The 111,444-nt window shown below is 71.3% G+C and carries 104 protein-coding genes, 1 tRNA gene and 1 pseudogene (1 of these 106 only partly in view); 56 read left to right on the plus strand and 50 right to left on the minus strand.

Annotated features, from left to right (window positions below):
* From ACLQ3B_RS21000 to ACLQ3B_RS21025, 6 genes are all read left to right on the plus strand, one after another.
* Nucleotides 1-981 carry the 3' portion of an alpha/beta fold hydrolase gene (locus tag ACLQ3B_RS21000; RefSeq protein WP_425782393.1) on the plus strand. Its footprint begins 93 nt before the window's first position, so only the last 981 of its 1,074 coding nucleotides appear in the window; its start codon lies off the left edge, out of view; its stop codon occupies nucleotides 979-981.
* 148 nt (nucleotides 982-1,129) lie between these two features.
* Nucleotides 1,130-2,920: a 3-hydroxyacyl-CoA dehydrogenase family protein gene (locus ACLQ3B_RS21005; protein ID WP_425782394.1), complete on the plus strand. Its 1,791-nt coding sequence runs from the start codon at nucleotides 1,130-1,132 to the stop codon at nucleotides 2,918-2,920.
* Nucleotides 2,921-2,960: 40 nt separating this feature from the next.
* Nucleotides 2,961-3,455, plus strand: coding sequence for a SigE family RNA polymerase sigma factor (locus ACLQ3B_RS21010; protein WP_425782395.1), 495 nt, complete (start codon nucleotides 2,961-2,963; stop codon nucleotides 3,453-3,455).
* Nucleotides 3,452-4,498 (plus strand): hypothetical protein, encoded by a 1,047-nt coding sequence (locus ACLQ3B_RS21015; RefSeq protein ID WP_425782396.1) that lies wholly within the window; start codon nucleotides 3,452-3,454, stop codon nucleotides 4,496-4,498. Before ACLQ3B_RS21010 ends, ACLQ3B_RS21015 begins: the two co-directional genes overlap by 4 nt.
* Nucleotides 4,499-4,541: 43 nt before the next feature.
* Nucleotides 4,542-4,865 (plus strand): hypothetical protein, encoded by a 324-nt coding sequence (locus ACLQ3B_RS21020; RefSeq protein WP_327034217.1) that lies wholly within the window; start codon nucleotides 4,542-4,544, stop codon nucleotides 4,863-4,865.
* 122 nt (nucleotides 4,866-4,987) lie between these two features.
* A complete protein-coding gene (locus ACLQ3B_RS21025) occupies nucleotides 4,988-5,848 on the plus strand; it encodes an alpha/beta hydrolase (RefSeq protein ID WP_425782548.1) in 861 nt (286 codons plus the stop codon).
* 43 nt (nucleotides 5,849-5,891) lie between these two features.
* Here ACLQ3B_RS21025 and ACLQ3B_RS21030 read toward each other — a convergent pair whose 3' ends face one another.
* The 3 genes from ACLQ3B_RS21030 to ACLQ3B_RS21040 all read right to left on the minus strand — a co-directional run bounded on the left by ACLQ3B_RS21030 (nucleotide 5,892) and on the right by ACLQ3B_RS21040 (nucleotide 7,405).
* A complete protein-coding gene (locus ACLQ3B_RS21030) occupies nucleotides 5,892-6,971 on the minus strand; it encodes an AI-2E family transporter (RefSeq protein WP_425782549.1) in 1,080 nt (359 codons plus the stop codon).
* Nucleotides 6,972-7,136: 165 nt separating this feature from the next.
* Nucleotides 7,137-7,268, minus strand: coding sequence for a DUF397 domain-containing protein (locus ACLQ3B_RS21035; RefSeq protein WP_425782397.1), 132 nt, complete (start codon nucleotides 7,266-7,268; stop codon nucleotides 7,137-7,139).
* Nucleotides 7,259-7,405 (minus strand): hypothetical protein, encoded by a 147-nt coding sequence (locus tag ACLQ3B_RS21040; RefSeq protein WP_425782398.1) that lies wholly within the window; start codon nucleotides 7,403-7,405, stop codon nucleotides 7,259-7,261. Before ACLQ3B_RS21040 ends, ACLQ3B_RS21035 begins: the two co-directional genes overlap by 10 nt.
* 134 nt (nucleotides 7,406-7,539) lie before the next feature.
* Between ACLQ3B_RS21040 and ACLQ3B_RS21045 the strand changes: the two genes are divergently transcribed.
* Nucleotides 7,540-8,514: a hypothetical protein gene (locus ACLQ3B_RS21045; protein WP_425782399.1), complete on the plus strand. Its 975-nt coding sequence runs from the start codon at nucleotides 7,540-7,542 to the stop codon at nucleotides 8,512-8,514.
* A gap of 88 nt (nucleotides 8,515-8,602) precedes the next feature.
* Here ACLQ3B_RS21045 and ACLQ3B_RS21050 read toward each other — a convergent pair whose 3' ends face one another.
* From ACLQ3B_RS21050 to mce, 4 genes are all read right to left on the minus strand, one after another.
* Complete coding sequence (locus ACLQ3B_RS21050) at nucleotides 8,603-10,693, minus strand: hypothetical protein (protein WP_425782400.1); 2,091 nt, start codon at nucleotides 10,691-10,693, stop codon at nucleotides 8,603-8,605.
* A 177-nt stretch (nucleotides 10,694-10,870) separates the two neighbouring features.
* Nucleotides 10,871-12,133 carry a DivIVA domain-containing protein gene (locus ACLQ3B_RS21055; RefSeq protein ID WP_196929763.1) on the minus strand — a complete coding sequence of 421 codons (1,263 nt, stop codon included), beginning with the start codon at nucleotides 12,131-12,133 and terminating at the stop codon, nucleotides 10,871-10,873.
* 382 nt (nucleotides 12,134-12,515) lie between these two features.
* Nucleotides 12,516-13,871 (minus strand): crotonyl-CoA carboxylase/reductase, encoded by a 1,356-nt coding sequence (ccrA, locus tag ACLQ3B_RS21060; RefSeq protein WP_425782550.1) that lies wholly within the window; start codon nucleotides 13,869-13,871, stop codon nucleotides 12,516-12,518.
* Nucleotides 13,872-14,283: 412 nt separating this feature from the next.
* A complete protein-coding gene (gene mce / locus ACLQ3B_RS21065) occupies nucleotides 14,284-14,760 on the minus strand; it encodes a methylmalonyl-CoA epimerase (RefSeq protein WP_425782401.1) in 477 nt (158 codons plus the stop codon).
* 62 nt (nucleotides 14,761-14,822) lie between these two features.
* Between mce and ACLQ3B_RS21070 the strand changes: the two genes are divergently transcribed.
* The 7 genes and pseudogenes from ACLQ3B_RS21070 to ACLQ3B_RS21100 form a co-directional block, all read left to right on the plus strand.
* Nucleotides 14,823-16,022 (plus strand): acetyl-CoA C-acetyltransferase, encoded by a 1,200-nt coding sequence (locus ACLQ3B_RS21070; protein ID WP_425782402.1) that lies wholly within the window; start codon nucleotides 14,823-14,825, stop codon nucleotides 16,020-16,022.
* Nucleotides 16,023-16,136: 114 nt separating this feature from the next.
* Complete coding sequence (meaB, locus tag ACLQ3B_RS21075; RefSeq protein WP_425782403.1) at nucleotides 16,137-17,138, plus strand: methylmalonyl Co-A mutase-associated GTPase MeaB; 1,002 nt, start codon at nucleotides 16,137-16,139, stop codon at nucleotides 17,136-17,138.
* Between the two features lie 209 nt (nucleotides 17,139-17,347).
* Complete coding sequence (locus ACLQ3B_RS21080; protein WP_425782404.1) at nucleotides 17,348-17,761, plus strand: Asp23/Gls24 family envelope stress response protein; 414 nt, start codon at nucleotides 17,348-17,350, stop codon at nucleotides 17,759-17,761.
* A 157-nt stretch (nucleotides 17,762-17,918) separates the two neighbouring features.
* Entirely contained in the window at nucleotides 17,919-18,329 is a 411-nt protein-coding gene (locus tag ACLQ3B_RS21085) for an Asp23/Gls24 family envelope stress response protein (protein ID WP_425782405.1), read from the plus strand.
* A 108-nt stretch (nucleotides 18,330-18,437) separates the two neighbouring features.
* Complete coding sequence (locus ACLQ3B_RS21090; RefSeq protein ID WP_210786094.1) at nucleotides 18,438-20,126, plus strand: acyl-CoA mutase large subunit family protein; 1,689 nt, start codon at nucleotides 18,438-18,440, stop codon at nucleotides 20,124-20,126.
* A gap of 182 nt (nucleotides 20,127-20,308) precedes the next feature.
* Nucleotides 20,309-21,232: a tetratricopeptide repeat protein gene (locus ACLQ3B_RS21095; RefSeq protein ID WP_425782406.1), complete on the plus strand. Its 924-nt coding sequence runs from the start codon at nucleotides 20,309-20,311 to the stop codon at nucleotides 21,230-21,232.
* Between the two features lie 66 nt (nucleotides 21,233-21,298).
* A pseudogene (locus ACLQ3B_RS21100) lies at nucleotides 21,299-22,265 on the plus strand (arginase family protein); the annotation flags it as partial.
* 640 nt (nucleotides 22,266-22,905) lie between these two features.
* Here the strand turns inward: ACLQ3B_RS21100 and ACLQ3B_RS21105 are convergent.
* Nucleotides 22,906-24,870 (minus strand): penicillin-binding transpeptidase domain-containing protein, encoded by a 1,965-nt coding sequence (locus ACLQ3B_RS21105; RefSeq protein WP_425782407.1) that lies wholly within the window; start codon nucleotides 24,868-24,870, stop codon nucleotides 22,906-22,908.
* A gap of 289 nt (nucleotides 24,871-25,159) precedes the next feature.
* Between ACLQ3B_RS21105 and ACLQ3B_RS21110 the strand changes: the two genes are divergently transcribed.
* Nucleotides 25,160-30,241 carry an NAD-glutamate dehydrogenase gene (locus ACLQ3B_RS21110; RefSeq protein ID WP_425782408.1) on the plus strand — a complete coding sequence of 1,694 codons (5,082 nt, stop codon included), beginning with the start codon at nucleotides 25,160-25,162 and terminating at the stop codon, nucleotides 30,239-30,241.
* 73 nt (nucleotides 30,242-30,314) lie between these two features.
* Here the strand turns inward: ACLQ3B_RS21110 and ACLQ3B_RS21115 are convergent, their stop codons facing one another.
* Together ACLQ3B_RS21115 and ACLQ3B_RS21120 are read right to left on the minus strand one after the other, a co-directional pair.
* Nucleotides 30,315-31,028, minus strand: a complete 714-nt coding sequence (locus ACLQ3B_RS21115; protein WP_425782409.1) for a class F sortase — start codon at nucleotides 31,026-31,028, stop codon at nucleotides 30,315-30,317.
* A gap of 1 nt (nucleotide 31,029) precedes the next feature.
* Nucleotides 31,030-32,364 (minus strand): hypothetical protein, encoded by a 1,335-nt coding sequence (locus ACLQ3B_RS21120; protein ID WP_425782410.1) that lies wholly within the window; start codon nucleotides 32,362-32,364, stop codon nucleotides 31,030-31,032.
* Nucleotides 32,365-32,964: 600 nt separating this feature from the next.
* Here ACLQ3B_RS21120 and ACLQ3B_RS21125 point away from each other — a divergent pair.
* Nucleotides 32,965-34,740, plus strand: coding sequence for a glycoside hydrolase family 6 protein (locus ACLQ3B_RS21125; protein WP_425782411.1), 1,776 nt, complete (start codon nucleotides 32,965-32,967; stop codon nucleotides 34,738-34,740).
* A gap of 119 nt (nucleotides 34,741-34,859) precedes the next feature.
* Here ACLQ3B_RS21125 and ACLQ3B_RS21130 read toward each other — a convergent pair whose 3' ends face one another.
* The 5 genes from ACLQ3B_RS21130 to ACLQ3B_RS21150 form a co-directional block, all read right to left on the minus strand.
* Nucleotides 34,860-35,246 (minus strand): hypothetical protein, encoded by a 387-nt coding sequence (locus ACLQ3B_RS21130; RefSeq protein WP_196919456.1) that lies wholly within the window; start codon nucleotides 35,244-35,246, stop codon nucleotides 34,860-34,862.
* Nucleotides 35,247-35,383: 137 nt separating this feature from the next.
* A complete protein-coding gene (locus ACLQ3B_RS21135; RefSeq protein WP_425782412.1) occupies nucleotides 35,384-35,692 on the minus strand; it encodes a hypothetical protein in 309 nt (102 codons plus the stop codon).
* Nucleotides 35,693-35,708: 16 nt separating this feature from the next.
* A complete protein-coding gene (locus tag ACLQ3B_RS21140) occupies nucleotides 35,709-37,367 on the minus strand; it encodes a sodium:solute symporter family protein (protein ID WP_124816098.1) in 1,659 nt (552 codons plus the stop codon).
* Between the two features lie 200 nt (nucleotides 37,368-37,567).
* Nucleotides 37,568-38,554 (minus strand): hypothetical protein, encoded by a 987-nt coding sequence (locus ACLQ3B_RS21145; RefSeq protein ID WP_425782413.1) that lies wholly within the window; start codon nucleotides 38,552-38,554, stop codon nucleotides 37,568-37,570.
* Between the two features lie 11 nt (nucleotides 38,555-38,565).
* Entirely contained in the window at nucleotides 38,566-39,159 is a 594-nt protein-coding gene (locus ACLQ3B_RS21150; protein WP_425782414.1) for a hypothetical protein, read from the minus strand.
* On the opposite strand from ACLQ3B_RS21150, the gene ACLQ3B_RS21155 reads away from it, so the two are divergent.
* The 8 genes from ACLQ3B_RS21155 to ACLQ3B_RS21190 all read left to right on the plus strand — a co-directional run bounded on the left by ACLQ3B_RS21155 (nucleotide 39,158) and on the right by ACLQ3B_RS21190 (nucleotide 49,486).
* Nucleotides 39,158-40,783, plus strand: coding sequence for a catalase (locus tag ACLQ3B_RS21155; RefSeq protein ID WP_425782551.1), 1,626 nt, complete (start codon nucleotides 39,158-39,160; stop codon nucleotides 40,781-40,783). The genes ACLQ3B_RS21150 and ACLQ3B_RS21155 overlap by 2 nt on opposite strands.
* Nucleotides 40,784-40,998: 215 nt before the next feature.
* Nucleotides 40,999-43,365 carry a nitrate- and nitrite sensing domain-containing protein gene (locus ACLQ3B_RS21160; RefSeq protein WP_425782415.1) on the plus strand — a complete coding sequence of 789 codons (2,367 nt, stop codon included), beginning with the start codon at nucleotides 40,999-41,001 and terminating at the stop codon, nucleotides 43,363-43,365.
* Nucleotides 43,365-43,787 carry a roadblock/LC7 domain-containing protein gene (locus ACLQ3B_RS21165; RefSeq protein WP_425782416.1) on the plus strand — a complete coding sequence of 141 codons (423 nt, stop codon included), beginning with the start codon at nucleotides 43,365-43,367 and terminating at the stop codon, nucleotides 43,785-43,787. The genes ACLQ3B_RS21160 and ACLQ3B_RS21165 overlap by 1 nt, the downstream gene beginning before the upstream one ends.
* Nucleotides 43,777-44,166 (plus strand): DUF742 domain-containing protein, encoded by a 390-nt coding sequence (locus ACLQ3B_RS21170; RefSeq protein WP_425782417.1) that lies wholly within the window; start codon nucleotides 43,777-43,779, stop codon nucleotides 44,164-44,166. Before ACLQ3B_RS21165 ends, ACLQ3B_RS21170 begins: the two co-directional genes overlap by 11 nt.
* On the plus strand, nucleotides 44,147-44,749 hold the full coding sequence (locus tag ACLQ3B_RS21175) for a GTP-binding protein (RefSeq protein WP_425782418.1): 603 nt from the start codon (nucleotides 44,147-44,149) through the stop codon (nucleotides 44,747-44,749). The genes ACLQ3B_RS21170 and ACLQ3B_RS21175 overlap by 20 nt, the downstream gene beginning before the upstream one ends.
* A gap of 87 nt (nucleotides 44,750-44,836) precedes the next feature.
* Nucleotides 44,837-45,874, plus strand: a complete 1,038-nt coding sequence (locus ACLQ3B_RS21180) for a lactonase family protein (protein ID WP_425782419.1) — start codon at nucleotides 44,837-44,839, stop codon at nucleotides 45,872-45,874.
* Nucleotides 45,875-46,031: 157 nt separating this feature from the next.
* Complete coding sequence (locus ACLQ3B_RS21185) at nucleotides 46,032-47,789, plus strand: substrate-binding domain-containing protein (RefSeq protein WP_425782420.1); 1,758 nt, start codon at nucleotides 46,032-46,034, stop codon at nucleotides 47,787-47,789.
* 215 nt (nucleotides 47,790-48,004) lie between these two features.
* On the plus strand, nucleotides 48,005-49,486 hold the full coding sequence (locus ACLQ3B_RS21190) for a sugar transferase (protein WP_425782421.1): 1,482 nt from the start codon (nucleotides 48,005-48,007) through the stop codon (nucleotides 49,484-49,486).
* Nucleotides 49,487-49,493: 7 nt separating this feature from the next.
* On the opposite strand, the gene ACLQ3B_RS21195 is transcribed toward ACLQ3B_RS21190, so the two are convergent.
* Nucleotides 49,494-50,624: a PP2C family protein-serine/threonine phosphatase gene (locus tag ACLQ3B_RS21195; RefSeq protein ID WP_425782422.1), complete on the minus strand. Its 1,131-nt coding sequence runs from the start codon at nucleotides 50,622-50,624 to the stop codon at nucleotides 49,494-49,496.
* A 58-nt stretch (nucleotides 50,625-50,682) separates the two neighbouring features.
* On the opposite strand from ACLQ3B_RS21195, the gene ACLQ3B_RS21200 reads away from it, so the two are divergent.
* Entirely contained in the window at nucleotides 50,683-51,342 is a 660-nt protein-coding gene (locus tag ACLQ3B_RS21200; RefSeq protein ID WP_425782423.1) for a MarR family winged helix-turn-helix transcriptional regulator, read from the plus strand.
* A 28-nt stretch (nucleotides 51,343-51,370) separates the two neighbouring features.
* On the opposite strand, the gene ACLQ3B_RS21205 is transcribed toward ACLQ3B_RS21200, so the two are convergent.
* Nucleotides 51,371-52,981: a SpoIIE family protein phosphatase gene (locus ACLQ3B_RS21205; protein ID WP_425782424.1), complete on the minus strand. Its 1,611-nt coding sequence runs from the start codon at nucleotides 52,979-52,981 to the stop codon at nucleotides 51,371-51,373.
* Between the two features lie 126 nt (nucleotides 52,982-53,107).
* Nucleotides 53,108-54,346 (minus strand): ROK family protein, encoded by a 1,239-nt coding sequence (locus ACLQ3B_RS21210; RefSeq protein ID WP_425782425.1) that lies wholly within the window; start codon nucleotides 54,344-54,346, stop codon nucleotides 53,108-53,110.
* A gap of 78 nt (nucleotides 54,347-54,424) precedes the next feature.
* Here ACLQ3B_RS21210 and xylA point away from each other — a divergent pair, with 78 nt between their 5' ends.
* From xylA to ACLQ3B_RS21225, 3 genes are all read left to right on the plus strand, one after another.
* The gene (xylA, locus tag ACLQ3B_RS21215) at nucleotides 54,425-55,612 is read left to right on the plus strand and encodes a xylose isomerase (RefSeq protein WP_425782426.1); all 1,188 of its coding nucleotides are present in this window, start codon (nucleotides 54,425-54,427) and stop codon (nucleotides 55,610-55,612) included.
* A gap of 9 nt (nucleotides 55,613-55,621) precedes the next feature.
* The gene (gene xylB / locus ACLQ3B_RS21220; RefSeq protein ID WP_425782427.1) at nucleotides 55,622-57,058 is read left to right on the plus strand and encodes a xylulokinase; all 1,437 of its coding nucleotides are present in this window, start codon (nucleotides 55,622-55,624) and stop codon (nucleotides 57,056-57,058) included.
* Nucleotides 57,059-57,223: 165 nt separating this feature from the next.
* Nucleotides 57,224-58,657, plus strand: a complete 1,434-nt coding sequence (locus tag ACLQ3B_RS21225) for an MFS transporter (protein ID WP_425782428.1) — start codon at nucleotides 57,224-57,226, stop codon at nucleotides 58,655-58,657.
* Between the two features lie 362 nt (nucleotides 58,658-59,019).
* Here ACLQ3B_RS21225 and ACLQ3B_RS21230 read toward each other — a convergent pair whose 3' ends face one another.
* The 5 genes from ACLQ3B_RS21230 to ACLQ3B_RS21250 form a co-directional block, all read right to left on the minus strand.
* Nucleotides 59,020-60,693 carry a glycoside hydrolase family 13 protein gene (locus ACLQ3B_RS21230; protein ID WP_425782552.1) on the minus strand — a complete coding sequence of 558 codons (1,674 nt, stop codon included), beginning with the start codon at nucleotides 60,691-60,693 and terminating at the stop codon, nucleotides 59,020-59,022.
* A gap of 30 nt (nucleotides 60,694-60,723) precedes the next feature.
* Nucleotides 60,724-61,770, minus strand: a complete 1,047-nt coding sequence (locus ACLQ3B_RS21235) for a LacI family DNA-binding transcriptional regulator (protein ID WP_425782429.1) — start codon at nucleotides 61,768-61,770, stop codon at nucleotides 60,724-60,726.
* Nucleotides 61,771-61,840: 70 nt separating this feature from the next.
* Complete coding sequence (locus ACLQ3B_RS21240; RefSeq protein ID WP_425782430.1) at nucleotides 61,841-62,806, minus strand: carbohydrate ABC transporter permease; 966 nt, start codon at nucleotides 62,804-62,806, stop codon at nucleotides 61,841-61,843.
* Between the two features lies 1 nt (nucleotide 62,807).
* Nucleotides 62,808-63,854, minus strand: a complete 1,047-nt coding sequence (locus tag ACLQ3B_RS21245; RefSeq protein ID WP_425782431.1) for a carbohydrate ABC transporter permease — start codon at nucleotides 63,852-63,854, stop codon at nucleotides 62,808-62,810.
* Between the two features lie 66 nt (nucleotides 63,855-63,920).
* Nucleotides 63,921-65,264, minus strand: coding sequence for an ABC transporter substrate-binding protein (locus tag ACLQ3B_RS21250; RefSeq protein WP_425782432.1), 1,344 nt, complete (start codon nucleotides 65,262-65,264; stop codon nucleotides 63,921-63,923).
* A 250-nt stretch (nucleotides 65,265-65,514) separates the two neighbouring features.
* On the opposite strand from ACLQ3B_RS21250, the gene ACLQ3B_RS21255 reads away from it, so the two are divergent.
* Complete coding sequence (locus tag ACLQ3B_RS21255; RefSeq protein WP_425782433.1) at nucleotides 65,515-66,288, plus strand: peptidoglycan DD-metalloendopeptidase family protein; 774 nt, start codon at nucleotides 65,515-65,517, stop codon at nucleotides 66,286-66,288.
* Nucleotides 66,289-66,339: 51 nt separating this feature from the next.
* Here the strand turns inward: ACLQ3B_RS21255 and ACLQ3B_RS21260 are convergent, their stop codons facing one another.
* The 5 genes from ACLQ3B_RS21260 to ACLQ3B_RS21280 all read right to left on the minus strand — a co-directional run bounded on the left by ACLQ3B_RS21260 (nucleotide 66,340) and on the right by ACLQ3B_RS21280 (nucleotide 68,841).
* On the minus strand, nucleotides 66,340-66,831 hold the full coding sequence (locus ACLQ3B_RS21260; RefSeq protein WP_425782434.1) for a TspO/MBR family protein: 492 nt from the start codon (nucleotides 66,829-66,831) through the stop codon (nucleotides 66,340-66,342).
* 172 nt (nucleotides 66,832-67,003) lie between these two features.
* Nucleotides 67,004-67,147, minus strand: coding sequence for a GPGG-motif small membrane protein (locus ACLQ3B_RS21265; RefSeq protein WP_007464364.1), 144 nt, complete (start codon nucleotides 67,145-67,147; stop codon nucleotides 67,004-67,006).
* Nucleotides 67,138-67,914, minus strand: a complete 777-nt coding sequence (locus ACLQ3B_RS21270) for a metallophosphoesterase family protein (RefSeq protein ID WP_091405690.1) — start codon at nucleotides 67,912-67,914, stop codon at nucleotides 67,138-67,140. The genes ACLQ3B_RS21265 and ACLQ3B_RS21270 overlap by 10 nt, the downstream gene beginning before the upstream one ends.
* Before the next feature lie 10 nt (nucleotides 67,915-67,924).
* A complete protein-coding gene (locus ACLQ3B_RS21275; RefSeq protein WP_124823215.1) occupies nucleotides 67,925-68,200 on the minus strand; it encodes a hypothetical protein in 276 nt (91 codons plus the stop codon).
* Nucleotides 68,197-68,841 (minus strand): nucleotidyltransferase family protein, encoded by a 645-nt coding sequence (locus ACLQ3B_RS21280; RefSeq protein WP_425782435.1) that lies wholly within the window; start codon nucleotides 68,839-68,841, stop codon nucleotides 68,197-68,199. Before ACLQ3B_RS21280 ends, ACLQ3B_RS21275 begins: the two co-directional genes overlap by 4 nt.
* Nucleotides 68,842-68,960: 119 nt before the next feature.
* On the opposite strand from ACLQ3B_RS21280, the gene ACLQ3B_RS21285 reads away from it, so the two are divergent.
* Entirely contained in the window at nucleotides 68,961-69,629 is a 669-nt protein-coding gene (locus tag ACLQ3B_RS21285; RefSeq protein ID WP_425782553.1) for a thymidylate kinase, read from the plus strand.
* Here ACLQ3B_RS21285 and ACLQ3B_RS21290 read toward each other — a convergent pair.
* The gene (locus tag ACLQ3B_RS21290; protein WP_425782436.1) at nucleotides 69,614-70,306 is read right to left on the minus strand and encodes an SDR family NAD(P)-dependent oxidoreductase; all 693 of its coding nucleotides are present in this window, start codon (nucleotides 70,304-70,306) and stop codon (nucleotides 69,614-69,616) included. The genes ACLQ3B_RS21285 and ACLQ3B_RS21290 overlap by 16 nt on opposite strands.
* Before the next feature lie 155 nt (nucleotides 70,307-70,461).
* Between ACLQ3B_RS21290 and ACLQ3B_RS21295 the strand changes: the two genes are divergently transcribed.
* The 4 genes from ACLQ3B_RS21295 (at nucleotide 70,462) to ACLQ3B_RS21310 (ending at nucleotide 74,775) form a co-directional block, all read left to right on the plus strand.
* Entirely contained in the window at nucleotides 70,462-71,478 is a 1,017-nt protein-coding gene (locus ACLQ3B_RS21295) for an NAD-dependent epimerase/dehydratase family protein (protein WP_425782437.1), read from the plus strand.
* 77 nt (nucleotides 71,479-71,555) lie between these two features.
* Complete coding sequence (locus ACLQ3B_RS21300) at nucleotides 71,556-72,470, plus strand: MurR/RpiR family transcriptional regulator (protein WP_425782438.1); 915 nt, start codon at nucleotides 71,556-71,558, stop codon at nucleotides 72,468-72,470.
* Nucleotides 72,467-73,408: an N-acetylmuramic acid 6-phosphate etherase gene (gene murQ, locus ACLQ3B_RS21305; protein WP_425782439.1), complete on the plus strand. Its 942-nt coding sequence runs from the start codon at nucleotides 72,467-72,469 to the stop codon at nucleotides 73,406-73,408. Before ACLQ3B_RS21300 ends, murQ begins: the two co-directional genes overlap by 4 nt.
* A gap of 377 nt (nucleotides 73,409-73,785) precedes the next feature.
* On the plus strand, nucleotides 73,786-74,775 hold the full coding sequence (locus ACLQ3B_RS21310; protein ID WP_334502028.1) for a sigma-70 family RNA polymerase sigma factor: 990 nt from the start codon (nucleotides 73,786-73,788) through the stop codon (nucleotides 74,773-74,775).
* 72 nt (nucleotides 74,776-74,847) lie between these two features.
* On the opposite strand, the gene ACLQ3B_RS21315 is transcribed toward ACLQ3B_RS21310, so the two are convergent.
* Nucleotides 74,848-75,825, minus strand: a complete 978-nt coding sequence (locus tag ACLQ3B_RS21315) for an NlpC/P60 family protein (RefSeq protein WP_425782440.1) — start codon at nucleotides 75,823-75,825, stop codon at nucleotides 74,848-74,850.
* 500 nt (nucleotides 75,826-76,325) lie between these two features.
* Here ACLQ3B_RS21315 and ACLQ3B_RS21320 point away from each other — a divergent pair, with 500 nt between their 5' ends.
* Nucleotides 76,326-76,847, plus strand: a complete 522-nt coding sequence (locus tag ACLQ3B_RS21320; protein WP_425782441.1) for a DUF6232 family protein — start codon at nucleotides 76,326-76,328, stop codon at nucleotides 76,845-76,847.
* Between the two features lie 75 nt (nucleotides 76,848-76,922).
* On the opposite strand, the gene ACLQ3B_RS21325 is transcribed toward ACLQ3B_RS21320, so the two are convergent.
* Nucleotides 76,923-77,252 (minus strand): DUF3817 domain-containing protein, encoded by a 330-nt coding sequence (locus ACLQ3B_RS21325; RefSeq protein ID WP_425782442.1) that lies wholly within the window; start codon nucleotides 77,250-77,252, stop codon nucleotides 76,923-76,925.
* Between the two features lie 25 nt (nucleotides 77,253-77,277).
* Complete coding sequence (locus tag ACLQ3B_RS21330; RefSeq protein ID WP_425782443.1) at nucleotides 77,278-77,700, minus strand: hypothetical protein; 423 nt, start codon at nucleotides 77,698-77,700, stop codon at nucleotides 77,278-77,280.
* Nucleotides 77,701-77,831: 131 nt separating this feature from the next.
* On the opposite strand from ACLQ3B_RS21330, the gene ACLQ3B_RS21335 reads away from it, so the two are divergent.
* Genes ACLQ3B_RS21335 through ACLQ3B_RS21345 form a run of 3 tightly spaced genes read left to right on the plus strand, consistent with a single transcriptional unit; the run spans nucleotide 77,832 to nucleotide 79,098 of the window.
* A complete protein-coding gene (locus ACLQ3B_RS21335) occupies nucleotides 77,832-78,173 on the plus strand; it encodes a DUF6158 family protein (protein ID WP_372432775.1) in 342 nt (113 codons plus the stop codon).
* Nucleotides 78,173-78,505 carry a hypothetical protein gene (locus tag ACLQ3B_RS21340; RefSeq protein ID WP_425782444.1) on the plus strand — a complete coding sequence of 111 codons (333 nt, stop codon included), beginning with the start codon at nucleotides 78,173-78,175 and terminating at the stop codon, nucleotides 78,503-78,505. Before ACLQ3B_RS21335 ends, ACLQ3B_RS21340 begins: the two co-directional genes overlap by 1 nt.
* A 53-nt stretch (nucleotides 78,506-78,558) precedes the next feature.
* On the plus strand, nucleotides 78,559-79,098 hold the full coding sequence (locus tag ACLQ3B_RS21345) for a DUF1360 domain-containing protein (RefSeq protein WP_124823043.1): 540 nt from the start codon (nucleotides 78,559-78,561) through the stop codon (nucleotides 79,096-79,098).
* A 55-nt stretch (nucleotides 79,099-79,153) separates the two neighbouring features.
* Here the strand turns inward: ACLQ3B_RS21345 and ACLQ3B_RS21350 are convergent, their stop codons facing one another.
* The 3 genes from ACLQ3B_RS21350 to ACLQ3B_RS21360 form a co-directional block, all read right to left on the minus strand.
* Complete coding sequence (locus ACLQ3B_RS21350; RefSeq protein WP_091405645.1) at nucleotides 79,154-79,348, minus strand: hypothetical protein; 195 nt, start codon at nucleotides 79,346-79,348, stop codon at nucleotides 79,154-79,156.
* A 23-nt stretch (nucleotides 79,349-79,371) separates the two neighbouring features.
* On the minus strand, nucleotides 79,372-79,605 hold the full coding sequence (locus ACLQ3B_RS21355; protein ID WP_425782554.1) for a hypothetical protein: 234 nt from the start codon (nucleotides 79,603-79,605) through the stop codon (nucleotides 79,372-79,374).
* A 322-nt stretch (nucleotides 79,606-79,927) separates the two neighbouring features.
* Entirely contained in the window at nucleotides 79,928-81,022 is a 1,095-nt protein-coding gene (locus tag ACLQ3B_RS21360) for a 3-deoxy-7-phosphoheptulonate synthase (protein WP_387168375.1), read from the minus strand.
* A 274-nt stretch (nucleotides 81,023-81,296) separates the two neighbouring features.
* Between ACLQ3B_RS21360 and ACLQ3B_RS21365 the strand changes: the two genes are divergently transcribed.
* A complete protein-coding gene (locus ACLQ3B_RS21365; protein WP_425782445.1) occupies nucleotides 81,297-81,515 on the plus strand; it encodes a hypothetical protein in 219 nt (72 codons plus the stop codon).
* Here ACLQ3B_RS21365 and ACLQ3B_RS21370 read toward each other — a convergent pair.
* Nucleotides 81,482-82,231 carry a phosphodiesterase gene (locus tag ACLQ3B_RS21370; protein WP_425782446.1) on the minus strand — a complete coding sequence of 250 codons (750 nt, stop codon included), beginning with the start codon at nucleotides 82,229-82,231 and terminating at the stop codon, nucleotides 81,482-81,484. The genes ACLQ3B_RS21365 and ACLQ3B_RS21370 overlap by 34 nt on opposite strands.
* 102 nt (nucleotides 82,232-82,333) lie before the next feature.
* Between ACLQ3B_RS21370 and ACLQ3B_RS21375 the strand changes: the two genes are divergently transcribed.
* The 4 genes from ACLQ3B_RS21375 (at nucleotide 82,334) to ACLQ3B_RS21390 (ending at nucleotide 86,836) form a co-directional block, all read left to right on the plus strand.
* Complete coding sequence (locus tag ACLQ3B_RS21375; RefSeq protein WP_425782447.1) at nucleotides 82,334-83,623, plus strand: M16 family metallopeptidase; 1,290 nt, start codon at nucleotides 82,334-82,336, stop codon at nucleotides 83,621-83,623.
* Nucleotides 83,620-84,957, plus strand: a complete 1,338-nt coding sequence (locus ACLQ3B_RS21380) for a M16 family metallopeptidase (RefSeq protein ID WP_425782448.1) — start codon at nucleotides 83,620-83,622, stop codon at nucleotides 84,955-84,957. Before ACLQ3B_RS21375 ends, ACLQ3B_RS21380 begins: the two co-directional genes overlap by 4 nt.
* Nucleotides 84,958-85,141: 184 nt before the next feature.
* Nucleotides 85,142-86,167: an aspartate-semialdehyde dehydrogenase gene (locus tag ACLQ3B_RS21385; RefSeq protein WP_425782449.1), complete on the plus strand. Its 1,026-nt coding sequence runs from the start codon at nucleotides 85,142-85,144 to the stop codon at nucleotides 86,165-86,167.
* A gap of 228 nt (nucleotides 86,168-86,395) precedes the next feature.
* Entirely contained in the window at nucleotides 86,396-86,836 is a 441-nt protein-coding gene (locus ACLQ3B_RS21390) for a PPOX class F420-dependent oxidoreductase (RefSeq protein ID WP_425782450.1), read from the plus strand.
* Between the two features lie 15 nt (nucleotides 86,837-86,851).
* On the opposite strand, the gene ACLQ3B_RS21395 is transcribed toward ACLQ3B_RS21390, so the two are convergent.
* The gene (locus tag ACLQ3B_RS21395) at nucleotides 86,852-87,433 is read right to left on the minus strand and encodes a nucleotidyltransferase family protein (RefSeq protein ID WP_425782451.1); all 582 of its coding nucleotides are present in this window, start codon (nucleotides 87,431-87,433) and stop codon (nucleotides 86,852-86,854) included.
* Nucleotides 87,434-87,546: 113 nt separating this feature from the next.
* On the opposite strand from ACLQ3B_RS21395, the gene ACLQ3B_RS21400 reads away from it, so the two are divergent.
* From ACLQ3B_RS21400 to ACLQ3B_RS21420, 5 genes are all read left to right on the plus strand, one after another.
* The gene (locus tag ACLQ3B_RS21400; protein ID WP_425782452.1) at nucleotides 87,547-88,224 is read left to right on the plus strand and encodes a TMEM175 family protein; all 678 of its coding nucleotides are present in this window, start codon (nucleotides 87,547-87,549) and stop codon (nucleotides 88,222-88,224) included.
* A gap of 73 nt (nucleotides 88,225-88,297) precedes the next feature.
* Nucleotides 88,298-88,714 carry a CBS domain-containing protein gene (locus ACLQ3B_RS21405; protein ID WP_130403922.1) on the plus strand — a complete coding sequence of 139 codons (417 nt, stop codon included), beginning with the start codon at nucleotides 88,298-88,300 and terminating at the stop codon, nucleotides 88,712-88,714.
* Between the two features lie 196 nt (nucleotides 88,715-88,910).
* Complete coding sequence (locus ACLQ3B_RS21410) at nucleotides 88,911-89,282, plus strand: SCP2 sterol-binding domain-containing protein (protein ID WP_425782453.1); 372 nt, start codon at nucleotides 88,911-88,913, stop codon at nucleotides 89,280-89,282.
* Nucleotides 89,282-91,342 (plus strand): glycogen debranching N-terminal domain-containing protein, encoded by a 2,061-nt coding sequence (locus tag ACLQ3B_RS21415; RefSeq protein WP_425782454.1) that lies wholly within the window; start codon nucleotides 89,282-89,284, stop codon nucleotides 91,340-91,342. The genes ACLQ3B_RS21410 and ACLQ3B_RS21415 overlap by 1 nt, the downstream gene beginning before the upstream one ends.
* Nucleotides 91,343-91,437: 95 nt before the next feature.
* On the plus strand, nucleotides 91,438-92,199 hold the full coding sequence (locus ACLQ3B_RS21420) for a lysophospholipid acyltransferase family protein (RefSeq protein ID WP_425782455.1): 762 nt from the start codon (nucleotides 91,438-91,440) through the stop codon (nucleotides 92,197-92,199).
* A gap of 26 nt (nucleotides 92,200-92,225) precedes the next feature.
* On the opposite strand, the gene ACLQ3B_RS21425 is transcribed toward ACLQ3B_RS21420, so the two are convergent.
* From ACLQ3B_RS21425 to ACLQ3B_RS21445, 5 genes are all read right to left on the minus strand, one after another.
* Nucleotides 92,226-92,948, minus strand: a complete 723-nt coding sequence (locus ACLQ3B_RS21425; RefSeq protein WP_425782456.1) for a hypothetical protein — start codon at nucleotides 92,946-92,948, stop codon at nucleotides 92,226-92,228.
* Nucleotides 92,949-93,020: 72 nt separating this feature from the next.
* Complete coding sequence (locus tag ACLQ3B_RS21430; protein WP_425782457.1) at nucleotides 93,021-93,734, minus strand: response regulator; 714 nt, start codon at nucleotides 93,732-93,734, stop codon at nucleotides 93,021-93,023.
* Nucleotides 93,707-94,912 (minus strand): hypothetical protein, encoded by a 1,206-nt coding sequence (locus ACLQ3B_RS21435; RefSeq protein ID WP_425782458.1) that lies wholly within the window; start codon nucleotides 94,910-94,912, stop codon nucleotides 93,707-93,709. Before ACLQ3B_RS21435 ends, ACLQ3B_RS21430 begins: the two co-directional genes overlap by 28 nt.
* A complete protein-coding gene (locus tag ACLQ3B_RS21440; RefSeq protein WP_425782555.1) occupies nucleotides 94,902-96,077 on the minus strand; it encodes a sensor histidine kinase in 1,176 nt (391 codons plus the stop codon). Before ACLQ3B_RS21440 ends, ACLQ3B_RS21435 begins: the two co-directional genes overlap by 11 nt.
* Nucleotides 96,078-96,195: 118 nt before the next feature.
* Entirely contained in the window at nucleotides 96,196-96,591 is a 396-nt protein-coding gene (locus ACLQ3B_RS21445; RefSeq protein ID WP_425782459.1) for a VOC family protein, read from the minus strand.
* 136 nt (nucleotides 96,592-96,727) lie between these two features.
* Between ACLQ3B_RS21445 and ACLQ3B_RS21450 the strand changes: the two genes are divergently transcribed.
* Nucleotides 96,728-97,717 (plus strand): hypothetical protein, encoded by a 990-nt coding sequence (locus tag ACLQ3B_RS21450; RefSeq protein ID WP_425782460.1) that lies wholly within the window; start codon nucleotides 96,728-96,730, stop codon nucleotides 97,715-97,717.
* A 34-nt stretch (nucleotides 97,718-97,751) separates the two neighbouring features.
* Here the strand turns inward: ACLQ3B_RS21450 and ACLQ3B_RS21455 are convergent, their stop codons facing one another.
* The gene (locus ACLQ3B_RS21455; RefSeq protein WP_425782461.1) at nucleotides 97,752-98,075 is read right to left on the minus strand and encodes a plasmid stabilization protein; all 324 of its coding nucleotides are present in this window, start codon (nucleotides 98,073-98,075) and stop codon (nucleotides 97,752-97,754) included.
* Between the two features lie 368 nt (nucleotides 98,076-98,443).
* On the opposite strand from ACLQ3B_RS21455, the gene ACLQ3B_RS21460 reads away from it, so the two are divergent.
* The gene (locus tag ACLQ3B_RS21460) at nucleotides 98,444-99,190 is read left to right on the plus strand and encodes a GAF and ANTAR domain-containing protein (RefSeq protein ID WP_425782462.1); all 747 of its coding nucleotides are present in this window, start codon (nucleotides 98,444-98,446) and stop codon (nucleotides 99,188-99,190) included.
* A gap of 148 nt (nucleotides 99,191-99,338) precedes the next feature.
* A complete protein-coding gene (locus tag ACLQ3B_RS21465) occupies nucleotides 99,339-99,836 on the plus strand; it encodes an STAS domain-containing protein (RefSeq protein WP_425782463.1) in 498 nt (165 codons plus the stop codon).
* Nucleotides 99,837-99,861: 25 nt separating this feature from the next.
* On the opposite strand, the gene ACLQ3B_RS21470 is transcribed toward ACLQ3B_RS21465, so the two are convergent.
* Entirely contained in the window at nucleotides 99,862-100,926 is a 1,065-nt protein-coding gene (locus tag ACLQ3B_RS21470; protein ID WP_425782464.1) for a hypothetical protein, read from the minus strand.
* A complete protein-coding gene (locus ACLQ3B_RS21475; protein ID WP_124822124.1) occupies nucleotides 100,926-101,423 on the minus strand; it encodes a SigE family RNA polymerase sigma factor in 498 nt (165 codons plus the stop codon). Before ACLQ3B_RS21475 ends, ACLQ3B_RS21470 begins: the two co-directional genes overlap by 1 nt.
* A 732-nt stretch (nucleotides 101,424-102,155) precedes the next feature.
* On the opposite strand from ACLQ3B_RS21475, the gene ACLQ3B_RS21480 reads away from it, so the two are divergent.
* A complete protein-coding gene (locus tag ACLQ3B_RS21480; RefSeq protein WP_425782465.1) occupies nucleotides 102,156-102,458 on the plus strand; it encodes a MerR family transcriptional regulator in 303 nt (100 codons plus the stop codon).
* A gap of 137 nt (nucleotides 102,459-102,595) precedes the next feature.
* Here the strand turns inward: ACLQ3B_RS21480 and ACLQ3B_RS21485 are convergent.
* Nucleotides 102,596-102,668, minus strand: a tRNA-Arg gene (locus ACLQ3B_RS21485).
* A gap of 160 nt (nucleotides 102,669-102,828) precedes the next feature.
* Between ACLQ3B_RS21485 and ACLQ3B_RS21490 the strand changes: the two genes are divergently transcribed.
* Complete coding sequence (locus tag ACLQ3B_RS21490; RefSeq protein ID WP_425782466.1) at nucleotides 102,829-103,524, plus strand: hypothetical protein; 696 nt, start codon at nucleotides 102,829-102,831, stop codon at nucleotides 103,522-103,524.
* Between the two features lie 147 nt (nucleotides 103,525-103,671).
* Here the strand turns inward: ACLQ3B_RS21490 and ACLQ3B_RS21495 are convergent, their stop codons facing one another.
* Entirely contained in the window at nucleotides 103,672-104,760 is a 1,089-nt protein-coding gene (locus tag ACLQ3B_RS21495) for an alpha/beta fold hydrolase (RefSeq protein WP_425782467.1), read from the minus strand.
* Between the two features lie 151 nt (nucleotides 104,761-104,911).
* Nucleotides 104,912-105,331, minus strand: a complete 420-nt coding sequence (locus ACLQ3B_RS21500) for an HPF/RaiA family ribosome-associated protein (protein ID WP_425782468.1) — start codon at nucleotides 105,329-105,331, stop codon at nucleotides 104,912-104,914.
* A 304-nt stretch (nucleotides 105,332-105,635) separates the two neighbouring features.
* Between ACLQ3B_RS21500 and ACLQ3B_RS21505 the strand changes: the two genes are divergently transcribed.
* From ACLQ3B_RS21505 to ACLQ3B_RS21515, 3 genes are all read left to right on the plus strand, one after another.
* Nucleotides 105,636-106,424 (plus strand): single-stranded DNA-binding protein, encoded by a 789-nt coding sequence (locus ACLQ3B_RS21505; RefSeq protein ID WP_425782469.1) that lies wholly within the window; start codon nucleotides 105,636-105,638, stop codon nucleotides 106,422-106,424.
* Between the two features lie 316 nt (nucleotides 106,425-106,740).
* Complete coding sequence (locus ACLQ3B_RS21510) at nucleotides 106,741-107,790, plus strand: cobalamin biosynthesis protein (protein ID WP_425782556.1); 1,050 nt, start codon at nucleotides 106,741-106,743, stop codon at nucleotides 107,788-107,790.
* Nucleotides 107,787-109,328, plus strand: a complete 1,542-nt coding sequence (locus tag ACLQ3B_RS21515) for a cobyric acid synthase (RefSeq protein WP_425782470.1) — start codon at nucleotides 107,787-107,789, stop codon at nucleotides 109,326-109,328. Before ACLQ3B_RS21510 ends, ACLQ3B_RS21515 begins: the two co-directional genes overlap by 4 nt.
* 701 nt (nucleotides 109,329-110,029) lie before the next feature.
* Here the strand turns inward: ACLQ3B_RS21515 and ACLQ3B_RS21520 are convergent.
* Both ACLQ3B_RS21520 and ACLQ3B_RS21525 read right to left on the minus strand, forming a co-directional pair.
* The gene (locus ACLQ3B_RS21520) at nucleotides 110,030-110,431 is read right to left on the minus strand and encodes a rhodanese-like domain-containing protein (RefSeq protein ID WP_425782557.1); all 402 of its coding nucleotides are present in this window, start codon (nucleotides 110,429-110,431) and stop codon (nucleotides 110,030-110,032) included.
* Between the two features lie 225 nt (nucleotides 110,432-110,656).
* Nucleotides 110,657-111,430 (minus strand): alpha/beta fold hydrolase, encoded by a 774-nt coding sequence (locus ACLQ3B_RS21525; RefSeq protein WP_425782471.1) that lies wholly within the window; start codon nucleotides 111,428-111,430, stop codon nucleotides 110,657-110,659.
* Nucleotides 111,431-111,444: the final 14 nt, after the last annotated feature.

Raw genomic sequence — 111,444 nt, forward strand, 5'->3', positions numbered from 1 at the left:
CTGCTGATCCACGGCAACTGCTCGTCCGCGCTGTTCTGGGAGCCGCTGGTCCGGCGTCTGCCACCGACATTGCGGGTGGTGGCCCCCGACCTGCGGGGGTACGGCGACTCCGCGACGGCCCCGGTGGACGCCACCCGGGGCCTGCGGGACTTCGCCGACGACGTGGCCGCCCTGCTGGACGACCCCACGCTCTTCGACGCCGACGCGCAACCGGTGGTGGTCGGGCACTCCCTCGGCGGTGGGGTCGCGATGCGCCTGCTGGTCGACCATCCGCACCGGGTGGGGGCGTTGCTGCTCGCCGCGCCGGTCTCCCCGTACGGCTTCGGCGGCACCCGCGACCTGACCGGCACGCCGACCACAGCCGACTTCGCCGGCACCGGCGCCGGCACGGCGAACCCGGACTTCGTCGCCCGGCTCGCGGCCGGCGACCGGAGCGCGGACGCGCCGGCCAGCCCGCGCGCCGTGCTGCGTGCCACCTACGTGGCCGATCCCGCCTCGCTGGGCGCGGACGAGGACCTGCTGCTGGACACCGTGCTCTCCACCGCCACCGGGGACGACAACTACCCGGGCACGGCGGTGCCGTCGGAGAACTGGCCGGGCACCGCGCCGGGGGAGCGCGGGGTGCTCAACGCGCTCGCGCCGACCTGGTTCCGGCTCGCCGACGAGCTGGTGGCCGTCGCCGAGAAACCACAGGTCACCTGGGTACGCGGGGACGTCGACGTCATCGTCTCAGACACCTCGCTCTTCGACCTGGCGTACCTGGGTTCGCTGGATCTCGTCCCCGGCTGGCCCGGCGCGGACGCCTGCCCACCGCAGCCGATGGTCGGCCAGACCCGGGCGGTGCTCGACAGGTACGCGGCGGCCGGCGGCGCGTACCACGAGGTGGTGCTGCCCGGTTGCGGTCACAGCCCGCACCTGGAGCGCCCGGCGGAGTTCGTCGCGGAGTTGTTGGCCCTGACCAGCCTGTCGGCGGCCGGATAGGCGGACCGGTTCTCGGCCGCGTAGCGGCTGCCGCGCCGTCGGTGAAATATGCCACGGCGTCTCGACAACTCACCGTCAGGTGGCAGACTCGCGCGCATAACCTTAGCGGCCGTTCAGTGGCCGTGCGGAGTCTCTGGGGAGGCCGGTCGTGGCGCGCGAGTTCAGCACCGTTGGCGTGGTGGGGCTGGGCACCATGGGTGCCGGCATCGTCGAGGTCTTCGCCCGCAACGGCATCGACGTGGTGGCCGTGGAGATCTCCGCGCCGGCGTTGGAACGTGGCCGGGCCACCCTGAAGGGTTCCACCGACCGGGCGGTCGCCAAGGGCAAGCTCGCCGAGGCGGACCGCGACGCACTGCACGAGCGGGTGCACTTCGCGGTCGGCCTGGCCGCGCTGCACTCCGTCGACCTGGTCATCGAGGCGGTGCCCGAGCACCTGGACCTCAAGCAGCGGATCTTCGCCGAGCTGGACCGGGTCTGCCGACCGGAGACGATCCTCGCCACCAACACCTCGTCGCTGAGCGTCACCGAGATCTCGGTGGCCACCAGCCGCCCCAACCAGGTGATCGGCATCCACTTCTTCAACCCGGCCCCGGTGATGAAGCTGGTCGAGGTGGTCCGCACTGTCGTCACCGCGCCCGAGGTGGTCGCCGACGTCGAAGCGCTCTGCGCAAGGCTCGGCAAGGTCGACGTCACCATCAACGACCGGGCCGGCTTCATCGCCAACGCGCTGCTCTTCGGCTACCTCAACCACGCGGTCGGCATGTTCGAGTCGCACTACGCGACCCGGGAGGACATCGACGCCGCGATGAAGCTCGGCTGCGGCCTCCCGATGGGCCCGCTGGCGCTGATGGACCTGATCGGCCTGGACACCGCGTACGAGATCCTGGACACCATGTACCGGCGCGGCGGGCGGGACCGCCGCCACGCACCTGTGCCGCTGCTCAAGCAGATGGTGACGGCGGGGCTGCTCGGCCGGAAGTCGGGACGGGGTTTCTACACCTACGAGCGGCCCGGCTCCCCGCTGGTCGTATCGGATGGGACGACGCCGCCGGCCACGGAGTCGGCGGTTGCCGACGGTGCGCGGGCCATCGCGAAGGTCGGCGTCGTCGGTTCCGGGACGATGGCCACCGGGATCATCGAGGTCTTCGCGAAGGCCGGCTACGAGGTCGTCTCGGTGACCCGCGGCATGGAGAAGTCCGCGAAGGTCTGCGAGGCGGTGAAGACCTCGCTGAACAAGGGCGTGGTGCGCGGCAGGCTCGCCGAGGCCGACCGGGACGCCGCCCTGGGCCGGATCAGCTGGTCGGCCACGCTCGACCATCTCGCCGACGTCGACCTGGTGGTCGAGGCGGTCGTCGAGGAGTTGAGCGTCAAGAAGGCCCTCTTCGCCAGCCTCGACGAGATCTGCAAGCCGGGCGTGGTGCTGGCCACCACCACCTCGTCGCTGCCGGTGATCGACGTGGCGATGGCCACCCAGCGGCCGGCCGACGTGGTGGGGCTGCACTTCTTCAACCCGGCGCCGGTCATGCCGCTGGTCGAGGTCGTCCGGACCATCCGCACCTCACCGGAGGCCACTGCCACCGCCCGCGCCGTCTGCGCCGCACTCGGCAAGACCGGTGTGGTCTGCGGCGACCGGTCCGGCTTCATCGTCAACGCGCTGCTCTTCCCGTACCTGAACGACGCGGTGAAGATGTTGGAGGCCAGCTACTCGACGGCCGACGACATCGACCACGCCATGAAGCTGGGCTGTGGCTACCCGATGGGCCCGTTCGAGCTGCTCGACGTCGTCGGGTTGGACGTCTCCCTGGCCATCCAGCGCGAGCTGTACCTGGAACTGCGCGAGCCGGGCTTCGCGCCCGCGCCGCTGCTGGAGCACCTGGTGACCGCCGGCTACCTGGGCCGCAAGACCCGCCGCGGCTTCCGCGACCACTCGCACCGCTGACCCGGTCAACGCCCACGGGTGTTGACCGCGTCTGCAGAGTGTGACCTTCGAGGAGTACGTCACCAGCCGGGGTCCGGCACTGGTCCGGCTCGCCCGGCTGCTGACCGGTGACGAGCACCGGGCCGAGGACCTCACCCAGGACGTGCTGTCCCGGGCGTACGTGCAGTGGCGCAAAATCGCCCGCGCCGACCGGCCCGACGTGTACGTGCGCCGCATGCTGGTCAACGCCAACATCTCCTGGTGGCGTCGCCGATCGAGCCGTGAGCTGGTCGTCGACACCTTCGCCGAGCGGGCGCAGCGTGGCGACCTCGGCGGCGAAGCGGCCGACCGGGACGAGATGTGGCGGCTGATCCTCGGCCTACCCGACCGCCAGCGGGCGGTCCTGGTGCTGCGCTACTACGAGGACCTGGACGACGCGACAATCGCGCAGATCCTGGACTGCTCGCCGGTCACCGTCCGCACCCACGCGATGCGGGCGCTCGCCAACCTCCGGGAGCGCTGCGGTGCCCCGGCCACCAACGGGAGCCGACCGTGACGGACCTCGACCAGCGGATCATCTCAACCCTGCGGGAGCACGCCGACGGCCAGGTGGACATCGGCCGGCTGACCACTGCGGCGGTTGCCCGGGGCCGGGCCCGGCGGGTGCGGCGACGGGCCGCGGTGGGCGGGACGGCGCTCGGCGTCGCGGCGGTGCTCGGCCTCGGGGTGGCGGGTGGCGGTGGGTTGCCCGTGGAGGTGCCCTGGACGGGGGCGAAACCGGCAGTCCGGTCGGCCACGCCGGCGGCGGCGCCCGGGGTGCCAGGCGCACTCGCCCGACCTGATCTGGTCGGAAAGGACCCCGGTCTGCTGCACTTTGGCGTCGACCCGGCCCGCGCTCGCTACCTGAGCTGGCGATCGGCGGATGGTCTGGAGAGCGCCCAGCTGGAGCTGGGTGGCTCCGCGCCGGTCAGTTTCCACCTCGCCCGCAGCGCCGGCGTGGCCGAGGAGGTTCACCTGGAGAGTGACAGGCTGATCCCGGCAGTGGCGATACCGCCCTATGACGGTGAGTTGACGCGGTTCTCCATGGCGGATGGCGTTGATCCGATCTGGGTGCTGCGGTGGCAGCCGCTGCCCGGCCTCTTCGCCCGCCTGCGCACGGTGGCTCCTACCGACGCGGCGCTGCAGGCGGCCAGGAGCGCGCTGCGGCTGGATGTGGCGCACCGGTGCAGCGCCCCGATGCGGCTCACCGCGTTGCCGGCGGGGGCGTGGAGCGCCGGATGCAAGGTCACCGTGACCGACCTCCCGGACGCGCTGGACGTCTCGCTGATCGTCGACGGGCGCGGGGATCGCTCGATGGAGGTGCGGCTCCAGTACCCGCACAGCATCGTCGGTGACCGCCAGGAACCCAATGCGACGGCGGCCGGGCGGCCGGTCTACGTCTACCCGCAGGGCGAGAAAATGGAGCTACTCGACATAGCGAAGGCCCACGTCACCGCCGGTTGGGGCCTGCCACAGAGCGGTTTCACCGAGGAGGACGCGGCGACGGTGCTGGGCGGGGTGCAGGTCGCCGAACACCTGGACCGGCCCGCGACCTGGTGACCGCCCCGGGCGGCCGCACCCACCGGACGTACGCTTGGTGACTGTGAGCCCCCGTCGCAATCGCCCTCGCCGGGACGAGAACGCCAACCTGGACGCCGACCGGGTCCGGCAGGGCGTCGCCTCGGTGCAGCAGTGGACCGACGGCGCCTGGCAGGTACGCGGCATCGGCGCGAACGCGTCGGTCAAGACGTACCGCTGCCCCGGTTGCAACCAGGAGATCCCACCCGGGGTGGCGCACCTGGTGGCCTGGCCGGCGGACGGCCTGGGTGACCTGACCGACCGGCGGCACTGGCACAGCGGCTGCTGGCGCGCCCGGGACCGGCGCGGCCCGGCGGTGCAGCGCGGCCGGGGCGCCCCGCGCTACTGAGCGACCCGGTCCCGGCCGGGGCGCCCCGCGCTACTGAGCGACCCGGCCCCGGACACCTCACGTTCCCGACCTGGGCGACCCGCCGGGGCGTTGCGCGACCCGGTTTAGCGACCTGGGTCACCCTGTTCCTGCCTGGGCGGGCGGTGACGGCGACTTCGCGACAGACTTGGGCGGTGAGCACAGCGATCCGCGCGTCGTCGATCCTGCCCGGCCGCCGGGAGGACATCGAGCTGCACACCGCCGACGGTCTACGGCTGGTCGGTGAGCTGGCCCTGCCTGCCGACCGGCCGCCGGTGGCCACCCTGGTCTGTCTGCACCCGCTGCCCACCCACGGCGGAATGATGGACAGCCACGTGTTCCGCAAGGCGGCCTGGCGGCTGCCCGCCCTGGCCGACCTCGCGGTGCTGCGGTTCAACACCCGGGGCACCAGCAGCGTGCGCGGCACCAGCGAGGGCGCCTTCGACGGCGCGGTGGGCGAGCGGTACGACGTGGCCGCCGCCATCGAGTACGCGGAGTTCGCCGAGCTGCCCAACATCTGGCTCGTCGGCTGGTCGTTCGGCACCGACCTGGCGCTGAAGTACGGCTGCGACCCGACGATCGCCGGAGCGATCCTGCTCTCCCCGCCACTGCGGTTCTCCGCCCCCGAAGACCTCGCCACCTGGGCGGGCTCGGGTCGGCCGCTGGTGGCGCTCGTGCCGGAGTTCGACGACTACCTGCGCCCGACCGAGGCGCGGGAGCGGTTCGCCGCCGTGCCACAGGCCGAGGTGGTCGGGGTGCCGGGCGCCAAGCACCTCTGGGTGGGCGACGCGGAGACGGTGCTCGACGAGATCGTCCGACGGGTCAACCCGGCCGTCGAGGTGCCACTGCCGACGACCTGGGACGGCCCGATGGAGGCCGGCGACGTCAGCGCGTACGCCGACCGGACGGTGGCCGCCTTCGCCGACACGCCCGTCCCCGGCCCGGCCGCCACCAAGGCGGACTGACCGCCCGGCCCCCGGCCCGACCGCTGGTCAGGCCGGCTGACGCTCAGCGGCGCTCCTGGCGGGGCAACACCACCTCGCGCAGGATCAGTTGCAGCGCGGCCACCGTGGGGATGGCGATCAGCGCGCCCACCACACCCAGCAGCGCCACCCCGAGCAGCGCGGCCAACAGGGCGGCCACCTCGTTGACCTCCACCGAGCGCCGCATCACCTTCGGGTAGATGAGGTAGTTCTCCACCTGCTGGTAGATGAGGAAGAAGACCGCGCAGGCGATGCCGGTGGGCAGGTCGGCGGCGAAGCCGACCAGGCTCACGATCACCGCGCCCAGGGTGGCGCCGATCTGCGGGATCAGGTCGGTCACCGCGACCACCACGGCCAGCGCGAACGGGTACGGCAGGTCGACGATCAGCGCGAACACGAAGGTGGTCGCGCCGGCCAGCACCGCGATGCTCAACGCACCGACCATGTACGCGCCCACCTTGGCCAGGATCTCGTCACCGATCAGCTGCACCCGCTGCCGCCGGGACCGGGGCACCAACGAGTAGCCCAGCGAGCGCAGCTTGTCGAAGTAGGCCAGGAAGTAGATGGTCAGCACCAGCACGGTGAGCGTCCGGAACACCGTGCCGAAGATCAGTTGGGCGCCGCCCAGCACCCCGCCGAGCGCCCGTCCGACGGTCTGCGCGTTCGCCGCGCCCTGCACCCGCTCCACCACGTCGTACCGCTCCACCAGGTCATTGACCGTCGGATTGCGGCGCAACTCGTCGAGCAGGCTCGGGATCTGGTCGATGAACTGCCCCGACTGGGTGACGATCGGCGGGACCAGCGCCACCACGCCGCCGCAGAGCAGCAGCACCACGGTCAACGCGACCCCCGCCACCGCCAGGCCGTGCGGCACACCCCAGCGGCCCAGCCGGACCACCGCCGGGTTGAGGCCGACCGCGAGGAAGAGCGCGATCACCACAAGCACGAGAATGCCGCCGGCATTGCGAATCCCCAGATAGAGGGTGTACGCCAGCAGCACGCCCAGCGCACCGGTGAAGCCGATCAGGAAGCTGCTGCGGCGCAGTGGCCGCCCCGGTGTGCCGAACTTTCCGGACGGGACCGCCGGCGGCTCGTCCGGGTCGATCCCCGGTGCGGGAACCGGCACCGGCGGTGGCGTTTCCGCCGGTGCTGGTGTTCCCGCCGGTGCTGGCGTCTCTGCCGGCTGTGGGGTTTCCGCCGGCTGGGGCCGTTGGGTCACGTTCGGGTCATCGCCGGACGGGTCGTGCTGTGGCACCAGGGACCTCCCGGCTCAGGCGCTCGGGCGACGGGCAACGGCCAGGAACGCCCGCCACGCGGCAGGCGCGAACACCAGCACCGGCCCGGCCGGGTCTCCGTTGCCGCTACGGCTGGATGTGCGCCAGAGCGCGCCGGTCAGGTCCATGAGGTCACAACTTCCTTCATCAGCTCGATCGACTGGCGACGGGACGACGCACCGTTTCTGATCATCTCCCAGCGCGCGAGCAGCGTAGCCACCTCATGGTCGCCATCGACGACGAGACCGTCAATCTGGTGCGCCATGTGCCCCACCCAACCACCCTCGGACGTCGCCTGGGCCCTGCCCACCCACAGATCTTGGACAGTTTCGTCAGGGCCTAACGGAAACTGTCCAAGATCTGGTGGTGAGGCGGCGCGCATCGGCGAAAGCTGTCCTGATGTTGCCCGCCGATGACGCCGACGGACTCGACTGGCTCGCCTTCGAGCAGGCGGGAGTGCTGACGATCGCGCAGGTCGCCAACCTGCTCAGCGAGGGGGCGGTGCGGGGCCGGATTCGGTTCGGTCGGTGGCGGTCGATCTGTCGCGGGATTCTGCTGGCCGGCAACGGCCGACTCACCCGCGACCAACAGCTCTGGGTGGCGGTGCTGGCGGCCGGGCCGGGGGCGGTGCTGGCCGGGGTGTCCGCCGCCGCCGAAGCCGGGGTACGGGGACTGCGACGCGAACCGCTGCACGTGCTGGTGCCGGCAGCTCGCCGTGCCGCGCGGAGCACGCTGCGTCGACTTCCGATCGACATGCCCGCCGTCCTGGTCCACCGTACGACGGTCCTGCCCGACGCCCATCTCCAACGTGCCCGCCCGCCGCGCACCACGACGGCGCGGGCCCTGGTGGACGCGGCGGGCTGGGCGGCCGGCGTGGACGAGGCACAGGCGGTGCTGGCCGCCGGTTGCCAGCAGCGCCGGGTGCTGCCCGAGGAGTTGCAGGCGGTGCTCGACGTCCTCCCTCGGGCACCCCGTCGGCGGCTGATCTTGCAGACTGTCAGCGACATCGCTGGCGGCGCACAGGCGCTCTCCGAGATCGACTTCGTGCGGCTGTGCCGCCGGCACGGGCTGCCTGCCCCCGACCTTCAGGAACACCGGGTCGACGCGGCCGGCCGGAACCGCTGGCTCGACGCGTACTGGCGGGAGTGGCGGGTGCAGGTGGAGATCGACGGCGCGCACCACATGGACGCCAAGCAGTGGGCGGCGGACATCCGTCGGCAGAACGACGTCTGGACCAGTGGCGACCGGATCCTGCGCTTTCCGGCCTGGCTGGTCCGCGCCCGCCCCGACGAGGTCGCCGAAACCGTCCGCCGTGCCCTCACCGCAGCCGGCTGGACCCCCACCGCACCCCTGCGCCACCCCACGAGAAAGTGAATCTTGGACACTTTCCGTCAGCCGCTGACTGTGACAGCCGCTGACGGAAAGTGTCCAAGATCTCGAAGCTCGGACGGGCGGACGCCCGTCACTCCTTCTCGATGGTGACCTTGCTGGGCTTGGCGCTGCGCTCGTCGGTGGTCGGCTTGCTGGGTCGCTTGCCGTTCTCACCGGTGCTAGTGATCTTGGTGGGCTTGGCGCCCCGGCCACCCTCGCCCGGAACGGCGGCCACGGTCGGCTCCCCGTCCACACCAGCGCTCGCCGTCCCACCGTCCACGGTGGTCATCGGCTCGGCCACCGGGCGCGTCGTTGACTGCCCGGACTCCTCCGCGCCCGCGTTCACCGGCTGCCTGGAGTCGGCGGGCTCCGTCTTCAACCCGGTGCCCGTACCCGACCCGGAGGCCGCGCCGGCGGCAACGCTCACGCCGTCGTCCCCACCACCGGACACACCCTCGCTCGCGCCGTCCTCCGCGGCTGGCGCGGTCGGGCCGTCGATCGGACCGGCGACACTCTGCAACCGCAGTTCGGACATCTGACGCTGGAACTCGTCGGACTCCTGCCGGGCCTTCCAGGTCTCCTGCCGCAGATCCGCGAGCTGCTGCTGGGCCTGGGCGATCTCCAGCATCACCTGGGCCAACTGCTGCCGGCCCGCCGCCGACTCCTGCTGGGTCGCCGCCAGGTGCTGCTGGGTGGTGGCCAGGTGCTGCTGCGTGGTGGCCGCGTACTCCTCGAACTGCCGTCGCGACGCCGCGACATGCTCGTCGGCCTTGCGGCGCTTGTCGCCGGCCTCGGTCTCGGCGCGGCTCAGCAGCTCCGCGGCCTCCGCCTCGGACCGCTGGCGCAGCGCCGCGGCGTCCTGCTCGGCGGCCTGACGGACGCCGGCCGCGCCCTGCTCGATCTCGTTCTTGCGAGCGGTGTACTCGGTCTCCAGCTCGTTCTTCCGCGTGGAGTACTCGGTCTCCAGCTCGTCCTTGCGGCTCGTGAAGCCGCTCTCCAACTCCTGCTGACGGCTGGTGAACCCGGCCTCCAGCTCCTGTTGGCGCGACGTGTGCTGCTTGTCCAACTCGTCGCGGCGCTTCGCGAACTCCTGCTCGGCCGTGGACCGTCGCTGCGCCAACTCCCGGTCGGCTGCCTCCCGCCGGGAGTTGACCTCCTGCTCCACCCCGGCCCGCCACGCGCCCAGCTCCTGCTGGGTCTGCGCCCGGGTGTGCTGCACGTACGCCTCGGTCTCGGTGCGCATCCGCTGCACGTACGCCTCGGTGTCGGCGCGGCTGCGCTTCGCCGACTCGGTGGCCTGCGTCGTCAGCCGCTCGGCCTCCTGCTGCGCCTTGGCGCGGGTGGCCCGCCCGGCCATCGACGCGTCGTCGATGATCTGCTTGGCCTCCTGCTGCGCCTTGGCGTGGGTGGCGCGCCCGGCCTCGGTCGCGGTGTCGGTGAGCCGCTTGGCCTCCTGGAGGGCCTTGGCATGCACCTCCTTGGCCGCGTCGCGCAGGTCGCTGGCCTCCTGCCGGGCGTTGGCCAACGTCTCGCGGGCCGTCTCGCGCAGCTTGGTGGCTTCCTGCTGGGCCCGGGTGTGGATCTCCTTGGCGGAGTCCCGTAGTTGGGTGGCCTCCTGCTGGGCCTTCGCCAGCGCGTCCTGCGCCGCCTTGCGCAACTGCGCCGACTCGTCCTTGGCCGACCGCAGGGTCGCCTCCGCCTCGGCCCGCCGGGCGGAGCTGTGCCGCTCCTCCTCCGCGCGTCGGGCGGCGAGGGCGATCTCGAAGTCCTTCAGAGCCCGCCCGGCCTGCTCGCGGGCCTCCTCGATGATGTGCTCGGCAGCGGCACGACGGGCCTCGATCTCACCGTTCGCGTCGGTGAGGATCTGCTCGGCCTGCTCCTCGGCGAGAGTGAGGATCGACTCGACCCGCGGGCCGAGATGCCGGAACGACGCCCGGTCGACCACGTTCATCTGCTTGCGCACCTGGGTCAGGTCGCGCTGGAGAACCTCGACCTGGCCGGCGAGCTTGTGGATCTGTGTGTACGCCTGTTCCCGTTCGGAGGCGAGGGTCGCGATCTCGTGCTCAGCACGCGCGACATAACGGTCGACCTGTTTCTTTTCGTACCCCCGCAGAGCGGACTCGAAGCTGGGCTCCGTCGTCACGTCCCCGCCGAGCGCGAACAGTTCCTCGCCGTGCGACATGCCCCCATCCTCACACGCAACGGGCCCTGCTGGGGCGATACGGACGGGCCTTGTGGGAGCTACTTCACTCCGTTGCTGCTGGCGGATACCACCGGTTAGGAAACGCATACGGCGCGAGGTGGCACCGGTTACCCGGTGTCACCTCGCGCCGTCGATGCCCCGACCTGACGCCTCGCGTCAGCCGGCGGTCTCCGCGGGCACCCGCTCCTGACCGCCCTCGGTCTTCTTGGCGTCCGGCTTCGCAGCCGGAGCGGCCTGCGCCGGCATTCCCGGAACGATGCCGGCGAGCCCGGAGAGCATCTGACCCAGCTGCGACGTGACCGCGTCCTTCTGCCGGGTGAGGTCATCGACCTCGCGGCGGGCGGCCTGCGTGGTCAGCTCCGCCTCGGTGCGAGCCTCGGTGAGCAGACGCTGCGACTCGGCCTTCGCCTCGTTGAGGGTCTTCTCCGAGTGGGCCTTGGCCTTGTCGACCGTCTCGGCGGCGTTGCGCTCCGACTCGACCCGCCGTGCCTCGGCGCGCTGCTCGATCTCCTTGGCCCGCTCCTGTGCGGCCCGGGCACGCTGCTCGGCCTCGCTGACCATCTTCTGGGTCTGCGAGACCTGGGCGGCGTGGCGCTCCGACTCCTCGCGCTCGGCCTTCTCCCGCCGCTCGGCCAGCTGGAGCTCCAGGGCCTGCAGGTCCTTGTCGCGCTTGTCCCGCGCATCGGTGAGCAGCTTGGTCGCCTCGGCGCGCTTCTCCTCAGCCTCCCGGGCGGCCTTCGCCCGCTGCTGGGTGATCTCCCGCTCGGCGGTGGCCCGGAGGGTGGCTACCTCCCGCTCGACAGTCGACTTCAGCTCGGCCACCTCGTGCGCGGTGACCGTACGCAGCTGCTTGGTCTCACGGTCGGCGTCGGCGCGCAGCGTGTCAGCCTCGCGGCGGGCCTGCACCCGGACCTCGGCGGCCTCGCGCTCGGCGGCCGTGCGCAGGTTGCCCGCCTCGCGCTCGGCGCTCGCCTTCATGGCCGCCGCCTCGGCACGGGCCTTGTCGGTGATCTCACGGGCCTCGAGGCGGGCGGCGGAGAGGATGCCCTCCGACTCGCGCTTGGCCTCGTTGCGGTGGTCGTTGGCCTGCTCCTCGGCGAGCCGGAGGATCTGCTCAACGCGAGTGCCAAGCCCGGAGAGGGTGGGCCGGCTGTTCTCTTCGAGCTGCTTGTTCGTGTCGGTGAGCTTCTGCTCCAGCGCACTCATGCGCTGCTCGGCCTGGCGGAGTCGACGCTGGGCGTCGTTCATCCGCTGCTCGGCCTCGGCACGGGCCTGCTCGGACTGGGTCAGCGCGGCGGTCATCCGGCCGAGGAAGTCGTCGACCTGATGGGTGTTGTATCCGCGCAGGCCAACGGTGAAATCTGGCTGCGAGTTCGCGTTATCGAAGAACGCGAGAGGGGAGGACTGCTGCTGGGGCATTGGGACATACTGGCAGACGCCCCAGGGTGCTTCGCAAGAGCGGTGGGAAGCTTTCGTGCCCTCTTTACATGGTCAACTCCCGCGACCGGCGAGGTTCGACCAATCGGCGATCTTGGCAGGTCCCGGCCTGTCGCACACCACGCAGCGTGACGCGGAAAAGGGCCCCGGGGTTACCCCGAGGCCCTTTGTTCGATCCGGGTGGGTTATCCGCTAATGGGGGCGGAAGAACAATGAGCGATCAGCGCAATGGTCATCTGGCGTTCCACCGTCCGGCCGGGACCCGCACCGGCGGTGCCGGTCAGTGCTCCGAGGACCGGCGGTGCCGGTCAGTGCTCCGAGGACCGGCGGTGCCGGTCAGTGCTCCGAGGACCGGCGGTGCCGGTCAGTGACCCCGGAACCGGTTGATCGCGTCCTCGTGCCGCGCCCGCAGCTCCCCGTCGCGTACGCCCAGCCCGTCGGTGGGTGCGAGGCAACGCACGCCGACCTTGCCCTGGTGGGCGTTGCGGTGCACCTCGTACGCGGCCTGGCCGGTCTGCTCCATCGGATAGGTGCGGGACACCGTCGGGTGCACCTTGCCGAGCGCGACCAGGCGGTTGGCCTGCCACGCCTCGTGGTAGTTGGCGAAGTGGCTGCCCACGATCCGCTTGAGGTGCATCCACAGGTAGCGGTTGTCGTACTGGTGCTGGAAGCCGCTCGTGGAGGCGCAGGTGACGATGGTCCCACCGCGCCGGGCCACGTAGACGCTGGCGCCGAACGTCTCCCGACCCGGGTGCTCGAAGACGATGTCCGGGTCCTCTCCGCTGGTCAGCTCGCGGATCCGCTCACCGAAGCGCCGCCACTCGTCCGGGTCCTGGGTTTCCTCGTCCTTCCAGAAGCGGAAGCCCTCCGCGGCCCGGTCGATGACCAGTTCGGCGCCCATCCGGCGGCACAGCTCGGCCTTCTCCGGTGAGGACACCACGCAGACCGGGATCGCCCCGCCGTTGAGCGCCATCTGCGTGGCGTACCCGCCGAGGCCGCCGGAGGCACCCCAGATCAGCACCACGTCGCCCTGCTTCATGTTGGCCCCGTGGTGCGAGACGAGCTGCCGGTACGCGGTGGAGTTGACCAGCCCGGGGCTGGCCGCCTCCTCCCAGCTCAGGTGCCGCGGCTTGGGCATCAGCTGGTTGGCCTTGACCACGGCCAACTCGGCCAGCCCGCCGAAGTTCGTCTCGAAACCCCAGATCCGCTGCTGCGGGTCGAGCATGGTGTCGTCGTGCCCGGCCGCGTCCTCCAGCTCGACGGAGAGACAGTGCGCCACCACCTCGTCGCCGGGCGCCCAGCGGGTCACCCCGGGGCCGGTGCGCAGCACCACGCCCGCCGCGTCCGAGCCGACCACGTGGTACGGCAGGTCGTGCCGGCGGGTCAGCTCGGAGACCCGGCCGTAGCGCTCCAGGAACCTGAAGGTGGGCAGCGGTTCGAAGATGCTGGTCCACACCGTGTTGTAGTTGATCGCGCTGGCCATCACCGCGACCAGCGCCTCGCCCGGCGCCAGCTCCGGCGTCGGCACCTCCTGCACGTGCAGCGCCTTGCGGGGGTCCTTGTCCCGGGTGGCCATCCCGTCGAACATCCGGGCCTCCTCGGCGCGGACCACCACGCCCCGGTAGCTCTCCGGTACGGGCAGCCCGGCGACGCCGGCGAGTTCGCGGTCCGGATCGTTCGATTCCTCCGCCGCCATGATCGCTTCGAGGATGTCCTGCACGGTGACCTCCGGTTCGTCCGCACCCGCACGGGCCCGGGTGCTGCCATCGTCGGCGCCGGTGGGCACGACCGCCATGTCGGCATTCGACACATCCGGCACCGGTCGCGCTCCTGTGGGGCCGGACGTTACTGAACGGTAGCTAGGCCGGGAAGTCCTCTGTGAAAAACTGCATCCGCCGATGCGTGAAGGTGTCCGACCACCCCGCCAACCACACACCAACGTGCGTCTGAAGCGCGCCGGCGCACGTTGGGTGGCCGGATGCGGCAACTTCGGGGATGTTGCTGCATCAGGCGTGGCAGAGGCAGCAACATCCCCGAAGTTGTGTCGATCTTGCGCGGCGCGGCGCGGCGCGGCCCCGCGCGGGTGGTGGGAAGAGTGGGCTCCGGTCGCGGGGGCGCGGCCGGGAAGGCTGTTAGTGGGTGGTGGGGGCGGGTTCCACCAGTTCCACCAGGACGCCGCCGGCGTCCTTGGGGTGGACGAAGTTGATCCGACTGTCCGCGGTGCCACGCCTCGGAGCGTCGTAGAGGAGGCGCACGCCGCGCTCGCGCAACGCCGCGCAGGCCGCGTCGATGTCCACCACGGTGTACGCGACCTGCTGCACGCCCGGCCCGTTACGGTCCAGGAACTTCGCGATCGTCGACTCCGGGGTGAGCGGGGCGAGCAACTGCACGCAGCCGCCCTCGGTGGTCGGCCCGACTGCCAGCATCGCTTCCCGAACGCCCTGCTCGACGTTTGTCTCCACGTGTACGCAGCGCATGCCGAACGTCCGCTGGTAGAAGTCGATCGCGGCGTCCAGGTCGGCCACGGCGATCCCGACGTGGTCAATCTTGCGAAGCCCGATGTCTGTGACGTAGTCCGCACCGGGCTCGACGGGGGAGTTCTCTGCCATGGCGCTAGTCTGGCCGAACAATCGTTAAGGCGTACAGCTCGGCACCCCCCTCGGAGGCAGGCATGGCTTCGGTGATCGTCAGCGGCGCGCGGACCCCGATGGGCCGGCTGCTGGGCAACCTCAAGGACCTCCCGGCCACGAAACTCGGTGGGATCGCCATCAAGGCGGCGCTGGAGCGTGCCGGCGTCAGCCCAGACCAGGTCCAGTACGTGATCATGGGGCAGGTGCTGCAGGCCGGCGCCGGTCAGATTCCGGCTCGGCAGGCGGCGGTCGAGGCCGGCGTCCCGATGTCCGTGCCGGCGCTGACCATCAACAAGGTCTGCCTCTCCGGCCTGGACGCGATCGCCCTGGCCGACCAGCTGATCCGCGCCGGCGAGTTCGACATCGTGGTGGCCGGCGGCATGGAGTCGATGACCAACGCCCCGCACCTGCTGATGGGCCAGCGCACCGGCTACAAGTACGGCGACGTGGTGGTCAAGGACCACATGGCGCACGACGGGCTCAGCGACGCCTGGGACTGCTGCTCGATGGGCGAGTCGACCGAGCGGCTCGGCGTCAAGCACGGCATCTCCCGCAACGAGCAGGACGCCTTCGCCGCCGCCAGCCACCAGCGGGCCGCCGCCGCGCAGAAGAACGGTCACTTCGCCGACGAGATCGCCCCGGTGGTCATCCCGCAGCGCAAGGGCGACCCGCTGGTGATCAGCGAGGACGAGGGCATCCGTCCGGACACCACGGTCGAGTCGCTGGCCAAGCTGCGCCCCGCCTTCGCCAAGGACGGCACCATCACCGCCGGCAGCTCCTCACCGATCTCCGACGGCGCGGCGGCGGTGCTCGTGATGAGCAAGGCCAAGGCGAAGGAGCTGGGGCTGACCTGGCTGGCCGAGATCGGTGCGCACGGCAACGTGGCGGGCCCGGACAACTCCCTGCACTCGCAGCCGTCGAACGCGATCAACCACGCCCTGAAGAAGGGCGGCCTGAGCGTGACGGACCTGGACCTCGTCGAGATCAACGAGGCGTTCGCGCAGGTCGGCGTCCAGTCCACCCGGGACCTGGGGGTCGACCCGGACAAGGTCAACGTCAACGGCGGCGCGATCGCGCTGGGGCACCCGATCGGCATGTCCGGCGCGCGCCTCGTACTCACCCTCGCCCTGGAGCTGAAGCGGCGCGGCGGTGGCACCGGCGCGGCGGCGCTCTGCGGCGGCGGTGGCCAGGGCGACGCGCTGATCATCCACGTGCCGGAAAATGCCCCGGCCAGCCAGTGAGCGCGAGGAGCGAGCCGATTTTGCGAGCCCCGCAGCCGCGAACAAGGATGATGCAGTGAGCGCGAGGAGTGAGCCGGTTTTGCGAGCCCCGCAGTCGCGAACCGAGTCCAGCCAGTGAGCGAGGCCGAGCACGTCCCAGCAGCGGGCACCACGTCGGTGCGCCGCAGCCGGGACGTACCCCTGCTGGTCGAGCGGGCCCGCACGGGTGACCCCCGCGCGGTGGCCCGGCTGATCACGCTCGTGGAAAACGGTGACGCGCTGTTGCCGGCGATCGCCGCGGCGCTGGCGCCGTACGCCGGGCAGGCCCAGGTGGTCGGGCTGACCGGTTCACCCGGGGTGGGCAAGTCGACCACCACGAACGAGCTGGTCCGCGCGCTGCGGGCGCACGGGCACCGGGTCGGTGTGCTGGCGGTCGACCCGTCCAGCCCGTTCACCGGCGGGGCGATCCTCGGTGACCGGGTGCGGATGCAGGACCACGCCACCGATCCGGGTGTCTACATCCGGTCGATGTCCAGTCGGGGGCACCTCGGCGGGTTGGCCGCGGCGACGCCGCAGGCGGTCCGGGTGCTGGAGGGCGCCGGCTGCGACGTGGTGCTGGTGGAGACCGTCGGCGTCGGGCAGGCCGAGGTGGAGGTCGCCTCGCTGGCCGACACGACGCTGGTGCTGCTCGCGCCCGGGATGGGCGACGCGATCCAGGCTGTCAAGGCCGGCATCCTGGAGATCGCCGACGTGTTCGTGGTCAACAAGGCGGACCGGGACGGCGTCGACGCCACCGTCCGTGACATCCAGGGCATGATCGCTCTCGGCGAGCGCGGGCCGGGGCAGTGGCGTCCGCAGGTGGTCCGGTCGGTGGCCGCACGGGGCGAGGGTATCGACGACATCGCCGCCGCCATCGACAAGCACCGGGGCTGGCTGGTCGAGCACGGCGAGCTGCGCCGTCGGCAGGAGGCGCGGGCCGCCGCCGAGATCGAGGCGATCGCGCTCGGCACCCTCCGCGCCCGGATCGGCTCCCTGCGCGACGGTACGGAGCTGAGCACGCTCGCCACCAAGGTTGCCGAGGGCGCGACCGACCCGTACACGGCGGCGGAGGAGCTGCTCGCCCAGCTCGCCCGCTGATCTCGTCCAGCTGGACCAACCGGGCCGGCACTGTCCGGTGCGGACCGACGTCGTCGCTCGTTCGGCCGGTCGCAGCGCGCCGCACGCCGCAAGCGAAGGTCGCTCTGGTTTTAGTAGGCTCGCCGCGCGTGGCCGGGAGCGAGGCTGCCGCGAAGCGGGCTGACGAACCGGTCGGTCCACAGTGCACCGGGACCAGGGGAGATGTGATCATGACGGACGCGGTGGAGAACGTCGGCGCAGTGCAGCCCGCGACGGGCGCGGCCCGGGGTGTCACGTCGGTCTCCGACGAGGTCGTGGAGAAGATCGCCGGTGCGGCCGCTCGTGCCGTGCCCGGTGTCGCCGATCTGGGCGGTGACGTTTCCCGGTTCTTCAACAGCGTGCTGGACAAGATCGGCCTGGACGAGGTCGGCGACGCTCGGCGAGGCATCTCGGCCGACGTCAAGGGCAGTTCGGCCGTCATCAACGTGGTCCTGGTGATCGACGCCGGGCACGTCGTGGCCGACGTGACCGAGGCTGTGCGGGCCGCGGTGATCGAGGCAGTGGAGAAGTACGGCCTGACGGTCACCCAGGTCAACGTCACGGTGGACGACATCGAGCTGAATCAGCCGGGCGCGGGAGTCTGAGGCGTGGCCGCCCGGCGGCCCAACGGCTGCCGGACCGCCCGTTGACCGTCCACCGGGAACATCCCGGGACCGCCTCGTCCTAGTAGGCTCGCACTGCCCCACCTTCACCGGGGCCGGACGTGCCCAGACGCGGTGGTGCGAGGAGCAGGGAGCGACTGTGGACCTGGAAGCAACGCAAAGGCTGACCAGGCCGTCGGTGCCGGCTGGTGGGACGACGCAGGTCGCCGACGAGGTGATCGAGAAGATCGCCGTCGCGGCGGCGCGCGCGGTGCCCGGCGTGGCCGACTTGGGCGGTGACGTCGCCCGGTTCTTCAACGCGGTTCTCGACCGGGTCGGGTTGGACCAGGTGGGTGACGCCCGGCGGGGTTGCTCGGCCCACGTCACCGAGGACGCCGCAGTGGTCAACCTGGTGTTGGTGATCCAGGCCGGTCGACCGGTGGCGGAGGTCACCGGTCAGGTGCGCGCTCAAGTGACCGAGGCGGTCGAGGCGTTCGGGCTGCGGGTCGATGAGGTCAACATCCGGGTCGACGACATGGCGATCGGCGAAACCTCCGCCACAACTCCGTGATCGACGCGGTGCCTGCTGTTACCTGTCGGTAGGGCGGGACTTAGCGATCGTTCAGGTAGGGGCCTTACACTCGACGTGCAGTCGAGGACCCGAGGAGGAGCCCTGCTCATGGACGCCGACGAGATCGACGCCGGACGGGCGCGCTGGCAGGCCCGGTACGACGCCGCGCGCAAGCGGGACGCGGACTTCACCACGCTCTCCGGGATGCCGGTGGAGCCGGTGTACGGGCCGCCGGAGGGGGCCACCTATCCGGGCTTCGAACGGATCGGCTGGCCGGGCGAGTATCCGTACACCCGGGGTTTGTATCCGACCGGATACCGCGGGCGGACCTGGACGATCCGGCAGTTCGCCGGCTTCGGCAACGCCCAGCAGACAAACGAGCGCTACAAGATGATCCTCGGCGCCGGTGGCGGCGGCCTCTCGGTGGCGTTCGACATGCCGACGCTGATGGGCCGCGACTCGGACGACCCGCAGGCGCTCGGCGAGGTCGGCCACTGCGGCGTGGCCATCGACACCGCCACCGACATGCAGGCGCTCTTCGACGGCATCGACCTGGCCGGCGTCACCACCTCGATGACCATCTCCGGCCCGGCCGTGCCGGTGTTCTGCATGTACCTGGTCGCCGCCGAGCGGCAGGGCGCCGACCTGTCCAAGCTGGACGGCACCCTGCAGACCGACATCTTCAAGGAGTACATCGCGCAGAAGGAGTGGCTCTTCGACCCGGAGCCGCACCTGCGTCTGATCGGCGACCTGATGGAGTACTGCGCCCGGGAGATCCCGCGCTACAAGCCGCTGTCGGTCTCCGGCTACCACATCCGCGAGGCCGGGTCGACCGCCGCGCAGGAGCTGGCGTACACCCTGGCGGACGGTTTCGGCTACGTCGAGCTGGGGCTCTCGCGTGGGCTGGACGTGAACGTCTTCGCGCCGGGGCTGAGCTTCTTCTTCGACTCGCACCTCGACTTCTTCGAGGAGATCGCCAAGTTCCGGGCCGCCCGCCGGATCTGGGCCCGCTGGCTGCGCGACGTCTACGGCGCGACAAGCGAGAAGGCCCTGTGGCTGCGCTTCCACACGCAGACCGCCGGGGTGTCGTTGACCGCGCAGCAGCCGGTCAACAACGTGGTACGCACCGCCGTCGAGGCCCTCGCGGCGGTGCTCGGCGGCACGAACTCGCTGCACACCAACGCGCTGGACGAGACCCTGGCGCTGCCCACCGACGAGTCGGCCGAGATCGCCCTGCGTACCCAGCAGGTGCTGATGGAGGAGACAGGTGTGGTGAACGTGGCCGACCCGCTCGGTGGCTCCTGGTACGTCGAGGCGTTGACCGACAAGATCGAGGCCGAGGCGGAGGAGATCTTCGCCCGGATCCGGCAGCTCGGCGGCGACGGCCCGCACCAGATCGGCCCGATGACCTCGGGCATCCTGCGCGGTATCGAGGATGGCTGGTTCACCGGGCACATCGCCGAGTCGGCCTTCGTCTACCAGCAGGCTCTCGAAAAGGGCGACAAGAAGATCGTCGGGGTCAACTGCCACACCGGCACGGTCGCCAAGGAACTGGAGATCCTGCGCATCTCGCACGAGGTGGAGTTGGAGCAGCGCCGGGTGCTTGCCGAGCGCAAGGGCGCCAGGGACGAGTCGGCGGTCCGCGCGGCGGTGACCCGGATGATCGAGGCGAGTCGTACCGACGAGAACATGATCCCGGCCATGCTCGACGCGGTCCGCGCCGAGGCGACCCTGGGCGAGATCTGCGACGCCCTGCGCGCCGAGTGGGGCACCTACCGGGAACCAGCCCGCTTCTAACTCTTGCCCTTCACCCCCACCCCCGTCGATCTTGCAGTTGGTGTGCCGACATAAGTCATAAATGTGGCGTACCGGCGACAGAATGTGCAAGATCACGGGGGGTGGGGGCGGGGCGTGAGAGTTGCAACGTCGGGGTTGCGGGTGAGCTGAGATCGGGGGCTCACGTGCGAGACTAGGTAACCATGAGCGACCCACGGATCACCTCGTCGATCTTCACCCGCGGCGCGGTCGACCTCAGCACGCTGCGTGGCCCCGCACCAGCCGCAACCCGCCCCGGCACGCCCCCGCAGGGCGGCCCGTCCAACGGCGCCCCCGGCGCGCCCACCGCCGGCGGTGACACCGCCATCGTGGACGTCACCGAGGCGACCATCCAGTCCGACGTGCTCGAACGCTCGATGGCCACGCCCGTCGTCGTGTTCTTCGGCGCGGCCGGCTTCCCGGAGAGCGACGAGTTCGCCCCGGTCCTGGAGCGGCTGAACGCCGAGGGCGGCGGCACCTGGGTGCTGGCGCGGGTCGACGTGCAGGAAAATCCCCGCATCGCCCAGATGTTCCGGGTGCAGGGCGTCCCCATGGTCTACGCGGTCGTCGGCGGTCAACCGGTCGACGCCTTCTCCGGAGTGGTGCCCGAGGCGCAGCTGCGGCAGTGGATCCAGGCCGTGCTCAAGGCCGGCGGCGTGGCCGTCGCCGAGCCGGAGGACCCCCGCCTCGACGAGGCGGACGACGCGCTGATGAGCGGCGATCTGGACGCCGCCGAGCAGGCGTACCGGAAGATCCTCGCCGACGCCCCGGCGGACGCCGCGGCCACGGCGGGGCTGGCCCAGGTCGGGGTGGCCCGCCGGGTCGCCGGCGCCGACCCGTCCGCCGCGCTGGCCGCCGCCGAGAGCGCCCCCGACGACGTCGCCGCCCAACTGCTGGCCGCCGACATCGAGGTGCTCAGCGGCCTGGCCGAGCAGGCGTACGCGCGGCTCGTCGGTCTGGTCCGGCGCACCGCCGGTGAGGATCGCGAGACGGTACGCCAGCACCTGGTCTCGCTGTTCTCCATCGCCGGCCCGGACGACCCGGCGGTCGCCTCGGCGCGTCGGGCCCTGGCCAGCGCCCTGTTCTGAGTTCGTAGCACGCCAGCGCGGGCCGGCGTTCCGGCCGGCCCGCCCGACCACCGAGGACGGGAGCTCATGATGCGCCGGATCGCCGTCCTCGACGCGCCGACGAATCTCGGTCTACGGCCGCCGACGCCCACGTCGGTCCCGGGTTGCGCCAAGGCGCCCGGGGCGCTGCGCGACCAGGACCTGCTGGCCCGGCTCCGCGCCCGCGACGCCGGCTGCGTCACCCCGGCCCGGTACGACCCGGGCGACTGGCGCCCCGGCGACGGGGTGTGCCACGCCCGAGAGATCGCCGACTACTCGCTGGCCCTCGCCGAACGCATCGGCTCGATCATCGACCGGGGCGAGTTCCCGGTGGTGCTGGGTGGCGACTGCTCCGTGCTCCTCGGCTCGGCCCTGGCCATGCACCGCCTCGGTGAGGCCGTCGGCGGACGGATCGGGCTGGTCTTCGTGGACGGGCACTCCGACTTCCGGCACCCCGGCAACGCCTCCTACGTCGGCGCTGCCGCTGGTGAGGACCTGGCCCTGGTCACCGGGCGAGGGCAGGCCGACCTGGCCGCGCTGGAGGGCCGCCGGCCCTACTTCCGCGACATCGACGTGGTGGTGCTCGGCATCCGCGCACAGGACGAATACCGGCTCGACCTCCAGGCCGCCGGGATCACCACCCGACCGGTGCCGGCGCTCCGCGCCGAAGGCGCCGCCCGGACGGCCCAGTGGGCGCACGAACAGCTCGCCGACTGCGCGGGCTACTGGGTGCACATCGACGTGGACGTCCTCGACCCTGCGGTGATGCCCGCCGTGGACGCCCCCGACCCGGGCGGGATCGCCTTCGCCGAGCTGGAGATCCTGCTCGCCGGCCTGGTCGACACCCCGCACTGCCTCGGCGTGGAGCTGACCGTCTTCGACCCCGACTACGACCCGGACGGCTCGTACGCGGCCGAGATCGTCAACACCGTTGTCGCCGGTCTGGCGCCGGTGACCGCTCCGGAAGCCGTGCCGCCCCGACTGCTGTCGGCCCGGCCGACGCCCTCCCCCCGGCGCGGCAACGGCCGGGCCGTGACCGCCACCGAGCGGGCCGAGCGTCCCAACGGACTGGATCGTGCCGAGCACCGCGAGCAGCGCGATGGGCTCGACGACGCCGAGCGGCTGGACGCGCTGCCGAGCGGGACCGCTGCCGAGGAGCCGTTCGTCGACGTTCCCCCGTGGGACCCGTCCGTCGATGCCGGCTCGCTCGCGGAGGCCGGATCCTCCGATGTCGGGTCTGTCGGCGTCGCGTCCTCGGGCTTCGGGTCTGCCGGCGTGGGTTCTTCCGACGGCCGTCTCCTGCTGGGCGTGGTGCCCCGCGACTTCGTCGCCGAGACGGAACCAGCCGTCACCAATGGTCAGGCCCGCCCCGAGCAGTCGGACATCGCGGCCACGGTCGAGCGGGAGCCGGTCGGCCCGCCCGCGTCGGCCGGCCCAGGCCTGCTCCGACGACCTTCCGCGCCGGCCGAGGACCTCACGGACCACCACAGAGCCGACACGGCCTGACCCATCTCGCGGCCGGCCGGGCCGTGATCGACTCGGCTTCATGGAAGTCGGGGCATCCACGTGGGCTCGGATACCGCAGTTTCCGTGAAACCGAGTCGATCAACGCCCTAGCGGTGCGCGGCGCGAGGGGCACTCCCCGCGCTGGCGTGTCAGCGGGTTGGGAGGGCGCGCAGGAAGCGCTCGGCGATCGGGACGGCCGAGGCGGTGCTGGCCCCGCCCTTCTCCACGAAGACGGCGAACGCCACATCGCCCCGCCAACCGACGAACCAGGCGTGGGTGTGCGCCGGGTTGTCGTCGTACTCGGCGGTGCCGGTCTTGCCGTACACCTCACCCGGAACGTCCTTGAGCGCGCTGCCGGTGCCGGTGGTGACCACCTCGCGCATCATCGTGCGCAGCGCCTTGACGGACTCTGGCTTGAGCTGCTCGCCCGCCGGGGCCGACTTGGCCGGCGCCGGGTCGGTCAGCAGCTTCGGCTGCTCGAAGCGGCCGCGGGCGACGGCGGCGGTGGCGCCGGCCATGGCGAGCGGGCTGACCAGCGTGGTGCCCTGCCCGAACGACGCGGCGGCCTGCTCGGCCAGGCTGCCGCCCGTCGAGACCTTGCCGGTGAACGCGTCCGTGCCGAGGTCCCATTGACCCTCCAGGCCCAGCGAGCGGCCGGCGGCGGCCAGCCCGTCACCGCCGAGCTTCGGTGCCAGCGCGGCGAACGCGGTGTTGCAGGACTTGGCGAAGTCGGTGCGGAACGGCACCGAGCCGAGCTCGAAGTTGTCCGAGTTCTTGAAGGACCGGCCGTCCACGGTGAAGGTCTTCTTGCAGTCCACCGGCCCGTCCAGGGTGACCGCGCCCCGGTCCAGTAGGCCCAGAGTGCTGACCATCTTGAACGTGGAGCCCGGAGGCACCTGGGCGTCGAAGGCCAGATTCTCCCCGGCCGGGCCGGGGCCGTTCGCCGCGGCGAGCACGGCGCCGTCGCTGATCCGGAGCGCCACCAGGGCGGATCGGCGCGACTCGGCGCGCAGCGCCCCGTCGGCCGCGTTCTGGACGGTGACGTCCAGCGTGGTCTTCAGCGCCTGCCCGGGCTGCGGCTCCCGGCTGAACAGTTCGGTGCCTGTCGGTTCGAGTTTGCCGCCCTCGGCCGGACGCTCGACCACCACGGTCAGCCCAGGGCCGCCGCGCAGTCGTTCGTCGTAGCGGCCCTGCAGACCGCCGTGCCCGACCAGGTCGCCGACGACGTACCGGTCGGGGTGGGCGGCGATGTCGTCGGCCTGCGCCGGGTCGACCGTGCCGAGCAGCGCACGGGCGAACTCGCGGGTGGGCGCCAGGTCGATCTTGTCGGAGACGAACTTGGTGCCGGGCAGGTCGTAGATCCGGGGTTTGATCTGCCGGTACGCCTCCTCGCGCAGCGACACCACCTCGACGAAGGCACCCGGCTCGGCCTTGGTCACCCGCTCGGGCAGGTCGGCCAGGTCGACGCCGGGGACCAGCGCCGGGCGGATGGCCTTGAACGCGGAGTCGAGGTCCTTGACGAGCTTCTTGAGGTCGGTGACCCCGTTGGGCTGCACACCCACCCGGACCACCGGGCGCGGGGTCACGAGCGGCTTCCCGGCGTTGTCCAGCACCCCGGCGCGGGCACCGGCGTCGCGGCGCAGCGCCAACCGGTCACCCTTGGCGAGTTGCTCGTGCACCACCTTCGGCTCCCAGATCACCTGCCACTGGTCGTCGTCGCCGTGGGCGAGCCGCACCTCCCGGTCGTACGCCCAGCGGGTCTGACCCGGCAGGGCCCACTCCACCTGGACGGTCGTGGTCGCGATGTCCTTCGTGATCTTCGGCTCACCGCGACGCGTCAGCGTGGGCGGGGTGGCCGCCAGCTCGCCGGAGAGGTCCTTGATCTCGCGAGCCACGTCGGCTGACGGCAGTTTCGAGCCGAGCGGGTCGATCAGGCCGACCGACTGGAGGTCACCGCTGCGCCAGCCCGCGAGGAAGGCGTCGACGGTGTGCTGCGGCCCGTCGTCAGCCGAGCAACCGACCAGGACGCCCGCCGCGAGCAGCGCCGTGGTGAGCGCGCCGGCCACGCGGGGGACAAGGTTCGGCCGGTGGGGCCGGGGGTACGACAAGGGCATGAAGCTGGTCCTTCCGATCTCGAACTGCCTCCGCACGGTAGTACGCGAACGCCGTCCCCAACGTCCCCCAGGTGCGTGGCCGCGCTCAAAGACGGGCCCGGCCCGTGTGATGAACATCGCGTGGCGGGGTATCCCGCAGCCGGCCAACCTCGGACCCGCAACGGGTGAAAGGACAAAGTCCCGATCCGGACGTCTGGCCAGTGGTCCGCCGGCGAAGGCGCACAACGGCAGGGCCTAGGCTGGGCGGCAGAGTGACCCACAACGCGGTGGGTCGAGGGGAGTGGCACCGATGGACCGGCGTCCGGCGATCAAACCGGAACCCGACCTCCGGCAGGATGACTCCGGCCGGGACGACGACAGCTTCGATTCGGCGACCGACGGGGACGGCTACGGCCGGCTCGACACGGGCGTCACCGGGCTGACCGGGTCGAGCATCGACACCATCTACGATCTGGGCCTGCCGACTGAGGCGTTGGCCGACGACGTGGAGGACGCCGAGCTCGACGAACCCGTCCCCAACGCGGAGCGCCTGGTGGCCCAGGCCGTCGCGCTCGCGGGGGACGACCACGACGCGGCGACACTTGTCGGCCGTTTCTGGCGGTTCGCCCCGGACGAGGAGCTGGTCGGCTTCACGGCGGAGGAGATGCTCGACGCGGCCCGGGCACACCGGGACCTCGCCCAGCAACGGGTGCCTGGCGAGTTGAAGCTGCGGATCCACGAACCGCACGCGGACCAGCACCACACGGTCGTCGAGATCGTCACGGACGACATGCCGTTCCTGGTCGACTCGGTGACGGCGCTGCTCAACTCGTACCACCTCGACGTGCACCTGTTGGTGCACCCGCTGGTGGTGGTGCGGCGTGAGCCACTGGGCCGGCTCACCGAGGTCTCCGCGGACGTGGAACCGGACGACGCGATCTCCGGCGACATCATCGAGAGCTGGATGCGGATCGAGATCGACCCGGTCCGGGACGCCGCCGAGCGGGACCGGCTGCGCCGCGAGTTGCAGCGGGTGCTCACCGACGTGCGGGAGGCGGTGGAGGACTGGCCGAAGATGCGTCAGTGTGCCCTCGCGCTCGCCGACGAGCTGGCCACGGCCCGTACCTCCGACAACCGCCCGCCCGTGCCGGAGAAGGACATCACCGACTCGGTGGAGCTGCTGCGCTGGCTCGCCCAGGATCACTTCACCTTCCTCGGTTACCGCGAGTACCGGCTGGTGGACGCCACCGGCGGCGACGCCGCCGATCCGGTCGACGGCAAGGCGTTGGAGGCGGTGCTCGGCACGGGTCTGGGCATCCTGCGCTCCGACTCGCCGGACGCGCGGTCGCTGTCCTCGATGACGCCCGAGGCGCACGAGAAGGTGCTGGAGAAGCGCCTGCTCATCATCACCAAGGCCAACTCCCGTGCCACCGTGCACCGCTCGGCGTACCTGGACTACATCGGCTTCAAGATCTTCAACGCCGACGGTGACGTGATCGGTGAGCGGCGTTTCCTGGGCCTGTTCTCGACGGCCGCCTACCGGACCAGCGTCCGCGAGCTGCCGGTGGTCCGCCGCAAGGTGGCCGAGGTGCTGGACCGCTCCGGCCTGAGCCAGCGCAGCCACTCGGGCAAGGATCTGATCCAGATCCTGGAGACCTACCCGCGCGACGAGCTGTTCCAGATCAAGACCGACGACCTGTACCACGCGGTGGTCGGCGTGCTGCGGATGGCCGGCCGCCGGCAGCTGCGGGTGTTCCTGCGTCGGGACGCCTACGGGCGGTTCATCTCCTGCCTGATCTACCTGCCCCGGGACCGGTTCACCACGCAGAACCGGCTACGCATGCAGGACATCCTGCTGCGTGAGCTGAACGGCGTCGGGGTGGATTACACCACCCGGGTCACCGAGTCGATGTTGGCTCGGGTGCACTTCATCGTTCGTACCGACCCGACGCGGCCGCCCGGCGACATCGACGCCGACCTGCTGGCCGAGGAGTTGGCCGACGCCACCCGGCTCTGGGACGACGACTACCGGTTGGTGCTGGAACGCAAGCTCGGCGACGAGCAGGCCAAGCACCTGTTCACCAGGTACGCCGACGCGTTCCCCGAGGGCTACAAGGACGGGCACACGCCGTACGAGGCGATGAAGGACCTGGCGAAGCTGGAGCTGCTGGAAGAGCCCGGCCAGCTGGAGATGCACCTGTTCCGCAAGCAGTTGGCGCCCCGGCCCGGCACCCGGGTGCCGGGCGCGGACCTGGCCGAGGCGATGGACGTCCGGTTCAAGGTCTACCGGTACGGCGAGCCGATGATGCTCTCCGCCGTGCTGCCGGTGCTGCACTCGCTCGGCGTACGGGTGGTCGACGAGCACCCGTACGAGGTGGACCGTATCGACGGTCGGGTCTACCTGTACGACTTCGGCCTCATGCTGCCCGAGGGGCACCACGAGCTGGCCGAGGTGCGCCCGCACGTCGAGAACGCCTTCGCGGCGGCCTGGCGCGGCGAGGCCGAGGTGGACCGGTTCAACGAGCTGGTGCTGCGCGGCGGGCTGACCTGGCGGCAGGTGGTGGTGCTGCGGGCGTACGCGAAATACCTGCGGCAGGCCGGCACGGTCTTCTCGCAGGACTACATGGAGCAGACCTTCGTCGCCTACCCGAAGCTCGCCGCGTTGCTGGTGGAGCTCTTCGAGACCCGGTTCGCACCGGGCGAGTCGAGCACCGAGCAGCGGCAGCAGCGCAGCGGTGAGCTGGTGGAGACGATCCGGGGCGCGCTGGACGACGTGGCGAGCCTCGACCAGGATCGGATCCTGCGCTCGTACCTGACGCTGATCGAGGCGACCCTGCGGACCAGCTTCTACCAGAAGCGTGCCGACGGGCGGCCGAAGGCGTACGTGGCGTTCAAGCTCGACCCGCAGGCCATCCCGGACCTGCCGGCGCCGCGACCGAAGTTCGAGATCTTCGTCTACTCGCCCCGGTTCGAGGGTGTGCACCTGCGGTTCGGGCCGGTGGCCCGGGGCGGGTTGCGCTGGTCCGACCGTCGGGAGGACTTCCGTACCGAGGTGCTGGGCCTGGTCAAGGCGCAGATGGTGAAGAACACCGTGATCGTGCCGGTCGGCGCCAAGGGCGGCTTCGTGTTGAAGCAGAAGCCGGGTGACCGGGACGAGGCGGTCGCCTGCTACCAGGAGTTCGTCGGCGCGATGCTCGACGTCACCGACAACATCGTCAGCGGGCAGATCGTGCCGCCCGAGGACGTGGTCCGACACGACGACGACGACCCGTACCTGGTGGTGGCGGCCGACAAGGGCACCGCCACGTTCTCCGACATCGCCAACGAGATCTCCAAGGCCCACAGCTTCTGGATGGGCGACGCGTTCGCGTCCGGCGGGTCCGCCGGCTACGACCACAAGAAGATGGGCATCACCGCCCGGGGCGCCTGGGAGTCGGTCAAGCGGCACTTCCGGGAGCTGGGCCTGGACACCCAGACCCAGGACTTCACTGTGGTCGGCGTCGGTGACATGTCCGGCGACGTGTTCGGCAACGGGATGCTGCTCTCCGAGCACATCCGACTGGTGGCCGCCTTCGACCACCGGCACATCTTCCTCGACCCGGAGCCGGACGCCGCCACCTCGTACGCGGAGCGTCGGCGGTTGTTCGACCTGTCCCGATCGTCCTGGGAGGACTACAACCCGGAGCTGATCTCGGCAGGTGGGGGCATCTTCGCGCGTACCGCGAAGTCCATTCCGATCACGCCGCAGGTCCGGGCGGCGATCGGCCTGGACGACGACGTCACGCAGATGTCGCCGCAGGACCTGATGAAGGCGATCGTCACCGCCCCGGTGGACCTGTTCTGGAACGGCGGCATCGGCACCTACGTCAAGGCCTCCAGCCAGACCAACGCCGAGGTGGGCGACAAGTCCAACGACGCGATCCGGGTGGACGGGCGCAGCCTGCGCTGCCGGGTGGCGGGCGAGGGCGGCAACCTGGGCTGGACCCAGCTCGGCCGGATCGAGTACGCGTTGACAGGTGGCCGGATCTACACGGACTTCATCGACAACGCGGCCGGGGTGGACACCTCCGACCACGAGGTGAACATCAAGATCCTGCTCAACACGGCGGTGGCCGACGGGGAGCTGACCACGGCGGACCGGGACGAGCTGCTGGCCGGGATGACCGACGAGGTTGCCGAGCTGGTGCTGCGGGACAACTACGACCAGGCTCGGGCGATCAACAACGCCCAGGCCCAGGCCGCCTCGCTGCTCCCGGTGCACCGCCGGATGATCAGCGAGCTGGAGCGTTCGGGCGGGTTGGACCGGGCGCTGGAGGCGCTGCCGCCGGACGAGGAGTTGGCGGTCCGCAGCGAATCCGGCCTGACCGCGCCGGAGTTCGCCGTGCTGCTCGCGTACGTGAAGATCGTCCTGGAGCGGGAGATCCTCACCGAGGGGTTGGCCGACGAGGAGTGGACGACCGACGTCCTGGTCAACTACTTCCCGACGCCGATGCGCGAACGGTTCGCCGACCGGATGGGCCGGCACCGCCTGCGCCGGGACATCGTCACCACCGTGCTGGTCAACGAGGCGATCAATCGGGGTGGCATCTCGTTCATCTTCCGGGTGGTCGAGGAGACCGCGGCCAGCGCGGCAGACGTCATCCGGGCGTACGTGGTGGTCAGCGAGGTGTTCGGCCTGCGGGACCTGTGGGACGCGGTCGAGGCGCTGGACAACAAGGTGGCGCCGGAGCTGCAGACCAGCGTCTACCTGGACACCCGCCGGCTGCTCGACCGGGCGGTGCGGTGGCTGGTCTCCAACCGGCGCTCGCCGATCGACGTGCCGGGCGAGATCGCCCGGCTGCGGGACGGCGTCACCCGGCTGCTGCCCGGGCTGGAGGAGCTGTTCTACGGCAACGAGCGCCAGGGCATCGCGGCGCACATGGACTCGATGACCGAGCGTGGCCTGCCCCGCGAGCTGGCCGAGCGGGCGACCCGGCTGATGTACAGCTTCGGTCTGATGGACGTCGTGGAGACCGCGAACGCCAGTGGGCGGGACGTCAGCGAGGTGGCCTCGGTCTACTTCGTGCTGTCCGACCTGTTCCGGGTGGACTCGCTGCTGTCGAAGATCTCCCTGCTGCCGCGGGAGGACCGCTGGCAGACGCTGGCCCGGATGGCGCTGCGGTACGACCTGTACGCCGCGCTGGCCGCGCTCACCGCGGAGGTGCTCGACTCGACCCCGGGCGACCTGCCGCCGCACGAGCGGGTGCAGCAGTGGGAGCAGTCGAACGCCACATCCATCCACCGTGCCCGGCGGGCGATGGGGGAGTTCGACGAGTCGCGGGCGGATCTCGCCGCCCTGTCGGTGCTGCTGCGCCAGATCCGCACCCTGGTACGGACCTCCGCGGCCGCCTGAGTCAGCCACGCCGGACGCGGTCCGGCCGGTCGGGGTGACCCGACCGGCCGGACCGCGTTTCGTTCGTCGCGAGTCACGCCGCCAGGGTGGCGAAGACGACGATGTTGTCGGGGTAGCTCTTCGCGGCCGCGTCGAACTGGCCGCCGCAGGTGACCACCCGCAGGCTGGGCCGGTCGCTCGGTCCGTACACCAACTCGGTGGGGAAGGCCGTCTTCGGGTACGACTTCACCGAGTCGACGGTGAAGGTGGCCGGGACTCCGTCGGCGCGGCGCACGGTGACGGTGTCGCCGGGGGTGAGAGCGCCGAGGTCGAAGAAGACGGCCGGGCCGAGCGCCGCCGAGTCCACGTGCCCGACGATGACCGCGTTGCCCGTCTCACCGGGGCTCGCCCCGGGCTCGTACCACCCGGCCTGGTCGGCCTTGTCCAGCGGAGGGACCTGGACGGTGCCGTCCGGGTTGGTGCCCAACGACATGATCGTCGCGGCGACACCGATCCGCGGGATCTCGATGCTGGTCGGTGCCGAACGGGCAAGCCCCGCCGGAGCGTCCCCGACCGGCTGCCCATCGACCGGCTGCCCATCGACCGGCGGAGCGTCGTCGGCGGTGGTCGGCGACCCCGTGACCTCGGGACCGGCCTGGGCCAACGGCTGCGGCGGTCGGGGAGCGGGCGTGTCCTTCAGACTGGCGCCGATCATCCCGGCGCCGATCATGGCCATGGTGACGACGACGGCCGTGCCGGCGGCACGCCACGGTCTCCCGTGACGGCCGCCGGCCGGTGTCGTCGTCACGTCAGACGAGCGAACCATCGGTCCGCCGACGACGCATCAGCACGATCCCGCCCAGCGCGGCAGCGCCGAGCAGGCCAGCCCCGCCGGTGGCCAGACCCCGGTCGGTGCCGGTGCTGATGCCACCGTCACCACCGTCGACACCGCCGTGCGGCAGCACGACGAGCTCGCCCTCGCCGCAGGAGCCCTTGAGCTCGTAGCGACCCGGCTTGGCGTCCTTGTCGACCTTGGCATCGCCGTAGTAGACGAACTCGCGCTCCTTGTCCCAGTCACGCTCGTCCGAGCCGTGCTCGTCCTTGCCGTATTCCGAGCCGTGCTCGTCCTTGTTCTCCCAGCCCTTGTCGGAGCCGTATTCGGAGCCGTGCTCGTCCTTGGACTCCGAGCCCTTGTCGGAGCCGTATTCGGAGCCGTGCTCGTCCTTGGACTCCGAGCCCTTGTCCGAGCCGTACTCGGAGCCGTGCTCGTCCTTGTTTTCCCAGCCCTTGTCGGAGCCGTATTCCGAGCCGTGCTCGTCCTTGGACTCCGAGCCGTACTCGGAGCCGTGCTCGTCCTTGTTCTCCCAGCCCTTGTCCGAGCCGTATTCCGAGCCGTGCTCGTCCTTGTTCTCCCAGCCCTTGTCCGAGCCGTACTCGGAGCCGTGCTCGTCCTTGTTCTCCCAGCCCTTGTCCGAGCCGTACTCGGAGCCGTGCTCGTCCTTGGACTCCCAGCCCTTGTCCGAGCCGTGCTCGTCCTTGGACTCCCAGTCCTTCTTGTCACGGCTGTCTTCGGCGTCCTGGCCGTGCTCCTCGCCCTGCCAGTCCTTGCTGCCCTCGTCGCCGTAGGCGTCGGCAGCAGCGCCGCCACCCTGGCCGCCCTTGGCGTCCTCGTCCTTGCTCTTGTCGTCCTTGCCGTTCTCGTCCTTGCCTTCGTGGTCCTTGCCCTTGTCGTCCTTGCCGTTCTCGTCCTTGCCTTCGTGGTCCTTGCCCTTGTCGTCCTTGCCGTTCTCGTCCTTGCCCTCGTGGTCCTTGCCGTTCTCGTCCTTGCCGTTCTCGTCCTTGCCCTTGTCGTGGTCGGAGGAGTTCTCCTCCTCGCGCCACTCGCGGTCCTCGCCCCGGTCTTCATCTGCCGGCTTGAGCTTGACCTTGCCGGTGACCTTGGACCACACGTACGCGTGCTCCTGCCGATCCGGGCAGATCTCGAGGAGCTTGACCTCGTCGCCGGCCTTGACGACGTGCGGCTTGGCGTAGACCTTGCCGTCGTCGTGGCCTTCGGCGAACGCGATCCCCGGTGCGAACACCAGGAGCGACGCGCCGCCGAGCGCGGCGCCCGCAACGACCTTCCCGAGCATCTTCTTAGCCATGACTCGCGTCACTCCATCCCTGTTGTCCTGAGCCCGGCGACAACCGAGCTAAGACCGACGTTAGACGGTTTCATGACTTATGAAGTGAAAGATTCGCGTTTTGACCTTTGATCCAAGTAAGAGGTGAAGGGGTGCTACGCGGCTTTCGCCGCGCTCAGCGCCGTGTCGGGCGACCCGGGACCGTCTGGGTGCGCCACGGCGTTCTGCGCTCGTCGTGCCAGGCCGACCTCGCTCATCCGGTAGCAGCGGGTCCGAGCGGCCCGTGCCGCTCGGTCCGACTCGGGGGTATCGTCCGAAACGGCCCTGACGACGCATCGAGCCATTGCCATGGAAGCGCTCCCATGCAAGAATCGGCGAACGCGGTTCAGAGAGCCACACCGTGCAGGTAGGGGAGTCGAGGGCACCCGGTTCACCGGGCGACATACCCGCCGCCGATCGACCGGCCGAAGCATTGGCCGGGCACGACCACCACCATCGCCCGTCCGGGTCGGGCATCCCCAAAGAACCCCGTTGGCGCCGACGGCCGTCCGTGCAGGACGCCCATCGGGCCGTCCCGCCGGGCCGTACCTGGGCCCGGTCTCGCCCAAGGAGATCAGTGGCATGAATGTGTGGAGAAGGCTAACCGGCCCACGCCGGGCCCTCGCGCTCGCCGGCGCGGGTGCCCTGGTCGTCGGTGGGCTCGTAACGATTCCGGGTACCGCGGCGCAGGCCGCGACGCAGTGCGACATCGCGTACACGACCACCGATTGGCCGGGCGGTTTCACCGCGAGCGTCACCATCAAGAACCTCGGCGACCCGGTGAACGGCTGGACGCTGGGCTGGACCTTCCCCAACTCCAGCCAGCGGGTGCAGCAGGGCTGGTCGGCCACGTTCACCCAGTCCGGCAGTCAGGTCACCGCCCGGAGCATGTCCTACAACGGCACCCTGGCCACCGGCGCGTCGGCGAGCGTCGGCTTCAACGGCGCGTGGAGCGGCAGCAACCCGAAGCCGACCTCGTTCACCCTGAACGGCGTGGTCTGCAACGGGGGCACCACCCCGCCGACCGATCCGCCGACCGATCCGCCGACCGACCCCCCGACTGATCCGCCGACCGACCCGCCGACCGATCCGCCGACCGGCACCAAGGTCGACAACCCGTACGCCGGCGTGCGCGGTTACGTGAACCCGGAGTGGAAGGCCAAGGCGGACGCCGAGACCGGCGGAAGCCGGGTCTCCAACAACCCCACCGCCGTCTGGCTGGACCGGATCGCCGCGATCAACGGCACGCCGAACAGCAGCTCCAATGGCGCCTTCGGCGTGAAGGAGCACCTGGACGAGGCGCTGCGCCAAGGTGCCGGCTACATCCAGTTCGTGATCTACAACCTGCCCGGCCGGGACTGCTCGGCGCTCTCCTCCAACGGTGAGCTGGGCCCGGACGAGCTGCCGAAGTACAAGGCCCAGTACATCGACCCGATCGCCGCGATCCAGGGTCAGTCGAAGTACAGCAGCCTGCGGATCATCAACATCATCGAGATCGACTCGCTGCCGAACCTGGTGACCAACACCTCCGGTCAGCCGGGCGGCACGGTCATGTGCGACACGGTCAAGGCAAACGGTGCCTACGTCAACGGCGTCGGCTACGCCCTGGCCAAGCTGGGTGCGATCGGCAACGTCTACAACTACATCGACTCCGGGCACCACGGCTGGCTCGGTTGGGACAGCAACTTCAACCCGAGTGCCGAAATCCTGAAGACCGCCGCGGTCGCCTCCGGCAGCACTGTCAACAACGTGCACGGTTTCATCACCAACACCGCGAACTACTCGGCGCTGCAGGAGCCGTACTTCAAGGTCACCGACAACGTGAACGGCCAGACGGTGCGGCAGTCCAAGTGGGTCGACTGGAACTACTACGTCGACGAGCTGTCGTTCGCCCAGGCGTTCCGGACCAAGCTGGTCTCGTTGGGCTTCAGCCCGAACATCGGCATGCTCATCGACACCTCCCGTAACGGCTGGGGCGGCTCCGCGCGGCCCACCGGTCCGGGCGCGATGACGAGCGTCGACACGTACGTCAACGGTGGCCGCCTCGACCGCCGGGCTCACCTCGGCAACTGGTGCAACCAGGCTGGTGCCGGTCTCGGTGAGCGGCCCCGGGCGAACCCGGCGACGGGCATCGACGCCTACGTCTGGGTGAAGCCGCCGGGTGAGTCGGACGGCTCCAGCAAGGAGATCCCGAACAACGAGGGCAAGGGCTTCGACCGGATGTGCGACCCGACGTACGGCGGTAACGCCCGCAACGGCAACAACCCGTCCGGGGCGCTCGGCAACGCGCCGATCTCCGGTGCGTGGTTCTCTGCCCAGTTCCAGGAGCTCATGCGCAACGCGTACCCGGCGCTCTGATCGGGTAGCTCACGCACCAACCCGCTGCCAGTGGTTGGTGAGGCACTGTTGGCAGCAGGTTCCCCGGGTCCCCGGCTCGACCGTCACAGGTCGGGCCGGGGACCCCCCTGTGGCCCCGATCAGGGCACTGTGCGTTCGATCGCCGCCCGGCCCTGCTCGGCCAGGTCACGGCGGGCCTTGTCCAGGTTCTCCGGTGTCAGGTCCTGGCCGCGAGCCATTACCAGGTCCTCCGGCTCCCAGGGTTGTTCGCCCCCGGTGCGGATGTTGTCCCCGCCGGCACCGGTGCCCGTCCCGGTCGCCCCGGTGCCGGCAGCGTACGGGTCGCCGATCAACTCGTCGGTGTCCGGCGCGAGGTCGTCCGGTCGGCTGCGGGGTTCGGCGAAGCCCGGCGTGTCCCGGTCCGGGCCACCTCCGGTTCGTAGCTGCGGCACGGTGGCGTCATCATCCACCGCCGAGGCCACCTCGGGGCTGTCCTCCAACGGCGGCTGGCGATCGCGATCGGTCATGGTGCTGCCTCCTGTGTCCGACACGGTGCCTGATTTCCCTCACGTACCCCTTCGTGCCGCGCTCATGCCGCACGGCCCGGCGGTCAGGCCGGGCCGTGCTCATGCCATGCGGTCGGGTCGGGCGGCGGCCCGATGGGTCAGGCGTCGGGTTGCTGCTCGTTCGAAGCCGGCGCCTCGGCGGGGCGCAGCCACTGCCAGAGCAGCATGAGCAGACCGAACACGAGCATCGCCAGCCCGGCCCACAGGTTGATCCGGACGCCCTCGGCCTTGTCGATCTCGGCCCGGCTGTCGAAGATGCCGATCAACGTCACGATGATCCCGTACGCGACGAAGAGGCCACCGATCACCCGGCGGATGTCGAACAGCCGGGCCGCGGCGGAGCGCCGCTGCTCCGCCTGCGCGTCGTCGATCAGCGGGTCCTGTGCCGGCTGGCCATCGTTGCTCATCTGCCGACCCCTTTCCTTAGAAGACCGGGATGTAGAAGAGGGCGGCCAGCGCGACCGCGATCAGACCGAGCAGCACCGGGGAGCGGTACCAGACGGCGTCCCCGGCGAGCACGTCGCCCTTCAGGTCGACGCCGCCCATGCCGTACACCAGCCCGCGCAACTCCTCGTCCCGCTTGGGTGAGGTGAGCGGGGTGACGATCGCGGCGACCACCACCGCCGTGACGAACGCCAGACCGGCACCCCAGAAGCTCTCCTCCAGGTCGGAGTTGAAATCGACGACACCGCCCTTGTAGAGCAGGTAGAGGCTCAGCGACACCAGGGTGCCCAGCAGCAGCGACCAGAAGCCGGCCAGGGCGCTCATCCGCTTCCAGAACATGCCGATGATGAAGGTGGCGAACAGGGGCGCGTTGAAGACGGAGAAGAGCGCCTGGATGTAGTTCATGATGTTGCTGAACCCGGCCGCGATGAACGCGGTGCCGATGCCGATCACCACGGCGGCGACCGTCGCCCACCGGCCGACCCGCAGGTAGTACTCGTCCGACCGGTCACGGCGGACGTACGCCTGCCAGATGTCGTAGGTGAAGACGGTGTTGAAGCCGCTCACGTTGGCCGCCATGCCGGCCATGAACGAGGCGAGCAGGCCGGTGACCGCCACCCCGAGCACACCGTTCGGGAGCAGGTCGCGCATCAGCAGCGGGATGGCGTTGTTGTACTGCAGGTCGCCGCTCTCCGCGCCGAGGCCCTTCACCGTGACCAGGGCCACCAGGCCGGGGATGATCGTGACCAGGGGAATGAACAACTTCGGGTACGCGGCGATGATCGGCGTACGCCGGGCGGCGCTCATGTTCTTGGCCGAGAGGGCCCGCTGGACCTCGGCGAAGTTCGTCGTCCAGTAGCCGAAGGACAGCACGAAGCCGAGGCCGAAGACGATGCCGATCCAGTGCGCGCCCAGCGGGTTGGCGGTGCTGCCGGTGTCCTGCCACGCGTGCAGGCCCGCCTCGCCGAGTTTGGTGTCGCCGACCGCGTCCATCAGGCCGTTCCATCCGCCGACCTTGACCAGGCCGATCACGGTGACCGGGATGAGGCCGGCGAGGATGACGAAGAACTGGAGCACCTCGTTGTAGATCGCCCCGGACAGGCCGCCGATGGTGATGTACGCCAGCACGATCGCCGCGCCGACCACGATCGCCGTCCAGAGCGGCCAGCCGAGCAGCGCCTGCATGACGAGGGCCAGCGCGTAGAGGTTCACGCCGGCGATCAGCACCTGGGCGACGGCGAAGCTGAGCGCGTTGAGCAGGTGGGTGGGGCGGTTGAACCGCAGCCGCAGGTACTCCGGCACGCTGCGGACCTTGGAGCCGTAGTAGAAGGGCATCATCACGATGCCCAGGAACACCATCGCCGGGACCGCGCCGATCCAGTAGTAGTGGACGGTCATCACGCCGTACTGGGCCCCGTTCGCGGCCATTCCGATGATCTCCAACGCGCCCAGGTTCGCCGAGACGAAGGCGAGACCGGTCACCCAGGCCGGCAGGGAGCGGCCGGACAGGAAGAAGTCCACGCTGGTCCGGATCGCCCGGCGCGCGGCGAAACCGACGCCGAGGACGGTGACGAAGTACAGGGCCAGAATCAGGTAGTCCAGGCCGTTCATGTTGAGCCGAAGACCGTCGCCGTCCATCCCGTCACCCCTCGTCCCGACGTCCGCGCTGGTTGGTGCGCGCGCGCCCTATTACCCACTCTGCGCGGTTTCACTCCCGGAGGCGGTGACCGTCTCGTTCGGGCCCGGTCGGGCGTTCTCGCGCGAACTGTCGACCCCGTCGGCGCGCAAGAGGGCGCCCCGGCCGTCACGGCCGGGGCGCCAGTTGTCGGTCGGGTGACTCAGCGGCCGAGTACGCGGTCCAGGAAGTCCCGGTAGTTGCGGACGGCCATCCGCAGCTGCTCGGTGTCGGCCGAGCCGGCGTCCTGCCATCCGCCCAGGGTGGTCTTCTGCGCGGCCAGCGCGGAGGAGAGGGCCTGGATGGCCTCCTCCACCAGCGACTGCGCCTCGCCGGCGGCCGCCTGCGGGTCGTCGACGAAACGCAGCTGAACGTCCCGCCAGCGGTCCCGGAAGCCCTGCGCGGTGTCCGTGTCGAGGAGGGTGGCCGGCCCGGCCGCCACGGTCGACCCGGCGGGCAGGGATCTTCCGGCGGACTCCAGCGTGGGGCTGGTGTCGTCGCCCGGGACCGGTTCGCCGTCCGCGTCCGGGTCGACCATCTCCGGTGTCGCGCTGCCGTAGCCGGCCGCGCCCGCCGTGGCGGCGTCCCGGTCGCCGGTCAGATCGCTGCGCCGCTCGGGGGCGCCGTCCGTGCTCCCCGGCGGGACGACGGTCCGCGCGGACGTGTCCGCGTCCGCGCGGTCGTCGAGGTCCGCGCTGTCGCCGTAGACGTCCGCGTCGCGGCGGTGCAGCTCGGCGGTGGGGTCGGCGCGCAGGCCTTCCCGCTCGCCGTCCTCGGCGCCGTCGCCCGGCTGGGCGGTCCGCTCGGCCCGGGGGTCCGGCTGATCCTGCGGGCGTGGGCTGGCCAGCGCGGAGGCGGCCACCGCGTCGGCGACCGTGGTGGCCCCGAACGTGGTCGGCAGCGGCCCCGGCTCGTGGAAGCCGCCCTCGTCGGTGGACCGGTCGTCGCGCCTGTGGCGCGGGTCGGCGTCGTCGGTCAGCTCGTCGTCGGCCCGGTCGTACGCGGCGTCCCGGTCGGTGTCGCCGGTCCGCTCGTGGCCGGTGGTCTCATCGTCGAAGGTGCCCCGGTCGTCGGCCGGGGGCACCGGCACGGGTGCGGACCGGACTGCCTCCGGGTGGTCGTTGCTCACCTGCTGCTCTTCCTGGCGCATCGGTGGCCTCCTCAGCGGCTCGTGGAGTCGTGGTCCGGGTGGTGGCGCTGTTCGGGCGTGCGGTGGCCCACCGGCTCCTCGCCGAGCAGGTCGGCGAAGAGCGCGCGGTAGTGCACGACCGCCTGCCGTAGCTCCTCGGTGTTGGCCTCGCCCCGGGAGTTGCGCAGGTGGATCTCGTGCGCGTCCCGGTAGTTGGTAAGCGTGCGGGCGTGCTCGACGGAGAGGTGGGCGATCTGGTCGGAGAAGTCACCGGTCGGATAGCCCTGCTCCTCGATGAGCCGGGTGACCAGTTCGTCCGCGTCGCCCACGGTCTCGCCGGGGGAGTCGATGAAGCGGACCTGGAGTTCCTCCCAGGCGGCGGCGTACCGGGCCCGGGACTCCGGGCTCAGCGGGGTGAGCGTGAGCTCGGCATGCCGGCGTTCCCGGTCGCGCAGTTCGCGCTCGGCGGCGGACCGGCTGTCCTGTTCCGCCACCACCCGGTCGTACTCCGGCCCGAACCGGTTGCGCAGCGAGCGACGGCTGTTGAGCGAGCGGGCGGCCACGGCCAACACCGCGACGATCACCAGCACGACGAGCACGATGACGATTATCTGCGTGGGCGACATGGGCTCCTCCTTCGTCATCTGGTATTCCCTCCGCGCGGTGATCGCCAATCCCGATCCGAGGCACTTTCCTGACGAGGACCGCGACTGCCCGGCTGCCAAACTTGACTCGTTCCAGAAAAGGCGGTTGGGTGGGCTGATGCACCCACAGCCCAGCAAGCCGATCCTCACCACCCGGCAGGGTCACCCCGTGCACAACAACCAGCAGCAGCGGACGGTTGGCTCGCGCGGCCCCGCCACGCTGGAGAACTACCACTTCCTGGAAAAGATCAGCCATTTCGACCGGGAGCGGATCCCGGAGCGGGTGGTGCATGCGCGCGGTTTCGTCGCACACGGCGAGTTCGAGGCGTACGGGACGATCGGCGACGAGCCGGCCGCGACGTACACCCGGGCCAAGCTGTTCCAGGTCAAGGGCAGGAAGACTCCGGTGAGTCTGCGCTTCTCCACAGTCATCGGCGGCCGGGACTCCTCCGAGGCCGCCCGCGACCCGCGTGGCTTCGCGGTGAAGTTCCGCACCGAGGACGGCAACTGGGACCTGGTCGGCAACAACCTGCCGGTCTTCTTCATCCGCGACGCGATCAAGTTCCCCGACGTCATCCACTCGCTGAAGCCGGACCCGGTGACCTTCCGCCAGGAGCCGAACCGGATCTTCGACTTCATGTCCAACACCCCCGAGTCGATGCACATGCTGACCTGGCTGTTCAGCCCACGCGGCATCCCGGCCAACTACCGGACGCAGGACGGCTTCGGCGTGAACACCTACCGGATGGTCAACGCCGCGGGCGAGGGCGTGCTGGTCAAGTACCACTGGAAGTCGCAGCAGGGCATCGAGTCGCTGACCGAGGAGCAGGCCGCGGCCATCCAGGCGAAGGAGTTGGGCCACGCCTCCAAGGACCTCTACGAGGCCATCGAGCGCGGCGAGTGCCCCAGGTGGGAGCTGCACGTCCAGATCATGAGCGACGACGAACACCCGGAGCTGGACTTCGACCCGCTGGACGACACCAAGACCTGGCCGGAGGACGTCTTTCCGCTGCGCCCGGTCGGCATGATGACGCTCGACCGCAACGTGAGCAACGTCCACAACGAGAACGAGCAGATCGCGTTCGGCACCGGCGTGCTTGTCGACGGCCTGGACTTCTCCGACGACAAGATGCTCGTCGGACGGACGTTCTCCTACTCGGACACCCAGCGCTACCGGGTCGGCCCGAACTACCTCCAGCTGCCGATCAACGCGCCACGCGAGGACGTCCAGGTCAACACCAACCAGGACGGCGGCCAGATGTCCTACCGGGTGGACAACCGGGCCGGCAACCCGCACATCAACTTCGAGCCGTCGTCGGTGGCCGGTCTCGACCAGGCCGACGAGTCGTACCGGGAGTACCGGCCGTTCGTCTCGGGTCAGGTCATGCGCGCGCCGATCGAGCGGCAGAACAACTACGCCCAGGCCGGGGAGCGCTTCCGCGCCATGCCGCAGTGGGAGCGTGACGACCTGGTGACGAACCTGGTCAACCTGTTGGGTCAGTGCGACAAGCACATCCAGCAGAAGATGGTCTGGCACTTCAGCCAATGCGACGAGGCCTACGGTCGGCGGGTCGCCGAGGGCCTCGGCATCGCCGACCACGCCTGATCCCACCGTTCGCGCCGGCTCCGCCGCTCCCACCCTCAGCACCTCCCGGAGCGTCGATGTCGGCGCGACGGGCGGTAGTGCAACGGCCCTCGATTACGTATCCTGCCCAAGGCGCCCGCGCCGGTGCCCGGCGATGCGGCCGGGCGCGCAGTCGGCCGGCGCGTTGCCCGGCAGTGCCGGCACCCCTCCTGCCACCCCTGTACGGGCGAGGTCTGATGAGAACCCGCGACTGGCCGATCCGCTCGAAGCTGACCGCGTTGGTCGTCGCGCCGGTGACCGCGCTCCTGGCACTGTGGATCTTCGCAACCACCCTGACCTTCGGTCCCGCCCTGAACCTGCTCTCCGCCCGCACCCTGCTGTACGACCTGGGTCGCCCCGGCGAGACCGTGGTCACCGAGCTGCAACGGGAACGCCGGCTCTCGGCGGTGCAGCTCGCCGGCAGCACCGAGCTGCCCGCACTCGCCGAGCAGCGCGGGCGCACCGATCGGGCCGTCGCCGAACTACGCCGCCGGGTGGACGGGGAGCCCCTGCGCGACGCCGCCGACGACCTGCTGGAAACCCGGGTCGACCAGCTGGTCAACGCCCTGGCTGCGCTACCCACCGGGCGGAAGTTCATCGACGACCGCAAAGTGGACCGGGCCGGCGCGATCGGCCTGTACAGCGGCATGGTCTCCGCGGCCTTCCAGGCGTTCGCAGGCATGGCGACCCTGAGCGACCCGGACATCAACCGGCAGGCACTGGCGCTCACCGCGCTGGGTCGCTCCCGGGAACTGCTCGGCCAGAGCGACGCGCTGCTGGCCGGCGCGCTGACCGCCGGACGGTTCGCCGAGGGGGAGCACACCCAACTCGTACAGGCCATCGGCAACCAACGGTGGCTCACCGAGAGCGCCGTGGCGGACCTGCCCGAGAGCAGCCGGGTCGCGTACCAGCGGTTGACCGAGAGCGAGGCGTTCACCCGGCTGCGCACGATGCAGGACGCGTTGGTCGTACCCAACCGGTCCGGCCGCCCAGCGGTCGACGCGGCGGCCTGGCAGGCCAGCCAGGACGCGGTGCAGCAGCAGTTGCGGGACTTCGAGCTGTCCGAGGCCGACGCCCTCACCGACCGTTCGGTGCCGATGGCGGTCGGCATCCTGGTGCGGTTGGCCGCCGCCGGCGTGCTCGGGCTCGTCGCCGTGGTCGTCTCGGTGCTGGTGGCGCTGCGGGTCGGCCGGACCCTGGTCCGGCGGCTCAGCGGCGTCCGCACCGCCGCGCTGGAGCTGGCCGAGCACCGGCTGCCCGACGTGGTGACCCGGCTGCGCCGTGGCGAGCAGGTCGACGTCGCCCGGGAGGCGCCGCCGCTGGAGTACGGCCACGACGAGATCGGCGAGGTCGGGCGCGCCTTCACCGAGGTGCAGCGCACCGCCGTCCAGGCCGCGGTGGACGAGGTCACCCTGCGTCGCGGGCTCAACGAGGTCTTCCTCAACATCGCCCGACGGAGCCAGAGCCTGGTGCACCGTCAGCTGCACCTACTGGACCGGATGGAGCGGCGTAGCGAGGACCCGGACGAGCTGGCCGAGCTGTTCCAGGTCGACCACCTGGCCACCCGGCTCCGCCGGCACGCCGAGGACCTGGTCATCCTCGCCGGCTCCGCACCCGGCCGGGGTTGGCGAAACCCGGTCGCGATGGTCGACCTGATCCGCGGGGCGATCTCCGAGGTCGAGGCGTACGAGCGGGTGGACGTCACCGCCGTGCAGCCAGCCGGCGTGCTCGGGCGGGCGGTCGGCGACGTCATCCACCTGCTCGCCGAGCTGGTCGAGAACGCCACCGCCTTCTCCCCGCCGGACACCCGGGTCACCGTCACCGGGGCGCAGGTGGCCAACGGGTACGCCGTGGAGATCACCGATCAGGGGCTGGGCATGTCCGACGCGGCGCTGGAGACCGCCAACACCCGGCTGGGCAGCTCGCCCGAGTTCGACCCGGCGCAGAGCGCCCGACTCGGCCTGTTCGTGGTGGCCCGGCTGGCGGCCCGGCACGGCGTACGGGTGCGGTTGCGCCCGTCCGGGGCGGGCGGCGTGACCGCCGTGGTGCTGGTCCCCGGCGACCTGGTCACCACCGAGCCGCCGGCCGGCCCCGACCCGGCCACGCTCGGCGCCGTGTCGGCCGACCCGAGCCGGCGGCTGGCTCGGACGGCGCGCCGGGGCGCGGTGACCCGCCCCCGGACCCGCCCGCCGACGGCCCCGTCCGCCAGCACCGCCCCGCCCGCCCCGCCCGCCGGAGCGCCGACCTTGGCCACCGCGCCCGCCACTGGGCGCGAGGAGGGGGTGACGACCTCCGACGAGCCGGTGGACGAGCTGGACGGCCTGCCCCGCCGGGTACGACGTCGTACCCCTGCCGCCCAACCCCGGTCGACCGTCACCGACACGCCGTCGCCCCGCTCGCCGGAGGAGGTCCGCCAGGTGATGGCGGCGCTACAGGCCGGCACCGCGCGCGGACGCGCCACCGCCAGCACCCCGACGGCGCCGCCGGCGGCAACCGGCCCGGCGGTCCCCACCGACCCGCCGACGATCCCTGAACACCCGACCGCGACTGAGAGGGACGCCTAGTGCGGCATTCGACGAAGCAGAGCGCCGGCCTCGACTGGCTGCTCGACGAGTTGGTGCAACGGGTACCGGCCGCCCGGGAGGCGGTGGTGCTCTCTGCCGACGGCCTGCTGCTCGGCTGCTCGGCCGAGTTGGAGCGCTCCGACGCCGAGCACCTCTGTGCGCTCGCCGCCGGCTTCTCCAGCCTCGCCCGGGGCGCCAGCCGGCACGTGGACGGCGGCCCGGTCCGGCAGACCGTGGTGGAGATGGAGGCGGCGTACCTCTTCGTCACCGCTGCCGGGCAGGGTGCCTGCCTGGCCGTGGTGAGCGACGCCGACGCGGACATCGGGCTTGTCGCGTACGAGATGGCGATGCTGGTGATCCGGGTGGGGGAGAATCTCGCCGCGCCGGCCAGATCGGCGGCGGGTGCCGGAGATGCGGACTGAGCCGCCCGGGCCGCAGCACGAGTGGCTGGACGCTGAAGCCGGCCCGGTGATGCGCCCCTACACGCTCACCGGAGGCCGGGTACGCTCCGCCGTCGACAATTTCAACCTGGTCGCGTTCGTGTTGGCCGGTTCGGACGTCGACGCGGCGAATGATCGGCACCTGCCGCCGGAGCATCGACGGCTGGTCGCCTTGGCCCGCCGGCCGGTGTCGGTGGCCGAACTGGCAGCCGAGCTGGACCTCGCGGTCGGCGTGGTCCGGGTGTTGCTCGGTGATCTCCTCGCCGAGGGCCTGATCGCGGTGCACGAACCGCCGACCGCCGGCATCCTTCCCGACGACGACATCCTCAAGGCGGTGGTCAGTGGACTCCGTGCGCTATGACCAGGTGGGCACCAGCACCACCATCCCGCTGGCACTGAAGATCCTCATCGCGGGAGGCTTCGGGGCTGGCAAGACGACCTTGGTGAGCGTGCTGAGCGAGGTGCGTCCGTTGCAGACCGAGGAGGTGCTCACCGGCGCCGGGATCGGCACCGACGACATCTCCGGCGTGGAGGGCAAGTCCACCACCACGGTCGCGATGGACTTCGGCCGGATCACCATCAACGACGACCTTCAGGTCTACCTGTTCGGCACGCCGGGTCAGGACCGGTTCTGGTTCCTCTGGGACGAGCTGGCCTTCGGCGCGCTCGGCGCGGTGGTACTCGCCGACACCCGGCGGCTGGCCGACTGCTTCCCCTCCATCGACTACTTCGAGCAGCGCGGTATCCCGTTCGTGGTGGGCGTCAACTGCTTCGACGACTCCCGCCGGTTCAACCTGGAGACCGTACGCCGAGCGCTCGACCTGGACCCGGACGTGCCGATGGTGCTCTGCGACGCCCGGGACCGGCAGTCCGGCAAGATGGTGTTGATCTCTCTGGTGGAGCACGTCGCCCGACAGCGCGGCGAGCCGGTGCCGGCGGCCTGAGAACCGGGCCGAAAAGCCGGTTAACGGGCGGGCGACGCGGGCAGCCTCTGGTTGGATCGACGAAGGATGCCGGCGGAGGAGTGGGACGTGAGCGGTCAGGGTGAGGTCGTCCACATCGGGGGTTACACCGCGCAGAGTGGTGGACGGGGCAGCGGCATCGTCGCGGCACGTCGCGACCCGACGACCGGGGCGCTGACCCCGCTCGGCACGGTGGCGGTCACCCCGTCCCCCTCCTTCCTGGCGCGGCACCCCACCCAGCCGGTGCTCTACGCGGTCAACGAGCTGGCGGACGGGGAGATCAGCGCCTGGCAGGTCGGGGCGGACGGCGCGCTGGACCCGCTCGGCAGTCGGTCGACCGGCGGCGCCGAGCCCTGCCACCTGGCGGTGCTGCCCGGCGGCGATCACCTGCTGGCAGCCAACTACGGCAGCGGCAGCATCGCGGTCTTCCCGCTCGACCCGAAGGGCGTGCCCGGCGAGCGCACCGACCTGGTGGCGCACGAGGGGCACGGCCCCGACCCGGAGCGCCAGGACCACGCCCACGCCCACATGGTCTCGCCCGGCGCGGGCCGCGGGCCGACCTTCGCCGTGGATCTCGGCACCGACTCGGTCTACCGGTACGACCTGGACGACGCCACCGGACGACTGGTGCCGCGTGCGCCGCGGATCCGTACGGCGCCCGGCACCGGCCCCCGGCACCTGGCCCGGCACCCGGACGGACGGCGCTGCTACCTCGTCGGTGAGCTGGACGCCTCGGTCACGGCGTACGAGGTGACCGACGACGGCGCGTTGCACCAGCGTGGGCGGGTCGAGGCGAGCGGGCGGGCCGGTCACGTCCAGCCGTCGGAGGTCGCGGTCGCCCCGGACGGCCGTTTCCTCTACGTCGCCAACCGTGGTGTGGGGACCGTGGCGGTCTTCAACCTGGGCGGGGAGTTGCCCGAGCTGGTGGCCGAAGTGGACACCGGCGGCGAGTGGCCTCGGCACTTCGCCCTGATCGGCGAACACCTCTACGTCGCCGACGAGCGGGCCGACATGGTGCGGGTGTTCCGGCGCGACGCCGACATCGGCGTTCCGGAGGCGGTCGGCGAGCCGGTGCCGGTGCCGAGCCCGACGTGCGTTTTGCCCTGAACGATGGTTTAGAGACGCGAGTGCCGCACTGATTCGGCAACGCCACGAGGCTGCAACGTCACTCTGTGTTGCAAAAAAGTGGCCAACTGTTTCTCCTCCGTAACTTTCGTCCGAACGGATGTGGCAGAGACGGCACCTAGTACGCAAGATGGTCACCGTGTCATCAGGCCGCCATCGCATGCGTTCGAAACTCCACCTAGCCGCCGCCGCCGCAACGGTGGGGGTGCTCGTCGTGACGACGGGCGCGTGGTTCGGCTATCGGGAGTTGGTCCAGCCCAGCTGCTCGGGCGAGATCCGGCTCGCCGTGGCGGTCGCCTCCGAGCTCGCGCCAGCGGTGGACGCCGCCGCGTCCCAGTGGGTGAAGGATGGCGCCGCGGTAGGCCCGACCTGCATCCGTGTCGACGTCTCCGCGTCCGACCCGGTCGACGTGGCGGCCGTGGTGGCGGCCAAGCACGGCGCTGTGCTGGCCGGCGTGGGGCAGGCGAGTGGCACCGCCGTCAGCCCGGACGTCTGGGTGCCTGACTCCTCGACCTGGCTGCTGCGGTTGAAGAAGGACGCGACGGCGTTCGCGCCGACCAACGGCGCGTCCATCGCGCGCAGCCCGATCGTCGTCGCGATGCCCGAGCCGATCGCCGCCCGGCTGGGCTGGCCGGACAAGAAGTTCAACTGGACCGACCTGCTCAAGCAGGTCAACAACACAAGCGCGCCACTGCGCACCGGGATCGTCGAGCCGACCCGCGACGCGGCGGGCCTGTCCGGGCTGCTCTCGCTGACCGCGGCCGCCAACGGCGCCGGCGGCGACGCCCAGCGCAACACCGTCGGCGCGCTCCGGGCACTGGCCACCGGGCGCTCGTCGCTCCGCAACGACCTGCTGGCCCGGTTCCCGACGGCCAACGACTCGACGTCCATCGCCAGTGGTCTCGGTGCGGCGGCCCTGTCCGAAGAAGACGTGATCGCGTACAACAGCAAGAAGCCGCCGGTGCCGCTCGCCGCGCTCTACATGGAGCCGGCGCCGATGCCGCTGGACTACCCGTACGCGGTGCTGCCCGGCATCGAGCCGAGCAAGGCGTCGGCGGCCAAGGTGCTGTTCGAGTTGCTCACCAGCCCGACCTTCCGCAACCGGCTCGCCGCGCAGTCGCTGCGCGCGCCGGACGGCAACTGGGGCGAGGGTTTCAAGGCGCCGCAGGGTGCGCCGAGCCCGTCCGGTGGCGCACCCACCGCGCCGGCCAACGGCGGCACCGCGGCGGGTGGCCTGGACCCGGCCGCGATCCAGCGGGTCGTCTCCAGCTGGTCGATCGCCACCCAGTCCGGTCGGATGCTCGCCGTCATCGACGTCTCCGGCTCGATGAAGGACCCGGTGCCCAGCGCCAACAACCGCAGCCGGGAGGAGGTCACCGTCGACGCGGCCCGCCGCGGCCTCGGCCTCTTCGACGACTCCTGGTCGATCGGTCTGTGGACCTTCTCCACCCAGCTCGTCGGCAACCGGGACTACCGGGAGTTGGTCCCGATCGGGCCACTGTCCGGCCAGCGGGCCCAGTTGGAGGGCGCGCTCGCCACCGTCAAGCCCTCCAGCGGCGACACCGGCCTCTACGACACCATGTTTGCCGCGTACCAGGCGGTGCAGGAGAACTGGCAGCCCGGCCGGGTCAACTCGATCGTGCTGTTCACCGACGGCAAGAACGAGGACGACAACGGCCTCAACCAGCAGCAGCTGCTCACCAAGCTCAAGCAGGCCGCCGACCCGGAGCGGCCGGTCCAGGTCATCATGATCGGTATCGGCGAGGGCGTCAGCAAGGCAGAGCTGGAGTCGATCACCAAGGTGACCGGCGGCGACGTCTTCGTCACCAAGGACCCGAGCGAGATCGGCAGCATCTTCCTCAGCGCCATCGCGCGGCGTCCGCCAGCGCCACGCTGATCCGAGGCTCAGACGTCGAAGGGTCTGCCGTACCGTCGATCCGGTATGGCAGGCCCCTTTCGGCTACCAGGCTGTCGAAGAAAAGTGACGGCAATACGTCGGAAGCAATCGGCAGTCATAGTTGTCAAGGCAGGATGTCGACTGTTCCGGCATAGTCGGTCCGCCTCCGGTCCGACCCGTCGGCCGGGGCCATCCTGTACAGAGTGGGAGGGCCGGTGAGCGTGGCGACACTGTTGACCCCCGCCACGTCGGCGGAGCCGGACGGTCGACGCTCCGGCCTGGTGGCGCGCGCCGACGAACGGTCCTACGTCCGGGTCCTGGTGGTGATGGACACCACAGTTCTCATCATCGCGCTGCTGATCGGGTACGTCACCCGGTTCGGGGAGGGTGAGCCGACCGGCTCGGAAATCCCGTACGTGCTGGTCGCCCCCGGCTTGGTGCTGGCCTGGCTGATCTCGCTCAAGGCGCTCGGCTGCTACGACGACCGGGTGATCGGCTACGGCGCGGACGAGTACCGGCGGGTCAGCTCCGCCAGCCTGCGCCTGGCCGGGGCGATCGCCATCATCGGCTACATCGCCGACGTCGGAGTCTCCCGGGGCTTCCTGGGCATCTCCTTCGCGGTGGGCACCGTCGGGCTGGAGGTGGCGCGGTTCGCCGCCCGCAAGCGGCTGCACCGGGCCCGCTCGATCGGCGCCGGCTGGTCCCGCAAGGTGCTGGTGGTCGGCGACACCGCCCACGTGTTGGAGTTGGTCCACACGCTGCGCCGCGAGCCGTACGCCGGCTACCAGGTGGTGGGCGCCTGCATCCCGGACGCGTTGCTCGCGCCGGTGGCGCAGCGGCTCGGTGACGTGCCGGTGGTGGGGTCGTTCCGGGGCATCCCGGAGGCCGCCACCGCGATCGGCGCGGACACGGTCGCGGTGACCGCCTCCGGTGAGCTGACCGCGACCCGGCTGCGCCGCCTCGGCTGGCAGCTGGAGGGGACCGGTGTCGACCTGGTCGTGGCACCCGCGCTGACCGACGTCGCCGGCCCGCGGATCCACACCCGTCCGGTCGCCGGCCTGCCGCTGATCCACGTCGAGGCGCCCGAGTTCCGCGGGGTCCGCAAGCTGGTGAAGGGTCTCGTCGACAGGTCCGCCTCGTCGCTGGCGTTGGCGGTGCTGCTGCCGCTTATCGCGTTCATCGCCCTGGCCATCAAACTGGACAGTCGGGGCCCGGTGCTGTTCCGACAGGTCCGTGTCGGCCGGGGCGGGCAGGAGTTCGGTGTGTTCAAGTTCCGCACCATGGTGGTGAACGCCGACGCGCTGCTCGCCGAGCTGACCGCACGCAACGAGACCGACGGCCTGATGTTCAAGATGCGCCACGACCCACGGGTGACCCGCGTGGGTCGGCTGCTGCGCAAGTGGTCACTGGATGAGCTGCCGCAACTGGTCAACGTGCTGCTGGGTCAGATGAGCCTGGTCGGGCCCCGCCCGCCACTGCCCTCGGAGGTGGCCCGCTACGACGGTGACGTGGCCCGGCGGCTGCTGGTCAAGCCGGGCATGACCGGCCTGTGGCAGGTCAGTGGCCGCTCCGACCTGAGCTGGGAGGACGGCATCCGGCTCGACCTCTACTACGTGGAGAACTGGTCCCTCGCCGCCGACCTCACCATCCTGTGGAAGACCTTCGGCGCGGTGCTGAACGGCCGCGGAGCGTACTGACCACCTGTCACGCTTGCGGGCCGGTCCAGTCCAGGCAGACGACCACCGCGTCGTCGACGAGGTCACCGGCCACGAACGCGCGCAGATCACCGATCAGCGACCGGACGGCGTCCAGGGGCGCCATCGGCCCGGTCCGCCGCAGGAACCGGTCCAGTGCCGTCTCGCCGTAGCGCACATGCTGCCCGGTGGCCTCCACCACACCGTCGCTGACCACGAAGACCCGGTCACCGCGCTCCAGCGGGAACTTCTGCTCGTGGTAGTCGGTCGCCTCGAACATGCCCAACGGGAACTGCGCCTCCAGGGGCTGCTCGGTGACGTCCCCGTCGCGGAGCAGGACCAGCCGGGGCGACCCGGCGTCCACCACGGTCATCATCCCGGAGCGCAGGTCCAGCTCCATCAGCAACGCGGAGAGGTGCTGCTCGCCCCGGTACAGGTCGTAGATGGCCTGATCGGCGAGGGCGGCCTGGTCGGCCAGGCTCAGGCCGGCCCGACGCGCGTTGCGCAGCGCGTGGGTGGCCAGCGAGGTGAGCAGGGAGGCGGCCACGCCCTCACCGGTGCCGTTGATGGTGGACAACCAGAGCCGTTCCCCGTCGTCGGACCAGTCGAAGCTGTCGCCGCGCACCGCGTACGCCGGCTCCAACTGCCCGGCCAGACTGAACGAGGGACGGATCCGGCTGCGGCCGGGCAGCAGGTCCCACTGCATCTCGGCGGCCAGGGTGAGGCGTTGGCTGCGCCGGGCCGCCCGATAGACGTCGGTGCCGGCGGAGACCGCCGTCACCTCGTGCGCGAGCGCCGTGGCGATCTCGGCCAGCGCGGCGACGACCTCCCGGTCGTCCGGTACGGGGGACAGCCGCAGCACCCCCCGGCGCTCGCCACGCATGGTGACCGGGACCCAGGCCGCGCCGTCCGTCAGGATCGACGACTGGTGGTCGAAGGCGCGCCAGGCGGGGTGCCCGGGGCTCGTGATCGAGTCACCCTCGGTGAGGGGCAGTAGCTCCGCGAGCCGGTAGTCGACCTGGTAGAGCTCGACCTCGGTGATCCCGTACGACCGTGCGAGCACATCGCCGACACCCCCGACGAGCCGGTCGGCTGGTGTCTCGTTCAGGGCCCGTCGTGCCCGATTGACCGGTTCGCTCATCGTCACTCCTTCGCTGAAAGCTCGACCACCAGTGGGTTCGGAGTACTCTCGGGCCACCATGGCCGAACTGAACCGTCCGACGGACCCCGAGACGAGTATGGCTGCCGCGCTGGACGCGGCGGCCGCTGCCCTGCTGGGCATCTGGGAGTCAGCCCGGGAGGGGACCGCCAACCGCGTGTCCGGTGCCCAGTTACGCGCGGTGATGGTGGTCGAGCAGTACGACGGAATCAACCTGCGTCGGCTCGCCAGCCGACTCGACATGCTGCTCAGCTCCGCCAGCCGCCTCTGCGACCGGCTGGTCGCCGCCGGGATGCTGGAGCGCGAGCCGGGCCGCTTCGACCGGCGGGAGATCTCGCTGCACCTCACCCCGGAGGCCCGCCGGCTCCTCGCCGAGCTGCGGGCCGACCGCCAGGCGCAACTCGCCGCCGTACTGAGCGGGATGAGCCGGGAGGGCCGCGACGCGTTGCTGCGCGGGATGCGGGAGTTCGACGAGACCGCCCGCCGCCAGCAGGCGCAGAACGCGTCCGACGAGTCGACGGGCCAGGGGACCTGGCCGGACGACCCGGACCGACCAGGTGGACGGTCGGGGGACTGGTCGGCCGATTCGGGTCGGCAGACCCGAGCGGTGTGGACGGGCTCGATGGACGGTTCGGAACGATCGGTCGGCACTACCCGAGAATGGCCGGCCGGCGACCCACCGGTGGCGCGTACCGCCTGATCCAGCCGGCCGGGCCGTCGCCCGTCGGTCAGGCCGGCGCCGCGGCGCCCACGGCCAGCATGGCGATGTCGTCGTGGGCCTGCCCGTCCAGCCAGTCGTCGACCGCCCGCAGCACCCGGTCGATCAGCGCCGCCGGCGGTTGCCCGGCCGCCGCCACGAGCGCGGCCCGCAGCCGCGCCTCGCCGAACATCGCCGCGTCGCGCGGGCCGCGCGCCTCGGTCACCCCATCGGTGTACGCGAGCAGCAGGTCGCCCGGATCGAGGTGCACCCGGGTCTCGGCGAACCGTGCGGTTGTCAGCGCCCCCACCGGCATGCCACCGACCGGGACCGGGGTGACCGTGCCGTCGGGGGTGACCAACAGTGGCGCCGGGTGCCCCCCGCCGGCGATCCGGACGTCCAGCCCGGCCGGCCCCCGGTCCAGGGAACCGAGCAGCAGGGTGGTGAACTGGCTGCGCCGTGCGGCGTCTGGCGCGTCGAACAGCGCCTGGTTGAGCAGGTGGATCAGCTCCAGCGGGCGTTGCTCGACGAGCCGCAGCGTCTGCAACGACTGGCGGACCCGGCCGGTCAGCACCGCCGCGCCCACGCCCTTGCCGCACACGTCGCCGAGCGCGAACAGGGCGCCGCGCCGGTGCGGGAACACCTCGTAGAAGTCACCGCCGATGCGCAGGGTGTCGCCCGCTGCCCGGTAGCCGCCGGCCAGGGCCACGCCGGGCACGACGGGCAGCTCGGGCGGGAGCAGACTGGTCTGCAGCACCCGGGCCAGGTGGGCCTGCTCGCCGTGCAGGTCGGCGGTGGCCAGCGCGGCACCCGCCCGGGCGGCGAACTCCCGGGCCAACTCGATGTCACGCCTGTCGAAGCCGGCCCGCCCGGACCGACGGACGAGCAGCAGCGCCCCGGCCGACCCGTTGCCGCTGAGCAGCGGGCTGGCCAGCACCGTGCCCGGGGGACCGAACCCGGGCGGCAGCAGGTCGGCCAGGTCGGTGGGCGGGGCCTCCGGCCAGGGGCCCGGCTCGCCGCGGTCGCCGGCCAGCGCCTCGGCCAGCCCGGGCACGGAGTTGGTCAACGCGGGACTGGCCAGCCCGCTGACCGGGGCGGGCTCACCGTCGGCGTACCGGATCCAGCGGGCGCGCGGCTCGGCCGGCGCGGTCGGTCGGGGCAGTGCCACGGCGACGTCGGCCAGGTAGGGGACGGCGAGCGTGGTGGCGGCCAGGAGGACCTGGTCCCGGTGCAGGGCCAGCGCCAGCCGGCTGCCGGCCTGGGCGAGGAACGCGGTGCGGGAGCGTTCGGCGAGCAGGGCGTCGGCGCGGGCGTGCTCCTCGGTGACGTCGCGGACGTACCACGCCCACCGGGAGCCGGCGAGCTGCCGCCGGACGCCGCGCAGTCGCCGGCCGTGGTGGTCGGCGTCGAAGCGGTCGGCGCCGCTGGTGACCGCCCGGGCCAGGGCTGCCACCGGGCAGTCAGCCAGCTCGGTGCCGGCGTCGATCTCCGGGATCAGCTCGGCCGCCATGGCGTTGACCAGGGTGACCCGGCCGGTCCCGTCCGTTGTCAGCACGGCCTCGGCGAGCCCGTCGAGCAGCTCGCGGGCCAACCGCTCGTCGGCCGGCAACGGGGTGCCGCCGGGTTGCCGGGTCGTGGTCACCGCCGGACGCCGGCTCGCGTCTGACGACGTGTGCGCATGCTGCTTCTCGACTCCTCACCGGGGATCGTTGCCTGAGAGCAAGGGTACCGATCCTCCCCGACAGAGGCCCACGGCGCGGGGCGGCGATCAGCCGGAGCGGGCCAGCCAGCCGGCGGGCTGGGCGACGATCCGACGGGCCACCGAGCCGGCGGCACCGACCGCGGCGGCCTCCGCGCCGAGCGTCGACGGCCGGACCGTGACCGGCGACCAGGCGGCGGTGAGCACCCGGGCGCCGATCTCGGCGAGCACCGGGGGGCACAGCCAGGGCGCGAGCGCCGCGTAACCGCCGCCGAGCACCACGGTGTCCAGGTCGAGCAGGTTGACGACGCCGGCCACCGCGACGCCGAGCGCGGTCCCGGCGTCGTGCAGCGCGCGCAGCGCGTCGGCGTCGCCGGCCTCGGCCAACTCGGCCAACCGGGCCGTCGCGGTGTCCGCGGGAAGCTCCGACCGGGCCAGCCCGGCGGCGGACACGATCGCTTCCTGGCCGGCGTACTGCTCCAGGCAGCCCTGCCCGCCGCAGCGGCACGGACGGCCCTCGGGGTGGACCGGAAGGTGCCCGATCTCGCCGCTCCACCCGCGTACGCCGCGAAAAAGCGCGCCGTCCAGCACGATGCCGGCGCCGATGCCCACCTCTCCGGAGATGTGCAGAAAGCTGATCGGGCCGGGTGGCTGCGAGTGCAGCTCGCCGAGCGCCGCGAGGTTGGCCTCGTTGTCCACCACCAGTGCGGGGATACCGGGCACCTGCTCGATCAGCGGAGGGTGCTCGGCGAGCAGCGCGGGCACCGGCACGTCGCGCCAGCCGAGGTTCGGCGCGAGCCGGACCAGCCCGGCGTCGTCCACCAGGCCGGGCACCGCGAGCGCGGCCCCGACCAGGGTGAGGCCCTCCTGCGCGGCGTCGTCGCGGGCTGCCCCGGCCATCTCGACCAGGCGGGCCAGGGCGTCGGCGGGGGCCACCGGGCGCAGGTCGGCCCGGTGCACCGTGCGGTGCCGGACCTCGCCGGCGAGGTCCACCACGCAGACCGCCAGGTAGTCGACGTTGACCTCCAGGCCGAGGCCGGCCGGCCCCTGATCGGCCAGGACCAGTCCGCGCGCCGGACGGCCGGCGCCCGAGCGGGGTGCGGGGTCGGATTCACTGACCAGCCGGCCGGCGAGCAGGTCCTCGACGACCGCGGACACGGTGGCTCTGGTCAGGCCGGTCGCCGTCGCCAGGTCGGCTCGCGAGGGAGGTCGATCGGCCGCGGCGATCCGGCCGAGGACCAGGGCGAGGTTGAGCTCGCGCAGACTGCCCTGACGGACTGCGCCGGCCGGGGCGTGGGTGAGGCTCACCCCTTGACAGTGCCATAGGGTGGGCAAATAATTCAATCGCTGAACAAATAGCGGACAACACCACCCCGGAGGTCGCTCATGGCACCCCGTCCCACCCCCGCCGACAAGTTCTCCTTCGGGCTCTGGACCGTGGGCTGGCAGGCCCGCGACCCGTTCGGTGACGCCACCCGTCCCGAGCTCGACGCGGTCGAGGCAGTGCACCGGCTCGCCGAGCTGGGCGCGTACGGCATCACCTTCCACGATGACGACCTGATCCCGTTCGGCGTCGACGCCGCCACTCGGGACCAGCACATCGCCCGGTTCCGCAAGGCCCTCGACGAGACCGGCCTGGTGGTGCCCATGGTCACCACCAACCTCTTCACCCACCCGATCTTCAAGGACGGCGGCTTCACCAGCAACGACCGCGACGTCCGCCGCTTCGCGCTGCGCAAGGTGCTGCGCCAGGTCGACCTGGCCGCCGAGCTGGGCGCGAGCACCTTCGTGATGTGGGGTGGCCGCGAGGGCTCCGAGTACGACCTCGCCAAGGACGTCCGCGCCGCCCTGGACCGCTACCGCGAGGCGGTGGACCTGCTCACCCAGTACTCCATCGACAAGGGCTACAACCTGCGGTTCGCCCTGGAGCCCAAGCCCAACGAGCCGCGCGGCGATATCCTGCTGCCGACCATCGGGCACGCGCTCGGCTTCATCTCCCAGCTGGCCCACCCGGAGCTGGTCGGCCTCAACCCGGAGGTCGGCCACGAGCAGATGGCCGGGCTCAACTACGCCCACGGCATCGCCCAGGCGCTCTGGCAGGGCAAGCTGTTCCACCTGGACCTCAACGGCCAGCGCGGCATCAAGTACGACCAGGACCTGGTCTTCGGTCACGGTGACCTGATGAACGCGTTCGCCCTGGTGGACCTCCTGGAGAACGGCGGCCCCAACGGCGGGCCGGCCTACGACGGGCCGCGGCACTTCGACTACAAGCCCTCCCGCACCGAGGACATGGACGGCGTGTGGGCCTCCGCGGCGGCCAACATGAGCACCTACCTGCTGCTCAAGGAGCGCGCGGCGGCGTTCCGCGCCGACCCCGAGGTGATCGAGGCGCTGGCCGCCAGCAAGGTCGGCGAGCTGAGCACGCCGACGCTCGGCGACGGTGAGGGCTACGAGGAGTTCCTGGCCGACCGGTCCGCGTTCGAGGATGTCGACGTGGACGCGGTGGCCGCCCGGGGCTTCGCCTTCGTCCGGCTCAACCAGCTCGCCGTCGAGCACCTGCTCGGCGCCCGCTGAGGCCCCGCCATGCCGTTGGTCGCAGGCGTTGACTCGTCCACCCAGTCCTGCAAGGTGGTGATCCGGGACGCGGAGACCGGCGCCCTGCTCCGGCAGGGTCGGGCACCGCACCCGGACGGCACGGAGGTCGACCCGGAAGCCTGGTGGCAGGCGCTGCGTAGCGCCGCCGACCAGGCCGGCGGGTTGGCCGACGTGGCGGCGATCTCCGTCGCCGGCCAGCAGCACGGCATGGTGTGCCTCGACGAGGACGGCCGGGTGGTCCGCCCGGCGCTGCTGTGGAACGACACCCGATCCGCCGACGCCGCCGCCGACCTCGTCGAGGAGGTCGGCGGCGGCCCGGCCGGGAGTCGGTTCTGGGCCGAGGCCACCGGCAGCGTTCCGGTGGCCAGCTTCACCATCACGAAGCTGCGGTGGCTGGCCAGGCACGAACCGGAGCTGGCCGCCCGGGTGGCCGCCGTCTGCCTGCCACACGACTGGCTGACCTGGCGGCTGGCCGGCGCACCGGGGCTGGGCGCGCTGCGTACCGACCGGGGCGACGCCAGCGGCACCGGTTACTGGTCGCCAGCGACCGGCGACTACCGACTGGACCTGCTGGAGCGGGGCTTCGGTCGGCGGTTGGTGGTGCCCGAGGTGCTCGGTCCGGCCGAGTCGGCGGGAAAGCTCGCCGCCGAGCTGGGCGGGCCGGGCGGGCCGGGCGGTGCGCTGCTCGGCGCGGGCACCGGGGACAACGCCGCCGCCGCGCTGGGTGTCGGTGCCGGCCCGGGTGACGTGGTCGTCTCGATCGGCACCTCCGGCACCGTGTTCAGCGTCGCCGACGTGGCGGCCGCCGACGAGAGCGGCGCCGTCGCGGGCTTCGCCGACGCGTCCGGCCGTTTCCTGCCCCTGGTCTGCACGCTCAACGCGGCCCGGGTGCTGGACGCCGCCGCCGCGATGCTCGGCGTCAACCTGGACGAGCTGGCCGACCTGGCGCTCTCCGCGCCGGCCGGCGCGGACGGGCTGGTCATGGTGCCCTACCTGGAGGGTGAGCGGACGCCGAACCGTCCGCTCGCCACCGGCGCGGTGCACGGCCTGACCCTGCGCACGTCGACCCCCGCGCACCTGGCGCGGGCCGCCGTGGAGGGCATGCTCTGCGCGCTCGCCGACGGGCTGGACGCGTTGACCGCGCAGGGTGCCACCGTCCGCCGGGTCATCCTGGTCGGCGGTGGGGCCCGGTCGGCCGCGGTGCGTCAGATCGCCCCGCAGGTCTTCGGCTGCCCGGTCGTCGTGCCGCCGGCCGGGGAGTACGTCGCCGACGGCGCCGCCCGGCAGGCCGCGTGGGTCGCCCTGGGCGGCGACGCGCCGCCGGTCTGGGCGCTCGAGGGCACCGAGGAGTACGCGGCCGCGGCTGTCCCCGCCGTCCGCGACCAGTACGCCGCAGCTCGCGGGTTGGTGCTCGACCGGCGCTGAGCGTGCAGCTTGCGGAACGGTCCCGACCGGCGTTGAGCGTGCAGCTTGCGGAACGGTCCGGGGCAGCGCCGAGCATCGGGATCGACGCGGGTGGGTGCGGGTCCACGGTGACCCGCACCCACCCGCGTGACGACCTCCTGCACGGAGTCTGGTTGGCTGCCGGTCATGACGGTGACCAGTGGCGGGCCCGGCCTGCGCCCGCACGGTCGGGGCGGTGGGCCGGCGCACCGGTTGTACAGCGTCGTGGTGTTCGTGGTGCTCGCCTCGCTGGACAATGTGGCGATCGGGCTGGTCCCCCCGCTGTACGGCCCGATCTCCGACGCGTTCGACGTGTCCGGGCGGCTGCTCGGCGTGGTCACCGCGGTCAGCTTCCTGGTCAGCGCGGTGGCGGCGGTCGGCTGGGCGTACGTCGGGGACCGGACCAACCGCAAGCCGCTGCTCATGGTGGGCACGCTCCTCTGGGCGGCGGGCACCGGCGGTAGCGCGCTCGCCGGCGGCTACCTGACGTTCCTGGCCGCGCAACTGGTCGCGGCGGTGGGCCTCGGCGCGGTCGGCTCGGTGGGCTTCTCCGTGGTCACCGACCTGATCTCGCCGACCCGGCGAGGGCTGGTGATGAGCTTCTGGGGGCTCTCCCAGGGGGTCGGAACCCTGGCGGGCACGCTCGTCGGCGGGCTGCTCGGTGCGGCCGACTGGCGGCGGCCGTTCCTGCTGTTGACAGGTGTCGGCCTGGTCGCCACCCTGGCCTACCTGTTCACGTACGACATCCGGCGTGGCCAGAGCGAGCCGGAACTGGCCGGCAGGCTGGACGCCGGCGCCGAGTACGACTACCGGATCAGCCGCGCCGACCTGCCGCGCATCCTGGCCCGGCGGACCAACCGCTGGCTGATCCTGCAGGGTCTGACCGCGCAGGCCGCGTTCGGCTCGTTGGTCTGGCTACCGGTGCTCTTCGCCGAACGGGCCGAGGCCCAGGGTTACTCGACGTCGACGGCGGTGGTGGTGGGCAGCGTCTTCGCCACCCTGTTCCAGCTCGGTGGGGTGCTGTCCATCGTGGGTGGCCTGATCGGCGACGCGGTGCAACGGCGTACGCCGCGAGGGCGGGCACTTGTCGCCTCGGTCGGCGTCCTCGCGGCGCTGCCGTTCTACCTGGTGTTGTTCTTCGTCCCGGTGACCATCGACGTACCGGACGGCGCGAGCGGTGGCGCGGTGGTCGGCGCGGTGCTGGCCAGTGTGTTCACCGAGCCGTCGGTGGGGCTGAGCCTGCTCACCGCGGTCGTGGCGCTCGCGTTGACTTCGGCCAACTCGCCGAACTGGTTCGCGTTGATCGCCGACGTCAACCCACCGGAGCACCGGGGCACGGTCTACAGCCTGGGCAACCTGGTCAACGGTGTCGGACGCGCGGCCGGCAACGGGCTGGTCGGGGTGGCCTTCCAGGCACTGCGGGCGGCGTTCCCGCCACCGCTGAACTTCGCCGTCGGGTTGGCGGCGTTCCAACTCTTCTTCATCCCGACCGGCGTCATGTACTGGCTCGCCTCACGAACCTCACCCGCTGACATCGACAACGTCCACGATCTGCTGCACAACCGAGCCGACCGCCTCTAACCCACCCCCCACCCCCACCCCCACCCCACCCCACCCCACCCCCACCCCGTCGATCATGGAGTTGTGGTGGGGGACAAATAACCCGTAGGACGCCAAACCCGGCACCATAACTCCATGATCGACGGGGTGGACCACCCTTGCCCGGCGATCTTGCGCTTACTGTTCCGACATAGGCGGCATGGAACCCGTACCGACAACCGAAACTGCAAGATCGGCGCGGCGGCGGTGGCGGGTTGGGCGGCACGTTCGGTGTGCGGGGCGCGGGCGGGCGTGAATCCTTTACGACATCAGCTCCACAGCGAGCCGGTCCACACCGACCGGCCCGCCCGCGAGTACCGCCGAACGGACCGGTCGGCCCTGGGTCAGCCGCGCAGCCAGACGGTCACGTCGGGCGGGACCGATCCGTCGTCGTTCAGGGGCGCGCTGGCGGCTCGCACCTCGACGCCGGCCGGCACCGGCACCGGGGCGGCACCGAAGTTGGTCAGCACGGTCAGCTCACCGTTGCGGAAGCTCAGCACGTCGTCGCTGGAGGACAACCACTCCAGGGTGCCGCGACCCAGCCCGTGGGCACGGCGCAACCCCAGCGCCGTGCGGTACAGCTCGTACGTCGAGCCGGGCACGTCGCGCTGGCGGTCCAGCGCGTACTCCGCCCAGAGCGCGGGCTGCGGCAGCCAGCTCGCGTCGGTCGGCCCGAAGCCGTACGACGGGGCGTCGGCCTCCCACGGGATGGGCACCCGGCAGCCGTCCCGGCCGCGCTGGGTGTGCCCGCTGCGCGCCCAGGTCGGGTCCTGCCGGGCCTCGTCGGGCAGGGTGGTGTGCTCGGGCAGCCCCAGCTCCTCACCCTGGTAGAGGTATGCCGAGCCGGGCAGCGCGAGCATCAGCAGGGTGGCCGCCCGGGCCCGGCGCAGACCGAGTGCGGCGTCCGGCTGCGGGTCGCCGATGCCGATGCCGTTGGGGCGTACGGTGCCGACCGGCAGGCCGAGCCGGGAGGCGTGCCGCACCACGTCGTGGTTGGACAGCACCCAGGTGGTCGGCGCGCCGACCGAGTCGGTCGCCTCCAAGGAGCGGGTGATCACCGCGTACTGGGCCGGTGCGGTCCACGCGGCGAGCAGGTACTCGAAGTTGAACGCCTGGTGCATCTCGTCCGGGCGGACGTAGCGGGCCAGTCGCTCGGCCGGCTCCACCCAGGCCTCGGCGACGAGGACCCGCTCGCCGGGGTAGCTGTCCAGAACCTGCCGCCACTGCCGGTAGATCTCGTGCACGCCGTCCTGGTCCCACATCGGCGGGCGGGGCTTGTCGATCTCGTTGCCGGAGAGGATCTCCTGTGGCTCCTGCCAGTCGGCCAGGTCGGCCTGCTTGATGAGGCCGTGGGCGACGTCGACCCGGAAGCCGTCCACCCCGCGGTCCAGCCAGAACCGCAGCACGTCCAGGAACTCCGCGTGCACCTCCGGGTTGTCCCAGTTGAGGTCCGGCTGCCCGGTGTCGAACAGGTGCAGGTACCACTGGCCGGGCTGCCCGTCGGCGTCGACAGTCCGGGTCCAGGCTGGACCACCGAAGACGCTCTGCCAGTCGTTCGGCGGCTGGTCGCCGTCGGGACCACGGCCGTCGCGGAAGACGTACCGCGAGCGTTCCGGGCTGCCGGGCGCGGCCGGCAGCGCGGCCTGGAACCAACGGTGCGCCGAGGAGGTGTGGTTCGGGACCAGGTCGACGATCACCCGCAGGCTGCGGGACCGAGCCTCGGCGATCAGCTTGTCCGCGTCGGCGAGGGTGCCGAACAGCGGGTCGATGTCGCGGTAGTCGGCCACGTCGTAGCCCGCGTCGGCCTGCGGCGAGGGGTAGAAGGGAGAGAGCCACACCGCGTCCACGCCCAGCTCGACCAGGTGGTCGAGGCGGGCGGTGATGCCGGGCAGATCACCGATTCCGTCCCCGTCCGAGTCGGCGAACGAGCGGGGGTAGATCTGGTAGATGGCGGCCTCGGTCCACCAGCCGGTGGCCGGGTGACCGGAGGGGGTCTGCGGGGTCGGGTCGGTGTTCAGGGTCGTCTCCCGTGTTGCGGTGTTGGGGTTTCAGTGTGCCCGGGGCGGTGCGGTCGAGTCCCGGACCACCAACCGAGTGGGCAGGACCACCGGAGTGTCGCAATCGGCGCCCCGTTGACTGACGATGGGGCCCTGCGGTCGGGCCCCGAGTGGGTCGAGCAGCATCTGGGCGGCCAGCCGGCCCTGCTCGGCGGCGGGCTGGGCGACGGTGCTGAGCCCGAGCACACCGGCCAGGTCGTGGTCGTCGATGCCGACCACGCTGACGTCCTGCGGCACCCGCAGCCCGACGTCGCGCAGGGCGGTCACCGCGCCCATCGCCATCTCGTCGCAGGCGGCGACGATCGCGGTCGGCGGCTCGCCGCGGGCCAGCAGCTCGGCGGTGGCCCGGTTGCCGCCGTCGATGGTGAAGGTGGACTCGATGTCCAGGGTCGGGTCGGGCCGCAGGCCGGCGGATCGCAGCGCCGCCTGGTAGCCCCGGCGTCGGTCGAGGTGGGTGGTGAAGGCCAACTCGTCGTCCGGGTCGCCGGAGATGTGGGCGATCCGGTGATGACCGAGGTCGATCAGATGCTTGGTCGCGGCCCGCGCGGCCGCCACGTCGTCGATCCGTACGCACGGCCAGTTGGGCACCCTGCTGCCCGAGCTGATGGTGACTCCGGGCAGTTCGAGCCTGGCAAGAGCGGTCAGGTCGGCCGGGCGCAGGGGCGTGGCGACCAGCATCATGGCGTCCACCCGTTTGTGCAGGTTGGCCGTACGCAGGACCCGCTGGCGAACCTGTTCCCGGCCGCCCAGGTTGTAGAGCAGCAGGTCGTAGCCGGACTGGTAGAGGTACTCCTCGACCGCTTCGACGACGGTGCTGAAGAACCAGCGGGTGATCCGGGGGACCACGACCGCCACCGTGCCGGTCCGGCCGCCGGCCAGCCGGGACGCGCTCGGCGAGACCTCGTAGTCGAGCTGCTCGGCGGCGGCGAGTACCCGGCGCCGGGTGGCGGCCGAGACCGTCGGTAGTCCGCGTAGCGCCCGTGAGACGGTGGCCGTGGACACTCCGGCCAGCCGGGCCACATCATCGATCCTCGTCACGGTTTCCCCCGCTCGGTGCCCGGAGCGCCCGCCGCCGCCCGAGGGGCCAGGCGGCGGCGGGCGCTGGGGGTCAGCCCTTGACGCTGCCGGCGAGCAGACCTCGCACGAAGAAGCGCTGTAGGGACAGGAACACGATGAGAGGTATGACGATGCTGACGAACGCGCCGGCGGTCAGGCGCTGCCACTCGTTGCCCCGGGTGCCGGCCATCTCGGCGAGCTGGACGGTGAGCGGGGCGGTCTCGTCGCCGCCGGCGAAGATCAGCGCCACCAGCAGGTCGTTCCAGACCCAGAGGAACTGGAAGATGCCGAACGCCGCCAGCGCCGGGGTGATCAGCGGCAGCACGATGGTGCGGAAGATCCTCGGGTGGGTGGCCCCGTCGACCCGGGCCGCCTCCATCAGGTCTCCCGGCAGTTGCGAGATGAAGTTGTGTAGCAGGAAGACGGCGAACGGAAGCGCGAAGCAGGTGTGGGCGAACCACACCTGGGCGAACTTCTGCTCGTCGACCAGGTTCCAGGCCGGCATCAGGGTGACGCCGCCGAGGCTGACCCCTGTGGAGAAGAACTTCAGCAGCGGCACCAGGGCCATCTGCAACGGCACGATCTGCAACGCGAAGATCGCGATGTAGACCCAGTCCCGGCCGCGGAAGTTGATCCACGCGAGCGCGTACGCGGCGAGGCACGCGAAGGCGAGCGGGAAGAGCACCGACGGGATGGTGATCGCCAGCGAGTTGATGAAGGAGCCGGCGAGCTGCCCGGAGGATGCCGACCGCCCGAACAGGACCTGCTCGTAGTTCTCGAACGTGAACTGCGGGTTGGTGAAGGCCGTCCACCAGCCGGTGGTCTTGATCTCGTCCTCCGGTCGGAGGGAGGAGACGAGCAGGCCGAAGGTGGGGATGGTCCAGACCACCGCGATGACGATCGAGACGAGCGTCGCGGTGCGGCTGTTCAACCGCCTGCGGACCCGTCCGGACGTGGTGGTGGGGGTGCCGTCGGTCTTCTGGGTACCGACGGCGACGGTGGGCGTTGCGGTCGTCATCTCAGCCCTCCCGCTGCTGACGGAGGTTGCGGATCTGGTAGATCACGACCGGGATGACCAGGATGAAGAGGAAGACCGCGAGCGCGGAGCCCTGCCCGTTCTGGCCGTACCGGAACGCCTGGTTGTACATCTCGCTGGCGATCACGCTTGTGTCGTAGTTGCCGTTGGTCGAGGTCCGGACGATGTCGAAGACCTTGAGCGTGGCGATCGTGAGCGTCACCACCACGACGATCAGCGCCGGCCGGATGCTCGGCATGGTGATTCGCCAGAACATCTGCCACGGGCTGACGCCGTCGAGCCGGGCGGCCTCGACGATGTCGCCGGGGATCGCCTTGATCGCGGCGGAGAGCACCACCATGGCGAAACCGGCCTGGATCCAGACCATGATGACGATCAGCAGCAGCGTGTTCAGTGGTGATTCCAGGAGCCACTGCTTCGGCTCACCGCCGACGCTGACCACGATCTGGTTGAGCAGACCGATCTGGTCGCCCTCACCCCGGTAGGCGTAGACGAACTTCCAGATGATGCTGGCGCCGACGAAGGAGATGGCCATCGGCAGGAAGATCAGTGACTTGGCCACCGCCTCGAACCGGGCCTTGTCCACAAGTACGGCGTAGATCAGGCCGAACCCGGTCGCCACCAGCGGGACCAGGACCACCCAGACCAGGGTGTTGATCAGGACCCGGACGATCGAGTCGTCGGAGAACATCCAGCCGTAGTTGCGCAGCCCCACCCAGTTGGTGCTGCTCCCGTCCATCAGGGAGAGCAGCGTGGTGCGAATGGCCGGCACGACCAATCCGACCGTGAGCAGTAGCAGCGTCGGCAGCAGGAAGAAGAGCGCGAAGAGTCCCTCTCCCTGCTTGCGTCGGCGGGGGAGCGGGGCACCGCTGACCGACGCGGCGACCAGCTGCGCCTCCCGCCGCCGTGCGAACCAGGCCGGCACCACGTCGAGAAGCAGGAGCAGACCGCCCACCACCGCGACGAAAGCGATCAGCCCGTACATCAGCATGAGGAACTTCGGCTGTTCCTCAGCGAAGTCGAACTCCATCGACCCTCCCAGGTCCAGATCCGTCGGTGGGCCGGCCCGCGGGTGCGGACCGGCCCACCGCTTAGATCACTTCCAGCTGCTCTCGATGCCCTGGAGCACCGACGCGGTGTCCTTGCCGTTGATCCACTCGACCATGCCCTTCCAGAACGTCCCCGCGCCGACCGCGGCCGGCATCAGGTCGGATCCGTCGAAGCGGAAGACGCCGGTCTTGTCCTGCAGGATCTGGACGGAAAGCTTGTCGATCGGGCTGGCGACGTTGGCGATGTCCAGCTTGTTGTTCGCCGTGACCCAGTTGCCGAGCTTCGCGCGGCTGTTGACGTACTCAGCCGAGGCGAGGTAGGTCTGCACCGCCTGCACCTCGGGGCGGTCGGTGTAGCCGACGACGAACTCGCCCGCGCCGAGCACCGGCTTGCCCTTGGCCGTGTCGATGGCCGGGAAGTAGAACGCGAAGGCGTCACCGTCGGCGGCCACCTTGGTGCCCTCGGGGAACTGGTTGGCGTAGAACGACGCCTGCCGGTGCATGGCGCACTTGCCGGTGGTGACCGGCAGCCCGGCCTCACCGAAGGCGGTGGTGCCGATGCTCTTCACCCCACCGAAGCCGCCGTTCATGTACTTCTCGTTCTTCAGGATCGTGCCGGCCCGGTTGACCGCGTCGACGATCCGCGGGTCGTTGAACGGGATGGCGTGGGTGGTCCACTGGTCGTAGACCTCGGGGCCCTGCGTACGCAGGATCACGTCCTCGATCCAGTCGGTGGCCGGCCAGCCGGTGGCGTCACCGGACTCGATGCCTGCGCACCACGGCTTGATGCCGCTGGCGGCGATCTTGTCGCTCAAGGTGATGAGCTGGTCCCAGCTGGTCGGGACCTCCCAGCCCTTCTCCTTGAAGAGCTTCGGCGAGTACCAGACGAAGGACTTCACGTTGGCGCCGAGCGGCACGCCGTAGAGGGTGCCGTTGACGGTGCCGTACTTCAGCCAGTCGGCCGGCAGGTTCTGCTCGGCCATCGTCTTGGTGTCGGCCCCGAGCGACTTCAGCTTGCCGGCGTCGGCGAACCGCTTGACCAGCCCCGGCTGGGGCACGAAGGCCAGGTCGGGCGCGTTTCCGCCGTCGACCCGGACCGGGAGCTGCGCCTCGAACTCGGCGTTGCCCTCGTAGTCGATCTCGATGCCGGTGCAGTCCTCGAACGACTTCCAGGAGTTCCGGAGCAGATCGGCCTCGGCGTCACGGATGGACGCGTAGATGGAGACCTTCTTGCCGTCGTGGCCCTCGTACTTGTCGTATGCGGCGCACTCCGCGGAGCCCGCCTTGCTGCTCTTCTTGTCGTCCCCGGTACCGCAGGCGGTGGCGCTGAGCGCCAGCCCGAGTACGCCGGCGATCACGAAGGCCTGGCGTGGTCTGGTAAAGACCGCCATGCCGTCCTCCTTCCTAGCCGGCGCGGTCGTGCTGTTGACCCGTCGCCGGTCCGATTGGGCGTGCACACATGTAAGCGCTTGCATCCGGCCCGGTCCACCCCCTGTCAGACACGAGCGAGTAACAATCCGGAAACCTGCGGGCTGCCTGGTGGGCGTGCTGCCGGCCCACGCTGGGGACCCTTTCGAAGATTGGCGATATCTGTCAGGCTGGGCGCACCGGATCGAAGGTTTTCAACATAGGAGGAGCTGTATGCGAAAGCGGTGGATCAGCCTGTTGGTGACGGGTCTTCTCGTCGGGGGAGCGCTGGTGCCGGCGACCCCGGCGTTGGCTGCGCCGACCTTCAAGGTGCCGTTCCCGTGCGGCCAGTCCTGGTCCGGGCAGACCCGGTCGGACCACAGCCCGGCGTACGCCGTCGACTTCAACCGCACCGACGACGTCGGCGACCCGGTGGTCGCCAGTGCCCCCGGCACTGTCGACCGGGTGACCGACCTCGGCGGCACCAGCTACGGCAAGTACGTCCGGATCAACCACGGTGGCGGATACAGCACCTACTACGCGCACCTCAACGGCTTCAACGTCTCGGTCGGGCAGACGGTCGGGTACGGCAAGGTGCTCGGCTGGGTCGGCAGCACCGGGGGCTCGACCGGCCCACACCTGCACTACGAGCAGCGCCTCAACGGCGCCGACATCCAGGTCCGCTTCAATGGTGCGCTGGGTCTGTACTGGGGCACCAAGAGCTACACCAGTGACAACGGGTGCTCGTCGGGCAGCGGCAACGGCACCGTCGACACCAGTGGCACCCCCCTGACCGTCCGCTCCGGCCCCGGCACCGGGTACGCCTCGGTGGGCACCGTCGCCGACGGCGCCCGGGTGACCATCGCCTGCCAGACCAGTGGCACCACGGTCACCGGCACGTACGGCACCAGCTCGATCTGGGACCGGATCGGCTCCGGCCGCTACATCGCCGACGCGTACGTCTACACCGGCTCCGACGGATACATCCCCGGCGTGCCCCGCTGCTGACCGGCCGACGGCCACGGTCCCCGGCGGCCACCGCCGCCGGGGACCGGTAGGTCAGTTGTTCAACTGCCAGATCGACAGGTTCAACGCGGCGGCGAAGGTGACCCAGGCCCAGTACGGCAGCAGCAGCGCCGCCGCCACCCGGGACACCCGGGCGAACAGCACCACGGTCAGGCCGATCGCCAGCCACATCAGCACGATCTCGGCGAACGCCAACCCGTACTGCCCCGCGCCGAAGAACAACGGGGTCCAGATCGCGTTGAGAACCAGTTGGGCGACCCACGCCCAGAGGGCGGGGGAGAAGCCGACCCGCCGCCACACCAGCCAGCCGGCCACCGCGATCAGCGCGTAGAGCAGCGACCAGACCGGGCCGAACAGCCACGAGGGCGGCGCCCAGCCGGGCTGCCGCAGGCTCGCGTACTCGTCGGTGGTGCCCTGCACGCCCAGCCCGCCGATGGCGGCGGCGACGAAGACCGCCACCGCGAAGCCGGCGAGGGCCCACCACGCTCGCCGGCCGGTCGCCGGCGCGTCCCGAGATGTCTCCATGGTCGAGATATTTCCTCCCGGCGCCGCCTCAAACCGCCTCGCGGAAAGGACGGGCCAAGGGTCGACCACGCACGAAAAAACGCCGGGATCGCCGCGGTCGGTGCTTCTGTCGGGAGGACGAAGCTCCGGTCGCGGCGACCCCGGCGGGTCCCGGTGTTAAGGCTGACGAACGCTAATTGAAGATGCTGACACCACCCGGGCCGACCAACAGCCCGACAACGATGAGGACGATGCCCCACAGGATCTGCCGGCGGAACAGCGCGAGGATGCCGGCGACCACGAGTACGACTGCGAGAATCCAGAGAATCAGCTCCATGACCTCTGACTACCCGACTGGCCGATCGGGGAAACCTGGTCGGTGTCGAGTTGATCGCCAACGTGAAAGACGCTGTACGCCTGCTTGATCACCGGGTGTGCGACGTTGCGGACGCGTACCCCGCCGGGGGTCGTGCCGCGCTCGGTGCCGGCGTGCGCGTGCCCGTGCACGGCCAGCGCCGTGGGCGCCGAGTCGATCGCCTGCCCCAGCTGGTACGACCCGAGGAACGGGTAGATCTCCAGCGGTTCGCCGGCCAGGGTGTCCGGCACCGGCGAGTAGTGGGTGAGCGCGACAAGCATGTCGCAGTCGAGTGAGCGCAGCGCCGCGCCGAGGCGGTCCGCGCTGTCGGTGGTGGTGCGCACGAAGGCCTTCATCTCCGGCTCGCCGAAGTCACTCGCGCACCGCCCGGCGAACCCACCGCCGAAGCCCTTGACGCCTGCGATGCCGAGCCGGCCACCGGCGCAGTCCAGCACCACGCCGTTGCCCTCCAGCACTGTGATGCCCGCGTCCTCCAGCACCTTGACCACCTGTGGCACCTGGTCACACTGATGGTCGTGGTTGCCGAGCACAGTCACCACAGGTACGGCCAACCCGCCGAACTCCTCTGCCACACAGCGCGCCTCGGCCTCGGTGCCATGCCGGGTCAGGTCCCCGGCCAGCAGCAGCACATCGGCGCACTCCGGCAACTCCTCCAACGCCGGTCGGAACCGGCCGACCACGTCCTCGTCCAGATGCACGTCGCCCACAGCGGCGATCCGGATCACCATGGAACCTCCTTCAGGGCAGTTGCTCGATCTCCGTGGGCGCCTGGGCGCGGATCACCCCGATGTCGCTGGTGATCGGAACGTCCGGGAAGCGCTCGGACACCCGACGCAGGATCTCCTCCCGCCGGTGTGGGCTCTCCACCTCGCCGTAGAGCACGAGGGCGCGTTCCCGTCGAATCACGGTGATCCCCTGTTCGGCGACGGCGGGGTCCTCGACGAGCAGCCGTTGGATCTCCGCTTCGACGTACTCGTCCGGTGGCCCGGCGCCGATGTCGCGATGGTGGGTCACGATGTCCCCTCTCCTGGCTGGGTGCCGACGTCCGGCACCACCTCCAGCCGGTCCAACAGCACCAGGAACGCCTCGGCGTACGGCGAGTGCTGCGTCTCCTTGCGTACCCGTTCCCAGTCGATCTGCTCCCGCAGCGAGCGGGCCAGCGGCAGACCGCGGGCGAAGTCGCAGTAGTGCTGGGAGAAGCTGAGCAGTTTGTGCACCATCAGCTGGGTGGCGGACAGCACCGGCATGTGAATCGCGTCCACCGGCCGGACTACCGTGTCGGCGAACGTCTCCTCGGTCACCGGTGTCTCGATCGGCCGGTGGATCAGGTCCACCATCCGGCCGTCGTCGAAGACCTTCACCAGCCAGTCCTCGGGTGGACGCTCGGCGACGAAGCCGGCGGCCACCAGGGCCTCCAGTGCCTGTTCGACGTCGGCCTCCCGGATCAGGAAGTCGACGTCGTGATCGCTGGAGTGCCCCCCGTGGGCATAGACGGCGAAGCTGCCACCCAGAGCGAACGGAATCTCGGACTGCTTGAGCACGGCGGCGACCTTCTTGAGGGTGTGCACAAGACTCTCGTCTCCGCGCTCAGCCATCTGGTTCCTCCGTCGTGTTGGTGGACCGGCGGTTGGGTTTCCAACTCCGGTACCCGGCATACCGGTCGGCCACACCTGCTGGTGTGGCGGTCGGGTGTGAACAGGGATGAAGCGCCACAAACCTCGCGGCGCAGGTGCGTGGGTCGGATAACCTGTGGAGAGTGGCCAGATCATCGGGGATGCGACGACGCAAGGCCCGATTGCGCACCGTCGCCCTGATCGGCATCGACGGTTCGGGCAAGACCACTCAGGCACACCGGCTGGCCGACGCGCTGACCGCCGCCGGACGCCCCGCCACCTACCGCCGCAACGCCAGTGGCCGGCGCTGGCTCGGCCGGCTCGCCCACCGACTCGGCCGGCCGGACGCGCAACGGCTCGTCGGGCGCGACGGCGTGCTGGCCGTGGAGTCGGTGCTGCGCTGGCTCGCCATCGCCATCGCCCTGCTCACCTGCCTGCTCACCGGCCGGACGGCGGTGATGGACCGCTACTCGGCCTGCCAGTACGCGAGCATCCGGGCGCACGGCGGGCAGCGCTGGGAGCGGCTCGCCCGGGCCGGTTACCGGTTGTTCCCGACGCCACAGGTGACCTTCCTGCTCGCCGTCGACCCGGCGGAGGCGTACCGGCGCATCGAGGAACGTGGCACCGACCACGAGACGATGGGGTGGTTGACCGCCGCCGACACCGCCTACCGGGCACTGCCCGAATACCCCAGCTTCGTGCTGGTGGACGCGGGCCGCCCGGCCAAGGAGGTGACCGAGCAGATTCAGGCGCACCTGGAGACCTGGCTGCCGCCGTCCGCGGCGGCGGGGGATGACGCCGGCCCGGTGGTGGCTCAGGCCCGCCCGTAGACCGGAACGGTGGCACCACTGGTCGGCGCGGACTCGGCCGACGCGAGGAACCGGATCACCGGCGCGATCTCGTCAGGGGTCACCCAGCGGGAATGGTCGGCGTCCGGTTGGGCTGCCCGGTTCGCCGGGGTGTCGATGACGCTGGGCAGCACCGTGTTGCAGCGCACGTTCTGCGACCGGTACTCCACCGCGACCGCGTTGGCGAAGGCCAGCACCGCCGCCTTGGCCGTCGAGTAGCCGGCCGCGCCGCGGAACGGGGCGACCGCCGCGCGGGCCGAGACGCAGACCACCGCGCCGCCGCCGGACGCCACCAGGTGCGGTAGCGCGGCCTGGGTGACCAGGTAGGTCGGCCGCAGGTTGACGGTGAGCATCCGCTCGAACTCCTCGACCGGCGTCTCGTGCACCAACCCGCCGCTGGCGTACCCCCCGACGAGGTTGACCACCGCGCGCAGCGGCGCCGCCGGTTCGCCGGCGGCGGCCTCGACCGCCTGTGCCGCGCCCGCCGGATCGCCCAGGTCCGCGACCACCCGGACCAGTCCGGCCGCCGCCGGCTCCGACTCGGGCCGGGCTTTCCGCTCCGGTACGACCACCCGCCAGCCCGCCTCGACGAACGCGGCGACGACCGCCCCGCCCAGCCCACCGAACCCCCCGGTAACCAAAACGCTCCGCCCATCCATGCGTCCCAAGCTAACGCCCCACCCCACCCCCACCCCCGTTGATCATGAAGTTATTGCTGCGACACGCCGGGCTGAGTGGCAACAACTTCATGATCGCGGTCTGCCGTGAGCAGACCGGGTGGGTTGTTTGGAAGGTGAGGGCGCAGGATCGGTTTATGCGGATTCTTATTCTGGGTGGCACTCGATTTCTCGGCCGGGCTACGGCGCGGCTCGCCGTCGAGCAGGGTCACGAGGTGACCTGTGCGGCCCGGGGCGTGTCCGGCGTCGTGCCGGCCGGGGCGCGGTTCGTGGCGGCCGACCGCGACGACCCGGAGGCGCTCGTCCCGTTCGCCGACGGGGGTTTCGACGCCGTGGTCGACGTGACCCGCCAGGTCAGCCATGCCCGGCACGCGCTCGCCGCGCTTGCCGACCACGTCGGCCACTGGTCGTTCGTGTCGACGATCTCGGTGTACGCGGACAACACCACCCCGGGCCAGACCGCGGCGGACGCGCCGGTGCTGGCTCCGGCCCCGCCGGACGTGGACGGGCCGGTCGGCCCGGACAACCGCTGGTACGGCGAGTGCAAGGTGAGCATCGAGGAGTTGGTCCGGAAGCGGGTCGGCGAGGACCGTTCGTTCATCTGTCGGGCGGGGCTGATCGTCGGCGCGGAGGACCCGAGCGACCGTTTCCCGTACTGGGTGCGCCGACTGTCGGCCGGTGGCGAGGTGCTGGCCCCCGGACGCCCGACCGACCGGGTGCAGTTCGTCGACGTCGCCGATCTGGCCCGTTGGTTGTTGCACGCCGCGGGCACCCGCCTGCACGGCACGTACGACGGGACCGGTCCGGTGATGTCCCGGGCCGACCTGTTGGCCGGGGTGGCCGCCGGGTTGGGCGTCGCTGATCCGGTCCTCACCTGGGTCGATCAGGAGTTCCTGCTGTCCGAAGGCGTACGCGAGTGGTCGGGGGAGCGGGCGCTGCCGCTCTGGGTGCGAGTGCCGGAGACCGCTGGCCTGATGGACCGGGACTTCCGTCCTGCCCTGGACGCCGGGTTGGCGATCCGTCCGCTGGCCGACACCGTTCGGGCGACCGCGTCCTGGATGGCCGCGAACCCGACGGCCGTCCGGCAGGGTGGACTCGACCCGGCGGATGAGGCGGCGATCCTGGGGAAGTGGCAGGCTGTGCGAGACCGGTGATCCCGGCTGATCGAAGTTTCCCCCCACCTCGGACAGTCATAGTTGACGCTCACGCCTGGTGAAAGTAAGTTTCATCCGTGGCGAAGAGTCCGAAGATTTCTGCGAGTCACGAGCCCGGTGGGCTGATCGTCCACATCAGCGGGCTGTTGCCATCGCTGTCGCCCGCCGAGCAGCGGGTCGCCCGGCTGGTCGTTTCCGACCCGGCCGCCGCCGCCCGGCGAACAATCACCGACCTCGCCACCGCAGCCGAGACATCCGAGGCGACCGTCATCCGGTTCTGCCGTTCGGTGGGCATGGACGGTTACCCCCAACTGCGCATCCGCCTCGCCGCCGAGGCTGCCCGGCGGATCGAGCCACCGGACGCCCGCGTGGTCGGCGGTGACATCCCGCCCGGTGCCGACATCGCCCAGATCATCGCCACCATCGCTTTCAACGACGCCCGCGCCGTCGAGGAGACTGCCGAGCAACTCGACCCGGCCGTCTGCGAGCAGGTGGTCGAGGCGATCAGCGGTGCCGGTCGGATCGACATCTATGGCGCCGGCGCCAGCGGGTTCGTCGCCTCGGACTTTCAGCAGAAGCTGCACCGCATCGGCCGGATCGCCTTCTACTTCCCGGACGTGCACACCGCGCTGACCTCGGCCGCCCTCCTCGGGCGGGGAGACGTGGCGATCGGCATCTCGCACACCGGCACCACCTCCGACGTGATCGAGGTGCTGGAGCAGGCCCGTACCCGCGGTGCCGCGACCGTGGCGCTTACCAACTTCCCGCGCTCGCCGATCACCGACGTGGCGGACTTCGTCTTGACCACGGCGGCCCGGGAGACCACCTACCGCTCCGGCGCGACGGCCAGCCGGTTGGCCCAGCTCACCGTGGTCGACTGCCTCTTCGTCGGGGTGGCCGCCCGCAACCGGGCCCGCGCCCGCAAGGCCCTGGAGGCGACCGCCGAGGCGGTCCAGTCGCACCGGGTGGGTGCCAACCGGAGGCGGGCATGACGGCCGGTGCCGAGATGCCCGCACCGCCCGCTCGCCCGACGGTCCGGGTGGGCGCCCCCACCGAACGGCGCAACCCGCTCAGCGTCGACCTCGACCTGATGTCGACCCGGGACGTGCTCACCGTGATCAACGAGGCGGACCGACGGGTGCCGGCGGCGGTCGCCGCGGTCCTCGACGAGATCGCCACCACCGTCGATCTGGCGGTCGAGGCGCTTCGCGGCGGTCACCGGGTGCACTACTTCGGGGCCGGCACCTCCGGCCGACTGGGCGTGCTCGACGCCGCCGAGCTGGCCCCCACCTTCAACTCGCCCCGACACTGGTTCTGCGCACACCTCGCGGGAGGCCCGGACGCCATGTGGCGGGCCGTGGAGGACGCCGAGGACGACGACCGGGGCGGCGCGGTCGAAGCGGCCAGTTGTGTACGGGCCGGCGACCTGGTGGTTGGTCTGGCGGCCAGCGGACGCACGCCGTACGTCCTCGGGGCGCTGGCCGCAGCCCGCGCCAAGGGCGCCTCGACGGTGCTGCTCTGCGCCAATCCGGAGGCGGAGGCGGCCCGGTCGGTCGACGTGTTCATCGGGGTGGACACCGGACCCGAGGTGGTCACCGGGTCGACTCGGATGAAGGCGGGCACCGCGCAGAAGCTGGTGCTCAACACGTTCTCGACCGCCGTCATGGTGCGCCTGGGGCGGGTCTACTCAAACCTCATGATCGATATGGTGGCCACCAACGCGAAACTCCGCGGACGAATGATCTCGATCCTGGTTGAGGCCACCGGCTGCTCCGAGGAACTCTCCCGGCAGGCCCTCACCCAGGCCGACGGGGACCTGAAGACGGCGCTCGTGTCCCTCGTCTCGGGCGCCGAGATCGACGCCGCCCGGGCCGCGCTGGCCCGCTCCGCCGACCAGGTGCGCGGCGCACTCGCCCTGCTCGCCTCCTAGCGCCACCCGTCCCGGGAAGCGAATGGGGCCTCGGATTGTTCACCTGGCCGGGGGGTAATCACACCCCCGTGGATGAACCGGCCGGTCCAGCTGTGCGTATCTGGCAGTGACCAGGATCGCATCGCGGTGGTGACCCGGGTCGCTGTGCCCCCGAGGCGGGCGGTGTTGCCATGGTGCCGTAACCCGTACGTGGTGCCCAGTGGCGAGCCACCCGATGGGGTGCTGACAGCAAACATGGACCGTGCTCTCAGCTATTACTCAGGCATTCGTGACACTTTCGACTCACGACGAGGAATCCCCGGCACGTCTCATCTGTTGTGTAGGTGTCAGCACCGATGGGCACAGCAGAAGTTACCAGGGGCTGACAGGTGTGGGGAATGGCAAGGAACCGGGCAACCGGCGCGAGCGAGGGGACCGTGGGCAACGTGGACAAGAACATCGGCATGCGAACCGACGAGGTTGCCGAGGAGCGCGACCTGGTCGGCGTCTACCTGCACGAGATCTCCCGGACGCCACTGCTGGACGCCGCCAAGGAGGTCGATCTCTCCAAGGCGATCGAGGCCGGCCTCTACGCCGAGCACCTGCTCGGTGAGGAAGCCGTTCCCGCCGGTGTCGACCGGGCCGACCTGGAATGGCTGGTCGTCGAGGGGGATCGGGCGAAGGACCTCTTCATCCGCGCCAACCTCCGACTTGTCGTGTCGATCGCCCGACGCTACGTGCGTTCGGGGATGCCCATGCTGGACCTGATCCAGGAGGGCAACACCGGCCTCGTCCGGGCGGTCGAGAAGTTCGACTACGAGCGCGGCTACAAGTTCTCCACCTACGCCACCTGGTGGATCCGGCAGGCGATCAGCCGGGCGATCGCCCAGCAGGAGCGCACCGTGCGTCTGCCGGTGCACCTGGTGGAGGACGTCAACCGGATGCGCAACGTGGCGCGGCAGCTGACCCGCGAGTTGGGCAGCGACCCGGAGCCGGAGCAGATCGCCACCGCCCTCGGCGTCACCGTCGAGCGGGTGAACGAGCTGCGCCGCTGGTCGCAGGACACCGTTTCGCTGGACACCCCGGTGGGCGACGACGGCGACACGAACCTCGGTGACCTGGTCGCCGACAGTGACGCGCCGTCGCCGGAGGACATCGTCCTCAGCGGTCTGGAGCGGCAGCGCATCGAAGGGCTGCTCAACCACCTCGACGACCGTTCCGCCGGCATCATGCGGGCCCGCTACGGGCTCGAGGACGGCCGGGAGCACTCGCTCACCGAGGTCGCGTCCCGGTTCTCGCTGTCCCGCGAGCGGATCCGGCAGCTGGAGATCCAGGCCCTCGGCCGGCTCCGCGAGCTGGCCCGCGCGGAGGGGCTGCAGGCAGCCTGATCTGCTAGTAACAACGGCGAACGGCCGGCGTCCGATAGGGGGACGCCGGCCGTTCGCCGTTGCCGAACGTGGTCAGCGAACCCGACCGTAACCCTGGATGGACATCATGTTCATGCCGCGCTTGAGCACGTTGCGACCGGCGCTGGGCGCGTCGATCACCTGGCCGTCGCCCACGTAGAGGGCGACGTGCCCGAGCCCGCTGTAGAAGACCAGGTCGCCGGGGCGTAGGTCGCCCCGCCCGATGTGGGCGACCGCACTCCACTGCATCCGCGTGTTGTGCGGCAGGGACCTCCCGGCCGCCCGCCAGGCCGCCGAGGTCAGGCCGGAACAGTCATAACCGTTCGGCCCGTCGGCTGCCCAGACGTACGGCTTGCCGATCGCGCCGAACGCGTAGCGCACCGCCGTGCCGGCAGCACCGGACACGGCGGGCACGTTCTTCGCCTCGGTCGTTGCCGCCTTGGGCTCGGGTCGCTCGGTGGCGGCCCCGTACGCCTGCCGGCGCAGCTCGTACAGCTTGGCCAGGTCCTGCTCGATCTGCTTCTTACCCGCCGCGAGCTGGCGAGCCTGCGCGGCCTGCCGGGTCAGGGTCGCGTCCAGGCGGGTCTTCTCATCGAGCAACCGCTGCTGGTCGGCCGTGAAGCCGGAGATGCTCTGCTGCCGCTGCCGGGTCAACTGCTCGATCGTGCCGAGCCGGTCCAGCAGCGCTGCCGAACCGCCGGACCGCAGCAGGGCCTCCGCGGTGCGCAGGCCGCCACTCTTGTACGCGGTGGAGGCAAGCTCGGCCACGTCGGCCCGGCTCTGCTCGACCTGCTGTTCGAGTGGCCCGATGCGGGTCTGTAATCGGGCCACGGCGGCCTCGTTTGCCTTGATCTCCTCACGCAGTTTGTTGTACGACTCGACGACCCGCTCCAGCTCGGCCGAGGACGTCTCGATCTGGCGGGTCAGGTCGGCCGGGGACGGCTCGGCCTGGGCCACCGCCGTCGGGGTGATCAGCGCGGCCGACATGCCGACCAGCGCCACGGTGCGCAGCAGATTTCTCAGGGATGACAAGAGCGGAAGGCCCCTCTCCCACGGCCGCCGGGGCTGCTGACGCCCTCGACGACACCGGCCGGGGCCATCCGGGCGGACGGCACTGGGCCGGACCGGCTCGCCCAACCTAACCCGGGACGGATGTCGCTCGCAGTTGAAGCAGGGGCGAAAGTTGGAAGAGTTGCCGGTCGTGCCCCTGGGCTTGGTGGGCGTCACCGTGGCTGATGACGCCTGCGAATGAGGGACATCGCCCCTTTCCTGGGCTACTGACTGATACGCGACTTTCGTCGTTCCGGGCGTATGCCGCCGGATTCCTAGCCTCCATAACCGATAAAACCGGAAATGGATGCTGTTTCTCGGCGATGCCACTCGGCGGGCGAAGCTGTCCGCAGCCGGTAAATGCCCAGGTCGACTGGCAGTGCCACAACACAATGAAGTCCGGAGCCGGGAATCCCGTCGACCGACAGCGATGACTGTCACCGGCGGGTGCACTCGGCCAACCGTCCCCTGCGGGAGGAACCGTGAATCGTGAAGGCGCAAAGACGCGACCGCCGCGAACGGTGCCGGGCGCCCGGTCGACCCTGCTGTACGCGCGGCCCGGCATCATCGTGACCGTCGACCGGTTCACCGTCGGTCGGAACAGTTACCGGGTCGCCGACCTGACCCATCTGCGTACCACCCGGGGCCCGCACGACCGGATCGCCGTCCGGGCCGTCGTCATCACCGCCAGCATGCTCGGCGGCGTGGGGGTGCTCCTCGGCTTCACCGGCGGGCTGCAACGCCTCACCGCCGAGGCGTACCTGATCCTCGGCGCGGTGTTCCTGCTCCCGGCCGTTCTCGCCCTGGTCGGTGATCGCTGGCGCCCGCCGCCGCACGAACTGTGGGGGTGGTACCAGGGATCGGAGGTGCTGCTGTTCAGCGCCGACGACGAACGGCAGTTCGGCCAGGTCACCCGGTCACTGCTGCGGGCCCGGGAGGTCAACCGCTACGGCAGTTGGGTCGACCCGCTCGCCACAGCGGACCCGTGGCGGCCCAACCGCTGACCCGGCCGGCGCCGGATGCGCGTCGGCCCGCCGGCCGGTCAGCAAGCTGGTCGGCCCGCCGGCCGTTCAGCAAGCTCAGCGAGCGACCGGCTCCGGCGCCCGTTCCTCCTGCGGCGCGGCCACCCAGGCGCTGACCCGACGCTCGGCGTAGAACGAAACGAACGGCACGGTGCCGGCCAGCATCACCAGCAGCATCCGCTTCAGCGGCCAGTCGGCTCGGCGGCTCAGGTCGAACGCGGCCACCAGGTAGATCATGTAGAGGAAGCCGTGCGCCGGCCCCACCGTCTCCACCACGACCGGGTTGTCGAACACGTACTTCAGGGGCATGCCGATCACGACCAGCAGGATCAGCACCACGCCCACGATCCAGGCGATCACGCGGTACCGGGTAAGGGCAGCGCCCACCTTCGTCCGTCCTTCCGAGCCCGGCTCAGCCGGGATAGTCACCGGGCCGGGCGCCCGGATTGGCGTTCAACCATGACAGGTAGTGGTTGTAGGCGGCCAGGTCGGTGTCCTCGACGACATCGCCGGTGGCCGGCGCCCGGGACACCCGCACCGGTCGGCGTACCGCCGGTCGGGACCCGGTGGTGACCGCCGGCACCGGCTCGACGGCCGGATCCGCGGGCGGCGCGTCGGCCTCCGCGACCCTGCGGCGGGCCAGCTTCACCTCACGCCACCACACGTAGACCACGAAGCCGGCGAAGATCGGCCACTCGACCGCGTACCCCCAGCTCAGGCTGTTGCCGGCGGTGGCCCGGCTGATCTGCCACCAGCCCAGCCCGAGGAAGCCCACGACCAGCACGACCATGGCCACGTGGCGCGCGATCCACGCCGGGGTCCAGAGCCGCCTCATGGCATCGAGGGTACCGGGGGCGCTGGCGGTCTCCGACACCGTGTCGTAGTTGTCGCCGCGCCGGCTTGGTTTGGCGTCACCGCGCCTGGGCAATCGTCTAGACGCCAGCCCAAACGAGATCAAGGGGGGCGATCATGACCGGATCGGTACGTGAAGACGGCTTCGCGTCCAGCGGCAGCGCGGATATGAGCCCGGAGCAGCGGGTGCCCGAGTGGGGCGGCGACCAGCTCGCCGACCCGGCCGGCGCTTCCGCTCTCGACGGCGATCTGCTCGGCATCGACCCGACGGAGCTGACCGACGAGGACCTGATCCGCGAGATGCACAGCCTGCACCGCACCCGCCTGGACACCCTGCGGCACGCGGCGGACTCCGCACTCGCCAACCACCTGCGGCGCACGGCGGAGCTGGAGACCGAATACCTGGCGCGCCACCCGGGTCGCGAGGTCGACCCCAGCCGCCTGCGGGACGCCTGATGCCGGCGCGCGCCGTACGCGGCATGTCCGCGCCACCCGAGGTGGTCTTCAGCACGGCCACCGACCCCGCCCGGGCCTCGGCCTGGCTGCCGGAGCCACTACGTGGCGACGGCAGCCCCGCCGCCGAGATCAGCGCTGAGGAGTTGCGCGCCCGCTGGGGCGACGGCGACGACTGGTCCGCCGAGATCCGGGTCGAGCCGGCGGATTCCGGCGGCGCTCGGATCCAGCTCGACCTGGCCGACGGGTCGGGCGGGTCCGGTCCGGACCAACTGGCCGACGAAGCGCTCACCAACCTGGTACGCGAGGTCGCCGACAACCTCCAGGCCGGCTGAGCCGGCCGCGCGGGACGCCACTCCCGCACCACCACGACATGTGAGGAGATCGGGTGAGCGACACTGGCCTGCGACAGAAGGCGGCCCGGCTGCGCCGGGCGTACGCGCCGCACGAACACCGGCCGCTCGGCGGCTACCTGGTGGCGATGGGCGCCTACGCCGGGGTGACCGGGGCTATCGCCGGCCTGGTCAAGGCAACCGGTCGGCCGGTGCCGGAGCGCCCCGCCCCGTCCGACGTGGTGCTGCTCTCCATCGCCACGCACAAGCTGAGCCGGTTGCTGTCCAAGGACGCGGTGACCAGCCCGCTGCGGGCGCCGTTCACCCGCTACGACCGCCCGATCGGCAGCGGCGAGGTGATGGAGCAGGTTCGCGACTCGGGAAGTCCGACCCGGCACGCCATCGGCGAGTTGCTGAGCTGCCCGTTCTGCCTGGCGGTCTGGGTGGCCACCGGGTTGACCGGCGGCCTGGTGCTCGCGCCCCGACTCACCCGCCTGGTGGCCACCGCGCTGACGGCGGTCGCCGCGTCCGACTTCCTCCAGATGGCGTACGCGGCGGCGCAGCAGGCCGCCGAGGGCGGGCACGACGACGACTGACGAGCAGGACACGGAAAGGGGGGCCGGCAGACGCCGGCCCCCCTTTCGTACGCCCTCAGCGCTGCATGCCGGACCAACCATGCGGTGACTCCGGCTCCCGCTCGTCCTCGTCCGCCCCGGTGATGATGTCCCGGTCCACCGCCGTGCGGTCGTGCTCGTTGGCGAAGTCCGGCTCGGGCGTGGTGTCCCGGCCCTTCGGCGGCTGACCCAGCGCCGGCACCTTCTCGTCGTGATCCTCGTGGTGCGTCATGTCGGTATCCCTTCTGCGGTTGCTCACCCGATCGAACCGCCCAGCAGGTCGCTGGCCTCGTCCACCGCGTACTCACCCTCGGGAAGCGCGTCGATGCGGGCGAGCAGGTCCGGTGGGAGTTCGGCGGCCACCGCCTGGCGGTAGATCTCCGCCTGGGTGACCCGCTCCTGTGCCCGGAAGATGTCGTCGAGCAGGTCGTCGAGGGCCTGGGTGTCCGGCTCGCCGGACCCGGATGCGTCGTCGGTCACGTCGATCAGCTACCCGGGGCGGAATCGGTCAAACGTCACGCCTGGCGGCCCCCGTACCCACGGCGCCGCCTGCTCACCAGAGCAGTTCCCCCTGCTGGTAGTCCGCGCTCAGGCGCGGTGACGCAGGTACAGCGACGCCCCCGGCCTTGTGGGCCGGGGGCGGCGCTGGTGTCGGTGTGCAGGTCGCCTCTCGGCGAGTGGCACTACGCGGCTCCAGCCGGACGGTATTCCGCGAAGGCTATTTAGGTGAGGCCCGGGGACACATGACACACCGACACCCCTGTCAACGAGCCGACCCCCGCTCGTGTTCCGGACGCTGAGGTGTTGGCGGTCACACAGTCGTCGGCAGCGTGGCCCGACGGGCCCGCACGGCCGAGGCGAGGTGGTCGAGCACCTCGGCGGTGTCGTCCCAGCCGAGGCAGGCGTCGGTGACCGACCGGCCGTACTCCAGCTCCCGGGTCGGGTCCAGTTCCTGCCGGCCGGGCAGCAGGAACGACTCCAGCATCACGCCGGTGATCCCCCGCTGACCGGCGGCCAGTTGCGCGGCCACGTCCGCGGCGACCAGCGGCTGGTTGCGGTGGTCCTTGCCGCTGTTGGCGTGACTGGCGTCGATCACCAGCCGCTCCGGCAGGTCGGCCGCGCGGAGCAGGTCGAGCGCCCCGGCGACCGACTCTGCGTCGTAGTTGGGCCGGCCGCCCCCGCCGCGCAGCACCAGGTGCCCGTCGGTGTTGCCCCGGGTGTGCATGATCGCCGGGGTGCCGGAGAAGTCGATGCCGGGGAAGACGTGCGGCACCCCGGCGGCGCGGATGGCGTCCACGGCCGTGCCGATGCTGCCGTCCGGGCGGTTCTTCATGCCGATCGGCATGGACAGGCCGGAGGCGAGCTGGCGGTGCACCTGGCTCTCCACGGTGCGGGCACCGATCGCGCCCCAGCCCACCGTGTCCGCGATGTACTGCGGGGTGATCGGGTCGAGGAACTCGCAACCCACCGGCAGGCCGAGGCGGAGCACGTCGAGCAGCAGCGCCCGAGCCAGCCGCAGGCCGGTGTTGACGTCCCCGCTGCCGTCCAGACCCGGGTCGTTGATCAGGCCCTTCCAGCCGACCGTCGAGCGGGGCTTCTCGAAGTAGACCCGCATGACGATCAGCAGGTCGTCGGCCAGCCGGTCGGCTGCCGTCCGCAGCCGCTGCGCGTACTCGAGGGCGGCGGCCGGATCATGCACCGAGCAGGGGCCGACCACCACCAGCAGGCGGTCGTCCTCGCGGTCCAGCACGCGACCGACCGCGCGCCGGCCGGTCAGCACGGCCGCCGCGAGCGGGGCGTCCAGGGGCAACTCGTGGTGCAGCAGGGCGGGTGTGGTCAGCGGCACGACACGGTCGATCCGCTGATCGCTGACCCGATCGGTCTCCGGGGTCGTCACGGTGGGCATCCTTCCGCCGACCGTGCCCGGGGCCGGTGCCCGGGACGAGCCGGCTGCTCGTACGCAAAAGGGCAGGAACGACAGCTCCTGCCCAGCCGGCTCGGTCCGTGGTGACGTCAGTTCATGGGGAAGTCACCGGCGTGCGAGCCGGCCGCATAAACCATCGATAGGAACGCGTCACCGGACCAGCGTACCCGACCCGAGGCGGTCGCCCGGCCTGCCGTCCCAAGATGCGGGGGCGATCACCGCGTGCCGAGGGCGAGGTCGGGGTAACAGGGGTGCCATGACACACGAGCAGAGCGATCAGGAGCGGGTGGAGTCCCGCGCGCACCACCTCCTGCCCGAGGAGACGGCGGTGGGCAGCGACGACCCGGAGGCGCAGGCGGAGGCCATCCTCGCCGAGTCGGACCTCCGCGCGGCGGACCAGAACGCCGCGCCGGACACGGTGCTGGAACGTCGTACCTCGGATCAGACCGTGGCCGCGGTCGAACCCCCGGACTGAGCGGTCGCCCCGCGGGCCCGGCGCGACCCCCGGTAGGTCTGGTCGCGCAGCCAGGCCAGCGGACCTGCCATCCGCAGTTCGGGTGGCAGGTTGCGCGCCGGGTCGAACGCGAGCGCGGCGTCCTCCCGGGCGCTGAGCTGAGCACCGACGCTGACCTGCCCGACCAGCCGCCAGGGCCCCACCGCCGACGCGACCGCGAGCACCAGGCGCGGGGTGTCCGCCCGGGTCGCGGCGGCCACCGTGGCCAGGCTGCGACCGAGGTCGGCCGAGTCGGGGTCGGCCAACGCGGCCAGCCAGAGGCGTCGTCGGCCCGCTCGGTAGCAGGTGATCGTGCTGTACGTGCCACTGAAGCGGCGTCGGGGCAGCGGCAGGTTCCGCAGCACCGGGGCCGCGCCGCTGGAGCTGACCAACAGGTCGAACGGCCGGCCGCCGTCGTGGTGCAGGCGCAGCGCGAGGCCCAGAACGTCAGGCCAACTGCCGGGCGTCGGCGTCCCCTTGGAGAGCCGGACCGTGGTCCGGTACCGGCCGGGGTCGTCCAGCAGAGCGACTCCGGTGGGCGGTCCGGGCGTACCCCAGATCACCGTCTCGCCGACGAACGAGCGACCGGCCGGATGCAGCACTCGGCCGTGGCGCAGCCGGCCGAGTGCGGTGCTGGCGCGTTCGACGGCGGTGGCGGCCCGGCCGGCGGGCCGGGACGGCGGTGGGGTGACGGTCATTCCTCTCCGGTACCCACCGCGGCGGCCCCGATGCGGCCCAGGTCGGCTCGCCGACCGACCGCACGTCACCTTTCCGCCTCCGAGATCGGATAGCGTCGGGGCATGCCCGACAGTGGTTACCCCTGGCCCATTCAGACGTCCCGACTGGACAACGGCCTGCGCGTGGTGGTGAGTGAGGATCGCACCGCGCCCGCCGTGGCCGTCAACCTCTGGTACGACGTCGGCTCCCGGCACGAGCCGGCCGGGCAGACCGGTTTCGCCCACCTCTTCGAGCACCTGATGTTCGAGGGCTCGGTGAACGTGGCGAAGACCGAGCACATGAAGCTGATCCAGGGCTCCGGCGGCTCACTCAACGCCACCACCAACCCGGACCGGACCAACTACTTCGAGACGGTCCCGGCCGAGCACCTGGAGTTGGCGCTCTGGTTGGAGGCCGACCGGATGGGCGGCCTGGTTCCCGCCCTCACCCAGGAGACGCTTGACAACCAGCGGGACGTGGTCAAGAACGAGCGCCGGCAGCGCTACGAGAACGTGCCGTACGGCGACGCCTGGCTGCGGTTGCTGCCGCTGCTCTACCCGCCCGGGCACCCCTACCACCACGCGACGATCGGCTCGATGGCCGACCTGAACGCCGCCGACCTCGCCACCTTCCAGGCGTTCCACCGGACCTACTACGCGCCGAACAACGCGGTGCTCACCGTGGTCGGTGACGCCACCGCCTCCGACGTGTTCGCGCTCGCCGACAAGTACTTCGGCGCGTTGCCCGCCCGCGACGACATCCCGGCGGCGCCGGACGGCCGCAGCGTCCCCGCCACCGGGCAGACGGCCGTGGAGTCGGTGAGCGCCGACGTGCCGGCGCCGCGGGTGTACATCGCCCACCGCAGCTACCCGTTCGGCAGCCCGGGGTACAACGTGATCACCGTGCTCGCCACCGTCCTCGGCAGCGGCCGAGGCAGCCGGCTCTACCAGCGCCTCGCCGACGGCGAGAGGATCGCGCAGCCGGACCTGGTCGGGGCGTACGGGGTGGACCTCGCCCACGCTCCGGCGCCGCTGATCGCCACCGCCACCGCCCGTCCCGGAGTGAGCGCCGAGCGGCTGGCCGAAGGGCTGGCCGAGGTCGTCGACGAGCTGGCCACCGTGCCGGTCACCGCCGCCGAGCTGGACCGGGCCAAGGCGTTGCTCAGCACCGGGTGGTGGCGTCAGCTGTCCACTGTCGACGGCCGTGCGGACCTGCTCGGCCGGTACACCACGCAGTTCGGTGACCCGGCCCGCATCGCCGACCAGTTGCCGGCCCTGCTCGCGGTCACCGCCGAGCAGATCGCCGAGGCCGCCGCCGACGTGCTCGCCACCGACCGGGTGACCCTGACCTACCTGCCCGAGGAGACCTCATGACGCTGATCGCCGACCGTCCCGGCCCGGGTGCCGCTCGCCCGTACCGGTTCCCGCCGGTGGTCCGCCGCACCGTGGCCGGTGGTCAGGTCGTCGCCGCGCACCTGCCGGGGCAGAACCTCGCCGTGGCCCTGCTGCTGCTCGACGTGGGCGCGGGCCAGGAGCCGGTCGGCAAGGAGGGCCTCTCCGGTGTGCTGGCCAAGGCGTTGGAGGAGGGGACCGCGCAGCGGGACGCCGCCGCGTACGCGCTCGCCGTCGAGGGGCTCGGCACCGCGTTGTCGACCGGCCTCGACTGGGACTCGTTCCAGGCCAGCGTGGTGATTCCGGTGGACCGGCTGAGCGCCGCCGTGGAGCTGCTCGCCGAGGCGGTCCGGACGCCCAGGCTCGACCCCGCCGACGTACGCCGGGTCCGCGACGACGAGGCGACCGCGCTCCGGATGGACTGGGCCAACCCCGGCCCCCGCGCCGACGCCGCGCTGCGGGCCGACCTGTTCGGCGCACAGAACCGCTGGGGGCGGCCGATGCACGGCGACCCGGAGTCGGTCGCCGGGTTGGACGTGGAGGACGTGACGGTCTTCCACTCCGAGTGGTTCCTGCGCCCCGGCACCCTGATCGTCGCCGGTGACCTGGAGCGGATCGACCTGGACGCCCTCGCCGCCGCGGCGTTCGCCGGCACCGGTGGCGGCCCGGCCGCGCGGGGCGGCCCCATCGAGGTGCCACTGCACAGCGGTCGACGGATCATCCTGGTGGACCGGCCCGGCTCGGTGCAGTCCACGCTGCGGCTGGGCCACCCGTCACCACACCGGGCGCACCCCGACTACGTGCCGATGACGCTCGCCGGCACGGTGCTCGGCGGGGCGTTCACGTCCCGACTCAACCACCTGCTGCGCGAGGTGCACGGCTACACGTACGGCATTCGGGGCGACTTCGCCGCGTCGCGGCGGTTCGGCCGGTTCGCGGTCAGCTCCGGCGTGCAGACGGCGGTCACCGCGCCGGCCCTGGTCGAGGCGGTGGGCGAGATCACCCGTACCCAGGCCACTGGGGTGACGGAGGACGAGCTGGAGGTGGCCCGCTCCTGGCGGGCCGGGCAGCTCTCGGTCGAGTTGCAGAGCCCTCGCGCGATCGCCTCCGCGTTGACCACCCTGGTGGTGCACGACCTGCCGGACGACTACCACGCGCGGTTGCGCGAGTCGCTGCTCTCCGCCGACGTGGACCAGGTCTCCGCGGCGGCAGCCACCCACCTGCACCCGGAAGCCCTCACCCTGGTCATCGAGGGCGACGCCGCGGTGATCCGCGACGACCTGGAGTCCACAGCCCTAGGAACCCTCCTCCCCTAACCCGCCCTCCCGTCCCCCTGCGCGTCCCCCCTCCGGCCCCGTTGATCATGAAGTTGTTGTCACTCGCCACGGCGTGTCGCGACAATAACTTCATGATCAACGGGGGAGGGGTCGGTGTGAGGTGCGACCCGGGGGGTGGGAAAGGGGTCCCGGTTTCGGGGGTGGGGTCGGTAGCCTCGCGGGCATGAGGATCGGCATTGTGGGGGCCACCGGCCAGGTCGGTGGCGTGATGCGGCAGGTGCTGGCGGAGCGGAAGTTCCCGGCGGAGCAGGTGCGGTTGTTCGCCTCGGCGCGGTCCGCCGGGCGTACGCTGCCGTGGCGCGATGGTGAGGTGACCGTCGAGGACGCCGCGACCGCGGACTATTCCGAGCTGGACATCGTCCTCTTCTCGGCGGGTAAGGGCACCGCCCTGGAGTTGGCGCCCCGGGTCGCCGAGGCCGGCGCCGTGGTGATCGACAACTCCTCGGCGTTCCGGATGGACCCGCAGGTGCCGCTGGTGGTCGCCGAGGTCAACCCGCACGCCGCTCTGGACCGCCCGAAGGGCATCATCGCCAACCCCAACTGCACCACGATGGCCGCGATGCCGGTGCTGCGTCCGCTGCATGCCGAGGCTGGCCTGGTCGGCCTCGTCGTCTCCACCTACCAGGCGGTCTCCGGCGCCGGCCTGGCCGGCGTCGCCGAGTTGGACGAGCAGGTCCGCAAGGTGGCCGAGCACGCCGCCGGGCTGGCCTTCGACGGGTCGGCTGTGGAGTTCCCCGCGCCGCGCTCGTTCACCCAGCCGATCGCCTTCAACGTCCTCCCGCTGGCTGGTTCGATCGTCGACGACGGCTCGTTCGAGACCGACGAGGAGCAGAAGCTCCGCAACGAGAGCCGCAAGATCCTGGAGATCCCCGACCTGAAGGTCTCCGGCACCTGCGTCCGGGTGCCGGTCTTCACCGGGCACTCGCTGCAGATCAACGCCCGGTTCGCCCGGCCGCTCACCCCGCAACGCGCCCACGAACTGCTCGCCGACGCGGCCGGCGTGGCACTGACCGACGTCCCGACGCCGTTGCAGGCCGCCGGCCAGGACCCGACCTACGTGGGCCGGATCCGCGCCGACGAGACCGTGGAGTACGGGCTGGCGCTGTTCTGCTCCAACGACAACCTGCGCAAGGGCGCTGCGCTGAACGCGGTGCAACTCGCCGAGCTGGTCGCCGCCGAGCGCCGCTGACCGGCACGGTCGCCGGGACACCGAGCACGCCCCGAGCCCTCGCCGTCCGTCGGCGAGGGCTCGGTGCCGCTCCGGGTAGCGGCCCCGCTGTTCCGGACAGCCGGCCCCCTGTTCCGGACAGCCGGCCCCCTGTTCCGGATAGCCGGCCCTGTTCCGGATGGTCGCCCGCGACGGCCGGCAGGTCGTGCTTGGATGGGTCGGAGATGACCGTCCAACCTGGAGGGCACCATGCCGGATGACCGCACCCAGCAGGCGTTGACCGATCTGGTGGCCGCCCGCTCGATGGGCGTGCTCGCCACCATCAAACGAGACGGGCGTCCACAGCTCTCCACGGTGCTCTACTCCTTCGACCGGGAGGCGGGTCTGATCCGGGTCTCGGTGACCGACGGTCGGGCCAAGACCGCCAACCTGCGCCGCGACCCGCGGGCCAGCTTCCACGTCAGCAGCGAGGACGGCTGGGCGTACGCGGTGGTCGAGGGTCGCGCCGCGCTGACCCCGCCGTCCGCCGAGCTCGGCGACGAGACGGTCGAGGAGTTGGTGGCGCTCTACCGGGAGCTGAGCGGCGAACACCCCGACTGGGACGAGTACCGCCGTGCGATGGTCGACGAGGGACGGATCGTGCTGCGCCTGCACGTGGAACGGATCTACGGGATGCCGCCCCGAGGCTGACCCGCCCAGAACCGGTCAGCCCGGCTCGATCACTGTCACTCCGGGCCAACGCTGCGCCGGCCGGTGCCGGGCCAACCGCTGTCGGGACCGGGCCACGTCCACCCGGGCCGGGTTGTGTCGCCACACCCCACCCAGCAGATCGGCCACGCCGTACGGGGCGCAGACCCTGAGCCGGTCGGCCTGGTCCAGACGGACGGCCACCGCTGTCGCGTACTCCGGCCAGGTGGCGACCGCCTCGCCCACGCTGCGGTACGGCTCGATCGGGTCACCACCGAATGTGGCCGCGTACCAGGTGTGCACCGCCGCCTGGTTGCGCGCCTGCCACGGCGGCTGCGGCCACATCTCCGTCAGCCGGGCGGTGGCCCGGTCGTCGTCGACTGAGGTCAGCCTGGCCGGGTCGAAGAAGACCACGTCCACATCGCGGACCTGCGCCGGGTCGAACCCGTCGCCGTACCGCTCGCCCCAGACCAGGTCGCGCAGGGCCCCCGCGCCGATCCAGGCGTCCGGCAGCCCGGAGTCACGCACGACGGTCAGCGCCCGGGTCAGCCAACGGCTGCCGGCGACCAGGTCCCGCAGCTCCTCCTCGCCCGTCATCATCCGCCCACGGTAGGCAGCGGGTCCGACGCGCGCCGCCCGTGGGCGGGTGTGCCGCCCGCCGGCGGGTATACCGCCCTGCTTCGCCGTCGCGGGACACCGGGAAGGGGTGGGGGATGGGCGCTGGCAGCGACGAGATCGGGCCTGCGGGCCCGTCCCTGCGGCGGGAGACCTCCCGGCTGCTGTCGTTCAGCGACGGGGTCTTCGCCATCATCATCACGCTGCTGGTGCTCGACCTCCAGCCGCCCCGGGTCGGCCGCGGTCAGCTGCTGCACGCGCTGGTCGAGCAGTGGCCGGCGTACCTCGCCTATGTCACGTCGTATCTGTACGTGGCGGTGAACTGGCTGAACCACCGAGCCGCCTTCAACCGGGTGCAGAACAGCGGAAAGGCCCTCCAGTGGTACAACCTCGGAGTGCTGTTCAGCACCGCGCTGCTGCCGTTCGCCACCTCGGTCGTCTCGCAGGCCATGCGGGACGGCGACCAGGCGGACCAGCGCGTCGGCGTGGTCGTCTACGGCCTGGTCGGCGTGCTGGTCTCGGTGAGCTGGCTGGGGCTGTACCACTACCTCGCGCGGCATCACGACCTGCTGGACCAGGCCGTGCCGCGTCGGTTCTTCCCGGCCGAACGGGCACGGGCCGCGATCGGTCTTCTGGGGTACGCGCTGGCGATCCTCGTCGGATTCCTGGCCAGCCCGCTGTTCGCGCTGGTGATCTTCCTGCTGTTGCCGGCGTTCTACAGCCTGACCAGCAGTGGGCTGTACGAGCTACGACGCCTGCGGCACCCGCGCGGATAGGCCGGGGTCGTTCGCGTTACCCCCTCCCGAGCGGCGGGTAGACGGGCGGTGCCGACACCGAGAGGGGAGCACCATGACAACGGTCGGAGAGTTCATGACGACCCGGTTGGTGACGATGGACGGCAATGACACGCTCATCGCAGCCGCGCAGGAGATGCGTGACAGCGCTATTGGCGATGTGGTGGTGACCGACGGCGACAGTGTGGTCGGCATCGTCACGGACCGGGACATCACGGTCCGAGGTGTCGCGGAGAACATGGACCCGGGCTCGACCCGGTTGAACCAGATCACCACGCGCGACGTGATCACGGTGAGTCAGTACGACGATGCCGTGGCCGCCGCGGACCTGATGCGGACGTACGCCGTACGCCGACTTCCGGTGATCGACGACGGACGCCTGATCGGGCTGGTTTCGATGGGTGACCTCGCGGTCGAGCGCGAACCGCAGTCGGTCCTGGCCGACATCAGCGCCGACGACCCGAATAACTGACCGTCCGCCAGAGCGCCGGCCCTCCCCTGGGAGGGCCGGCGCTGTGCGTACCGCGGGGGTGGGGCTCACCCGATTTGGGCGAGGTTGACCTGGGCGGCGGCGGGGACCCGTGCGGGGACGTGCAACGCCGGCCGTCCGCGCTACGCGAGCGCGGTGGGTGGGATCCCCGGCCCGGCAACTGGGAGGAGTGGACCCGATGGTGGACGCGACCACGAGGTTCTTCGAGGACCTGGACCGGAGGGGGTACGAACCCCTGCTGGCCAAGACCTCCGGGACGCTGCGGATCGACCTGAACGAGGGGGCGCAGACCCGGCACTGGCTGCTGAGGATCGATCACGGCCGGCTGAACGTCAGCCAGGAGGAGCGGGAAGCCGACACGGTGATCGGCGTCAGCCCGGTCCTCTTCGACGACATCGCCTCGGGGCGCGAGCACGGTCTGGCCGCCCTGCTGCGGGGGGACATGACGGTGACGGGCGACGCTCGTCTCGTCGTACAGGTGGAGCGGATCTTCCCGGGTTCCCCGGACGCCCGTGGGCCGCGTCGGCGTTTCGCCGGGGAGGTGCACTGATGGGGCAGAGCAACACGATCCGGATCCTGGACGGCAACACGTTCGTCGTGTGCGAGGACACCGGTGACATCGAGGCGACGCCGAATGAGCCGACCGGGCTCTTCTCCATCGACACCAGGTTCCTGTCGACCTGGGTGCTGACCGTCAACGGTGAGCGACTCAACTCGCTCTCCTTCGACGACCTGCAGTACTTCGAGTCGCGGTTCTTCCTGGTCCCGGGAATGGCCACGCACTACGTGGACGCGAAGCTGTCGATCATCCGGGAGCGTGCGGTGGGCGGCAGCTTCTGTGAACAGCTGACCATCCTCAACCACGACGAGAAGCCGGTCGACCTGGAAGTCCGGATGGACGCGGCGTCGGACTTCGCCGACCTGTTCCAGGTCAAGGACGAGATCCTCAACAAGAAGGGCGAGATCTACACCGAGGTGGAGTCGGACCGGCTGCGGCTGGGGTACCGGCGGGGGAACTTCCGGCGAGAGACGGTGATCTCGTCGTCGATGTCGGCCCGGTACGACAGCAAGGGCTTCGCGTACACCGTCCATCTGGAGCCCAACGAGCAGTGGGAAGCCTCGATCGACGTCCAGACCCGCGCGGTCGGGCCCGGCGGCCGGGACCTGCGTTTCGGGCTGCGCACGCACGGCACCGAGCGGCTGGCTCTCCAACACGACTTGGAGAAGTGGATCGCCGACGCACCCAAGGTCAACAGTGAGCACGGCCGGGTGGCCAGCACGTACCGGCGCAGTCTGATCGACCTGGCGGCGCTGCGGTTCTCGCCGCTGTCACTGGGCGGCGCCACCCTGCCGGCCGCCGGCCTGCCCTGGTTCATGACCATGTTCGGCCGGGACAGCATCCTCACCTGCCTGCAGACACTGCCGTTCACGCCGCAGTTGTCGAAGACGACGCTGCGCATCCTGGCGTCCCTGCAGGGCAGCCGGTTCGACGACTTTCGGGACGAGGACCCGGGGCGCATCCTGCACGAGATGCGCTACGGCGAGACGGCGGCCTTCGAGGAGCAGCCCCACTCCCCGTACTACGGCTCGGTGGACGCGACGCCGCTGTTCATCGTGCTGCTCGACGAGTACGAGCGGTGGAGCGGGGACGTCGCGCTGGTCAAGGAGCTGGAGCAGGAGTCCCGGGCCGCGCTGAGGTGGATCGACAACTACGCCGACCTGGTCGGCAACGGCTACATCTGGTACGAGCGGCGTAACACCGACACCGGCCTGGAGAACCAGTGCTGGAAGGACTCCTGGGACTCGATCTCCTACTCGGACGGCACACTGCCACCGTTCCCACGGGCCACCTGCGAGGTGCAGGGGTACGCGTACGACGCGAAGGTCCGCGCGGCGCGGTTGGCGCGTGAGTTCTGGGGTGACCCGGAGTTCGCCGACCAGTTGGAGCGGGAGGCGGCGGAGCTGAAGGAGCGGTTCAACCGGGACTGGTGGGTGGCCGACGGCGAGTACTTCGCCCTGGCCCTGGACCCGGACGGCCGCCAGTGCGACATTCTCAGCTCCAACATCGGCCACCTGCTGTGGAGCGGGATCGTCGAACCCGAGCGGGCGGAGAAGCTCGCCGCGCACCTGGTCGGGCCGCGGCTCTTCTCCGGCTGGGGGGTGCGCACGCTCGCCGAGGGGGAGGCACGGTACAACCCCATCGGCTACCACAACGGCACGATCTGGCCGTTCGACAACTCGTTCATCGCCTGGGGGCTGCGCCGCTACGGCTTCGCCGAGGAGGCCGCGACCATCGCCAACGGCATCCTGGACGCGGCCACGTACTTCAACGGCCGGTTGCCGGAGGCGTTCGGCGGCTACCCGCGGGAGCTGACCAAGTTCCCGGTGGAGTACCCGACGGCGTGCAGCCCGCAGGCCTGGTCGACAGGTGCGCCGCTGTTGCTGCTGCGCACCATGCTCGGCCTGGAGCCGCACGAGGGTCACCTGGCGGTCGAGCCACGGCTGCCGGTGGGGATGGGTCGCATCGAGGTGCTGGACATCCCGGGTCGCTGGGGACGCGTGGACGCGTTCGCCCGGGGTCGGCTGGACCTGGACAACCCCACCGACTGACGGATCCGACCGCCGAACCGGCGGCGGCGCGCCGCAGGCGTCGCCGCCGGGTCGCCACCCAGCCGCTCCCCAGCCGGTCAGGGTAGATTCTGCGAATGCCGGAGCTCGTGTACCCGCCCGTTATCGCCGCCGCCAAGACGCTGTTCCGGGTCCTCGACCTGAAGATCACCATCGAGGGCGCCCACCACGTACCCCGCACGGGCGGGGCGGTGCTGGCCAGCAACCACGTCAGTTACCTCGACTTCATCTTCGCCGGCCTGGGCGCGAACGCGTCGGGTCGGCTGGTTCGGTTCATGGCCAAGGATTCGGTCTTCACGCACAAGATCTCCGGCCCGCTGATGCGCGGGATGCGACACATTCCGGTGGACCGGCAGGCCGGCGCGGCCTCGTTCCGCGCCGCCGTGAGCGCGCTCAAGCAGGGCGAGGTCGTCGGCGTCTTCCCCGAGGCGACGATCAGCCGGTCGTTCACCGTCAAGGAGCTCAAGAGCGGCACGGTCCGGATGGCCCGTTCGGCGAAGGTGCCGGTGCTGCCGGTCGCGCTGTGGGGCACCCAGCGCCTCTGGACCAAGGGTCGCCCGCGCACGCTGACCCGCCGGCACACGCCGATTACCATCATGATCGGTGAGCCGATCAACCCGGCGGACTTCCCGGACCCGAACGTGCTGGCCGCCGAGCTGACCACTCGCCTCAGCGCCCTCGTCGACCGGGTGCAGCGGGATTATCCGGACACCCCGGCCGGCCCGGACGACACCTGGTGGCAGCCCTCCCACCTGGGCGGCAGCGCGCCCACGCCGGAGGAGGCCGCCGCCCTGGACGCCGCCGCCGAGCAGCGCACCCCCAGCGCGAACGAACGCTGACCCGGCTGTTCCGGCGTGCACCGGCCTCAGCGATGCCCGGATGCCGCGCCGCCGGCGAGCCCACCCCAGGAGGTCGGCTCCGGTCTTGAGCGGTAGTAGTCGTCCCGGGAGTAAAACTCCACAGGCAGCGAGCCGGGCAGCGTGATCCGGGTGTCGCCGGCGAGCAGACCCGGGCCGGCCCGCAGCAACAGCACGTCGCGCTCCTGGGCCGAGAGGTCGACAAGTTGCGGACGGGTCAGCCGAAACATGGCCACCGCCCGGCGGACCTGCCGGGCCAGCGCCACGACCTCGGCGGCCGCTCCGCTGAGGGCCAACGCCGGTTGCTGAATGGTGCGCAGCGCGTCGCAGACGATCAGCAGCTGCGCCGGTGTGTCCTGCTCGGTCGCCGGCAGCTCCAACCGGGACGGCCACTGCCAGCGGATCTGACCGCTCATCAGGCCGTTCAGGCGGCCGGGCGGCCGGGCCCGGTGCGTGCCGTCGGCGACCAGCGACAGTTGCGAGCCACTGCCCACCCAGCAGATTCGTTGATCGGTGACGGTCACCGCGACCGGCTCGGGCAGTTGCCAACGGCAGCGCACCTCGCTCGGCCCGAGCAGGTAGCCCGCGACCAGCAGCCGGTGTCGCCCGAGCACCCGCTCACCGGGCCTCGGTCGCACATTGTAGCGGCGGTCCAGGGTCGGGCCCACGTCGTCGTCCGGGGCGTCGAACCGGTGGGGACCGATGAAGAAGGGGGACGTGTCGGCGTGCATCGTCACGACCTTCCGGTCAGCTGGCTGTGTACTGAAGCCTGGCGGACCGGCCGCCCCCTGTCATGACGCCTGTTAGGGGGTCGTCCGGTCGTGCGTCGCCTGTGACCGGTAGATGCCGATCTCCTCCGGGCGGACGAGACCGTCCTCGATCGCACGGGCGAGCAGTGCCGCCTTTGTGGCGGCTGGCCGCCCCGCCCGGGTGTACTTGATCCGTGCCCGGTCGACGTACTGCTTCACGGTGTGCTCGCTGATCTGCATCCGCCGAGCCACCGACGCCTTGGACATCGACTGGAACCAGAGCAGCAGCGCCTCACGCTCCTTGTCGGACAGCATCGGCCGGTCCGGTCGCGGGTCGCCCACCATCGCACCGGCCAGCGCCGGCGGCACATACGGGCGGTCGTTCGCGGCGGCCAGCACCGTCTCCACGCAGTGCTCCCGGCCCTCGTGCTTGGCCAGGAACGCCACCGCGCCGGCGTCCAGCGCGGCGAGCATCGTCTGCGGATCGGTGTGTTCGGAGTAGACCACCACCCGCCGCCCAGCGGCGCTCAGCTCGGCCAACTTGTCCAACGCCATCCGCCCGTGCAGCCGCAGGTCGAGCAGGACGACGTCGGCGTTCGGCGCCTCCCGCAGCACCTCGTCCGGGTCGTCCCCGGTGGCGAGCACGGTGAGACGCGGCTCGGTGGCGAGCCAGGCGCGGACCCCCTCGACCACCACCGGGTGGTCGTCGACGATCGCCACCCCGACCGGCCGATCGCCGGTCACCGCCGCCACCGGGTCTGCGCCCATCTGATGTTCCCGTCCCGTTCGTAGAGGTACTGCACCGGCCCGCCGTCCTGCTCGGGTGGCGGTCCGGTCGCCTCCGGCCCCTCCCGGTCCGGCGTGACGAGGCTGACCACCACCTCGTCCGGGCCGGAGACCACTGTCAGTCGCGCCCATCCCCGGGCGTCGGCGAGGGTGCCGGTGAGCGGGTCGGCCAGCCGGCGGCGGACCTCCACCGGCAGCGGCGGCGGGGTGCCGATGGTGACCAGGTCGATCGGTAGGCCGTTGCGTTCCGCCAGGTCGGCGGCGGCTCGCAACTCGTGCAACAGCGGGTCGGGGACATCGTCGGACTCGGCGATCAGCCGGCGCAGCCGGGCGGCGGCCAGCACGCACCGACGCTGCACGTCCGGGTCGTCCGGGTCGGCCTGACCGGCGGCCAGGTCTCCGAGGACCCGCCCGGCCGCCGAGCTGACCAGGGCGAGCCGTTCCCGGCGTTCCCGGAGGCCACGCTCCGCGGCATCCCGCTCGGCGGCGATCGCATGACCGGCGGCCGACACGGCGGCCCGCTCCCGAGCCAGGCCGACGATGACAGTGCTGCCCACGAAGACCGCCACCGGCAGCGAGAACGTGCCGTAGACGTACATCACGTAGCGGGCCACGTCGGCCGGGTCGGGGCCGTGCCCGAGCACGGCGACCAGTGCGATCAACGCGTGCGTGCTGAGGAGCGCGATCAGCCCCACGACGCGTCGGCCCCACACCGCCAGCACGAAGAACCAGCCGAGCGTGCCCCACACCCAGTTGGCGGCGGTGAACAACTGCCGCTCTCCGGCCGCGGCGAAGACGGCCGCGTCGACGACCAGCAGCAGCCCGGCCAGCGGCCACGGCGGCAGCGGCGAGCCCCGCAGCAGCCGTACCCCGGCCACCGCGCCGGTCACGGCGACAAGTATCCAGGCGCCGAGCACCACCGCCGGCGCGGCGAACTCGGCGCGGGCGGACAGCACCGCCGGCAACGCGATCGCGACGTGCCAGGCCAACGCGATGGCGACGGCGGCGATCCGGGCACCCCGGTCGGACGCGTGCGCGACGGCGGCCGGCGCGGCGAGCGCCGCGGCGGAGACCGGCTCCCGGGGCGTCGGAACGCCGTGCCGGGCCGGTGTCTCCGCAACGTCGACGGGGTGCGCCGGGGCATTCAGGTCAGCCGACACCGGGCCACTCCAGTCGAATACGGGTGCCCGCGCCGACCGCCGAGCGCACGTCGGCCCGCCCACCGACCGTCGCCATCCGGCCCCGGATCGACTCGCGCAACCCGTACCGGTGCGATGGGACGGTGGCCAGGTCGAAGCCGGGGCCGTCGTCGGCGACCTCGACCACGACGCCGATCGCGTCCCGGGCCAGCCGCAGCGTGGCCGTGGCGCCCGGCGCGTGGCGGACCACGTTGGACAGTGCCGCGTAGGCGCTCTCGCCGATCGCGTCGGCCACCCCGACGGGGACGGCGCAGGACGCCAGGTCCAGCCGTACCGCGAGCTCGGGCAGCCGGCCGACCACCGACCGCAGACGTCCGTCCAGCGGCACCGGGCCGTCGCCGGCCACCGGGCCGACGTCGGTGAGCGAGACGAGGGTACGCAGGTCGGCCGCGCACCGGTCCCGGAAGGCAGCCGTGGGCGCGGCCACCGCGCCCAGCCCCACCATGGTCAGCGTGCCGAGCACGGTGTCGTGCAGATCGCGGTTCTGTTGGCGTTCGGCCTCGCGGGCGGCGCGTGCGACCAACGCCTGGCGGGTCAGCCGCTGGTGCTCGACGAAGGCGCGGTCCGCCCGGCCGATGCGTCGGCGCATGACCGCCGCCATCATCGCCGTGCAGGCGGTCTGCGCCAGCAGCGTGGCCGCGTGCGCCCGAGCTTCGGTGGGGTTGCCGGCCGCCTGTGCGCCGATCACGTAGGTGGTGATCACGAGTAGCCCGGCCGGGATCGACCAGCGCCCGGGGACGGTGGCCTGGGCGTTGATCACCGTGGTGCTGGCCAGCACGGCGATCCAACTGCCCTCGCCGGGCAGCACCTCGGGCGCCACCAGGACGGGGATGAGGAGACAGGCCAGCGCGGTGATCGCCACGTCACCGGCGACGAGGGCGGGGCTGATGCCGTGGCGCAACGCGCGGTGTGCGTACCAGAGGGACCAGCCGGTCAGCACGGCCACAGCGGGCAGCAGCGCCGCCTGGTCGACCGGCGGGGTCTGCACCGACACGGCCACCGCCGCGCAGAACAGCCCACAGGTCAGCCGCAGCAACGCCGGCAACGTGGTGAAGATGAGGCCCAGGGCGCCGCCGGCCGGATTGTCCAACGTGGGCGGCACGGCAGGAGTGGCAACGGCCGGCATCGGGAAGTGTCCTTCCGACAACGACCCGGTCCGGGTCCACACGGCGTAGATCGACATCGGACAATAGCATGTCGGGGGGCATCGGATGACCCTTAGTGTGCGCAGTGTCGCTAATGTGTCACTCTGTGCTGCGGGGCTGGAGGAGGTCCCAGCGGTTGCCATAGAGATCGACGAACACCGCTACCGAACCGTACGCCTCGTGCCTCGGATCCTCCAGAAAACGCACCCCGGCCGCCACCATTCGGGCGTGATCCCTGGCGAAATCCTCGGTGTGGAGGAACAGCCCGACCCGGCCGCCGGTCTGGTCGCCGACCCGAGCCCGTTGCTCGGCGTTGCTCGGCCGGGCCAGCAGCAGCGCCGTCTCCCGGGCCCCCGCCGGGCGGACCACCACCCAGCGTGAGCCGTCCGGTCGGGCGGTGTCCTCCACCAGCTCGAAACCGAGGCCGTCGACGTAGAAGTCGATCGCCTCGTCGTACTCCCCGACCAGCAGCGCGACAAGTCCCAGATGTGCCATTCGGTCATTCTGTCGGCGCGCGCCGCGAGCCTGCCCGGCGGCGTCCGCGCCGGTCACCCGCGTCACGTCTCAGGCCAGCCGGAACCGGGCGTGCCCGTCGTCCGTCTCATCCTCGGGTGGAAGGGTGGTGAGCCGGATGCGCTCGTCCCGGACGGTACTGGCGGTGGCACTGCTCGGCGTGGCGCTGAGTGGCTGCGGTGGCACGGGGGCCGGGCCGGAGGGCGGGGCCGGCGAGCCCGCTCCGGCTCAGATCGTCGATCGGTGGATCTCCTGCGCCAAGGACGCACCACGAGCCGGCGAGATGATCATGGAGGCGTCGCCGTCGGCCGTGAACGAGCCGACCATCGGTCGGATCGACCCCACGTTCACCCCGGTCGCGGCCGTGACCTGCGGGCGGGAGATTCGGCCCGGCCCCAACGGCGGCCAGGAGCAGGTCGCCACCGAACGGCGCGCCGAGGCGATCGCGCCGCTGCTCACCGCGCTGCGCCTACCCAGCGAGCAGGCCGGCGGGGAGGTCGCCTGCACCCTCGAGATGCTCGTGCCGCCGTGGCTGGCCCTGCTCGACGACCGAGGGCGCTGGCTGCGGCCCCACATCCCGACGGGCTCCTGCGGCAAGCCGCGCGCCGAGGTGATCACCGCGTTGGCCGAGCCACAGTGGACCACTGTGGACACCCGTACCATCCGGCCTGTCGAATCCGCGGCGGCCGAGGCCGCCGGATGCGCGCAGCAGTGGACGGACATGGTGTGGGTGGAGACCCGCAACGGTCGCCCCGGGCCGGTCGGGCCGATCACCCGACCGGCCGCCGGGCCGCTGCGCCTCTGCGTCTACGAGGTGCCCGCGTCGCTTCAGGAGGGCGACAAACCGGCGGGCGATTTCGTGTACGGCGGGCTGCTGCCAACCGAGCGCCAGGCGAGCGTCCTCCGGGCGCTGTCCAATCGCCGAGCGGTGGCCGACTGTGCCACCCCGGCGTCCCGCTTCGCCGTGCTGCGTCCACTCGATGGGGCAGGCTCCGACCGATACGTGGAACTCGACGGCTGCCGACGGTTCCTGGTCGCGCCAGTGACGGGCGGGGCGCAACTCGGCCAGGGCGACGACGCGCTGGCCGCCCTGCTGGGGCCCGTCTGAAGCGGCTCGGCGGAGCCGCGAGGACCCCCTGCCGCTACTTCGACAGGGCCCGCTCCAGCTCGCTCTTCGGCATCGACGAGCGGCCCTTGATGCCACGCTGCTTCGCCTCGTTGTACAACTGCTCCTTGGTGCGACACTGGGCGCCGCTGTGGGAGCGCTTACCGCCACGGTGCCCGGACGACACGTCGTTCCGGGAGGACGGGCTCGCCGTTCGGGACTCACCCGAACGGGCCCGTTCCTTGTTGACCGTGCGGGCCGCGATCTCCTTCGCCCGGCCGGAGGAGGCGCCCCGCTGCTGCGCGCTCTCCTTGACGTGCTCGTACTGTCGTTCTCTCTTCGGGCTTGATCCTGCTGGCATCGGTGCCTCCCAACCTCCGCTGTCGGTGCGGTCGAAACCCGGCTCCGCGCTTCTGAGCTGCCATCGGCACATCCCGAGCCGGGGTGCGGTATTCACGCTGTCTGAGCAGATGCCCCGCCGTCGGGGTGGTCAAACGAGTGCGCGTTCGAGCCGGTCCGGCCGCACCTTCGGGGAGGTTCGACTCGGCGTCGTATAGTTGTCGCCGCAGCCGACGCCTGGGCGTCGGTCAGTCAGCGTCCAGCAGCGGGCGCCCGGGCTCGGTTGGCGAGTCCGTGCGGTGCCCCGTGCTCGCGGTGCGCCATCACCACGCGCGCTGCCGTCGCCTTCCTGCAACCGGCATGCGCCCCGGGCACGAGGACCTTGACGTCATGGCACAGCAGCCCATTGATCCCAATGCGGCGATCTCCGAACTCGGCCAGATCAAACTCGGCGAAACCAACCTGTCCGGGGTGTTGACCCAGGTCTCCGAGTTGGCGCGGCGCACGATCCCCGGCGCGGAGGAGGTGTCGGTGACGTTGCTGAAGCAGGAGGGCGCGCACACCGCCGCGTTCAGCGGTGAGATGGCGCTGCGACTCGACGAACTGCAGTACGAGCACGGCCAGGGCCCGTGTCTACAAGCGGCCAGAGAGGCCACCGTCGTCTCCGTCCCCAACATGTCCGAAGAGGCCCGTTGGCCGCAGTGGGCGGCCCAAGCCGTGCAGGGCGGAGCCCACAGCTCACTGTCGATCGGCTTTCCGATCCAGGAGTCCGTGCTCGGCGCGCTGAACATCTACGGGGCTGAGGCAGGGGCCTTCGACGACGACGCGGTCACCCTCGCCCGGACGTTCGCGGGGTACGCGGCCGTCGCCCTCGCCAACGCCCACCTCTACGACGCCACCGCCACCCTGGCCGCTCAGATGCAGGTGGCCATGCAGAGCCGGGCCGTCATCGAGCAGGCGAAGGGCATCATCATGGGTGAGCGCCGCTGCACCCCCGACGAGGCGTTCGCCGTCCTCGCGAAGGTTTCCCAGGACTCCAACCGCAAACTGCGGGAGGTCGCCGCCGCGCTTGTGGAAAGGGCCACCCGACCGCCGAATCTCAAGCGTGATCGCGGTGGGTCCGGCAATCTGCCGTAGGCGTTCGGCGATGGGCCGCTGTGCCGCAGCGCGCGGCGGCTGGTTCGGACGCGCCGACTGGCGGCCGACCGCCTGGTCGATTATCGTCGAAGTCGGTCAAGCCACGCGCCAATCCTGTTAGGGATTTACACAGGAGGCGTGTGCTCCGATGACTGAGCGTGCTTGGTTGCCCCAGACCCCCGTCGACCTTTCCCCGGCTGCCGTCAACCTTGGGCAGATCACACCGGCGGCGCTCGCCGGCAGCCAGCGGCACGGCCTTCTCGACACGGACGCCTCCGGGCCGTCGTTGCAGGTGACCCGCTACACCGAACCCACGAGCCTGTCCGCGACCATCGCGACCGACCGGGTGGTCGTCGCTCCGATGGGGTACGTCGACATGGACACCGCGCCACGCCTGGCGACGGCCCTGACGAACGCGATCGACGGCCACCCCGACGTCTGCTGCGACCTGAGCGGCGTCGGCTTCTTCAGCGCCGCGGGTGTGCACGTACTCCTGCTGGCGCGCGACCGCGCGGAGCGGGTCGGCTCCCGTTTCTCGATCCGAGGCGCCGGGGGAATCACCCAGCGGGTGCTGCGGATCACCGGGGTGGAGCGGCTGCTCCTGGGTCCCGAACAAGACACCGGCCCAGGCGCGCGGCTCGGCTGATCCGCAATTCCGCCACGCGGTGGCGTCACCAGGTGTCGGGGCGGTCGAGATCGCGGGCCGGCCGGTATCCGCCGAGGACCGCCAAACCCTCCGCCTCGGTGTAGCCGTCCCCCCGACCCTTGCGGAACGCCTCGACGTAGCAGGGCTTCACCACCATCTCCAGCACGTCCCTGCCTTGCCGGCGGGCGCGGTAGGGGCCGGCAACAAGATCCCCGCGCCGGGCGTCGTCGACGGCCGGAGCGAGTTGCGCCCGAACAGTCAGCCAACGGCCGGATGCGTCACCGACCACCAGAGACCCCTCGACGAAAGAGTCCCGCGCCGACCGGCCGAGCGTGACCGAGCACTCCAGCAGTCGTCCGTCGGGCGGCAGCGACTCCAGACGAAACGGCACGACGCAGCGGTGGGCGCCGTCGAAACGGACCTGGCTCGCCGTGCCCGTCGCCTCGTCGCTGGTGGTCGCGTACGCGTCCAACTGGGCCCACAGCCCGGCAGCCGGTTGCCAGCGAACGAACCACAACTTCCGGTCGCCGGACGGGTCGAACCAGGCGACCCCAGGGCGGTCGCCGATCCAGACGTCGGTCCGTGGCTGCGGCCGTCCGTCCGAGGACAGCGTCTGCTGGAGCCCGTCCAGCAACGCCTCGCTGCGGGCCAGCACGAAACGGGCCTGACCGCTCGGCCCCCGGAACTCGACGCTCTCGGTGCCGCGTCCGGCACGCCAGGTCGCGTACTCGGCATCGTTCACCAGGGTGTCGGTCGAGAAGTGCAGCGTGGCGGGATCGGCGCCAACCGCCTGGGGGCGGGCGATGGCCCCGGTCCGTGCCGGCGCGTCCGGCAACGTGAGCACGGCGCCGATGAGCGGATCGACCGACACGGTCGGATCATCGATGGTCCCGACACCCGGGATCGCCAGCACCACCGAGGCGAGAGCGACACACGCAGCCCCCATGCCGCCGGCGATCAGCCCCCGGCGCCGCAGTCGCAACCGCCGTCCCCGATGCCGGGCCTGCGCCACGATCGGCGTCGGGTCGATGTCGCCGCCCGCCCGATGCTTGAGCGTGGCGGCGAGCTGCTCATCGAGGTCACTGAACATCAGAGCTCTCCCGCCCATTCGTGGGTTGCTGCAACCTGTCGCTGACGCAGGGCCGCCAGGGCCCGGCTCGCGTGGGTGCGTACCGTCCCGGTCGAACAGTCGAGGATCTCGGCGATCGACGTGTCATCGAGGTCCTCGTAGTAGCGCAGAACTATCACGGTGCGTTGACGCGCCGGCAGATCACGGACCAGCCGCCACAGGGCGTCGCGCTCGGCGACGTTGGCGGCCTCGTCCACGTCGCCAGCCCGATCGAGCACCGCGGCGACGGAGATCTCCCGGCTGCTGCGCCGACGCCACCACGAGTTGTGGCTGTTCACGAGCATGCGCCGGACATAGGCATCGGGACGGTCCGTCCGTGAGATGCGGCCCCACCGGGCGTACGCCCGCGCGAGGACGTCCTGAACCAGGTCCTCGGCCCGGTGCTCGTCACCGGTCAACAGCCGGGCGAGCCGCACCAGCGCCGAAGTGCGAGCGAACGCGTACTCCTCGAACGTCACGCCCTATTAACGCCGTAGGCCGGCGGCCCCGTAGACACCTGCCGGGCACTTTCTGCGAAGCAGGCCCGGATCACCCTCGTGACGCGGCTGCTTGGGGAAGCGCTTGGCGCTACGGGGCTGAGCGGCCATGCGCAAAGCCCGAGGACTACCCATGTGCTCGGAGAAAATCTATGTGCGAAGCGCTAGACATCCTTGCCGGTGTCGGCTAACGTTCCTGTGGTCGAGAACAGAGCAAACAAAGACGCTGACGTTGCCGCCCCGCACGAGGGCGAAGGAGTGGGGCCAGGAAGTCGATAGGCCCAGCTCGGTTCGGCGGCAGAAGTTTTGCCGTAATGAGGTAGTGGTGTGACAGCGGGTGGGGCCGACGCTGGTTCAGGGCTTCACCCGAGGTGAGAAGGGTTCGTCGCACGTGTCAGGGCCAAGAAGTCGCGTGGGGCTCGGACACCGACGGACAGCACGAAGCAAGACAGAGGAAATCAGAGGCAAGGGAGGGCATTACACCGTTGGATCGCCCGCAGCCAGCCGCATTCCTGGGCTGGGCGCGGACACCGCAGTTTCCCTCGAACGAGAGGTGGTCTCCGGTCACGCATATGCGATCCTCGCACCCGAAGCCGTCCCTGACGGCCGGTGCGGACAAGACAAGCCGACGTTCCGTCGGTAGATGGTGTTCCTGACCCACAACCCTTGGGCCCCGGTGCTTCCGAGCACCGGGGCCCTCGTGATGGAGGTTCCATGGCTCAACCCGACGACATGCTCGACGATGAGGACTACCCCGCCTACACCATGGGCCGCGCCGCCGAGATCATCGGCTGCTCGCAGGACTTCCTCCGCCGGCTCGGTGACGCGAAACTGATCGACCCGCAGCGCTCCAGTGGCGGGCACCGCCGCTACTCCCGCTACCAACTGCGCCTCGCCTCGCGCGCCCGAGAGATGTGCGACCAGGGCACCGACCTGGCCTCGGCCTGCCGGATCATCATTCTTGAGGACCAACTCGAAGAGGCCCTCCGACGCAACGAGCGCCACGAGCAGGGCTGAGTACATCCTCCGCAGTGGGCCTGCCCCGAAGGTGACGCCGCGCGCCACGGTCCCTGCCTTGTCAGGCAGGGACCGGCTGTCTTCTGTAGAAGGGTCTCGGTTGGTGGCGGAAAGCCGCCGACCTGCGGTGTGGCGGGTGCGCCCGGCAGGATTCGAACCTGCGGCCTTGGGATTAGAAGTCCCCTGCTCTATCCGCTGAGCTACGGGCGCGTGTGGCGTGGATGTCGCGCCCAGAGGGTACCGCCGTCCCACTGCCCGACGGCGAAAAGGGTGCCCGCGTCCACGTTGCCGAGCAGAGTCTCACGTCCGCCTCGTAGCGGGCATCCGGGTTACCGCGAACCGGCCTCGCCGCGGACCGTACCTTTGGCTGGTGTTGCTGGATTCCGACGCCGAGAGCGACGTCGCCTACGAGCTGTGCCAGGTCGTTGGTCGCGCCATCCTGCCGTACCGGTCATCGGGCGACTTCGGTACCGCCTTCTTCTTCCAGGCCGGCGACGACCCGGTGGGGGAGTCGCTGCTGACGGCGGCCGACCTGGTGGGCGGGCCCGGGGGTGAGTTGGGCCTGCGGTCGAGCGTCACCGAGCCGGCGGGGGTGGCCCCGGCCGTCATTTCCGAGGCCGAGATCGTGCCCGGTTGGGCCCGCTTCCCGGGTGACGGGGTCGCGGTGTTGCCGACCGCTGGCCTGCACCGCTACGCCGGCGACGGCGGCTGGCGGTGGCGCGTCCAGCCGGTGCCGGCGGGGATCGCCGCCGGGCCCGAGGTGGTCGCCCGCCTCGGCGCCGACGCCAGTTCCGCTTTCGTGCTGGCCCATGGGGTACGCGAAGACCTGTCGCGTCCGCTGGAGGTCGCGATCGAGCGGGTGGTCCGCGACGGGGACGCCGTGCTGATCACCACGGAGCTGCCGCCGGGGTACGTCGGCGCGCCGGTCTTCATCGTCCAGGCTGAGGCCACCGGTGAGGTCTCCCCGTACTGCCTGGGTCTGGTCCTGCCCGGCGTCGGCGAGCATCCGGTGGCGACCTTCGACCGGATCCGTGCCGTCCTCCCGGCGACGCCCGGCGACGTCTGAGCGGCGAGGTCTGGGCGGCGAGGTCTGTGCGCCGAGGTCTGTGCGGCGACGTCTGTGCGGCGACGTCTGTGCGGCGACGTCGTCCGGCCTGCTCAGCCGCCGGGCGTCGCCCCTGCCGCGTCGGCTGTCCGTGCGTTGGTCGGGCTGTCAGCTCGGGGTCGCGCCGGCCGGCGTTGCATCAGTTGGGGCCGCCACGTCTGACTGTGCGGCGTCGGCCGACGCGGTGTCGGTCGGGTCTGTGTGGGCCGGGGCTGCGTCGGTCGGCGCTTTGTCGGCCGGTGGGGTGGGGCCGGCGGCGAGGAACGCCTCGGCCCAGCGGCCCACCTCGTCGAAGACCTTCTGCCGTACGGCGGGGCCGGAGAGCGTGAGGTCGTGCAGCCCGCCGTCGAAGCGGGCCAGGGTGACGTGGCGGCCGAGGCGGGGCGCGTAGCGGACCATGTGCTCGACGTCCAGTACGGCGTCGGCCAGGGTCGCGTTGTCGTGCCACTTGGTGCCCCGGAAAGAGCGGGTCGAGCAGGCCAGCAGCACCGGCACCTGGATGTCCAGCCCGGCGCGGAGCTGGCGTTGCCCGGTGCGGATCGCGTTCAGCCAGCCGGCCCGGACCGGGAACCCGGCGAGCGGTTTCCACGCCAGGTCGTAGGTCCACTCGCCGCGGTGGTCGGAGTGGATGCTCTCGCCGTACACCGTGCCCAGCCCTAACGGGAGGATGCGGTGCGGCGCCCTGCGGCCGAGCCGGGACACGGCGGCCGCGAGGGGTCGACGGACCGCCCAGGGGGCGTTGAGGTCGAAGAAGGGGCTGTTGAGCACCAGGCCGTCGATGGTGCCGGTGTCGCGGCGGGCGTCCGCCCAGAGCGAGATGATCAGGCCGCCGGTGGAGTGGCCCATCGTCAGCAGGGTCTCGTGCCCGTCGTCCTTGCGGATGATCTCGGCGGCGGCGTCCAGCTCGGGGAAGTAGTCGCTGATGTCGCGGCAGAAGTTCGGGGTCTGGGCCGGGAGCAGGCTGCGACCGTACTTGCGCAGGTCGAGCGCGTAGAAGTCCCAGCCTCGCTCGGCGAAGAAGTCGGCCAGATGCGTCTGGAAGAAGTAGTCGACGAAGCCGTGTACGTAGAGAACAGCCCGCCCGGTGGGGCGCTCGGCCCGTCGCCGGACCAGGGTCGCGACAACGGGGCCTTCGTCGTCGGTGCCCAGGTCGATCGTCTGCCGCTCGTACGGCGGCCCCAACACGTCCGGTTCCACGAACGCGACGCTACGCCGCCGCCCTACCCAGCGGTAGCCCGAGCCCAGGTGACCTGTGCCCCCGCGATCTTGCACTTTCTGCCCCGGCATAAGGGGCGATAGCCGCCGTTCGGGAGCCGAAAGCGCAAGATCGCGGGGGTTCGGCGTGGGTTTAGGCCGTGTCCGCGTCGGCGCGGGGGGCCGGGGTTTCGGACTCGTCGATATCAGCCTGCGGCTGGGGAACGTCGCGCAGGTGCTTGTTGTGCCGGGGCTCCTGGCGGGTCTTGGCGTCGTTGAGCCGACGCCGCAGGTCGTCACGGACGTCGTTCAGGGCGGCGTGCAGGTCTTCCTCCCCGGAGGTGGTGACGATCTTCTGCCGGCCGGCGATCCAGCACTCCAGGGTCACCTTCTGCCCGCGCGCCTCCCGGTCCTTGACCGACACCTCCAGCTCGGTGGCGTCGGCGTGGAAGCCGGCGAGCCGGGCGTCGAGGGTGGCGAACTGCTCGGCGATCCAGTTGCGGTCGCCCTGCGAGAACCCGGCGCCCACCCGCAGGCACTCACCCACGGTGGCCGGGTTCGCCACGGCGCTCATCGCCGCGCCTCGGAAGCGTTCGCGGTGCCGATGGTAGTGATCGTCATGGCGCTGACCTCTCGTCGACGTGGAGCTGTCGGTGGTGCGTTGATCAAGTCCTTACCCAGTTCGGGCGGCGTGGGAAACCGTGGACGGCGGGTCGGGCGGGTCGGGCGTACCACATCCGGGCGTGATCAGGGCGTTGTCCACAGGTGGGTTCGTCATCCACAGGTCGGCGACGGGCGCTGGTGACGGGTGCTCTCAGTGTCGATGCTCGGTGTCGAGTCGACTCGCGCTGGCAGGCCCCGATCCCCCTGGAGGGACGATGTTCGACACTTACGTGACAATCGTCGGCAATGTGCTGACTACGCCAGAATGGCGACGTACGACCCAGAGCAACACTTTGGTGGCCAACTTCAAGGTCGCCTCCACCGCCCGCCGCCTCGATCGGGACAGCGGCCGGTGGGTTGACGGAAATTCGCTCCGCGTCCGCGTCAACTGCTGGCGCAAGCTCGCGGAGGGAGTGGCGTCCTCCGTCATGATCGGCGACCCGGTGGTGGTCTGTGGCCGGCTCTACACCCGCGACTGGACCGACGACGCGGGTAACCACCGCACGCTGTACGAGCTGGAGGCGGTCGCCGTCGGCCACGACCTGTCCCGGGGCCGAGCCCGATTCCTGCGCAACCGGCCGAGCATGACGACCAGCACCGTGGAGGACGCGGAGGCCGAGAGTCGGGTGCACGGCGAGGCCACCGAGCCGGTGCCCGCTGGGCAGGCACCCGTGCTGCCCGACGACCGCCCGCTGGACGACGAATTCGAGCTGCCCGACTACGCCGAGCTGCGAACCAGCCGATTCGGCAACCCCTCGGTGGACGACGACAGCTCCCCGACCGACGAGGTCTTCGGTGACGGCGGAGCGCTTGCGAGCGGCGGGCAGGCCAACGTCCCGCCGGGCCTCGACGACGAGTTGACCCCTCCACCCGAGGCGGACGACGACAACGCCGACGGTGACCTGGACATCGAGTTGGGGCCGGTGCCCGACGAGGGGCAGCCGGAGCCGACGCCGCCCGGTCGAGGGCGGCGTGGCCGGGGCCGCATCCCGCAGCCAGCCTGACCGATCGGCTCCGCCGTCGCGGGTTGGGCGGCGATCGAGCTGCTGAAGGTTCCGTATCGGTCGCGGGTGCTGCGGTGCGGCACGGTGCGGTGCGGTGCGGCACGGTGCGGTGCGGTGCGGCACGGTGCGGTGCGACGGGGGCGGGGTGGCGGCGTGATCAGCGTCGTCACCCCGCGTGACGGGCGTCGGGGCCTGGCTTGCCGGGTTCGCCTCGCTGGTGCTCGTTGCCATTGCGGGACCGTGGGGTGGGCTGGTTCACGGGGTGCTCGTCTAGGCTGGCCGGCCGGAGGTGGTGCGGGTGCGACGGACAGCGCCGATGGCGAACGCGGTGGGGCTGCTGGCCGGGTACGCGCTGGACAGGCTGCTCGGCGACCCCCGCCGGTGGCACCCGGTGGCCGGCTTCGGGCAGGCCGCAGGCGCGCTGGAGCGTCGCCTCTACCGCCCGGACCGAACGGCGGGTACGGCATTCACCGCCCTGGCCGTCGGTGGGCCGGTGTTGCTCGGGGCGGTCGCCGCGGCGGCTACCCGGCACCGGCCGGTGACCCGGGCGGTGCTCGTGGCGGCCGGCACGTGGAGCGTGCTGGGCGGCCGCACGCTACGGCACGAGGCGACCGTGATGGGTCGGACGCTGCGTGACGGTGACCTGCCCGCTGCCCGGCGACGCCTCGGTCACCTCTGTGGGCGGGACCCGTCGACACTGGGCGAGTCGGAGCTGGCCCGTGCCACAGTCGAATCGGTCGCGGAGAACACCTCGGACGCGGTCGTCGCTCCGCTGCTCTGGGGTGCGGTCGCCGGCCTTCCCGGGCTGCTGGGCTACCGCGCGGCGAACACCCTCGATGCGATGGTCGGGCACCGGTCGCCGCGCTACGCGCGGTTCGGCACCCCGGCCGCTCGGCTGGACGACGCGCTCAACCTCGTGCCGTCCCGGCTGACCGGGCTGCTCACCATCGCCGTCGCGCCGGTCGCGCACGGGGACCGTCAGCGCGCCTGGCAGGTGTGGCGGCGGGACCGCAACGACCACCCGAGCCCCAACGCCGGCCAGTGCGAGGCGGCGATGGCAGGTGCGCTCGGGGTCCGCCTCGGTGGCCGCAACGTCTACTTCGGGCGCTCCGAGGTCCGGCCGTTCCTCGGCGACGGTCCCCGCCCGGAAGCGCGGCACCTGAAGCGGGCCGCCCGGATCTCCAGCGCGGTCGGGCTGGCCGCCGTCGGGCTGTCCGCCGCGTATCCGGTGACCCTCGGCCGACTGCTGGGTGCCGTGACCAGGCGCGCGCTGATCGGGGCCGTGGGTCGGCGGGAACTGGTAGCTGCGGCCGGAGGGCGCGTGCCGGCCGGGGGCGTCGGGGTGCGGCGGGGGAGCCAGCGGTGAGCGGCGGGCTATTGGTGGCCGGCACGACATCCGATGCCGGCAAGAGCGTCCTCACCGCCGGCATCTGCCGCTGGTTGCACCGGCAGGGCGTGAAGGTGGCGCCGTACAAGGCGCAGAACATGTCGAACAACTCGGCGGTGGTAGTCGGGCCGGACGGGCGTGGCGGCGAGATCGGGCGCGCCCAGGCCATGCAGGCCGCGGCGTGCGGGCTCGCACCCGACCTGCGGTTCAACCCGGTGCTGCTCAAGCCGGGCAGCGACCTGGCCAGTCAGGTGGTGCTGCTGGGCGAGGCAGTCGACACGATCACCGCCAGCACCTTCCGGCAGCTACGTCCCCGGCTCGCCGAGACCGCGTACGGCGCACTGGCCGAGCTGCGCGAGACGTACGACGTGGTGATCTGCGAGGGCGCCGGCAGCCCCGCGGAGATCAACCTGCGGGCCGGTGACTACGTCAACATGGGGCTGGCCCGGCACGCCAACCTGCCCACCATCGTCGTCGGCGACATCGACCGGGGCGGTGTCTTCGCCTCGATGTTCGGCACCGTGGCCCTGCTCGACCCGGCCGACCAGGCGCTGATCGCCGGATTCGTGATCAACAAGTTCCGGGGTGACCTCGGGCTGCTCCAGCCGGGTCTGGACATGCTGCGTCAGGTCACCGGCCGCCCCACGTACGGGGTGCTGCCCTGGGCACTGGACCTGTGGCTCGACGCGGAGGATTCACTCGCCTACGGCCGGGTGCTCGGCCGACCCGCAGCCCCGCACGGGAGCGAATGGCTGGATGTGGCCGTCGTCCGCCTACCCCGGATCAGCAACGCCACCGACGTGGAAGCACTCGCCACCGAGCCGGGCGTCCGCGTACGCCTCACCATCGAGCCGGCCGAACTGGCCGCCGCCGACCTGGTCGTCCTGCCCGGCTCCAAGTCCACCGTCGCGGACCTCGCGTGGCTGCGCGAAACGGGCCTCGCCGACGCGGTGGCCACCCATGTGGCGGCCGGCAAGCCCCTGCTCGGCCTCTGCGGCGGCTTCCAGATGCTCGGCCGCGCCATCCACGATCCGGTGGAGAGCCGGCAGGGCAGCGTCCCGGGTCTCGGTCTGCTGCCCATCGACATCACCTTCGACCCGCGCAAGACCGTCCGGCAGTCGGTGGGCACCGGCCACGGTGGCCTCCCGGTGCGGGGCTACGAGATCCACCACGGGTACGTCTCACAGGCCGACCCCAGCCTGACCCCACTGCTGACCAGCGACGACGGTGTCGGAGAGGGAGCCGTGCTCGGCGTGGTGCACGGCACGCACTGGCACGGGGCGTTCGAGTCCGACGGGTTCCGCCGGTGGTTCCTCACCGAGGCGGCTCGCCTGGCCGGCCGCAGCGGGTTCCGGGTCGCACCGGACACCAGCTTCGCTGCCGCCCGGGAACGCTCACTCGACCTGCTCGGCGACCTGGTCGAGGAACACCTGGACACCGATGCCCTCTGGCGTCTCATCGAAGCCGGACCACCTGCGGGCCTCCCGTTCATCCCACCCGGCCCGCCACCCTCCTGACCGGCGAACGGTCTTATCCGACCACCGTCTTGGCCGGCGAACCGTCTTGGCCGGGGCCACTGCCTTGGCCGGGGCGCCTGCCTTGGCCGGCGAACCGTCTTGGCCGGGGTTACTGCTTTGGCCGGCGAACCGTCTTGGCCGGGGCCCCTGCCTTGGCCGGCGAACCGTCTTGGCCGGGGCCACTCCCTTGGCCGGGGCGCCGTCATGGCCGTTCCACCGTCCCTTGCGGAGCGTGGAGGCGGGGCCGTGCCCAGGGCGCCGAGGCGTGATCCTGAGCCGGGGGCCTCTCGCGGACCCACTACTTCCGCATGATCGTGCTCGATCGTTGTTGTAGGGGTCTCGCTGGTGCGGGGAGGGGCCGGTTTCCTGGTTCGAGCGTGATCTCGGTACAGCGGGTGTCAACCGTGCCGGGTCCACCCGGACTGGCCGCGCAGGGGGGGGCCATGATCTGCGCACTTTCCCCGGAGTTGCTGCCTCATCCGGTCGCGAGGCAGCAGTTTCGGGGAAAGTGCGCGGTGGTGCCCGGCGTGGTCGTGTCGGTGGTGGGCGCGGGTCGTGGCCTCCGCATGATCGTGCTCGATCGTTGTTGTAGGGGCCTCGTCGGTGCGGGGAGGGGCCTGTTTCCTGGATCGAGCGTGATCTTCCGCCCGCCGCCCGCCGCCCGCCGCCCGGATGGGCTTGAGGGGGCGAGGTGGTGGGATTCAGGGGCGGACGTCGGCGGGCCGGTCGGTTGTGGGTAGGCCGGCGGCGAGCCAGGCGTCCACGCCGCCGATCATGTCGGTGGCCCGGCGCAGCCCGAGGGTCTGCAGGCTGGCGGCGGCCAGGCTGGAGCTGTAGCCCTGTCGGCACACCAGGATGATCTCCCGGTCGTACCCGGTGGCTTCCGGGATCCGCCAGGCGCTGGCCGGATCGAGGCGCCACTCCAGCACTGTCCGGTCGATGACGACCGCACCCGGCAGGTCGCCCTGTTCGCGGCGCTGTAGTTCGGTACGGGTGTCGACCAGCAGCGCACCGCCGCGGACCGCCTCGACGGTCTGCTGCGGAGTCAGTCGGTGCAGCCCGGCGCGGGCCTGTTCGAGTAGGGCGTCTATACCGGGGCTCATTACGTCTCGGAGCACCACCCGATCATGCCGATTCGGTGGCACCCCGGGCGGCGAACGGGCCGCCCGTCACCCGTCGCCGCCCCAATTCCCCCGGACGTGACGGATGGCCGGACACGGCCGTCAGTCGGACGTGTCCGGTCCGGCATGGCCGCCGCGGGATCGGGCGGCGGCGCGGGCGGGAATCGTCAGGTTGAGGGCAGGTTGGGTGAGTGAGGTGAGGGCGGGTCAGGTCAGGGTGGGTTGGGCGAGGGCGATGGCGGTGACCTGAGCGAACTGCTCGGGTGCGTCGAGCATGATGTTGTGTCCGGCTTCCGGCACGGTCACCACCCGGACACCGGCCGCAGCCAGCGATTCCGCGCCGACGACCGGCCCGCTCCGACCGCCTTGGAGGTAGGTGCGCGGCATCGGCAGCCCTTCCAGGAGGTGCCGCATGGCGGGGCGGGTGCCGGTCGCCAGGCCGATCGCGGTGCGGTGCAGGCCGATCGGATCGGCCAGTCGCATGGTGGCCGCCCAGGCTGACCCCACCCGTTCCAGGGTCTCGGCAAGACCGCCGCTGAGCAACTCCGCCTCGGAGTAGCCGGCCAGGCCACTGCTGGCGGCGGTCGGACGCGGGTTCGGGTCCAGGTTGGCCTCGATGAGCACCAGTTGGCCGACCAGGTCCGGGCGGCGGTGGGCGAGTGCGATGGCCACCGCGCCGCCCATGCTGTGCGCGACGATGTCGGCTCCCTGGACCCCGGCCGCGTCGAGCGTCGCGGCCAGCGCGTCGGCGTGCTCGGTGAGGGTGTAGCCGAACGCGGCCGGTCGGTCGCTCAACCCGAAGCCGAGGAGGTCGACGAAGAGGGATCGGTGGCCGGCCAGCTCGGGGAGGGTGGCCGCCGGCAGGAAGTACGGCGCGGACATCGCGCCGAGCCCGTGCACGTAAACCCGGGCGGGTGCCCGGCCGGCGATCTCCACCCAACGCATCTGAGCCCCGTCCGGGCCCACGGTCGCGGTATTCATGGGGGAGACAATAC

Origin of the sequence: Micromonospora sp. DT53 (assembly GCF_049841535.1) — a bacterium.
Lineage (GTDB): Bacteria > Actinomycetota > Actinomycetes > Mycobacteriales > Micromonosporaceae > Micromonospora.

What these genes read in the sequence shown, in the direction of transcription:
- ACLQ3B_RS21390 (WP_425782450.1), top strand. Translation starts at nt 86,396, where the DNA reads ATGCCGGATGACCGCACCCAGCAGGCGTTGACCGATCTGGTGGCCGCC.
- ACLQ3B_RS21045 (WP_425782399.1), top strand. Translation starts at nt 7,540, where the DNA reads ATGTTGCCCGCCGATGACGCCGACGGACTCGACTGGCTCGCCTTCGAG.
- ACLQ3B_RS21240 (WP_425782430.1), bottom strand. Translation starts at nt 62,806, where the DNA reads ATGACGACCGCAACGCCCACCGTCGCCGTCGGTACCCAGAAGACCGAC.
- ACLQ3B_RS21150 (WP_425782414.1), bottom strand. Translation starts at nt 39,159, where the DNA reads ATGTCGCCCACGCAGATAATCGTCATCGTGCTCGTCGTGCTGGTGATC.
- ACLQ3B_RS21285 (WP_425782553.1), top strand. Translation starts at nt 68,961, where the DNA reads ATGCGACGACGCAAGGCCCGATTGCGCACCGTCGCCCTGATCGGCATC.
- ACLQ3B_RS21280 (WP_425782435.1), bottom strand. Translation starts at nt 68,841, where the DNA reads ATGCCGGGTACCGGAGTTGGAAACCCAACCGCCGGTCCACCAACACGA.
- ACLQ3B_RS21380 (WP_425782448.1), top strand. Translation starts at nt 83,620, where the DNA reads ATGACGCTGATCGCCGACCGTCCCGGCCCGGGTGCCGCTCGCCCGTAC.
- ACLQ3B_RS21040 (WP_425782398.1), bottom strand. Translation starts at nt 7,405, where the DNA reads ATGGCGCACCAGATTGACGGTCTCGTCGTCGATGGCGACCATGAGGTG.
- ACLQ3B_RS21385 (WP_425782449.1), top strand. Translation starts at nt 85,142, where the DNA reads ATGAGGATCGGCATTGTGGGGGCCACCGGCCAGGTCGGTGGCGTGATG.
- ACLQ3B_RS21120 (WP_425782410.1), bottom strand. Translation starts at nt 32,364, where the DNA reads ATGGCTAAGAAGATGCTCGGGAAGGTCGTTGCGGGCGCCGCGCTCGGC.
- ACLQ3B_RS21195 (WP_425782422.1), bottom strand. Translation starts at nt 50,624, where the DNA reads ATGAGCGAACCGGTCAATCGGGCACGACGGGCCCTGAACGAGACACCA.
- ACLQ3B_RS21460 (WP_425782462.1), top strand. Translation starts at nt 98,444, where the DNA reads ATGGCACAGCAGCCCATTGATCCCAATGCGGCGATCTCCGAACTCGGC.
- ACLQ3B_RS21365 (WP_425782445.1), top strand. Translation starts at nt 81,297, where the DNA reads ATGACACACGAGCAGAGCGATCAGGAGCGGGTGGAGTCCCGCGCGCAC.
- xylB (WP_425782427.1), top strand. Translation starts at nt 55,622, where the DNA reads ATGCCGTTGGTCGCAGGCGTTGACTCGTCCACCCAGTCCTGCAAGGTG.
- ACLQ3B_RS21340 (WP_425782444.1), top strand. Translation starts at nt 78,173, where the DNA reads ATGCCGGCGCGCGCCGTACGCGGCATGTCCGCGCCACCCGAGGTGGTC.
- ACLQ3B_RS21090 (WP_210786094.1), top strand. Translation starts at nt 18,438, where the DNA reads ATGGACGCCGACGAGATCGACGCCGGACGGGCGCGCTGGCAGGCCCGG.
- ACLQ3B_RS21425 (WP_425782456.1), bottom strand. Translation starts at nt 92,948, where the DNA reads ATGCACGCCGACACGTCCCCCTTCTTCATCGGTCCCCACCGGTTCGAC.
- ACLQ3B_RS21140 (WP_124816098.1), bottom strand. Translation starts at nt 37,367, where the DNA reads ATGGACGGCGACGGTCTTCGGCTCAACATGAACGGCCTGGACTACCTG.
- ACLQ3B_RS21080 (WP_425782404.1), top strand. Translation starts at nt 17,348, where the DNA reads ATGACGGACGCGGTGGAGAACGTCGGCGCAGTGCAGCCCGCGACGGGC.
- ACLQ3B_RS21375 (WP_425782447.1), top strand. Translation starts at nt 82,334, where the DNA reads ATGCCCGACAGTGGTTACCCCTGGCCCATTCAGACGTCCCGACTGGAC.
- ACLQ3B_RS21130 (WP_196919456.1), bottom strand. Translation starts at nt 35,246, where the DNA reads ATGACCGATCGCGATCGCCAGCCGCCGTTGGAGGACAGCCCCGAGGTG.
- ACLQ3B_RS21480 (WP_425782465.1), top strand. Translation starts at nt 102,156, where the DNA reads ATGGCTCAACCCGACGACATGCTCGACGATGAGGACTACCCCGCCTAC.
- ACLQ3B_RS21055 (WP_196929763.1), bottom strand. Translation starts at nt 12,133, where the DNA reads ATGCCCCAGCAGCAGTCCTCCCCTCTCGCGTTCTTCGATAACGCGAAC.
- ACLQ3B_RS21430 (WP_425782457.1), bottom strand. Translation starts at nt 93,734, where the DNA reads ATGGGCGCAGACCCGGTGGCGGCGGTGACCGGCGATCGGCCGGTCGGG.
- ACLQ3B_RS21050 (WP_425782400.1), bottom strand. Translation starts at nt 10,693, where the DNA reads ATGTCGCACGGCGAGGAACTGTTCGCGCTCGGCGGGGACGTGACGACG.
- ACLQ3B_RS21500 (WP_425782468.1), bottom strand. Translation starts at nt 105,331, where the DNA reads ATGAGCGCCGTGGCGAACCCGGCCACCGTGGGTGAGTGCCTGCGGGTG.
- ACLQ3B_RS21110 (WP_425782408.1), top strand. Translation starts at nt 25,160, where the DNA reads ATGGACCGGCGTCCGGCGATCAAACCGGAACCCGACCTCCGGCAGGAT.
- ACLQ3B_RS21445 (WP_425782459.1), bottom strand. Translation starts at nt 96,591, where the DNA reads ATGGCACATCTGGGACTTGTCGCGCTGCTGGTCGGGGAGTACGACGAG.
- ACLQ3B_RS21525 (WP_425782471.1), bottom strand. Translation starts at nt 111,430, where the DNA reads ATGAATACCGCGACCGTGGGCCCGGACGGGGCTCAGATGCGTTGGGTG.
- ACLQ3B_RS21135 (WP_425782412.1), bottom strand. Translation starts at nt 35,692, where the DNA reads ATGAGCAACGATGGCCAGCCGGCACAGGACCCGCTGATCGACGACGCG.
- ACLQ3B_RS21200 (WP_425782423.1), top strand. Translation starts at nt 50,683, where the DNA reads ATGGCCGAACTGAACCGTCCGACGGACCCCGAGACGAGTATGGCTGCC.
- ACLQ3B_RS21360 (WP_387168375.1), bottom strand. Translation starts at nt 81,022, where the DNA reads ATGCCCACCGTGACGACCCCGGAGACCGATCGGGTCAGCGATCAGCGG.
- ACLQ3B_RS21410 (WP_425782453.1), top strand. Translation starts at nt 88,911, where the DNA reads ATGGTGGACGCGACCACGAGGTTCTTCGAGGACCTGGACCGGAGGGGG.
- ACLQ3B_RS21270 (WP_091405690.1), bottom strand. Translation starts at nt 67,914, where the DNA reads ATGGTGATCCGGATCGCCGCTGTGGGCGACGTGCATCTGGACGAGGAC.
- ACLQ3B_RS21035 (WP_425782397.1), bottom strand. Translation starts at nt 7,268, where the DNA reads ATGGACCTGACCGGCGCGCTCTGGCGCACATCCAGCCGTAGCGGCAAC.
- ACLQ3B_RS21470 (WP_425782464.1), bottom strand. Translation starts at nt 100,926, where the DNA reads ATGTTCAGTGACCTCGATGAGCAGCTCGCCGCCACGCTCAAGCATCGG.
- ACLQ3B_RS21070 (WP_425782402.1), top strand. Translation starts at nt 14,823, where the DNA reads ATGGCTTCGGTGATCGTCAGCGGCGCGCGGACCCCGATGGGCCGGCTG.
- ACLQ3B_RS21370 (WP_425782446.1), bottom strand. Translation starts at nt 82,231, where the DNA reads ATGACCGTCACCCCACCGCCGTCCCGGCCCGCCGGCCGGGCCGCCACC.
- ACLQ3B_RS21265 (WP_007464364.1), bottom strand. Translation starts at nt 67,147, where the DNA reads ATGGAGCTGATTCTCTGGATTCTCGCAGTCGTACTCGTGGTCGCCGGC.
- ACLQ3B_RS21520 (WP_425782557.1), bottom strand. Translation starts at nt 110,431, where the DNA reads ATGAGCCCCGGTATAGACGCCCTACTCGAACAGGCCCGCGCCGGGCTG.
- murQ (WP_425782439.1), top strand. Translation starts at nt 72,467, where the DNA reads ATGACGGCCGGTGCCGAGATGCCCGCACCGCCCGCTCGCCCGACGGTC.
- ACLQ3B_RS21440 (WP_425782555.1), bottom strand. Translation starts at nt 96,077, where the DNA reads ATGCCGGCCGTTGCCACTCCTGCCGTGCCGCCCACGTTGGACAATCCG.
- ACLQ3B_RS21330 (WP_425782443.1), bottom strand. Translation starts at nt 77,700, where the DNA reads ATGAGGCGGCTCTGGACCCCGGCGTGGATCGCGCGCCACGTGGCCATG.
- xylA (WP_425782426.1), top strand. Translation starts at nt 54,425, where the DNA reads ATGGCACCCCGTCCCACCCCCGCCGACAAGTTCTCCTTCGGGCTCTGG.
- ACLQ3B_RS21465 (WP_425782463.1), top strand. Translation starts at nt 99,339, where the DNA reads ATGACTGAGCGTGCTTGGTTGCCCCAGACCCCCGTCGACCTTTCCCCG.
- ACLQ3B_RS21510 (WP_425782556.1), top strand. Translation starts at nt 106,741, where the DNA reads ATGGCGAACGCGGTGGGGCTGCTGGCCGGGTACGCGCTGGACAGGCTG.
- ACLQ3B_RS21125 (WP_425782411.1), top strand. Translation starts at nt 32,965, where the DNA reads ATGAATGTGTGGAGAAGGCTAACCGGCCCACGCCGGGCCCTCGCGCTC.
- ACLQ3B_RS21505 (WP_425782469.1), top strand. Translation starts at nt 105,636, where the DNA reads ATGTTCGACACTTACGTGACAATCGTCGGCAATGTGCTGACTACGCCA.
- ACLQ3B_RS21250 (WP_425782432.1), bottom strand. Translation starts at nt 65,264, where the DNA reads ATGGCGGTCTTTACCAGACCACGCCAGGCCTTCGTGATCGCCGGCGTA.
- mce (WP_425782401.1), bottom strand. Translation starts at nt 14,760, where the DNA reads ATGGCAGAGAACTCCCCCGTCGAGCCCGGTGCGGACTACGTCACAGAC.
- ACLQ3B_RS21395 (WP_425782451.1), bottom strand. Translation starts at nt 87,433, where the DNA reads ATGATGACGGGCGAGGAGGAGCTGCGGGACCTGGTCGCCGGCAGCCGT.
- ACLQ3B_RS21170 (WP_425782417.1), top strand. Translation starts at nt 43,777, where the DNA reads ATGCGGACTGAGCCGCCCGGGCCGCAGCACGAGTGGCTGGACGCTGAA.
- ACLQ3B_RS21455 (WP_425782461.1), bottom strand. Translation starts at nt 98,075, where the DNA reads ATGCCAGCAGGATCAAGCCCGAAGAGAGAACGACAGTACGAGCACGTC.
- ACLQ3B_RS21260 (WP_425782434.1), bottom strand. Translation starts at nt 66,831, where the DNA reads ATGGAGACATCTCGGGACGCGCCGGCGACCGGCCGGCGAGCGTGGTGG.
- ACLQ3B_RS21420 (WP_425782455.1), top strand. Translation starts at nt 91,438, where the DNA reads ATGCCGGAGCTCGTGTACCCGCCCGTTATCGCCGCCGCCAAGACGCTG.
- ACLQ3B_RS21105 (WP_425782407.1), bottom strand. Translation starts at nt 24,870, where the DNA reads ATGCCCTTGTCGTACCCCCGGCCCCACCGGCCGAACCTTGTCCCCCGC.
- ACLQ3B_RS21145 (WP_425782413.1), bottom strand. Translation starts at nt 38,554, where the DNA reads ATGCGCCAGGAAGAGCAGCAGGTGAGCAACGACCACCCGGAGGCAGTC.
- ACLQ3B_RS21160 (WP_425782415.1), top strand. Translation starts at nt 40,999, where the DNA reads ATGAGAACCCGCGACTGGCCGATCCGCTCGAAGCTGACCGCGTTGGTC.
- ACLQ3B_RS21415 (WP_425782454.1), top strand. Translation starts at nt 89,282, where the DNA reads ATGGGGCAGAGCAACACGATCCGGATCCTGGACGGCAACACGTTCGTC.
- ACLQ3B_RS21405 (WP_130403922.1), top strand. Translation starts at nt 88,298, where the DNA reads ATGACAACGGTCGGAGAGTTCATGACGACCCGGTTGGTGACGATGGAC.
- ACLQ3B_RS21450 (WP_425782460.1), top strand. Translation starts at nt 96,728, where the DNA reads ATGCGCTCGTCCCGGACGGTACTGGCGGTGGCACTGCTCGGCGTGGCG.
- ACLQ3B_RS21290 (WP_425782436.1), bottom strand. Translation starts at nt 70,306, where the DNA reads ATGGATGGGCGGAGCGTTTTGGTTACCGGGGGGTTCGGTGGGCTGGGC.
- ACLQ3B_RS21155 (WP_425782551.1), top strand. Translation starts at nt 39,158, where the DNA reads ATGGGCTCCTCCTTCGTCATCTGGTATTCCCTCCGCGCGGTGATCGCC.
- ACLQ3B_RS21255 (WP_425782433.1), top strand. Translation starts at nt 65,515, where the DNA reads ATGCGAAAGCGGTGGATCAGCCTGTTGGTGACGGGTCTTCTCGTCGGG.
- ACLQ3B_RS21400 (WP_425782452.1), top strand. Translation starts at nt 87,547, where the DNA reads ATGGGCGCTGGCAGCGACGAGATCGGGCCTGCGGGCCCGTCCCTGCGG.
- ACLQ3B_RS21095 (WP_425782406.1), top strand. Translation starts at nt 20,309, where the DNA reads ATGAGCGACCCACGGATCACCTCGTCGATCTTCACCCGCGGCGCGGTC.
- ACLQ3B_RS21350 (WP_091405645.1), bottom strand. Translation starts at nt 79,348, where the DNA reads ATGACGCACCACGAGGATCACGACGAGAAGGTGCCGGCGCTGGGTCAG.
- ACLQ3B_RS21310 (WP_334502028.1), top strand. Translation starts at nt 73,786, where the DNA reads ATGGCAAGGAACCGGGCAACCGGCGCGAGCGAGGGGACCGTGGGCAAC.
- ACLQ3B_RS21245 (WP_425782431.1), bottom strand. Translation starts at nt 63,854, where the DNA reads ATGGAGTTCGACTTCGCTGAGGAACAGCCGAAGTTCCTCATGCTGATG.
- ACLQ3B_RS21225 (WP_425782428.1), top strand. Translation starts at nt 57,224, where the DNA reads ATGACGGTGACCAGTGGCGGGCCCGGCCTGCGCCCGCACGGTCGGGGC.
- ACLQ3B_RS21295 (WP_425782437.1), top strand. Translation starts at nt 70,462, where the DNA reads ATGCGGATTCTTATTCTGGGTGGCACTCGATTTCTCGGCCGGGCTACG.